The following is a 114573-nucleotide window of genomic DNA, read 5'->3' as shown; positions in this document are numbered from 1 at the left end:
CTGCGACTCGGCGCAGCTTGGCCTGCTCACGGCGACGCTGGCCAATATCAACCCCGCCGTCAATTCCGTGCATGGAAACTATGAGCCCAGGAGTTCAAAGAACACGGAATTCGTCCAGGCCGTTGCGGAAAAGAATGTGGAGCTGACCATGGGGAAGCTTCGGGACAGAAGCGTTGTGCTGCGCGGGATGCTCGACAAGGGTGAAATCGGAATGGTCGGCGCCATGTACGATGTCAGCACCGGGAAAGTTGAATTTTTTAAGTAGCCGCCTGCCGGAGGCTCATTCGAGCTCCCATTCTTTTCGCGCCTCTTCGCAGGAAATGAAATCACCCCGCCCGGCCGTCTCCAGGTACTGTGAAAGGAGAGGCCGGGCGTACTCGTCCTCCATCCGGCCTCGGATCGTCATCCCGAGGCAGGCACCATCGCCGATCGCGAAGCATCCCCGGAGGGGAGGGATCTTGATCTTGCCTTTGCTTGTCATCCTGAGGAGCGCAGCGACGAAGGATCTCGGGTTAGAATCCGGTAAAACCAAAAGCGAGAATCAACACCGAGATCCTTCGGGCGGTGAAGCAGCCCTCAGGATGACAGCTTTGTTTGTTATCCTAAGCGCAGCGGTTTGTCATCCCGAGGCAGGCACCATCGCCGATCGCGGAGCATCCCCGGAGGGGAGGAATCTCAGACCTTGCCTTTGCTTGTCATCCCGAGCGAACGCGAGGGATCTCGGGGTTGAATCCGGCCCAAATCATAAGCGAGATCCCTCGGCCATGGAACCGCCTTCGGGATTCTTATCGAAAATCAAACCGGAGCGGAATCAGGAAGGTGCCAGCAGTGCAGGAATTTCCCCGGAAAAAAACCGGGGAAGCGCAGCGTCATTGTTTATACACAGCATCTCTCCGGTCGAATTCAATAGCCAGGATCAGCACCCGGTCGTCGATGATCTGCACTATCAGCCTCCAGTCACCGATCCTGTAGCGCCATAAACCATGCACGTTCCCCGCAGGAGGGCGGCCGAACCTTCGTGGTTCCGTCGTCCCTTCAAGATGAGTGGTAATGTAGCTGTCCAATAACTCCCGAACGTGTCTATCCAGCTTTTTTATCCGCCGGGAAAGAGCCCGGTCGATTTCCACCCGATAGCCTGTCATTCTAATTCCCAGTCTTTGCGCGCCTCCCCGTAGGGAATGAAATCTCCCCTCTCGGCGACTTCAAGGTACCGCGTAAGGGCGGATCGGTCATACTCGTCCTCAATCCGGTCCAAAGCCGCCTGGCGGACAAACTGAGACACAGTCGTTCCAGTCATTTCCGCATACTGTCTGATCAGCCTGGTGTCTTCCTCAGACATTCGAAGCGTAATAGTCGCCATTTCACCACCTCCATACGATTTACATTGTAAATCAAATCCTGTTATCGTCAAGGGCTTTCACCACATACCCACTTCAAAAAAAGTATTTTATTTGGTGGTTTTATCATATAATCTACACATCAGGTTTGTTCAAATATGTTTAAAAAAGAGGAAAAACATGGCATTTGGCCGCAAGGTGACGATTTTTTTTCTGACGGTGCCCCCTCCGGCATACGGCACGTCGAGATAGCGAACTGGTCAGGACAGGCAATCGCCTGCCCTCGCAGCCGTTTGAACGAACTCAGGGATTGGGTGGAAGCGCAGCGTCCCGGTGTCTATTTTTTCTGGAGAAGCAAACTGCCGAAACGGACGATCGGAACAGTGACAGATTCCCTCCCGAATTTATGTTTCGGCTTTCGAACTGAACTCGAAATCTTGAGGTCACAAAATGTGACCTCAAGATGGGGGGTGGACGCAGATATCTTAACCGAGCGGATCCCCCGGGAGTGACGAACTTAAGAGACTGCGGATTCGGGGGTGGAGCACCCTTTTCAAAGCATCGAAAAGTCTTGCTGAACAGGATGCGCTGTGGTACAACGGGAATCGAATTGTCCTGAAGTCCCTCGTGCGCCGAATGAATGGCGGTATTGTTCGATCGCCCCCCTATCCGCCCAAATTTCTGTCAAGGAGATGAGCGTATGAACACCGTACCCGCATCCATTCCAGTATTGCGCTGGGCAGCGGAACGGGCTCATCTGTCCGATACCGCTTTGGAGAGGTCTTTTCGAAAGTGGGATTTATGGCTCTCTGGAGATGCCCTGCCAACGCTGAAACAGCTGGAAGATTTCGCCAGGCTTACTCATACCCCGATCGGGTATTTTTTTCTGCCAGAACCGCCAGCACTGCAACTCCCGATACCCGATTTCCGGACCCGGCGTGATGAAGCCCTGGCCGAACCGAGCACCGCATTGCTGGATACCCTGTACCTCTGCCAACAACGGCAGGACTGGTATCGCGAGTATGCCCGCATACATGGCTTTGCACGCCTCGAATTTGTCTCCAGTGCATCCGAGGATGTTCAGCCGGAGCAGGTGGCCGACTCGATGCGGGAGGTTCTGGGGCTTTCCGTCGCAGAACGGCGCAGGCTGTCGACGTGGACCGATGCCTTACGTCAACTCATTTCCAGGGCTGAAGACGCCGGAATACTTGTGATGGCCAGTTCTATCGTCGGCAGTAATAGTCACCGCAAACTGGACGCGACCGAATTTCGAGGTTTCGCTCTGGTCGACGACAGAGCCCCGCTGATCTTCATTAACGCCTCCGACAGCAAGGCTGCTCAAATGTTTACGATCGCCCACGAACTGGCCCATATTTGGTCGGGAGAAAGCGGTGTATCCGATCCGGAAGCCGGCAGCGTCCCGAAGCAAGGGCTTGAACGGTGGTGCAACAGAGTGGCCGCCGAACTGCTGATGCCGATGGATGCGCTGAATGAGGCATACGACATTGACGCTCCGGTTGCCGACGAGATACAGCGCCTGGCCCACCTGTTTAAAGTGAGTTCCCTTGTGGCGCTGCGTCGTCTATTCGATGCCGGATTCATCGACCGGGACACTCTTTGGCTGAACTACCGTCAAGAGGTGGAAAGAATATGGGCGCTGGATCGTGGCACCGGCGGCGGTGATTTTTACCGCACCCTGGCCGCACGGACTGGTAAACGCTTCGCCCGTGCCGTCTTCTCCAGCACATTGGAAGGACAAACCCTGTTCCGGGATGCGTTCCGTATGCTGGGAATGCGCAAGACGTCCACTTTTTACGAAGCCGCGCGCGAGCTGGGGGTGATGGTGTGATCTACCTGCTTGACGCGAATGTTTTCATTCAGGCAAAGAACCTTCACTACGGACTTGATTTCTGCCCGGCATTCTGGGAATGGCTGATCGAGAGCAATCACGCCCAGAAGGTATTCAGTATCGACAAGGTTGCCGATGAGATCGCAGCCGGCGCAGACGAACTCACGGACTGGATGCGGAATAACGCTAACAGTATGTTCCTTGCAACCGATACTCGGGTTGTCTCGCAGTTTGGTCAAGTGAGCGGATGGACCATGGAACAAAACTACGAACCTGCGGCGATCAATACATTCTTCCAAGTGGCCGATTTCTACCTGATAGCTCATGCGCTGCCAGGCGGGTATGCGGTGGTAACGCATGAAGTGCCCGCCAACTCTCCTAAACGCATCAAAATACCCAATGTCTGCAGTGGCCTTGGCCTGCGTTTCATGACGCCATACGAAATGCTCCGGCGAGAACAGGCCAGGTTCATTCTGGGGAGCTGTGAATGATTCAATCAGATCATTCTTGACTGCCCGAAAAGCGTTCTCCGCAGCACACAAAGACGAAGGGGTGTGGCAATGACTGAATCCGAGGCCAGGACGCGAAAAGAACGCATCGATGCGCGGCTTCGATCATCCGTCCTCGGCTGGACTCTCATCCGCAGCGACGAAGTCCGCGACTGTTCATCGCTGACCCGTCACGCCGTGGAAGAATACCCCACCGAGACCGGCCCCGCCGACTACGCCCTGTTTGTGGACGGAAAGCTGCTCGGCATCATAGAAGCCAAAAAAGTCTCCCTCGGCGCCGAAAACGTGCTGGAACAGGCCAAGCGATACGCCCGCGGCGTACCGGACACGGTAGGCGAATGGAGGGGGTACAGGGTTCCCTTCCTCTATTCCACCAACGGAGAATCCATCTACCATCTCGACGTGCGCAGAAAAGAAAACGCATCCCGGCTGCTGGCCGATTTCCACTCCCCCAGGGCCCTGCTCGAAAAATACCGCAAAGACACGGAAACCGCCGAACGATGGTTCGCTCAAAGGCCCGTCGCCGAAATATCCCGCCTGCGACCGTACCAGGCAGCCGCCGTCGAAGCCATCGAAAAGGCCCTGTGCGCCGGCAAAAAGAGCATGCTGATCGCCATGGCCACAGGAACCGGCAAAACCTTCACCCTCGTTTCCTCCATCTACCGCCTTCTGAAATCCGGCTACGCCCGGCGGATTCTCTTCCTGGTGGACCGGCGCGCCCTCGCCGCCCAGACCGTTTCCGCCCTCTCCGCCTTTCAAACGCCGGAGGGGCTGAAACTGGACAGGGATTACGAGGTCTACAGCCAGAGATTCCGGCGCGAAGAGCTGGAAGACGGCAGCAGCTTCGACCCCAAGGTGCTGCCCGAAGAGTACCTTACCAACCCCCGGGAAGCCCACACCTTCATCTACGTCTCCACCATCCAGCGAATGGCCGTCAACCTGCTGGGCAAAGACGCCGACGGAGGCTTCGAGTACGACACCGAAGCCGACAGGCTCGACATCCCCATCAACGCCTTCGACGTGATCATCGCCGACGAGTGCCACCGGGGATACTCGGCCAAAGAAACCGGCTGCTGGAAATATGTCCTGGACTACTTCGACGCCGTGAAAATCGGCCTCACCGCCACACCGGCGGCCCATACCCTCGGCCTGTTCAAGAACAAGGTCTATTCCTACAGCACCGAACAGGCCGTCCTCGACGGCTACCTTGTGGACTACGACGCCGTAAAGATCACGTCCGACATCCACATCAACGGCGCATTTCTCAAGGAAGGGGAGATGGTCGGCGAGGTCGACGTGGAAACGGGCTCCGAGCAGCTCGACTCGCTGGAGGACGAACGGGAGTTCAGCGCCGCGGAAATAGAGCAGAAGATCACCGCTCCCGACAGCACCAGGAAAATTCTCACCGCCATCAAAAAATACACCGACCGGCACGAGGCAGAGCATAAACGGTTCCCCAAAATGCTGATCTTCGCCGTCAACGACCTTCCCCATGTCTCCCACGCCGACGAAGTGGTGCGCACCTGCAAGGAAGTGTTCGGCAAGGGCGACGACTTCGTGATGAAAATCACCGGAAGCCCCACCGTCGACCGCCCCCTGCAGAAAATACGCCAGTTCCGCAACCGCCCCGAGCCCAAAATAGTCGTCACTGTGGACATGCTGACCACCGGCGTGGATATCCCCGCCATAGAAATGATCGTTTTCATGCGGATGGTGAAGTCCCGTATCCTCTGGGTGCAGATGCTTGGGCGCGGAACCCGGCTGTGCAGGGAAATCAACAAAGAGAAGTTCACCATCTTCGACTGCTTCGACGGAAGCCTCATCGAATACTTCCGGAATGCCACCGATTTCGACGTCACCCTCCAGAAAGAGACGGTCTCCCTTGCCGAAATCATCGAACGAATCTACGACAACCGCGACCGGGAGTATAATGTCAACCGTCTGATCAAACGGCTGCGGCGCGTCCAGAACACCATGGGCGCCGAAGCCCGGGAAGCCTTCGCCCGCTACATACCCGACGGCGATATGAAAGCCTACGCCGACGGGCTGAAAGAGAATCTCCAGAACGACTTTCCCGGGACCATGGAGCTTCTTCGGAATAAGGAGTTCCAGGACCTGCTCGAAAACTACCCCCGACCGAAAAAGGTCTTCTTCAAGGGGTACGACATCGTGGATACGGTGGACGACGAAGTGATGTTCCGGGTCGGAGACGACTACCAGAAACCCCAGGACTACCTTCGGCTCTTCGAAGAGTTCGTTCGAAAGAACCCCGAGCAGATCGAAGCCATCGAAGTATTGCTCTCCCGCCCTTCGGGCTGGAATGCCGATGTGCTGGACGACCTGCGCGACAAGCTCAGAAAAAGCCATTTCTCCGAGAAAGACCTGCAGCGGGGGCACGAGCTTGTCTACAAAAAGCCTCTTGCGGACATCATCTCCATGGTCAAGCACGCTTCGGACTACCACGTGCCCATCCTCACCGCCCGGGAACGGGTGGAAAAAACGGTGGCGCTATTGGCCGAAAAACACACCTTTACCGAAGAGCAGAAAAACTGGCTCGCCTACATCCGGGAGCACCTCATCGAAAACCTCGCCATATCGCCGGAGGACTTCGAAACCATGCCGGTCTTCGAAAGGCACGGCGGCCTCACCAGGGCGAAGCGGATCTTCGGGGAGGCCTTCGACGCGATACTGAAGGAAATCAACGAATCGCTTGCCGCCTAATACACTATAGAAAAGGGAATGAGCCATGTCCGACGTCGTAAATAAACTCTGGGGCTTCTGCCACACTCTTCGCCATGACGGAATCGACTATGGCGACTATATCGAGCAGCTTACCTACCTGATGTTCCTCAAAATGGCCCATGAAAAGGACATCGACCTCTCCGGCATCCAGTACGAAGAGGACAGGAACACGGTCACCCTCGACTGCTCATGGACGACCTTCGTCAAAAAATCCGGAACCGGGCTGCTAGACGCCTTTGCCCGAATCCTGCGGGCCCTCGGCCGCCAGCCCGGCCTCCTTGGCGACATCTTCACCCAGGCCGTCCCCAGATTCACCAATCCGGTCAACCTGAAAAAGATCATCAACATGATCGACGAAGAGGACTGGTCCTCCATGGAGGTGGACGTCAAGGGCGCCGCCTTCGAAGGACTGCTTGAAAAATCCGCCGCCGAGGGAAAGAAGGGTGCGGGGCAGTATTTCACCCCCCGGGTGCTCATACAGACCATCGTTAGCGTCATGCGCCCCGACCCCAGGGCATCCAAAGAGTTCACCATCTGCGACCCCGCCTGCGGAACGGCCGGCTTCCTGATGGTTGCCTACGAATGGCTCATGAACGTCACCAGGGGAGCCCTGGACAGAAAAGACGTCCAGCGCATCAAAAAGGACACCTACTACGGCCAGGAACTCGTCCCCCGGCCCCGGAGACTGGCCCTGATGAATCTCTTCCTCCACGGGCTGGAGCCGTGCATCTACCTGGGCGACAGCATCTACGAACCCGACCGGGGCGAACGGTACGACTGCATCCTCACCAATCCCCCCTTCGGAACCAAAGGGGCCAACCAGGCCCCGGTGCGGGACGACTTCACCGTCAGCACCAGCAACAAGCAGCTCAACTTCATCCAGCACGTGGTCACCATACTCAAAAGGGGCGGACGGGCCGCCATGGTGCTGCCCGACAACGTCCTCTTCGCCGACGCCGCGGGCGACGTCATCAAGTACCTTATGGAAGACTGCGACGTCCACACCCTCCTGCGCCTCCCCAACGGCACCTTCACCCCCTACAGCCAGGGAGTGAAGGCCAACGTGATCTTCTTCCGGAAGGGCATGAAAACCGAACACACCTGGATCTACGACTGCCGGACCAACATCCCCGGCGTCACCAAAAAAGACCGGCCCCTCGTTCCCTCCATGTTCGAGGATTTTGAGAGATGCTACGGCGACGACCCCGACGGACAGAGCGAGCGGACAGACGGCGGCGAAGAAGGGCGCTTTCGGAAGTTCTCGTATTCCCAGATAAAGGAGAGAAACTTCAACCTCGACATCTCCTGGCTGAAAGACGAAAACCTCGAAGACCCCGACTCCCTCCCCGAACCCCAGCTCCTGGTCGCCGACGCCATCACCGAACTGGGCGCCTGCGTCGATGAACTGCAAGCGATCCTGGACGAGATAGAAGCGGAGAACGGGGAATGAGCGGGATGCTTCCGAAGGGGTGGATGGAGGTTTCTATAGGGGAAATAGCGTTTGTTTCTCTTGGTAAGACGCCATCTAAAAAGGACTACCTTTCAAATGGTTCGCTAAAAGTGATCAAATTTAGGGATGTCAATAATGGTGTTGTTGATTTTTTTAATGATAAGACCGGATTTGTGCGCGTTGACGAAGCTGTTGTCACGTCAATGACAGAATTGAAGATGTGGGATGTTCTAACGACATCGGCTGCTCATTCTGGAGAAAACATCGGGAAGAAAACGGCAATAGTAACAGAGCTCCCAGAAAAATTTGAGAGAGTTTTTTTTACAGGAGAACTGTTGAATGTGCGTATACCAAATCATTTTCTGGGATTTGAAATAGTTTCAAAGATGATTTATTACTTTCTTTCTTCGGAGGCAGGGTATAAAGGAATTCAAAAAGCGGTGGCTGGAGTTCATTTGACACAGGGGCGTGCCAAGGGTATTCTTTTTCCCCTGCCGCCCCTCAACGAGCAAAAACGCATCGTCGCCAAGGTGGACGCCATCATGCCCCGCATTGACTCCGCGAAAGAGCGCCTTGAGAAGATACCGGCCATACTCAAACGTTTCCGCCAGTCCGTCCTCACCGCCGCAGTCACCGGCAAACTCACCGAAAAATGGCGCGAAGACCACCCGGATATGGAGAGAGCGGATTTTGCACTGTCCATTGTCTCTAAAAAAGTTGCAGACTCCTATCTAAACGTATTTGAAGAAACTCAGACATATCCCTTGCCTGATACTTGGTTGTACGTTCCGCTAGAAAATCTGGGAGAAGTCAGAGGCGGTGGCACTCCATCTAAATCTCGAGCGGATTTTTGGAGTGGTGCAATACCATGGATAAGCCCCAAAGATATGAAGGTTTGTAAAATTAAAAACGGGAAAGATTTTATTTCTGAAACCGCACTTCATGAGTCCTCAGTAAAAATGATTCCAGCGGGAAGCATTCTTTTTGTGGTGCGCGGCATGATACTGGCTCATTCTTTCCCTGTGGCATTAACGATGAATGATGTAACGATCAATCAAGATATGAAAGGGCTTACACCGAATGAAAACGTAAATTGCGAGTATTTTTTATGTGTTTTCAAGTACATGAAAACGCAAGTGTTGTCTTATGTTAAAGAGGCAACACACGGCACCTTGCGTCTTGAAATGCCTGTGGTTCAGACGTTTGCTGTTCCCCTCCCGCCCCTCGACGAGCAAAAAGAAATCGTCCGGCAGGTGGACAAGCTCTTCGCCCTTGCCGACAAAGTGGAGGAACACTACCAGAAAGCCCGGGTTCAGGTGGACGCCCTTGTTCAATCCGTCCTCGCCAAAGCCTTCCGCGGCGAACTGGTTCCCGAGGATCCCGACGACGAACCGGCGGAAAAACTGCTTCAGCGCATACAGGAAGAAAAAGCAAAAATGGAAAACGAACTGAAAACCGTCTCCCGAAGCGCGCGGGGAACACGAAGAAACGGTACGAAAACCCAGCGCGCCGGGGCCGAAGAAAAGCAGGCAGGCGAGCCATGAAAAAAATAAAGGATATTCCCCAGTCCGAACGCCCCAGAGAAAAACTCCTCGAGCAGGGAGCGCACTGCCTTTCCGATCAGGAACTGCTCGCCGTCATCCTCGGCAGGGGCACCCAAAAAGACGACGTGCTGGCCCTGTCGAAGAAGATCATCAAGATCATCGACGAAAAGGGTTTGCTCTTCTCTCCCCACGACATCACCGCCGTCGACGGCATCGGCAGCGCAAAAGCCGCCTCAATCGCAGCGGCCTTCGAATTCGTTCGTCGAAGAATCAAGCCCGAAGGCCTGAAGATCAAGTTTCCTGCGGACGTGCTTCCCCTCATCCAACACTACGCCGACAGAAAACAGGAACACTTCCTCAGCGTCTCCATCAACGGCGCGAACGAGGTAATGAACGTCCGGGTCGTCAGCATCGGCCTGGTCAACAAAAGCCACGTCCATCCTCGGGAAGTTTTCGCCGACGTCATAGCAGAAAGAGCCTCCGCCATAATCGTCGCCCACAACCACCCCCACGGAGAAATCAAACCCAGCCCTGAAGACCGCCACATCACACACCAGCTCAAAGAAGCCGCAAAAATCCTGGGTCTCAGCTTCCTTGACCACATCATCTTCAACACAAAAGGCTATTACTCCTTCGCCGAAAGCGACGAGCTTTAGAAGAAAGCTCGCTGCCGGACAGGGGCAAGGATTGAACAAAAAAATCGTTGCCCTATTCGTAAAAAAACTTGCATAAAGAGATGCAATGTAGTAAAAAATAAGATAGTAACGTCTTTTTAGTTTTTTAATAATGGTCTTTGGCTTAAATACACTAATTTAGGAAGCGTTGAAAAGCCAGCCAGAGATCGTGATGATGCCTTAAAGCGAGTTTTCTTAATAATTTTCTGAGGTACCTCTTACTTGTTTTATTTGAAGGAGTGAAAAAATGGATTGGTTGCAAGCTCTTGGACCTTCTTTGCTAATCGTGATTGGGGGAATCATCTCTTGGTTCTTAAAATCTCGGATAGAAGAACTCCGCGCTATTGAGGAAAAATTGAGGGAAGAGCGAAGGAAGATTTACGGGCAGATATTAGACCCTTTTATTCGCCTATTATCCGATTTAAAGGGTCAAGGATCTTCAAATGCACTGAAGCAAATCAGCTCATATGAGTATAGAAAAACCGCTTTCGACCTTAACCTTTTCGGATCTGATGATGTGGTTCAAGCTTATAATAATTTGTGGAAATATACATACGAAGCTGAAAAAACAGATTGCAAAGACCCAAAAGAAATGATGAGCTTATTGGGGAATCTTCTCCTAGAAATTCGCAAAAGTCTTGGGAATAAGAATACAATGCTTACAGAAATTGATATGATTCGATGGATGATCAAAGATATTGACAATCTTTAAGTGTTGAATGTCAAGATATCGAATCTTTTGCCCTGCTGGTATTAAATGAAGAGGAGGCATTAAGAATGGGAACAGAAATCAAGACATGGCAAATCGTGGAAGGGAGGCTCTCAACATTGAGAACCAATCTCAAAACGAAGGAAGAACAGAACCCTATGATCTGGAACCCTGGATTGCCTCTCATCCAGATATTATCTGCGATGACATTGCTTTCATCGGACGCTAGGTAATGTCTAAGTCTGGGTTAATTAATTTGCTCGGCTCGATAGATTAAGAAACTTGGTAATTAGGAATCTTAGACGAGTTAAAAATATTTCTCAATTAACTTTTTATTTAAGGGAGAGCAAATGAACAGTGTCTATTTGAATAATTTTCGTGGTTTTAATAAAACGCTGATCCCGATTCTTCCTGTAAATTTCCTTGTTGGAGAAAATAGCACAGGTAAATCATCCTTACTGGCACTTGTTGAATTACTCTCTACACAGGATTTTTGGTTTTCTATGGATTTCAATGTCGGAAACTATGAATTTGGGGGATATAAAGATATCGTAAGTGTTCTTGCTAAAGATCAAAAGGAATTTCAAATTGGTGTCTGTAAAGAGGCTAGCAAAGATAGAACTTCTCACTATTACTTGATGCATTACCGTGAGGCAAAAAACGGATTACCTGAAATGTCGTGCTTTAGTCAGATGTCGAATAAATACGTTGCAACGATGCGACTGTCAAAAAAACAAATTTACGTTTATTTTTCAACGGAAATTCCTGAGTGTGTTAAGGCAAAAAAAAAGGATGAATGTTTTGCCTTTTTACATGATGCGGGCACTGGTTTGACTCCTGGATATAAGGTTCTTAGTGGCAATGAAGCTCAATTTTTACGCCGATCCCCAATAGTTAGTTTCCCGTTTATTTTGAGAGATTTTTTTGATCGTAAAGAGGAATTGGGCATGCTAAGGATGCTTCCACCTCCGAAGCTTGGTGAAGCGTTTGGGAGTATGGCACCGATACGAACAACTCCAAAAAGAACTTATGACGGATACACTCAAAGATTTAGCCCAGAGGGGGAGCACACACCATATGTGATTAGGAAAGAGCTTCCGAAAGGTAGTAAAAAAAGTAATCCCTTTAAGAATGCACTGGAGGACTTTGGTGAAAATAGTGGACTATTTAAATCTGTTGGCGTTACCCAGTTTGGAAAGGACTCTTCGTCACCCTTTGAACTAACAGTCAAATTAGGCACGAAAGACCTCAGGGTAAATAGTGTTGGTTATGGTGTCTCCCAGGTTCTTCCAGTTGTAGTTGAATTGCTGGTCCACGGAAAGAACTCATGTCTCGCTATTCAGCAACCAGAAGTTCACCTGCATCCAAGAGCACAAGCTGCGCTAGGCGATGTACTCTTTCACGCAGCGGTTGAAGAATCACAAACACTACTTGTTGAAACGCATAGTGACTATCTTATTGACCGATTCAGGTTAAACATGCGAGACCGAGAGAATCTTAAGGATTTTACACAAGTTCTCTTCTTTGAGCGAAACCAAAATGGAAACTGTGTTATTCCGATGGTGATTGAGCCGAATGGAGAATATCCTGAAGAGCAGCCGCTTGGTTTTCGAAATTTCTTTTTGGCCGAGCAGAAACGTATTTTGGGAGTCTAAGATGTGTTTTGTGCTGGATACCAACTCGTTCCATTTATTGTTTAACCCAAAGAGTTCAAATCATGAAGATTTTAAACCACTTTTAAAGTGGTTGTATAATCATGACGGAACATGTTTGGTTATTGGTGGAACACGCTATCGGTTTGAAATAAGAAATATGACTAAGTACCTGGAAAATCTTGTTGAACTTAAACGAGTGCGCAAGTTGCGTGAAATTAGCGATGATGTTGTTGATGCAGAAGAAACACGATTAAAGGGAATCGTCTGCTGCAATGATTTTGACGACGCGCATATTGTTGCTTTGTTTTGTGCTTCAGGTTGCCTTATCTTCGCGTCACAGGATAGAAGAGCTGATCACTTTATAAAAATGAAGGCTCTATACCCAAAAAAACACAGACCACCAAGAATTTATAGAAATGCGAGTCACGTTGCATTGTTATGTGAAGAAAACATAGCAAACTTAACAAACGTTATACATTAGGCTGCTTGAAAAAGAAAAACTTTTTTCACGGTGCTCTGTCGCAGGTGTCAAGGGACACCCACTTTCCCGCAATAGGTCACCGTTTCCCGAAGATTCCTGAGGGTGCTCCGGTGCGAGGGCAGGAAATCCCGCAGGAGCTGCAGAATACGTCCTCCCCGCTTGACCGCAGGCGTCCTTGAAGAGTCTCAGGGGTTCGTCGTCCTGACCTCCCGCTTCAGTGGCTGGGTCGCGCAGCGCAGCGATCCGCCCTGGCCGTTGTGGGTTCCGAAAAACACGCGGTGGACTGTGATGCCCCGTTTTTCGAGCTCGGTCTGGATGCAGCGGTTGTCGTTGTGCAGGTTATAGGACAGGACGTAGTGTTGGGAATTGACGGGAAGGCCGTTGACGGCCAGCCGCTTGACATCATCCAGACTGACCCTGATCAGGTCCCAGTCTTTGATCTCTTCGGGCAGACCGTCGAGGAAGGCTTCTTCGCAGATGACGGCGAGCCCGTCGCGGGGTACGGAGAGCACGCAGTCCAGGTGCAGCACGCTTTCCACAAGCCGGACGCGTTTCACCGTATAGTTCTCGCCCAGGATGTTTTTGAGCCAGTTGTAGCCGGCCTCGTTGGACCCCACGCTGGGGTTTTCCGTATTGCCGACCAAAACGGTTCTGCCCAGCACGATGACGTCGCCGCCCTCCAGAAGGGGCGCGTCGGCGCGGGCGGGTTCGAGAAGCTCGGTGTGGGGCATGGAGAACCACCTGACTGCCGGGTCGGAACATTTTTCGGTCAGGATATCCCGGAATCCGGAGATGTCCACCTTGCGGATCGGCGTCCGCAGATTGAATTCGATGACGTTGCTGCCGATGACGGCCATGTTGTCCCGGGGGAAGTCCTGGCTGAAGCCGTTGAGCAGTACATCCGCGCCGTAGTGTTTCTTGATGAAATCGACGGTGATCTCCGCGGGACGGTAGACTGTGACGCCCAGGGACTGCAGGATTGCGATGAAGGCCTGGTTTTCCTCTTCCAGCATCTGCGTTTCGCTTTTCCCCGTGTCGGGGTTGATCATCTCCGTCCAGAGCATCCCCGCAGTCTTCCGGGCGTATTCCGCTTCATCATCCGGCAGCACTTTCAGCGCGTCGGCGAACCATTTCGCTTCCAGCGACGGCGACATGCCGTAGGGCAGGCCGACGATCACCTCTTTCAGATCGCCGTATTCGTAATCGACGGAAACGGAAGGTTCCGCTGCGTCTGCAGGCCGGGCGGAAAGTAAGAACGCTCCGAAGGCCAGGAGTGCACATGCAACAACGATCACTGTTTTCATGGTATCTCTCCTCGCTGGTGGGAAAATGGCATTCATCATCCTTTGTCTATTCCTGCCTGTTCGCCTCCGGGCTCCGGCGGCTGAAGGAACACCGGATGTCGATCACAGCTTTTGAAATTATACACCGCAGAGAACCGGTCGTGGGCTGTTGCAGGCTGGCTGCCGGTGATCGTCTTGATCAATGTTCGTCCAAAATCCGCAGGCAGCGGGGAGCGTCACCGGTGCTCGCTTGGGCCGCCGGTGCAGATTGTCGTCCATGACAACTGCACCTGAAACCGACATCCTTGTCGGTTTCTCGGCCCGGGCGCTGTGCCCGGCGACACTCCCTCTGCCTGAAAAAACTGCTGATTTGGGTAAACCACCCCCTTTTGAAATTCCGTCCCGATAGCGTAAAATAATACCTTCAAAACGGCCGGGGGCGACCTCCGGTCCTGTTGTGCCGTTTCCTCGGCAAGAAGGAGCAATGGAGAATCATGGCAGCACACAGCGACGTTCCACACCAAAAATCATCTCTCCGGAAGGAGATCGAACGGCGGCGGACCTTCGCCATCATCAGCCACCCCGACGCGGGAAAGACCACACTGACGGAGAAGCTGCTTCTCTTCGGAGGGGCCATCAACCTTGCCGGTGCGGTGAAGGCCCGGAAGGCAAGCCGCCACGCCACCAGCGACTGGATGAGCATCGAGCAGGAGCGGGGTATTTCCGTCACCAGTTCGGTGATGAAGTTCGAGTACCGGGATTACGAGATCAACCTGCTGGACACGCCGGGGCACGAGGATTTCTCGGAGGACACCTACCGGGTTCTGACCGCCGTGGACAGCGTGATCATGGTGATCGACAGCGTGAAGGGCGTGGAGACCCAGACCCGGAAGCTCATGGAGGTGTGCCGGATGCGGAACACCCCCATCATCACCTTCATCAACAAGCTGGACCGTGAGGGAATGGCCCCCCTGGACATCCTGGGCGACATCGAGGAGAAGCTCCAGGTGGAGTGCGCCCCCCTGTCGTGGCCCATCGGCATGGGGAAGCTCTTCCGGGGCACCTACAACCTCTACCGGAAGGAGCTGAACCTCTTCACCCCGGGAAGCGACCGGGTGGAGGACGTGCGGACCATCCGGGACGTGAACGATCCCGCGCTGGACAAGGCGCTCGGCCGGCAGGCGGAGGAGCTTCGGGACGACCTGGCCCTGCTGGAGGGGGCGGCGAACCCCTTTGAGCTGGAGCATTACCTGAGGGCGAACCAGACGCCGGTCTTTTTCGGCAGCGCGGTGAACAACTTCGGCGTGAGGGAGCTGCTGGACGCCTTCGTGGAGATCGCCCCGGCGCCCCGGCCCCGGGAGGCGGTGAGCCGCACGGTGGCCCCGGAGGAGGAAGCCTTTTCGGGATTCGTCTTCAAGATCCAGGCCAACATGGACCCGTCCCACCGGGACAGGCTGGCCTTTCTGCGGGTCTGTTCGGGGAAGTTCGAGCGGGGGATGAAGATGCGGCACCACCGCATCGGCAAGGACGTGACGGCGGCGAATCCCGTGATCTTCATGGCCCAGGAGCGGGCCCTGGCAGAGGAAGCCTGGCCGGGGGACATCGTGGGCCTGTACAACCACGGCACCATCAAGATCGGCGATACCTTCAGCGAGAAGGAGCCCCTGAAGTTCACCGGCATCCCGAGCTTCGCCCCGGAGCACTTCCGGCGGGTGCGGCTCCAGACGCCCCTGAAGGCGAAGCAGCTCCAGAAGGGGCTGCTGCAGCTTACGGAGGAAGGGGCGGTGCAGCTTTTCCGGCCCCTGGCGAGGAACGACTACATTCTCGGGGCGGTGGGGGTGCTGCAGTTCGACGTGACCATCGCCCGCCTGAAGGCCGAATACGGCGTGGATGCCGATTACGAGCCGGTGAATTTCGGGCTGGCCCGGTGGGTGACCTGCGACGACCCGAAGCGGCTGGCAGAGTTCCAGAAAGTCAACCAAAACCAGCTCGCCCTCGACGGGGAGGGCAACCTGGCCTTCCTCGCCGAAGGGGAGTGGCTGCTGAAGTACGTGGGGGAGAAGTGGCCGGAGATCGTCTTCCACACCACCAGGGAGTTGCGCTGAGTTCCCCGGCCGGTCGGGCTACCCCCTGACGGTGATGTGCCGGACGGGGTTGCCCTGTCCGGTGACGAACGTGAGGATGTCGTCGTAGGAGAGGATCAGGGTGGCCGTGTTGTCGTTGGGGTGCACGCCGAGGTGCTCTTTTCCCTTGAGATCCTGATCGAAGACCACGGTCACTTCATGGTTCGCGTCGTTGAGGACGCCGAGGGGGGTGACCTCTCCCTGGGCGAGGCCGAGGTACCGTTTCAGCCGGTCGGCGGAGGCGAAGCTGAGGTGCTTTGTGCCGAGCTGCTCCGCCAGGCTGTCCAGGTCGGCCCGCTTGTCCTTGTGCACCACCACGAGCCAGTGGGAGGGCTTTTTCTTCTGGTCCCGGACGAAGAGGTTCTTGCAGACGGTCACCTTTTCGTCGAAGCCGATGCGGTCCATGTCCTCCACCGTATAGGCCGCATCGTGCTCTATCATCTCGTAGGAAATGCCCATCTTGCCGAGCTGTTCGAGGACGGCCCTTCTGGATTCCGCCTTTTCTTCCGCGCTTCTCATGGCAGCACACTCCTTGCGCTTGTATTTTGACGGCAGCGTTATTCTTCCGGTATTTCCCGCACCCGTCCCACTTCGCCGCCCACGAGGCGGACCTTGATGCCCCGGGGGTGGTGGGGGCTTTTGGTCAGCAGGCTTTCCACGATGCCTTCGGTGAGCTTCCCCGTTCCCTGGTCTTCCTTTTTCACGACCTTCACTTTCATTCCCGGGGCGATGTCCGCCCGTGTCCTTCCCGGCATGATGTCTCCTCCTCAGTCTTTTTCCGGCCGGTCTTCCGGCAGCAGTATTTCCACGGCAAGTCCGCCTTCGGGCCTGTTCCGGGCGGTGACGGTCCCTCCGTGGAGGGCCGCCGCCCGTCCCGCGATGGCGAGGCCGAGACCGCAGCCTTCGTCGGGGAGGGTCCGTTCCCGGGCCTGCTCCACCCTGTGGAAGGGGGTGAAGATGTGCTCCAGTTCCTCATCGGGCACTCCCGGTCCCCTGTCCTCCACGAGAATGCGTACCTTGCCGTCCTGCAGCGCGAGCGATACGTCCACCGTTTCTCCCTCGGGGGAGTAGCGGAGTGCGTTGCGGACCAGGTTTTCCACGGCGCTCCGGAGCAGGGCGGGGTCGCCGGAGTAGGATACTCCGGGAAGGATGTCCGCGGACACTCCCCTGCCGTGGGGGGCTCCCTCGAATTCTCCGTCCTCGGCGATCTCTCCCAGAAGGGCCGAAAGGTCCATGGTCTGCCGGTTTTCGGGCCTGTCCAGGGCGTCGAGCCTCGAGAGCTGAAGCAGGGAGCCGATGAGGGTGTTCATCCGCGCCAGCTCGTTTTCCATTCTCTCATATTCTCCGGACGCTTCCTCGGGAATGTGTCTCCGTGCAAGCTCCAGGGCCACGCCGAGACGGGTGAGGGGAGAGCGCAGCTCGTGGGATACGTCGGCAAGCAGTCTCCGCTGCCCCTTCAGCAGTTCTTCGATCCTGGCGGCCATAGCGTTGAAGTCCCGGGCCAGGGCGCCGATGTCGTCCTTTCGTCGGGCTGCCCGCTCTTCCCGGGCGTCCAGGGCTCCGGCGGCGAATTTCCTCATGGTTTTTCCCAGTCCCTTGAGGGGCCGGGTGAGCCTGACCGCCAGGATCCACGATAAAAAGGCGGCGGCCAGGACGGCGGTGAAGAGGCGGTAGAAGGTCGCGGCTGAGGTTCTTTCCCTGAAGAGGTTCGGCAGGGCTCCGGCGAATATGTATCCGGGCCGCGACTCCAGGGGAACGGCGAAGAGAGGCCGCCCCCGCTCGAAGCTGCCCGCCGGTCCGTTCTTCTTCCGTGCCTCGGCAAGGATGGCGCGGATGTAGTCCGGGACGGGCTGGCCGAACATTTCCTTTCCGTTTTCATCGAAGAGAAAACCGGTGATGCGGATGGTGCGCTGCAGGCCGGTTACGTAGTCCAGGGCCGCCCCGCTGCCGCTCCGGTCGAGTATCGAGACGGCCTTTTCGCCGTAGAGGGCGGCGATCTCCCGCAGGGTTTCCCCCCGGTTCCGGAACTGCTCCTCCTCGGCAAGCTTGCCTATCATGTGGCTGGCAACGACCGCCACGGCGGCGGTGAGCCAGAACCACCAGAAGAGCTTCAGTGTGTAGCTTCGCATGCCAGGAGGTATCCTTCGCTCCTGAGAGTCCTGATCCGGGGCGATCCGTCAGGGCAGGGGCCGAGTTTTTTCCGAAGGTTGCTCATGTGGACGTCCAGGCTCCGCTCGAAGGGGGAGAGGGGACGGTCCAGGGCGGCCCGGGAGAGGGCGTCCCGGGACACCACCTTCCCCGGCGTGCGGAGAAGGGCTTCCAGGAGCTTGAATTCCACCGTGGTGAGGTCGATGTCCGCTCCTCCCGCGCGGATTGTCCGCCGGGCGGGGTCCAGTTCGATGTCCCCGGAGACAAGCCGCTCCTGGGCGTTGGGGGCAGCGGGGGAGTCTTTCCGGCGGAGGATGGCCCGTATGCGGGCCAGGAGCTCCCGGGGATTGAAGGGCTTGGGCAGGTAGTCGTCCGCCCCCAGTTCGAGGCCCACGATCCTGTCCACTTCGTCCCCCTTGGCGGTGAGCATGAGGACGGGAACCCCGGAATAGGCCCGCAGCTCCCGGAGGACGTCGAAGCCGTTCTTTCCGGGGAGCATCACGTCGAGCAGAATGAGGTCCAGGGACGGGAAGTTCAGGGCGGCCGCCAGTCCCGTGTTGCCGTCGTGGGCGGTGAGGATTTCGAATCCCTCGGGCTTCAGGTAGTCCGTCAGCAGGTCGCAGAGCTCCCTGTCGTCATCGAGCAGAAGAAGGGTATGCACGGCCTTGGCCTCCTCTCGTTCATGAATCGGCCGGGACGACCATCTTTCCGGCGCTGAAGCCATTATACGACAGCCGGGAGCGGCGGGAGGTAAAGGTTGGTTAAGGAGAGGGGGAAGACGTTTACTTTTCTTGATGTTCCTGCGGATTGGCTGAAGGGCACGTTCATGCTCTCCGGTGTATGATCCTGCCGCACCGGGGAGCACCCCGGCATCTTGCAGAGGGAGGTTGAACACATGACAAAACGATCGATATTTTCCGGAGCGCTGCTTGGGGCGGCAGTCCTGGTTCTTCTCGGAGGAGCGTTTGCATGGGGAGCTCCGGGACGGTGGAGGAGCGGCGGAGAGCCGACCTTCAGGGCCGAAATGTTCCGGGCCGTCAATCCTCTGGATTTCACTGAGGAGCAGTGGACAAAGGCGGACGGCATACTGGGGAAGCTGCGGGAGCAGAAGTGGACCGCGGCCAGGGTTCTGTTCGGCCTTCGGGGGGAAGTCCGGTCGCTGTTTTCCGGTACTGAGCCCTTTGACGGAAAGAAAGCCGGTGAGGTCCTCGCGAGTGCACGGCCTGAACTGGTGAAAATGGCGGAGGGAGCCCTCCGGGCCGCTTCGGACCTGTACGGAATGCTGGACGAGAAACAGCGCGCCAAGGCGGAAAATGTCCTTTCCCTCCTGGAAAAGCGGGCGGAGCAGCGGATTGCCGATTTTCCCGGAAAAAGGCACGATTTCCGGCATGGCTTCCTGGACCTGACGGAAGAGCAGCGGGAGAAGGCCGGGAAACTCTTCACAGATTCGGCACCCGCCATGCAGGAGCGGATGGGCAGGCTGCTTGCCGTGCTGAAGGAAGGCCGGGCCGCCCTCCGGGACGGGACGATGAATGACGAGATGATCGGGAAGACCGCCGAAAAGGCCGTGGATATTCTCTCTGAAGGAGCCCTCGCCATGGCGGGAACGTTCGGGGAATTTCGCGGGATGCTGACCCCCGAGCAGCTCGAGAAGGTAAACAGGATGTGGGGCAGGCACGGCCGGCACCCGAGGAAATAACGGACGGCATCAGAGCATAAGACAGAAAGCGCGGGCCGGGGATCCATCTCCCCGGCCCGCTTCGCTTGTTGCCTGGGGTTTCGTTCTCAAAATCTTGACAACAGATACGTGCGCACGTATTATGTGCAACAAGGGGGTGGAAATATGCGGAACATAACCCTTTCGATTGACAAGGAAATTCTCAAACGCGGAAGAGAGTACGCGAAGCGGCACAATATCTCCTTCAACTCCCTCGTCCGGCGCCTAGTCGAGCAGACGGTCACGGCGGACTCCTCCCAATGGCTGGAGGACACCTTCTCCCTCATGGACAGGGCGGGTGCTTCCTCCGGCGGCGAAACATGGACAAGGGACGAACTGCACCGTGTCTAGGACCAAGATATTTCTGGACACGAATATTCTGGTGTACACTCTGGACGGCCATGACAGCGAGAAACAGGCCAGGGCCAGGGCCATAGTGAGAGGCGTGGTGGAAGACCAGATCCCCGTCATCTCCACCCAGGTGATGCAGGAGTTCTACAGCGCCTCCACGACGAAGCTGAAGGTTGACGCCATGATCGCGAAGAATATCGTGCACAACCTCGGCAATATGGAAGTGGTTCCCGTTGACCTGACCACCATCGAACAGGGAATCGACATCAGCGTTCTCTTCCGGCTGTCGTTCTGGGACGGTCTGATAATCGCGGCGGCGGAGCAGGCACGGTGCGCCATGGTTTTTTCTGAAGATCTGAACGACGGGCAGACAGTCCGGGGAGTCAGGATCGTCAATCCTTTCCTTCATACCTGAGTTTTCCGTCTTTCCCGGCGAAGGTTCGCTTTTTAGGAATGCACGCCGGGGAATGAGATTCTTATGGATGTTCGAAAAAGGAGACTTAAAGAGGAAACGGGCCGGGGGTCGTCTCCCCGGCCCGCGTTGTCGTTGCGTTTCCTTTGCTGTTAGGGCTTCAGGACGACCTTGAGGCCATCCCTGCTTTCGATGAGCTCGAAGCCCTCGTGCCATTCCTCGAGGGGAAGCTCGTGGGTGATGAGGGCGTCCAGGGGCATCTGTCCCTGGCCCATCATGACGAGAACCTTTTCCCAGATGTCCCAGGTGTGGCTGAAGGAGCCCTGGAGGGTGACGCCCTTGGAGAGCAGGGGGTCGAGGCTCATGTCCACCGGCTTGGGCCCCCAGGCGACCTTGTTGATGACGCCGCCGGGCATGACGACGTCCATGGAAATCTTGAGGGTGGCGGTGGGGCCTGCGGCGTCCACCACGGAGTCGAAGCCGTAGCCTTCGTTGAACTTGGCCGCCACTGTCTTGGGATCCGCCGATCCGCCCAGGACGTAGGTTTCCGTGGCGCCGTAGCTCCGGGCGATTTCAAGGCGCTTTTCGTCCCCGGGGGCGCCGAAGACGACGATGTGGCTGGCTCCTGCCATTTTGGCCATGTGCACGCACAGGATGCCGATGGGGCCGGGGCCGAGGACGGCCACGGAGTCTCCGGCCTTGACGCCCATCTTGGCGATGACCACGTTGTAGGCCACGCAGACGGGCTCGGTGCAGGAGGCGTCCTTGAGGGTGACTGAATCGGGAACGGCGTGGAGAATCCTCTCGGGGACGCAGACGTATTCGGCGAAAGCCCCGTCGACACCGAAGCCGTATCCCTTGCGTTCCCTGCAGAAGCGGTAGTTGTTGGTCTTGCAGAGGACGCACTTCCCGCAGAAGCGGGCATGGGTTTCGGCGGTGACCCTGTCGCCGGGCTTCCAGTTTTTCACTTCCGAACCGACTTTTTCGACGGTCCCCGAAAATTCGTGCCCGAGGATGATGGGCACCGCCATGGGGTATGAAACCTGGTTGTGGAACATGTGGGGGTCGCTTCCGCAGATGCCTATGTAGGCCACCTTCACCAGGACATCGGCTGGCCCGATCTCCGGTACGGGGACGTCCCGCACTTCCGTGTTGCCGTCTTCCCTGAGATATTTCACTACTGCGCGCATAATGTGTCTCTCCTCCTCATGAACCGGGGTGTTCTCCGGCGCGGTCGTTCATTCCGACTCGGCGGCCGCTGCCGCGGCGTCTTCCGCCGCGTCCGCTATCGCCTTTTCCGCGTAGTACTGTTTCGTTCTCTTGATGCCGGTCCAGATAAGCCACGCGACGCAGGCCAGCAGGATGAGCCCGATGGGCCGCTCGAGCAGGGGCAGAATGGCGCCCCGGCTTTGCTGCAGGGCCCGCCGGAAGCTGGTATCGGCCAGGGGGCCGAGGATGAGCCCGAGGACCAGGGGCGCGAGGGGGTAGTCCATCTGGCGCAGCGCATAGCCGAGCACGCCGAAGGCAAGCATGAGGTAGACGTCGAAGATGCGGACTCCGCCGGCATAGGCGCCGATCACCGTCAGGGGAATGACGATGGGCAGAAGGATTTCCCGCTTGATCTTGAGCACTGCCACCATTGGCTTGGCGAGAGTAAGCCCCCAGAAGAGCATGGCGAAGGACCCGAGGATGAGCATTGCCGCCACGAGGGGCAGGAAGCCGGGGTTTTCGAAGTTGAGCATGGGGCCCGGACGGACGCCGTGAAGCCAGACTGCGGCCAGGAACATGGCCGACGGGGGGCTGCCGGGAACGGCGAGGGTGAGCAGGGGGATCATGGCGCCGCCGATGACGGCGTTGTTTGCCACCTCCGAGCAGACGAGGCCTTCATAGCTGCCGGTGCCGAAGAGATGCCCCTTCCTGGAGCGCCGTTTGCCCACGTCATAGGAGAGCCAGCTGCCGATGTCCTCCCCGGCTCCGGGGATTGCGCCGATGATCACGCCGATGATTCCCGAACGGACCGCCGAGGGGATGAGGGGGACGAACTCCTTCATGGGGGGGATGACCTTTCCGACTTTCCCTTCAATTTTGTAGGCCACTTCCTCCTGGAGCACGGCGAGGAACTCCGAGACACCGAAGACGCCGATGAGCGCGGGAATGAGGGGGATGCCTCCCTTGAGCTGGAGGAAGTCGAAGGTGAGCCTGGGATAGGCGAAGATCTGCTCCATGCCCACCATGGCGGCGGCAAAGCCGAGGAAGCCGACGATCCACCCCTTGAGGGGGTCTTTTCCGGCTGAGAGGGTGCCGCAGATCATGATGCCGAAGAGGGCAAGCAGGAACATCTCCCAGTGGCCGAACTTCAGGGCGATTTTGTAGATGAGGGGCGAGAGGAAGATCATGACCAGGATGCTGAAGATGGTTCCAACGAAGGAGGCGATGAGCCCCGTGCCTATGGCGAGGCCGCCCTTGCCCTGCTTCGCCAGGGGGAAGCCGTCGAGGCAGGTGGCCGCCGCGGAGGGGGTGCCGGGGATGTTGATCATGATGGCCGCGTTGAGGCCTCCGGAGACGGCGCCGATGTATACGGCGAGAAGAAAGGCCACGGCGTTCTCCAGGGGCATGCCGTAGGAGAGGTTGATGAGAAGGGCCAGGGCCATGGTGGCAGTGAGGCCCGGTATAGCTCCTACCAGGAGGCCGAGAAGGCTACCTCCGAAAATCAGGCCGAGAATGGTGGGGTTGAGGGCTCCCACGAGGGAGGTTCCCACCTGTACCGTTTCATCCGCGAGAAGATGCAGTATTTCCATGATCTCCTCCCTTTCTTACGGCATGGGGATCCGGAAGAGATCCCGGAAGGCTGCGGTGATCACCCAGGCCGCCGCAAAGGCCAGGAGAATGCTCCAGTGCAGCTTCATGGCCTTGAGGTAGAGGAACGTGACGATGAGATATCCCGCCGTTGCCCAGAGGAACGGGATATATGCCACCGCCGCGACATACGCGATGACGAGGAGGAGCAGGACGGTTCCTTTCCGTACCTTCGGAGAGGAGAAAAATGCGGTCAGGTTTTCCTTCCCGAGGACATGGAGGGCCTGGTCCTTTCCGCCCCGCTTTGCTGCGGAGCGGAGAAGGAGGAAGCCCAGAAGGATGAACACGCCTCCCAGAATGAGAGGAAAAAGCCCGGGGGAGACGAGAAAGGAGTTGTTGAATACCCGCATCCTCAGGGCGGCGGTTGCGAACGCCGCCCCGAAGACGATCAGGCATACGGCGGAAATGTAGTCCGCCCCGGAACCCTTGTGCACTCTTCCTGTCATGTTATTTGTTCAGCTTCTTCTTTTCGGTCTCCCAGTTCCAGTCGGCGAGCTTGGGAATGTTGAAGTCGGCGGGGGACTTCTCTGCCATTTTGGCGTTGTAGAGTACCCAGGAGTAACCGGAGATCTGGAGGGAAAGGAAGCGGTCCGCGTCATCGCCGGTGAGCCCGACGATGTTCAGGCCCTTCTGCTTCGTGTATTCAAGGATTTCAGGCTGCTTGAGGGCCCAGTGGAAGGCCTCGGTGATCTTGTCCTTGATCTCCTGGGGGGCGTCGCGGCGGATGCAGATCGGCCAGGTTTCGCTCAGGTCGGGGATCTTGTCGCTGCCGGGAAGAACCTTCACGATGGGATCGATGGTGATGGCGTCGGTGATCTTCATGGGCTCCTTCATCATGACGGTGACGGCGCGGATGGAGCCGGCCTGGGCCATGTCGATGGCGGAGGAGAAGGTCACGATGCCCACTTCGACTTCGCCGGCCATGACGGCGGTGGCCACGTTACGGTCGCCGTCGAAGGTGACGTAGTTGATTTCGCCGATGCCGGCGACTTCAGCGATGGCCTGCATGATGACGTGAGGTCCGTTGCCGAAGCCGGAGATGCCCATGTTGACGGATCCGTCCTTCAGAGCCTTTGCCACGTCGTCGAAGGTCTTCATGGGGCTGTTGGCGCCCACGAGGATGGCTGCGGGACCCTGGAAGGGATGCCATGATGTCCACTCTTCCCAGCCGGAGTTGGAGGTTTCCTTGATCTTGAAGCCGCCGAAGCATCCGGAACCGGTGGCGAACATGGTGTAGCCGTCGCCGGGAAGGCCGAGGACGTGCTCCGCGGCGACCGCGCTGGCCGCGCCGGGCATGTTGGCCACGTTGATGGTCTCGTTCAGGTACTTGGACATGAGTGCGATCATGGGACGGACGGACGTGTCGGTGCCGCCGCCGGCTCCGAAGCCGACGATGACCGTCGGGGTTCCCTTGGGCCAGATCTTGTCGGCTGCGAAGGCTGTGCCGCCGAGAGCGAGGGCAGCGATCAGGACAATGGCGATAATGGAAGCGAACTTCTTCACAATAACCACTCCTTTTGTCAGGTATTGGTATCAGTGGAACAGAAGCTTTCGGATTCCGCGTACCCTTCCGGATTTCGAGACTCTCTCCCGGGCATCCCTCCTTTTTCGCAGGCGTGCCGCTTCCCGAAGGGAGCGGCTTCCGGACTGTTTCCCTTATTTCTTCAGCGAAAGGCTGTTGAGCTTTTCGTAGAACAGGCCCAGGGCGCCGTGGTCAAGGGTCTCGTGGCCTTCGGCTGCAAGGTTCTGGAACATTTCCATGAGCTGGGCCGTCAGGGGCATGGACACGTGGAGCGAGCGGCTCGTCTCGAGGACGTTGTTCAGGTCCTTGATGTGGAGGTTGATCCGGAAGCCCGGGTTGTATCTGCCCTCGAACATGCGGGGGGCCTTGTCCTCCATGCACTGGCTGCCGGCGAGGCCGCCCCGGATGGCGTTGAACACCTTTTCGGGGTCTACTCCGGCCTTTTTCGCGAAGGCCATGCCTTCGGCGACGGCAGCGATGTTCACGGCCACGATGCTCTGGTTCACCAGCTTGGTGGTCTGCCCTGCGCCGAGATCGCCCACGAGGGTGCTCTTGCCCATGAAGGCGAGGATGTCTTTCACCTTTTCATAGGATGCTTCGCTTCCGCCCACCATGATGGCGAGGGTTCCCTTCTCGGCCTTTTCCTGGCCCCCGCTGACGGGGGCGTCGAGCATCTCGGCTCCCTTTTCGGCGAGGAGTGCCCCGAGTTCCCGGCTCACCAGGGGGGCGATGGAGCTCATGTCAACAATGATCTGTCCTTTTTTGGCCCCTTCGAGGATGCCCTTTTCGCCGCAGACGGCTTCCTTCACGTGGGGAGAGTTCGGCAGCATGGTGATGACAATGTCGCTCCGCTCCGCCACGTCCCTGGGGCTTGTTCCTTTTTCGGCGCCCGCGGAGACGAGTTCTTCCACGGCTGCCGGAACGATGTCATAGACGACCAGTGATTTTCCGGCTGCCAGAAGGTTCTTCGCCATGGGCTTCCCCATGATCCCGAGACCGATGAATCCAATGTTCTGCATTGCAATCCCTCCCGTTGGGTATCTTTTATCGAAATTTTACAGCAGTTTTTCGGCAGCCGCCGCGATATTTTCCTTCGTCAGGCCGTAATGCACGAGAAGTTCGTCGTAGCAGACCGCCGACTGGCCGTACCTGTCCTGGATTCCCACCATGCGCATGGGCAGGGGAGCTGCGCACAGAGCTTCCGCCACTGCCGAGCCGAGCCCGCCGTAGATGGTGTGCTCTTCGCAGGTGACAATGCCCTTGACGCCGTTTACCGACTTCGCGAGGGCTTCGCCGTCGATGGGCTTGATGGTCCCGAGATGGATTACCCGGACGGAGATGCCCTTCTTTTCCAGAAGGTCCGCGGCTTCCATGGCGATGGCGGTCATGGTGCCTGTGCCCATAAGGGCCACCTGGGAGCCCTCTTTCACCACAAGGGGCTTCCCGGTGGCGAAGGGGGTATTCTCGTCGAAAATAACAGGAAGGTCGTTCCGGTTCAGCCTGATGTAGACCGGCCCGTCGATGGCCGCAGCCTCACGGACGGCCCATTTCGTCTCCACTCCGTCGGCGGGGCAGAAGACGGTCATTCCGGGAAGCACCCTCATGGTGGCCAGATCCTCGAAAGACTGGTGAGTGGCGCCGTCGCCGAAGTCGGAGAGGCCGCAGCTCGAACCGACGATTTTCACGTTGAGCTTCGGCAGGCAGACACTCTGGCGGATCTGGTCGAAGGGGCGCCCTGAGGCGAAGACGGCGAAGGAGTGGGCGAAGGGGATCTTGCCTGTGAGGGAAAGGCCTGCCGCCACGGAGATCATGTTCTGTTCGCCGATGCCCATCTCGAAATACCGCTCGGGGAAGTTCTTCTCGATCACCACCGACTGGGTGGAGCCGCAGAGGTCCGCGTCCAGGGCCACGACCCTGGAATTTTCTTTCGCAAGGGCGAGAAGTTCCTCGCCGTAGGCAGTCCGAAGATTCATCAACATGGTCCCGTCCTCCTCACATGGCGAGTATTTCGCGCACGGCCTGTTCCTGCTGTTCCTTCGTCAGCAGGTTGTTGTGGTAGGCGTGGGTGTTCTCGGCGAAGGATACGCCTTTGCCCTTCACTGTCCGGGCGATGATGGCGGTGGGGACTCCCTTGACTTCGGACGCCTCATCCAGGGCACGGACTATCTGGGCCATGTCGTGGCCGTCGATCTCGAAGGTTTTCCAGCCGAAAGCGGAGAATTTGCCGCGGATGTCGCCGAGATCGTACCGGTCGCAGGTCTTGCCCACTGCCTGGATACCGTTCATGTCCACGATGGCTGTGAGGTTGTCCAGCTTGAAGGCCGATGCTGCCGTGACGGCTTCCCAGACCTGCCCTTCCGCAAGTTCCCCGTCGCCGAGGATAACCCACGTGTGGTAGCCGAGACCGTCAAGCCGGCCTCCGAGAGCCATGCCCACACCGATGGACAGTCCCTGGCCGAGGGAACCCGTGTTGGCCTCAACTCCGGGGGTCTCCCGCTCGGGGTGTCCCTGGAGGATGCATCCCAGGGTCTTGGTTTTCTTCAGGGTCTCCTTCGGGAAATAGCCTGCCTCCGCGAGGGCGGCGTACTGGGCGAGCACGGAATGTCCCTTGCTCATGATAAACCGGTCCCGGTCGGGCATAAAGCGGTCTTTCGGGTCGTGGCGCATCTTGTAGAAATACAGGGCCGCCACGATGTCGGCGCATGACATGGAACCGCCGAGATGTCCCCTCTTCTCGAGGCCGAGGGCCTCTATGATGCCGAGGCGCACAGCCCGCGCCTTTTCTTTCAGTTCTGCGATTCTTTCAGGATTCATGATCCACCTCCAGGAAAGTATTGTCCTTGTGAAAATGTTGTTTGTGTCATGGGGCAATCAGGGTAACAGCGCAACGGAAAAGTCCGGGAATGTTATCCTCGCAATTTCAGTATGCGTGTTTAAAACTTCCATACTGACCCGGATGTCGGTTCAGGTAACAGCACAGCACGCTGAAACTCTTTTGTGTTTATTGTCTTATGTTATATAACCAAGGAGTCTTGGGAGAAAGAGAATAATCTCCGGGATGTATGTGATGATCATCAAAACAACAATTTGCATTGCGATGAACGGAACTGCAGCTCGTGCTATTTTCTCAAACCGTACTTTCGCTATGGGGGCGGCAACGTAAAGGCAGACTCCCAGCGGCGGTGTGTTGAGACCGATATTCAGATTGACCAGCATGACCAGCGCAAAGTGAAGAGGATGAATTCCCAGGCTTGTCGCAACGGGAAGCAGAATAGGAGCCAGAAGAATGACGCTTACACCGGTCTCCATTATCATCCCGACAAACAATAAAAAGATGTTGATAACCAGAAGGAAGATATATTTGTTTTGAGTCAGGGAGAGAATGTAATGGGCGATGTGGGCGGGGATTCTTTCCAGCGTCAGCATTGTGGCGAACACAGTAGCTATGGAGATTATGAACAAAATGACGGAGGATGTAACTGCTGTAACTTTGAGGCTTTCGAAGATCTCCTTCCATCCGAGGGTCCTGAAAATAAAGACGCCGACGAAAAGCACGTAAGCGCATGCTACTGCGGCTGCCTCGGTTGGAGTGAACTGACCGCTGAAGATTCCTCCCACCAGAATAACAGGTGCCAGCAGAGCAAGAAGGGATTTCCTGGTGGTACGCCAGGCTTCTCCTTTTGCAAGCCGCTCTTTCCTCCTCGGGTGGTTTTCCCTTAACGCGAAGAAAAGCGCTATTATCATAAGGCCGAGTGCGATCGCAATGCCGGGGGCAAATCCGGCCATAAAAAGAGCGCCGACCGATTCCATCGTCACCGTGCTGTAGACCACCATGTTGATGCTCGGAGGAATGATCGGACCGATTATCGAGGATGTCACAGTGACCGCTGCCGCATATTCAGCCGTGTATCCTTCATCTTTCATGGCCGGAATGAGGATGGATCCTATGGCAGCCGTATCGGCCACGGCTGCTCCGGTAAGCCCGGCGAAGAAGACGCTTGTAACGATGTTGACCTGCGCCAGGGCACCCGGAATCCAGCCGACCAGCATTTTGGCGAAGTTCACCAGGTCTTCCGTAATTTTTGTCCGGTTCATCAGCTCGCCGGCGAAAACGAAGAAAGGAATCGCCAGCAGAACAAAGTTATCGACTCCCGCGTAGAGGCGCTGTCCCAGAATCATGATCGGCACGCTGCTGACGAAGAGAAGATAGTACAGTGCCGTCAGTCCCAGAACGAAGGCAATAGGGACGCCTATGGCGAAACTTCCAATGAAAATCAACAACAGTGTAGTCATGACATCTCTCCTGTTTCAGGCCGGGCCGTCAGCTGCTCAGGATGAAATCCTGGGGATCCTCTGCCCTGAATGCGCCGAGCAGAAAATAGACCATATGGACCAACATGAACAAAAAACCGACTGGAAGATTCAGCTTTACGTACATCATAGGCAATTTTATGATGTCGCCGAACTGTTTCGCTGATTGAAGAGCAGTTGCGAGGCTCGTTCTGAATCCATAGTAAATGAAGGCCATGACAGCGATATCTATAAGAATGACGGTTATCCTGCACCATTTTCTCGGAAGGGCGCGGATCACCAGCGCGATGCCGACGTGCTGCTGTCGCTTGAGTGCAAGGCTGGCTCCGATATACGTGATTCCCACCAGGAGCCAGCGGGAGATCTCCTCGCTCCAGGAAAACGTGGATCCGATGATCCGCATTATCACTCCGAGGAAGACGACGCAGAAGACAGCAGCAATGTAGAAGACCGTTATGCATATGCTCGCCCGCTCGACGATGTCGCTTATCTTCCGTGAAAGTGTGAATGATGTATCGAGTACACTCATCTTGTCCTCCGCCGTGTTTAGTAACGTGCAGGCTTCCGGGAATGGAAGCCTGCACGCAGATTCCGTGGAAAAAACTATCTGTATCCCAGAGCAGCTTCGGCTTCTTCGACGGCTTTGTAAAAATCTTCCACGTACTTGGCGCCGATTTCCTGCTTAAGCCAGTCGGCTACGGGAACGACAGCAGCCTTGAACTTTGCCATCTCCTCGGGTGTCGGAGAGTAGATCTCCATGTTTTTCTCGAGGATCGCGAAATCGGTAACCAGTGAACCCAGTGATTCGGACGCGCGTCCCGCAGTCTGCCCCTGGTAGGCTGCAGCACGGATTATCTGCTGAAATGCCTTCGGAAGATTGTTGAAGAAATTGGCATTGATGATCAGCATGTCCTCGCTCCACGTATGGCCGTCGAGGGTCATGTAGTCCTGAACTTCGTACCATTTGTTGGCCGCTATGTTCCAGATGGGATTCTCCTGCCCGTCAACGACCTTGGTCTGGCATGATGTGTAAATTTCGCCGTGGGCGAGCGGTGTTGCGCTTGCTCCCATGGCTTCCAGCGTTTTCACATAGATAGGGGAGGGCATGACGCGGAACTTCAGGCCTTCCATATCCTTGGGTTCGCGGATCGGGCGCTTGGAGTTGGTGAAATGCCTGGTTCCGTTCTGTCCCATTGCAAGCACCTTAATGCCTGTTTTTTCTTCGATTTCCGCTGTCATTTTTTTCCAGAATTCGCTGTTGTCGAATATCCACCAGGCGATCTCGTCGGACTGGAACGCGTAGGGGAGGTTGATTACCTGCACAGGCGGGTAAACCCCTGCCAATGCGCCGGTCTGGATCCCCATTTCGAGCGTTCCCGTCTGGACCATCTCGATGACTTCCTTGCTCTGTCCCATGGATGTGGCGGGGAAGAGTTCGACATACATAGCGCCGTTGGACCGCGATTCCACGATACTCTTGAAGATGAGGGCGAAAGCATGTTCTCCCAGAGGCTTGATTCCGCTTGCCGGCCAGTTCGCTGCGTCAGTGTAGGCAAGTTTCAGCACGAACTCCGCATTCTTCTTCTTCTCGGCCTCGATTTTCACGTCGTCCTGTGCAGCAGCCTGATTTGCTGTCTGGCAAAGGACAAGAACCATTGTTGCGATAAACAGAACCGACAACAGCACCGCGACTTTCCCCAACTTCCTGCTTTGAGCCTTCATTTTTTTCCCTCCTCGTGTTTTATTCCGGGATGAGAACTATCTTTATCAGTTCCCCCGGAGAATCGGCGAGTTGTGCAAACCATCGGGCTCCTTCTGACATTTTTGCGCGAAGACTGATTATGGGATCGAAAGAAATACCTCCGCTGTTCACCATTTCAAGGACTTCCCCGAACTCATCGTGAGAGTAGATGTAAGTTCCGCGAATACGGAGTTCTCTCGTGACTATTTCCTGCATGGGAACTTCGACGAACTTTGCCGAGTTGCCGATCCAGACAGCGGTTCCCCCTGTCCGCAGGAGTTCAATGCTCTGTTTTGCGCTCGGGGTGACGCCGACGGCTTCTATTGCGATATCGACTCCCTTGCCCTCCGTTGCGTCCATTACGACCTTGCGTATGTCCATGGTCTGAGGATTCAACGTGACGTCCGCACCCATTTTTACCGCTGTTGCAAGGCGTGCGTCACTGAGATCGGAAATGTAGATGCGTTTTGCTCCTCTCAGGCGCGCGATGGAGACAACGAGCTGGCCGATGGTCCCTGCGCCGATGACAAGCACATGCCTGCCGGTCAGGTCTCCGGCGTTTTTGACCCCCCTGTAGGCGACGGCAGCCGCCTCGATCATGGAACCCGCGTCAAAGGGAACATTGTCGGGAAGGCGATACAAGAGATGTTCTGGGACTGCGATATACTCGGCCATGGCACCGTTGCAGTCCATGGCGCCGTAGAAACGCTTGTTCCCGCATAAATTTGTCTGCCCCGCTTTGCAAAAATCACAGGTTCCGCAAAATTGAGCGGGTTGAACAGTGACACGGTCTCCGGCATTCCACAGAGTGACCTTTTCGCCGATGGACTCTACAACGCCGGAGAATTCATGTCCCATAATCATGGGAGGTGTGCGGCGTCCCGTAAGGCCCAGATATCCGTGAACATCGGAACCGCATATCCCAACTGCTTTTACGGCGATTTTCACATCCTTGGGGCCCAGTGTTACATCAGGAGCATCCTCCCAGATCAACTCTCTGGGGCCGTGATATACCAGAGCTTTCATTTGCTGTTCACTCTTTCTGCGGGCAAGGGATTGCTTTTCGAAGTTCCTGATGTTCTCCTCAAAAGTGCAATCATACTCAAATCCCCCTGGTTGGAAAAAATTGCCGCTTCCCTGTGTAATTGAAAGCGGGACCTTGTCAGCTGAATCTATAAACGGCTTTCTTTTTCCCGGGGTGCCGCTCCCGAAAAGGCCGTTTCCCGGACGATGCTTTCAAGATACTCCCTGGTATTGCACAGATGGGCACGCATTTCCTTTTCCGCAAGCTTTGGGTTATGGGCGGCCACGGCTTTTGCTATGGCGATGTGGCTCTGGGCCGCAGCCTTTTTTCGTGCCGCGATGAGGGACGTGACGATCTGCTGCTTGTAGAAGAAGGTGTGGAGGTAGTTCATTGTCTCCACACAAAGGGGGTTGCCGGTGATTTCCGCAAGAAAGATATGGAATGCGATGTCGGTTTCGGCAAACCCGGACGGAGAAAGATCTTCGTTGTCCACCGCCCCGGCGATACCGAGGATTTTTTTCTTCTGGGCATGGGAGATCCGTTCCGCCGCGAGATAGGCGGTGGAAGGCTCTATGCAGATGCGGAATTCGATGATGTTGAATAGTTCCTGTGCGGTGGCGCTGTCGGGAATGTGGCGGGATAGGATCTGATGTTCGACCCCGAGAGGTTCTGTAACGAAGGTGCCCCTTCCGGGCACGACCTGGATGAGGTTTGAGGTTTTCAGGTGGTTCAGTGCTTCCCGGACGGTGGACCGCCCCACGTTGAACAGCCGGGTGAGCTCCATTTCCGTGGGGAAACGGTCTCCGGGCTTCCATTGCCCGTCACCTATGAGTTCCTGGAGTTTTTCAAAAATCACGTCGCTCCGGTTTTTTCTCTGGAATGGGATGACGTCCAAGAAAAGACTCCTCCTCCGTGTCGTTTTCAGCCAGGGGCAGGGAGAAACAGGATGCACTTTCGATCCTGAATGTCTGTTGTCAGACAACGTTAACACTCCCGGTACAAAGAGTCAATTTGATTCTTTTTTTCACAACGGAATTTCCGGAAAAGGAGGCTGGATGCAGGAGGGAAGGGGCAGAAGCTTACTCGCCCTCGGATTGTCATCCCGAGGCCGGTTTTTGGCCGATCGCGTCCCCGGAGGGGAGGGATCTCAGGGTTTGACGGCACTCAAACCAAAGGCGAGATCCCTCCGCCCTTCGGTTGTTCGGGATGACAAACAAATGCGATCGCGGTCGCGGTCGCGCAGCATTCAGAGCGAAGCGGAGGGAGCGTCCCCGGAGGTGAAGGATCCCGGTTTGTCATCCTGAACGAAGTGAAGGATCTCGCAGTGGGTTTTCAGGAGCCATCCCGAGGCCGGTTTTTGGCCGATCGCGTCCCCGGAGGGGAGGGATCTCAGGATTTGACGGTACTCAGAACCAAAGGCGAGATCCCTCCGCCCTTCGGTCGTTCTGGATGGCAAACAAATGCGACCGCGATCAACCGTTCAGTTCTGAACGACAGCAAGAGCGAGGTTCTTCGCTTCGCTCAGAACGACAGCAAAGGCGAGATCCCGAGCATTCGCTCGGGATGACAAAACATACACTTCGCTCGGGATGTCAAACCATTCTGTTTACCGGGTGCTCAGTCCAGTATCCGGAGCCCTCCGTGGTCCATTTTCACTCTGTCCACGTCGATGCCGAAAACTTCGCTCATGGACTGCCGTGCCAGTTCCCGAAAGGATTCCGCCCCTTCAGGGTTGCCTTCCTCCTCCGCCTGGGTCACGCCGGCAAGGGCGAAGGTGGCGAGGCAGGCCAGGGTGTGGGCCATTTCCTCCTTTTTCGCATCGGGGGCGGAGCCGACGCCCGTCTGTTCGGCGAGGACCACGTCCATCTGCCGGGCGGCGGCGAATATGGCCGGATCGTCCACCTGGTTGTCTGTGGTGATGCCGATGCACACCCCGAAGAAGAAGGCCATGGCGAGTCCAAGGTCATTGGGGCGCTTTGCCTGCCGCGCGTAGTCCCCGTAGTTCGCCAGCGCCTCGTTGAAGAAGGCGGTCATGGTGTCCCTGTCCGCTTTCCTGTCGGTGAGCGTCCGGGCGAGGGCGGACGGAACGGGGGAGGGCTTTCCCGACGGCCGGTAGGTGGTGGGGCGTGCCCGGGAAGCCTGGGGTGCCTGCGGAGTCTGCTTCTGGGGCCGGGTTCCCTGGGACTGATTTTTTTGCATGGTCTTCAGTGTGGCGTTGGCCATGGTCTTGTTGTAGATCATGGTGTCGATAAGGCAGGATCCGGGGTTGTTCCAGACCCCTCCCGTGTACATGTTGTACCAGCCCGCGCCTTCTCCGGCGCCGGCAAGGAAAAGAAGCAGAAAGGCGAGAACGGCTGTTCTTTTTTTCATATCCTCCATCCCCTTCTGAAAAAGAGGGACCGGACGCATGCGCCCGGTCCCGGAACCTTCAGGTTATTCCTCTCCGCAGCCGCAGCCGCCGCATTCCCCTTCGCCGCATCCGCAGCAGGAATCGCCTTCGAACTCCTCCATGAGCATTTCATCCAGGTTTTCGAGTCCCGAACTGAATACTCCGTAGACGATGTCCGTGGTCTCCTCCTCCGCGGCCGGGTCGGTGACGTCGAAGACGGCTTCCCATTCGGCGAAGGTCTCATCGGTGGCTGTGACCGGCGCGAGGCTCAGGGAAGCCACGTAGTTCTTCAGCTTCATGCCTGTTTCCAGGATAGTGTAGGTGACGGAAAAATCGGCGTCGGAGAGCGAGAGAAGCTGCTCTCTCATCCAGGAGCCGTCGGCGAGCTGGAAATGGCGGACGCTTCCCACGCATGCGGTGCATTCGGGGCCGCATCCGCCCTCGATTTCACTGGCCTTGATCCCCGGATGCCACTTGGGCAGGGCGTTGAAGTCCCTCACGTATTCCCATACTTCCTCGATGGGGGCTGAAATGATGGTGCTGTAATACACTCTGGGCATGGCGTTCCCTCCTTTTCTGTCTGCGGTGCCGGTTCGTTTCCTAGAAAGTGATCTTCTTGAACTCTTCCGTCTGGGCCTTGATGGCCGTCTCCGTGGGCAGGCGCTCCATGGAGCTGGCGCCGTAGAACCCGTGGACGTTCCTGCATTTTTTGAGGATGAAGGAGGCGTCTTCCGGCATGGCGATGGGGCCTCCGTGGCAGAGGACGATCACGTCCTTGCGGACCTTTTTGGCCGCCTTCGCCCATTTTTCGATGAGGACGGCGCATTCGTCGAGGGTCTTGGCGGTCTTGGCGCCGATGGATCCCTTGGTGGTGAGCCCCATGTGGCACACAAGGATGTCCGCTCCGGCTTTCGTCATGGCCACGGCGTCCTCTTCGCTGAAGACGTAGGGGGTGGTGAGGAGGTCCCGCTCGTGGGCGGCCCGGATGGCCTCCACTTCAAGGGCGTACCCCATGCCGGTCTCTTCCAGGTTGGCCCGGAAGACCCCGTCGATGAGCCCCACGGTGGGGAAGTTCTGCACGCCGGCGAAGCCGAGGGAGATCAGCTCGTCGAAGTACCTGTCCCAGATGACGAAGGGGTCGGTGCCGTTGATGCCAGCCAGGACCGGCGTCTTCTTCACCACGGGGAGGACTTCGTAGGCCATCTCCTTGACGATGTCGTTGGCGTTGCCGTAGGCGAGGAGTCCCGCGAGGGAACCCCGTCCCGCCATGCGGTAGCGGCCGGAGTTGTAGATGACGATGAGGTCTATGCCGCCGGCCTCTTCCCACTTGGCGGAGATTCCTGTGCCGGCTCCGCCGCCGATGATGGGCTCCTTCTTTTTCGCCATGTCATGGAAGCGGGCCAGAAGTTCGGTACGGGTGAACCGTTTCATGAAATCCCTTCCCTTCCCTTTGGTTTATGGATGAAGTTCCCGGAAGTTCTCCACGAGGGCCGCGGCGAACTCGGGATCGTTCACGTTCAGGGGCAGCTTCACCAGGCGGTGATGGTTCGACTGCCTGAAGGTGCGCTCAAGGGCGGAGAAGAGAGCCTCGTCCGCCTCAGGCCAGTGGAAGGCCTGCCCCGGTGCGTCAATCATGGAGACGCCCTTCAGGGGCAGCAGGAAGCGCACGGGCCCGGGGAACCTGTTCAGTTTTTCCCCGATCCATTCGCCCATGCGGGCGTTCTCCTCCGGGGTGGTGCGCATGAGGGTCACCTGGGGGTTGTGGACATAGAGCTTTCTGTCCCTGTATTTCTCGGGCACGGTGTCCATGGCCCCGAAGTTTACCATGTCCAGGGCCCCCACGGAGCCCACGTAGGGGATTCCGGTCCGGATGAAGGCATCGAGCCGCCCTTCCCCGGCGGAGAGGACGCCGCCCATGAGGTGGTCGCAGATTTCCGTGGTGGTGATGTCAAGGACGCACTTCATCATGCCCGAGTCCACGAGTTTTTCGAAGGACTGGCCGCCGGTGCCGGTGGCGTGGAAGACGAGGCAGTCGAAGTCTTTTTCCATGGCGTGGCGGACCATGTCCACGCAGGGGGTGGTGACGCCGAACATGGTCATGCCGAGAAGGGGCCGGTCCTTGCCGTGGGGGACGGGGCCGCTCACCATGCCTGCGAGGGCGTTGGCGGCGTTCGCCAGGACCACCCTGGAGACCCTGTTGATCCCCGACACGTCGGTGACGGAATACATCATGGCGATGTCGTTGGGGCCCACGTAGGGGGCCACGTTGCCCGAGGCCATGGTGGAGACCATAATCTTCGGCGTTCCGAGGGGCAGCATTCTCATGCCGGAGGTGATGATGGACGTTCCGCCCGAGCCGCCGAGGCCGATGACCCCGCCGAGGTCATCCCTTGCGGGAAGGAAGGCCGCCAGGGCCTCGCCCATGGCGCCCACGGCCTCTCCCCGCTCCCTGGCGGATGAGAGGAAGCCGGGCTTCGAAGGATGGCATGCGGCTACTTCGGCTGCCGTCACGTCCACGGGGTTTCCGTGGGGCTTTGTTCCCACGTCCACCAGGACGGTCCCCACGCCCTTCCCGGCAATGATGTCCCGGACAAAGGCGAGCTCTTCATACTTCGTGTCGCAGGTTCCCACAATATAGGCTTTCTTCATGACATCCTCCTTAAATTTCGGACAGGATACCCCCGGCAGCGGGGGAGAAAGGCCGTACCCGGAAAAGGACAGGAAGTTTCCCTCGGAAATTATAGCCCCTTTGAGGAAAATTTGCGAAATGTTCCTGGCGTATTGAATGAGCCGGGAAGGGCCTGCTTTTTCATCCCCGACGCGGCGGGAATTCCGGGGGCGCTTGTCATCCTGATCGGAGCGAAGGGTCTTGTTTTGAGGCAATGGAGCCAAAAGCAGGTCCCTCCTCGCTTCGCTCGTTCGGGACAACAGGGGTGTCATCCTGAGCGGAGCGAAGGATCTCGGGCTTGGTTCTCTCCAGAATCAAAACCGAGATCCTCCCCCTTCGGGGACGCGATCGGCCCAGTAACCGGCCTCAGGATGACAGCAATCCATGATACCCAGGCGGAGGGCGGCGGGCCTGAATTCCCCCGTTGACTGCCGCAGGTTCTTCACCTACCATGAATTTTGAAAACGACGAATTTTCACTGAGGAGGATAAGCATGTCGAAGGGGTGGAGAAGTTCCGAGGTTTTCGCCGGTCCCCAGAACGCCGGGGCGCGGGCGCTGTGGAAATCCATGGGGTATTGCGACGGCGATTTCGGCGACAGGCCGGTGATCGGCATCGCCAATTCCTGGAATACCCTCGTTCCGGGCCATTTCAACCTGAACATGGTCAGCGAGCAGGTGAAGAAGGGCATCCACAGGGCGGGGGGAGTGGCGGCGGAATTCGGCGTCATCGCTTCCTGCGACGGCGTCTGCGAAGGGCACCGGGGAATGCACTTCATTCTGCCCCAGAGGGAGGTCATCGCCGATTCCATCGAGCTTGTGGCGGAGGCTCACCACCTGGACGCACTGGTCCTCCTCGCTTCCTGCGACAAGATCGTTCCCGGCATGCTCATGGCGGCGGCCAGGCTCGACATCCCGGCCATCATGATCACCGGCGGGCCCATGCTCGGCGGGGTGGAGTTCGACGGCCGGAAGACCGACGAGACGTCTCTTCACGAAGCCCTCGGGATGCTGGCTTCAGGGAAGATATCCGAGGAGAGGTTCCGGTCCCTGGAGAATCTGTGCGCCCCTACCTGCGGGTCCTGCTCCTTCTTCGGCACGGCGAACACCATGTGCTGCCTCGCGGAAGTCCTCGGCATGACCCTGCCGGGCGCGGCCCTGATTCCGGCGGTCCACTCGGAGCGGCTTCGTCTCGCCTGCGAGACGGGCGAGGTCATCTGCCGCATGGCCCGGGAGGGACTCACCGCCCGGAAGATTCTCAACGGACTTTCCATCGAAAACGCCGTCCGGGCGACCCTCGCCATGAGCGGCTCTACCAACGCGGTGATGCACCTGGCGGCCATCGCCGCCGAGGCGGAGGCCGGTGTGGACGTCATGGACCTCTTCTCCCGCCTTGGTCCCGAGACGCCCCAGATCGTGCGGGTCAACCCGGCGTCGAAGTGGAATACGGAAGATTTCTGGATGGCCGGGGGCATCCCCAGGATGCTGAAGAGAATGATGCCCCTGCTGCAGAAAGACGCCCTCACCTGTACGGGCAGGACGGTGGAGGAGAACGTTTCGGCCTGTGTCTTCCCCTTCCCGGAGAACGACGATGTGATGAAGACCCTTGAAGCCCCTTTCTCGCCCCGGGGCGGCATCGCCGTCCTCAGGGGGAATCTCGCCCCCGACACGGCGGTGACCAAGCCGGGGGCCATCGATCCTTCCCTTCACGTGTTCACCGGCGAGGCCCGGGTGTTCGACAGTGAGGACGACGCGAACGCCGCCATCCTGGCCGGAAAAATCCAGGCTGGAAACGTGGTGGTGATCCGCTACGAGGGGCCGAAGGGCGGCCCGGGCATGCGGGAGATGTACCGGGCCATGAAGTACCTTTACGGCATGGGTCTGAACAAAAGCACCGCCCTGGTGACCGACGGCCGGTTTTCGGGGACGAACAACGGGTGCTTCGTGGGGCACATCTCTCCCGAGGCGGCGGAGGGCGGCCCGCTGGCCATCGTCCGGGACGGAGACAAAATCACCGTCGATGTGATCGAAGGCACCCTGCACCTCCACGTTTCAGACGGGGAGATCTGGGAAAGGTTTGCATCGTGGAAAAAACCCGCCCCCAAGGTCACCCGGGGACACCTGGCCCTGTACTCCCGGCTGGCGTCCTCGGCGGCGAAGGGGGCGGTGGTGAGGGCGGAGTAGAGGAGGGCCTGCCTCAGATACCGGCGCCCATCCGGAACGCCTTTTCGAGGATGGACGTGTTTTCCTGGACGGGGAGGGATCCTGAGCATACGCCGAGGCTGCCGCGGAACTCCATGCCGAGAAAGTCGCAGACGTCCCGGAAGGTCCGCTCCACGATATCGGGGCCTGAGTTGGGGTCTTCTCCTCCGTAGGTGGTCAGGAAGTACATTTTCTTTCCGCTGAAGAGGGCGTAGTCGAGAGCGTAGAGCCTGTCCTGGAAGAGTTTTGTCTGGGCGGGCATAGACCACCAGTAGACGGGGAAGGCATGGACGATGACGTCCGCCTCGAGCACCGCCGGGTACAGGCCGGCCATGTCGTCAGTGAGGACGCATCTGCCCGTTCCCTTCCCGTCTTTCTTGCAGCCGTCGCAGCCGGTACAGGGCAGGATTTTCTTCTCCTGGAGGCGGACGGTGCGCACCGTGTGTCCTTCCGAAGCCGCCCCCTCCAGAAAGGAGGCGAGGAGCCTGGCGGTGTTGCCGTCTTTTCTTGGGCTTCCGAGCAAAGCGAGGCAGTTCATTATATTTATCCTCCCTACAAACGAGTTTTTGAAGCCTGACACACCATGGACAATAAACTGAGACGCCGTATGGGTACAGAGAAGCATCCCGGACGTCTTCCTGTGCACTGAACGGTGTTTCCCGTTATGCACTCCGGTTGCCGGCCACGGGACGTCCTGCGGCGATAATGCCGCTTTGGCCCTCCTCCTCGCTCTTCCAGAGGCTGCATGTCCACGCGATCGTGCGGGTTCCGCCCCGGACGGCCACGTCTGTCTTCAGTTCCCCCGGAGAGTCTTCAGTGGAATAGGCCATCTTCTTCATCTCTTCCAGCACGGATTCGCGGCCGTCCTGTTCGGGAAAGAGCTTTTCAAGGATGGGGCAGGCCGGAGACAGGGCCTCCTCGGAGCAATACCCGCTCAGCCTCTCGGCCGTCCTGTTCCAGAAGAGCATGTTCCGGCGGTCGTCGAAGACCATCAGCCAGAAGTTGACGTTATCCATTATTCCGCCCAGGAAGCTATGGTCGAGCTGATGTTCTCTCTCCGCCAGGACCGAGCGGGTCGCGTCCGTAAAGAGCAGGGCGAACCTCCCCCACTCGGGCGAGAAAGCCCACATGTCGAAAAATCTGCCGACCTCCGGGTAATATGCTTTGAACTGTATCTTTCTCCCAGTCTCGGCGACGCGGACGAAAATGTCGAAATAGGGAATTGTCTCCCCGAACAGGTCGCTCCCTTTTTTTCCCACATACTCTTCCTGTGGAATGCCTGAAACTGCTTCAAAGGCTGGATTGACCTTCTCGCAGAGGTAATCGGCGGCTTTTCCTGTGTCGTCGTAAAGAAGACGGTGTACGGCAACCGCCTGCTCCATGTTCCATAAAAGCGCCTTGCACAGCGACTGTTCATTTTCTTCCGAAAAATACTTGTCCGGCGTTTCCTCCTCTTCCGCCTTCCGGATGATCTCGCTCAGATCCTCCATCGTTTCCCGAAGGCTGTCTTCCCCGTTGCTCAAGATATCAGCCCCTTTCAGGCGAATCCCTTCCCCTCAGAACCCGCCTTTTTGTACGGTACCGGTCTTCCGGTCGAAAGAATAGGTCCCGGAGGATTCAGTCAAAGATACGGTCACCTGGGACTCCCATATCTTTACCGTCACGTTCGCGTGAATCCTGTCCCGTATTTTGATCACCGGCGACCCTTTTCTTTCAGCCAGCATCGACCGTCTCTCGTCTTGGATTCTCATCGCGAGCTCCGCCTTTTTTGATTCCACCTTCTTGTGGCACTCCGCCAAAAGGAGGAGCTTCCCCCTTATTTCTTCTGATAGTTTTTGGGGATCAAATGCGCCGGTTGCAGGTCTGAGGGAGAGCATTGCCATTTCTATCTTCTTCATCATTTTTTCAAGTTCGTTCAGTTTCGACTCCAGTTCCCCGATTGTCCTGCTCCTGATGGCATCTCTCCCGGCTTCCAGAAGGGTTTTCGGCTCCATGGCGGAACCGGCGGAAAGCGCCTTGATCATGGTTCCCGCCGTGGTGACGCCGCCGATGATTCCCCTCCTGTTCTTCCCCTGCACCAGGACGGACTGTCTCGCCTCCAGTGCGGCGAAGAGTGTGTACCCTAAAATTTCGATGTTTTCGCCTGCGATCAGAAGGCCGTATTCCACGAACCCGGCCCTTATATCCTCTCCCGCCCTGATTTCGCAGTGTTCGCCCACAATCCCGCCCTCGACGATGCAGTTTCCGGCCGCCTCGACGAAGGCATTGAAGACGGAACCCGAAACGGCCGCGTCCCTGCCCGCTTTCACCGAAAAGCCTGCGGTCACGGAACCTCTTACGATGACGGTGCCAATGAAATCGATGTCCCCCGACAGCATGTTGACATCGCCCTCCACCACAAGTACGGGAAGAACATCGAGCTCGCCGCTGCGGTACACGGGCTGACCCAGGTCCCGGGCGGTGAGGACTTCCGTCACGCCGTTCTCCTCGGAGACGATGACCCCTTCGCCGTACCTCACCCGGAAGGGTGCCGGGCGGGGCGGCGGAACTGAAGTGCCGTAGATGTCAAGACCCGCTGCGCCTTCCCGGGGAGGGTGGATTCGGGCTATTGCCGTACCTGCATGGACTGTGGGTATGGTCCAGAGTTTTTTCCAGTCTACGGACCGTTCGTCGTTTTCGTCGATCAGCCTGGTCTTTTCAAAGGGTACGAGAAATTCAACGGTTCCCTCCACGGGGTTCCGGGGAGGGGTGCCGGACGCCACGAGGGCATTCTCTCCCGTCGTTTCGATTCCCTCGTTGCATCGTTCCACGATCTGGCGTACCTTTTCCCGGTCCAGGTGCAGAATTCCCGTTTCCTCGATGGCGTCGATGATCTTCACGGCGTCCAGGGGAGCTCCCCGCCCGACGGAAGGGTAGGTTTCCAGCCATGCCGACATATGATCTTCCGAGATCCGGAGTTTCCAAGACCCATCCCTGTCCTCCACCGGCAGCACTCCGGAATCCTTCACGGCGGAGAGAAAATGGTCGACTTCTCTCACCAGCTTCTCAAGGTTCGCCATGCGCAGTTCGTCCATGGCCCACCGCCTTTCACCTTTTACTGAACGTTCCTCATCAGGCAGAATACCTTGTCGACGCTTCCGTCGTCCCTGCAGGTCGCGTTCAGGGCGAACTCCATCGATATGTCGCCGTTGGCGGCGGGAAGGGAGATTTTTCCGGTAGTCCCTTTTCCTGTGGAGAAAACCTGTTCCAGGTGTTCAGTGAACAGGCCTGCCCGGTCTTCGGGAACGCCGAGCTGCCTCCAGGAAAGGCCGGTCATCTCCTCCGGCGTCCGATGGAAGAGGGCGGCCCCCCGCTCTCCGGCGAAACGCAGTTTTCCTTCCCGGTCGAAAACGTACAGGTAATTGGGCGAGCTTTCCAGAATGCCCGCGAGGGTTTTCGCCACCAGGGAACTGTCGAAAGAGAGCAAACGGAGCTGTTCTTCGAGGCGCTGCTTTTCGGTTATGTCGTGAACGATGGAGAAGATGCAGTGGGTTCCGCGGAATGGGATGGGGGACGCAAATACCTCCACCGTACGGATTTCACCGTTTTTCAGGCGGTGAGGAAAGACGAACCGGCCTTCCTGTCCCGTCTTCGCCTTTTCCAGGTTGATGCTCAGCTCCTCGGGGGGCTGCATGTTGAACAGGGTGTTTTTCTTGCCGACCATCTCTTCCCTGGAATAGCCGTAGAAGGCGAGGGCGGCGTCGTTGCAGTCGGTGACGGTCCATGTCTCCGGATCGACGATGAACATGGGGACCCAGGTTTCGCGGAAGGCGGCGGCATACCGGCGCTCGCTTTCCCGAAGCTCTCCCTCCAGCCGGCGGATCTCCGTGACGTCCCGCCCCAGGAGCAGAAGGCCTTCCGTGCCCGTGTCCTTAAAGTGCCAGAGGCGGACTGTCCACTCCAGGTACAGGTCCGTTCCGTCCGCCGTCCGAATTCCGGTTTCAATCCGGACCTCGGGAACGCTGCCCTTCCGGCAGGCTTCCACTTTTTCGAGGATGAATTTTCGGTACCGGCTGTCGGGGAGCAGTCTGTCCCAGAAAGAAAGCCTCCCCGAGAGGGCTTCGTCGGCAGAAATCCCGGACAATCTCTCCGCCGTGGCGTTCCAGAAGACGATCCCTCCCCCTCCGTCCAGCAGGGTAATCCATACATCAACGCTTTCGAAGACGCTCTCGGTAAAACGCTGGTTCTCCCGGCGCTCCCGCTCTCCGGATGCCTGCTTGGAGGCATCGGAACACACCATGCAGATCGTGTCGCCCCCGGGAGAAAACACGAGGATGTCAAACACTCTGCCGAATTTTTCGAGGTAGAAAAGGTACGACGCGGTCTCTCCCTCCCTGAGGACCCGGTCCAGAGTGCCAAGACCGCGGAGGGCCTTCCCGTCGACGAAAAAGTCCCTGCCCGTCCTCCCCTCGGCGTTCTGCCGGGTGACACCGAAGAGGGAACAGAAGGCGGGGTTGACCTTTTCCAGGATGAAGTCTTCGGGACCCCCCTCCGGATCGTACATCATCCGGCAGATCGCCACACCGCTCGACGTGGAGTAGTGGCGAACCTCATTTAATACCAAGCCTTCCTCGGGCACCCTTTTTCCGTCCTCGGAAGAGTCCCCGTCCGCATGCAGTTCCGCCGCGGAGGCAATTGCCTCAATTTCCTTGAGCAGATCGTTATTCCACTTTTCCATCGCTCCATACCTCCTTCGGGACATTTCGCCCTCAGAAAACGCCTCTCGCTATCTGTCCCCGGTCCCTGTCCATAGTGAAAGAAACGTGGGATTCCTGCTGTTTGATCACCAGGTTCTGCCCCCAGATTTTCAGGGTGACGTTGGGGTAAATTCTGTCCCGGATGCGGACGCGGGGCAGAACCCGGTGTTCGCCCAGGGAGGCCCGTTTTTCATTGTCGATCCTGGCGCCCAGCTCTGCGGCGGAAGCCTTCATTCTGCCGTGGTAGTGCACAAGGAGGGCGAGTTTGCCTTTCTCTTCCTCCGTAAGGACATTGAGGTCGAGGGAAGGTCCGTTCCTCTTGATGGAGAGAATGGCTTTCTCAATCTTTTTCTGCATGTCCAGAAAAACCTCCTGTTTCCGTTCGAGTTCCTGGATTACCCGGAGGCGGAACGGGTCGCGCCCCACTTCGAGAACGGTGGGCGACTCCATGGGGGAGCCGGCGGAGATGGCCTCGATGGAGTTGCCGGCGGTACAGCTTCCGCTGACGATGCCCCTGCGGTTTCTCCCCTGGACGTAGACAGACTCCCCCGCTTCGAGCGTGGCGGAAAGAGCGTAACCGAAGACCTCCAGCTTGCGGGAAGCGCTGACGGCGGCGTGTTCGACCACGCCGATACGGATGTCCTCCCCTGCGGAGATGAAAGCCCGTTCTCCCGTAATGCCGCCCCTGACGACACAGCTGCCTTCTGCCTGAATGCGGGCGTTGTATACCCATCCCTGCACGGTCACCTCCCTCTCCGCCCTGACGGAAAAGCCCTCCAGCACTGAGCCTGTCACCAGGACGGAGCCGGAAAAGTCGATATTGCCGGTCGTGATGTCCACGTCGCCGTTGATTATCAGCAGGGGAAGCACATCCAGCATATTGTCCCGGAAAACGGGCTGCCCCACGATCCGTGCCGAGACGATCTCCACGGTCCCGTCCCCGCTTTCCGCCACGGTGACGCCGTCGCCGTAGCGGATGCGGTTGACTGTATGGGAGACGGCGGTGATCGGGTTGCCGAAGACGTCGATTCCGTCGGTTCCTTCTTTCGGGGGATGGATGCGGGCGATGACGTCTCCTTCATGTACCGACGGGGTTATCCAGAGGTTTTTCCAGTCGATGGGGGTGTCGTCATCCTCCGCTCGCTGCGCTCTTTCCATGAGGACAAGGAACTCTATTTCTCCCGGAACGGGGGCCTGCGGGGGAATGCCCCGGGCGACGAGCGAATCCTCCCCTGAGGCCGGATAGCCTTCCCCGCACAGGGTCGACAGGGCCATCACCCTGTCCTGGTCCACATTCCGCACCCCCATGGCTGCCAGTTTTCCGCAGATTTTTGCCGCATCGGGAGGGGCCCCGTCTCCCGTGGAGGGGTACATGTCAAGATAGACCGCAAGACGGTCGTCCGAAACACGTATCTCCCAGGACGCGTCCCGGTCCTCGGGAGCCGGAGGCAAATGTTCCGAAACGTCCTCCCCGGAGAGGAGTTTCTCTATTTCCCTGGTCAGTTTGTCAATGTTGGCCATTCGCATGTCGCTCATAGGAAAAACCTCCTGGAATGATCCGTTGAGCCTCTGCAGAACACTCAAAAAAACAGCGAAGCGCGGTTCTGCAGTTTGAGTATCGACGTTTCCTCCGCAAGGGAATAGTGCCGTCATGGAACCTGTCTCTCTTGTGCCGTTCCGGTGAAATATCCTGCGAAGCCTGTCCCCGACTGAAAAATATTCTCTATGCCGCCTGACAATATCTTTTTTTAGTCTACAGCGAATTCGGGCAGATTGCCACTTGCAGAACTCGAACTTTAGTTTATAATGCTATGGCAAATTTACCAAGATTTAAAAGAAAGGTTGGAGAGAGAGAATGAAAAAAATGATGAAAGTGTTGTGCGCCCTTGTTCTGGTAGTGTCCCTTGCAGGAGCCGCCGCTGCGGCGAACGTGACGCTGAAGCTGGCCAACGCCGGCCCGGCGGACCCGGAGGACCGGACGGTCATCGCTGTCGAGCTGTTCCGGAACCACGTGCAGAACAAGACCGGCGGGTCGGTGAAGATCGAGGTGTTCCACGCTTCCCAGCTCGGCAGCGAAAAGGAGATCCTCGAGGGACTGAAGATGGGGACCATCGAGCTCGGGACCATCACCACGGGGCCCGTTCCCACCCTGTTCAAACCCATCATGGTGTTCGACATCCCCTATCTGTTCCCGAACCAGGTCGTGGCGTGGGAAGTTCTTGACGGACCCTTCGGAAGGAAACTCATGGAGGAAATGCGGAAGGTCACCGGCATCCGGACCCTCGCCATCAGCGAAAACGGCTACCGGCACTTTGTCACCAGCGAGAAGCAGATCAAGTCCGTGGCGGACATGAAGGGCCTGAAGATCAGGACCATGGAGAACCCCGCCCACATGAAGATGGTGGAGGCCCTCGGCGCTTCTCCCACCCCCGTGGCCTTCGGCGAGCTGTACATGGCCCTCCAGCAGGGTGTGGTGGACGGCTGCGAGCTTCCCATGACCCTGACCAACAACGGCAAGTACTACGAGGTGCAGAAGCACACCATCCTTGACGGCCACCTGTACAACCCCCTGATTATGTTCGTCAACGACAAGGTGTGGGAAAAGCTGTCCGAGGACCAGAAGGCGGCCCTGTACGAGGGAGCCCAGCTCTTCAACATCGCCCAGAGGGCCATTTCCGAGCGGCAGGTCCAGTCGGGCATTCTCAACGTGACGGAAAAGGGAATGACCGTCTATGTCCCCACGGCTGCCCAGCTCAACGAATTCCGCTCCGTCTCCCAGCCTCCCGTGCTCGACTACGTGAAGTCCCAGGCGGGCGAGCAGTGGGTGAAGGAAGCCCTGGAAGCGGTGGCGGCGGCAGAGGCCAAGATGGCGGAGATGCTGAAGTAAATTTCCGAAAAGGAACCGTGCTTTTTGAAAGAACAGCACTGATTGCCGGGGGAAGGGCGGGCAGCCGCCCTGTCCCCCTTTCGCTCTGAAGGAGAGGTGGAGAAGTGAAAGTACTTCAAAGGATTCTCGCAGTTTTTGACCGTGCCGCTTTCGTCCTCGTGGCCGCTCTCATGGGGGGCATGGGAATCATAGCCTTTCTGGCGGTCTTTTACAGGTTTGTGCTCAACGACCCCATCCGGTGGTCTGAGGAAGCCGCGAGGTACATGATGGTCTGGGTGACGTTTCTCGGTGCCGGGTACGCCATGGGGAAGGGAAGGCATATCGGAGTGACCCTGTTCATGGACCGGCTGCCGCAAGGACTGAGGCGGAAAGTCACCTTCGCCGCGGAGCTTGCCGTAATGGTGTTTCTCGCGGCAGTTACCGTCCAGGGCGTGAACCTCATGATAAGCCTCTGGAGCCAGACGTCTCCCGCCATGGACTTTCCCATGTGGATACCCTACCTGGCCATTCCCGTCGGCTCGGTGTACATGTTCCTGCACCTGCTTTTTCTCGTCCTGAGCCGGTCCTCACGGTCCCTCTCCACGGCGGACCTGGAGCTTGAAGCGGCGCTGAAGGGAAAGGAAGGTGCCGGGCAATGACGGTCCTCATGACGGGAGTATTTCTTCTCTGCTTCATCATCGGCATCCCCCTTGCCCTGGTCCTCGGCATGACCGGCATGGCGGTGATTTTCGCCATGGGTGTGCCGATGCAGCTCGTGGCGCAGAGGATGTTTGCTGGAATCGATTCTTTCCCTCTCATGGCGGTCCCCTTTTTCATTCTCGCGGGGGATCTCATGAACCGGGGAGGCACCACGGCACGGATCATCGCCTTTGCCGACAGTCTCGTGGGGCACATCAGGGGCGGCCTTGCCCACGCCAATATCCTGGCGTCCATGATTTTCGCCGGCATCAGCGGCTCCGCAGTGGCGGACACGTCTGCCATAGGATCGATCATGATCCCCTCCATGGAAAAGAACGGCTACGACGTCGACTTCAGCGCCGCGGTCACCGCGACGTCGTCGGTGATCGGCCCCATCATTCCCCCGAGCATCATCATGGTCATCTACGGCGTTTCGGTGAATGTCTCGGTGGGAGGGCTGTTTGCGGCAGGCTTCATCCCCGGGATTCTCATGGGCATCGCCCTCATGATAGTGGTCTACCGCGTTTCGAAAAAACGGAACTACCCTAAGTCGGAAGGGTTTTCTTCCAAACGGGTCGCCCATGAGTTCAGGTCTTCCATCTGGGCGCTGATGGCTCCCATCATCATCCTGGGAGGGATTCTCGGAGGGGTGTTCACACCTACCGAAGCTGCGGCTGTGGCGGTCATTTACGCCTTTTTCGTCGGCAAGTTCGTGTTCAGGGAAATAACGTGGAGGGATCTGCCCCACATTCTGTTCCAGAGCGGCATCACCACCGGCGCGGTGTTGCTGATTATCTCCATGGCCAACGTGTTCGCCTGGGTTATCGCGGCGAACCAGATTCCGGTGAAACTTTCGTCGATGTTTCTTTCGGCCACGTCGAACCCCTACGTATTCCTTCTCATCGTGAACATCCTGCTCCTCATCGTGGGGATGTTCATGGAAACAGGCGCGGCCATCATTCTCCTCGCCCCGATCCTTGCCCCTATAGCGGTGAAGCTGGGAATCCACCCCCTGCATTTCGGCTTCATGATGGTGCTGAACCTGGCCATCGGAATGGCCACTCCGCCGGTGGGGGTCTGCCTCTTCGTGAGCTGCGGCATCACGGGGCTGAGCCTGGAAAGAGTGTCCGCGGCATCCATGCGGTTTGTGGCAGCCCTGCTCGGGGTGCTTCTCCTCGTAACCTACGTCGCCCCCATTTCTCTTTTCCTGCCGAGAATGCTGGGATTTATCCGGTGAAAAACGAAGGCCCCGGCAAGAATGCCGGGGCCTTCGTCATGTTGCTTTCCTAGTAAGGATCCCGTTCGAGAATCAGCCGGTCGACACGGCCGTCCATGTCGAAGCGGATGTGGATCCGGCTCATGCCCGAGTGGTAGGTCCATACCCGGTTCCGCACCCCGTGAGGCGGCCCGAGCAGTTTCTCAACTGCGTCAGCGTCCGCTCCGAAGGCGACCTCACCGAAGCCGTCGATTCTTCCCGTGAAGTCAGCCGACACGAGAAAGGCGCCGTCCTTCATACTCCAGAACACCAGGGTTCCTTCGGGGTAGACCATTTCCGTCTCGGTGACATCCTCCGGCCTGTCTTCAGGGCGGAAGGACCGGCTTTTTGTTGTGTCCGGCTTTCCCAGGCGAGAAACGGCCATGACAGGTGTGACGCCGAGATCCCGGCGGATTCGGGTGAAGAGACGCCACAGGGAATCGTCCAGCCCCTCGAACCTGAGGAAATCCCCCCGGATCCATCCTTCCCCGGCTTTTGCGGAAAGAATCAGGAACCATGTTTTTCCGTCCTCTCCCCGGGCCGCGTCTACTGCCGCCAGTTCTTCAGAATCCTGGCCGTCCAGCTTTCCCAGGCTTTTAAATGCCGTGGACGGGCCGGACCTTACGTTCACTCCCGTACCCGAGACGAAGGCCGGGGCGGGGCGCACCCGGAGTTCCTCCCCCGAAGGAAGCGACGCTCCGGCCGGAGCACCGGCGAAAAGCACCGATCCTGCCCACAGAATGCAGAGAAGAATCCATCCTTTTTTCCCGTTCACCGGAGAACCCCCTTCCCTTGAGCTTCAACGGACCGGATGATATTATAACATTGAGTTAATTGTAATTTGTCACGTCAATTGCCGTCATCATGCCGGTTCACTTCGAAACAGGCCGGGCAGGGATAAGCCGTCATCGGCGGAAACTGCGGCGGATGCCGCAGCGGAAAAGTGTCTCAGGATGCTGTTCCCGAAGACGGCACAAGCAGGAAGAAAATACTTCGGGAGAGGAGGGAAGCGGATGAATCGTTGCAGAATCGCTGCATCAGTGCTGGTTTTTCTTTTTTCCGCATTCTGTTTTCCGGCGGAGAGCGTGATGCCGCCGGAAGTGTACTCCCGGATGTCGGAGCAGTCGAAGATCAGGGCGACGGCGGTGGTGGAAGAGGTAAAGACGCTGGAGACCGACAGGCAGAGTACATGGAAAAGTGTCGTTTTCAGACTGCGGCACCCGATGTCGGAGGGGGTGCCGGAACTGTTTTCGGGTACCTGCTACTCCGTGGACCATTCGTGGCAGCAGCCCCCGGCGGGCGGAACCATATATTTCTACCCCGAAAAGGGCGATCTTGTCTACGTGACAGTCGCCGCGGACGGCGGTTCCATAACAAGCTACACGTATCTGAATGACGTGATGGAGAGTCTCTTTATAGACAATGCCGATAAGATACGGTATGGAATGGGGAACGCCTGGCTGGATCTTTGAGAGACGGTTGTGCTCACCCCCCGGAAAGGAGAGCGATATGAAAAAAACGAACATCCCCAGAACGTCTTTGTTTGTCCTGCTTTCTGCACTGTGTGTCCTTTGTGCCGCCGTTCAGCCCTCATCCGCGGACTATTCCACCTCCGGCACCGTCGGGGGACCCTATCCCTACACCTACACGATAAAATGCAATCCCGGCGACAGCTTTTCGGTCAGCGTGGGGTCGGACTACCCTACATCGGTGGACATTCTCTTCATGACCCCGGCGGGAAACGAGTGGGCACAGAACTCCGTGGCTGGAAGCGACCAGAGAACATCCCACGAGCTGAGCTACACCGCACCCTCCGGAAAACCTGCCAATAACGCGGCCTACCATCACTACAAGGTCAGCATCCTCGCGTCGACGAACAACCTGACCCGCTTCTCGCTGAAAATCATCCAGCGGGGGAACAACAAAAATCTTGACAGGGAGTACGTCGAACGGGCCAAAAAACAGCTGCAGGCCCTTGGAAAAGCTATATCGAACGAACGGAACCGCCTGGGCGGCACAATGAAGCAGCAGGCGGACAGGATAAAGGGTCTGGACGAACAGCAGAAGAGCAGGAAAGCCCGGCTCGACGCCGAACGGGCGGAGCTGGACAGGATGGCGGACGCGATCCGGAACGAGCAGAACAAGGCGGTGCGCTCGTCCATGCTCCAGACGTTCAAGTTCAGGCAGGCCGATTACAACGCGAAGGTGGAGGCTTTCAACCGGGAGAACGAAAACCGGAAGGCTCTCTACAACGAATATAAGGGAATACGGGAGCAGCGGGATGCACTGGACAGCCTGGGCAAGGCCATCAACGAGGCCTGGCAGCAGAAAGACGTTGACCGCTGCGTCCTCATCGCCAACGGGAGCAGGCTGGCCCAATCCCTCGGCTGGAGGACCATGAAGCGGTAGCCGGAAACACGTACCGGCACATTCGCCCTTTTTTCGGGCAGGCAACGGTGTTAAGATGTTTCTATCCTGCCGAAAGGGGTTGTGGAATGGCTACGCTGATCCTGGCTTCCATGCTGATGCTGAGCGACGTGGAGCTGTATTATGAGGTGCACGGAGGAGACGGGCCTCCCTTGTTGCTTGTCGCCGGCCTGGCGTCGGACGTTTCGAGCTGGCAGACGGTTCTGCCCGCCCTGTCGGAGCATTTTCGGGTGATCGTCGTGGACAACCGGGGAATCGGCCGTTCCGTTCCGGAGGACGCGCCGGTTTCTGTGGATCTCATGGCGGACGACTGCGCCGCCCTGATCGACTATCTCGGGTACGGCCCCGTCCACGTGCTGGGCCATTCCATGGGAGGCTTCACCGCCCTCAGCCTTGCCGCCCGGTACCCCGACAGGGTGAAAAAGCTGGTCCTCGCTGCCACGGGTGAAAAAAGTTCCTCCAGGAATACCCTGCTCTTTTCCGATCTGGCCGACCTGTACGAGAGGGAGGAAGATCCGGCCGGCTTTTTCCGGACCGTCTTCTACTGGATTTTTTCCCCCGCCTTTTTCGAGGACAAGGACACGGTGAAAGGCGCCGTGGAGTTTGCCCTCTCCTATCCCTTCCCCCAGGCTCCAGTCTCGTTCCGGAACCAGGTGAACGCCATCGCCGCCTTCGACGGCCGGAACCTTGCCGTCTCCGTCAGTGCTCCGACGCTGGTCCTTTCCGCCGCGGAAGATCTGCTGTTTGCCTCTTCCGCCGGGCGGGAACTGGCAGAAAAGCTTCCCCGGGGGAAGTACCTGTCCGTTGAGGGAGCAGCCCATTCCATTCATGCGGAAAAACCGAAGGAATTCGCCGAAGCGGTGGTTTCCTTTCTGAAAGAGGGAGAGAATCCATGAAGAAGTATATTTACATCGACTACGAGAATCTGCCGGGAGTCCAGGTGGAGAATATCGAGGACGCGAAGGTTCTCATCTTCCTCGGCGAGAACCAGAAGAAAATACCCACGGAGACCATCAGGAAGACCCAGCCCATGGGCGACCGGGTGGAGTGGGTGACCATCAGCGGCGTGGGGCGGAACGCCCTGGATTTTCATATCGCCTATTACCTTGCGAAGAACCATACCGATCCGTCGTCCTGCCACTACATCGTCTCCATGGACGCGGGATACGACCCGCTGATCAAGCACGTGGCCCTCTTCGGCCAGAAGGTGAAGCGCATCATCACCCTGGAGGACATCAAGGAGAAGCCCACCCTCAGCAAGGACCTGGCGCCGAAATACGCCAAGGTACTGGAAATACTGAAGAAACAGGACAAGACCCGCCGCCCCAAGTCACGGAAGACCCTTTCATCAAGCATCGACACTCTCTTCCAGGGGCAGGCCACGAAGGAGGACATAGAACTCATAGTGGAGCATCTCTTCCGGGAGCGGTTCATCGAGGAGAAGAACAAGCGCATCGCCTATCTCGACTGAAAGAATGGGGCAGACGGAGCATTTTTTTGACTTCCCCGCTTCAGGGATATAGAATGCTGAATATCCGAAGGATTTCTTCGGAAGGCAGTTCCATTCCAAGGAGGTTGAGAAGAGTATGATGAAACGTTCCGGTGTCCTGTTCCTCGCGCTTGTTGTTCTCGTTTCGTTCGTCGGGTCCGCTTCGGCGGCGAAGGTCATCAAGATCGCCAACTATTTCCCCGCGGAGAATTTCGCCAACAAGGTCCTGTATGAAACCTTCAAGCCCATGGTCGAAAAGGAGACCAACGGCGAGCTCGAGATCCAGGTCTACCCCAACAGCCAGCTCGGAGCTGAGCAGGAATTCGTCGAGGGAGTGCAGCTCGGCACCATCGAGATGGCCATGACGGGAAATCTCTGGGAGAATACCGTGGACATCTTCAAGCTCCTCCAGCTTCCCTACCTCGTGAACAGCTACGAACACGCCGACGAGGTGTTCAACGGCCCCATCGGCCAGAAGGTGTACAAGCACCTCGAGCCCCTCGGCGTGAAGATTCTCGGCGCCTTCCCCAGGGGATTCCGGGTCATCTCCAACAACAAGAAGCCCATCAACTCCATGGACGACTGCAAGGGAATCAAGATGCGGGTCTGGCAGGGCGAAGTCATCATCAAGCTCATGCAGGGCTTCGGCTTCAGCACCGTGGTCATGCCCATGAGCGAAGTGTTCACCGCTCTCCAGCAGGGCGTCGTCGAGGGACAGGACAATCCCCTGGAGACCTCCTACTACTCCGGCTGGTATGATGTGCAGAAGCACGTGGCCATCACCAACCACATCTTCGGATTCCAGTATTTCGTGGTCAACCAGAAGTTCTGGGACGGCCTCACCGACTCCCAGAGAGACGCCATCAACAAGGCCGTTGCCGTGTCCATCAAGGAAATCACCGAGGCCACCAAGAAGGGCGATGCGGAACTCATCAGGCTCACCGAGGAAAAGGGCCTCAAGGTCACCTATCCCGACCTTGCACCCTTCCGTCAGGCCGCCGTACCCATCATCGAGGAATTCCTGAAGAAGACCCCCGATGCCGAGCCCATCTACAGGGAGATCGTGGAAGCCGGCAAAAAATTCGAAAAGAAGTAGCGGTTCCTGAACTCGCAGGGGCGTACGGTCTGTTCTGTACGCCCCCTTTTTTCTTTGAGAAGGGAGGACCTCCGGTTGCGTATCTGGAAGTCGCTGTACGACGGTATCTATCGGCTCATTGACGTGATCATGATCGTCAGCCTGATCGTCATGGTGCTGTCGGTTTTCACCAACGTTTTCTTCCGCTATTTTGATCATGCCTTTACCTGGGTGGACGAGGTGAGCCGTTTTGCCTTTGTCTGGCTTTGTTTCAGCGCGTTTGTCGCCGGAATGAGGCGCATGATGCACCCCGCGTTCACCATGATTTCGGACCGCTTCACCGGCAGGAGCGGCCAGGTGTACAGAACTGTCATTCTCGGCCTCATTCTCGTCTTCACGGCCTTTGTCCTTGTGGGAGGGGCCCAGTACGTCTACCGGATTCGGATCCAGAAGACGTCGATCCTTCTTATCTCCGTGGCCTGGCAGTATTCCGCCGTCCCGATCATGTCCGCCCTGATGCTGGTGGAGATAGTCAAGCAGCTCAAGGACACGTGGTTCCCCGCGAAGGAGGGAAGCCTCTGATGCTTGTGCTTTCGACCTTTCTGGGTTCCCTGCTCGTCCTTTCGCTTGCAGGGCTTCCCATCGGTTTTGCCATCGGGCTGACGAGCATGGTGCTCATGTTCGTCCTGGGCACTCCCGACGCCATGGTACTGGCCCGGCGGATGATCTCGGGGGTGGACGTGTACACTCTCCTGGCCATCCCCTTCTTCATGCTTGCCGGTGAATTCATGAACAGGGCCGGGCTGGTGAAGGACATCCTGCTCTTCGCCAATGCCCTCATCGGCAGGGTCAGAGGCGGACTGGCCTACGTGAACGTGGTGGGCAGCATGCTCTTTGCGGGCATCAGCGGGTCTGCCGTCGCCGACGCCGCCGCCCTGGGGTCCCTGGAAATGCCCATGATGGAGGAATCAGGGTACGACCGGGGTTTTTCCGCCGCCATCACTGCGGCCTCCTCGATTATCGGGCCCATCATCCCTCCGAGCATCCCCATGATCATCCTGGGCTCCATCGGCCAGATCTCCATCTCGAAACTGTTTCTCGGCGGGGCCATCCCCGGCATCCTCATAGGTTTCGCCCTGATGGGGGTCTGCTGGTATCTCTCCCGGAAAAGGCAGTATCCCGCCGGCGAGCGGGTCAGCATTCGGGAGTTCTTCCGGATCTTCGCCAAGACCATCTGGGCCCTCATTCTGCCTCTCATCATCCTGGGCGGCGTTCTCGGGGGGATATTCACGGCCACGGAAGCCGGCGCGGTGGCCGTGGTCTACGCCTGTATCGTCTCCTACTTCGTCTACGGGGTGAAGTTCAACGCCTACCCGGAGATCTTCCGCGCCGCTGCCCTGAACACCGGGGTGGTCATGCTCGTCTGCGCCACCGCCATGGCCCTGACCTGGTACCTGGCCGTGGGACAGGTGCCCCAGCTGCTGACGGCCTTCATCACGGGCCTGACCAGCGACAGGCTTGTCTTCCTGTTCATCCTGAATGTCCTGCTCTTCCTGGTGGGCATGTTCATCGACCTCACGCCGTCCCTGTTCCTGCTGGTTCCCATCCTCCTGCCCGTGGCCAGGGCCTATGGCCTCGATCCCGTCCACTTCGGCGTGATCATGGTGACCAACCTCTGCGTGGGGCTCATCACTCCCCCCGTGGGTACGGTGCTCTACGTCACCAACTCCATCGCCAAGATTTCCCTGGGGCAGCTGGTGAAAGAGCTGCTTCCCATGTACGTGGTTCTCTTCGCGGTGGTGCTGCTGGTCACCTACGTGCCCTTCCTCGTGCTCTGGCTTCCGTCCTTCCTGTAGAGCATACGGCCGTTACAAAGAGCCGGGGGGACCTTTGGGTCCCCCCGGCTTCTTCTACCACTCTGCCACCGATCCGTCGGCGTTCCGCCAGACCGGGTTTTTCCAGTTGTGTCCCACCCGGCTCTTTTCCAGCACCGTTGCCCCGCTGACCGCTATGCCCAGTCCCGGCCCTTCAGGCGGGGAAACATGTCCGTCCCTGTAATGGAAGACTGACGGGTCCTCCAGGTAGTCCAGCAGGTCCGCTCCCTGGTTGTAGTGAATGCCCAGGCTCTGCTCCTGGATGAAGGCGTTGGGCGTGCAGAAGTCGAGCTGCAGGCACGCCGCCAGGGCTATGGGGCCGAGAGGGCAGTGGGGAGCGATGGCGATATCGTAGGCTTCAGCCATGGCGGCGATCTTACGGACCTCCCAGATGCCTCCCGCATGGCTGAGGTCGGGCTGGAGAATGTCCACCCCTCCGCCGGTGATGAGGTCCTTGAAGTCCCACCGGCCGAAGTTCCGCTCTCCCGTGGCGATGGGGGTGACGGTGTGCCGCCGGAGCTCCCTGAAGGCCTCCCGGTTCTCCACCAGCACAGGCTCCTCGATGAACATGAGGCGGTAGGGTTCCAGCTCCTTCATGAGCACCCGGGCCATGGCGGTGTGAACCCTTCCGTGGAAGTCCACGGCGATGTCCAGGGAATGGCCGAAGGCGTCCCGCAGGGCCTGCACCCGGGCAAGCACTTCCTCCACCTTTGTGAAGCTGTCGATCCAGGCCATTTCCTCCGTGCCGTTCATCTTGACGGCGGTCATCCCCGCATCGACCCGCTTTTTGGCCTCCGTCACGACGTCGTCGGGACGGTCGCCGCCGATCCAGGAGTAGACCCTCATTTTGTCCCGCACGGCGCCGCCCATCATCCTGTGGATGGGCAGGCCGGCCATTTTTCCGGTAATGTCCCAGAGGGCCTGCTCGATGCCTGAGATGGCGCTCATGAGGATGGGACCGCCCCGGTAGAAGCCGCCCCGGTAGAGGGTCTGCCAGAGATCCTCGATCTTCGTGGGGTCCGCGCCGACGAGATAGTCGCCCATCTCCTTCACGGCCGCCGCCACGGTGTCTGCCCGTCCCTCGACCACGGGTTCTCCCCAGCCTTCCACGCCCCCGTCGGTGGTGATCTTCAGAAAGAGCCACCGGGGCGGGACTTTGTAGAGGTCAAGCCGTTCGATCCTGGCCATGGTGTTTACACGTGGCAGCGGATCCGGGCGATACGGGCGACGATCTCTTCGGCCGTCTGCCGGATGGCGGGGTAGTCCCCCTCCCGCCCCTCAGGTTTGACGAGGGCGCTTCTCAGGCCGACGGCAAAAGCCCCCGCGAGGAACCAGTCTTCCAGGTTGTTCGGGCTGACGCCTCCGATGGGCATTATCTGCGCATTCGGGAGAGGCCCGTGGACCGCCTTGATGAACTTGGGCCCCAGCACTTCCCCGGGGAAGGCCTTCACCACTTCCGCCCCCCATTCCATGGCCCGGACAATCTCCGTCACCGTGCCCACGCCGGGCATGTAGGCCACGCCGTAGCGGTTGCACAGCTTCGCCACCTCTTCGCTGAAACAGTGGGAGACGATGAACTCGGCCCCGGCGTCGATGCACAGTTTTGCCGTCTCCGAATCGGCCACCGTTCCGGCGCCCAGGATGAGCCCGCTGCTCTTGTGGGAGGCGGCGGCGCTCTTCATGATGTCCAGGGCTCCGGGGAATGTGGTGGAGACTTCCAGGGCGGTGATCCCTCCCTGGAAGATCGCCTCGGCGGAGGAAATACCGTTGGCCACGTCGGGGGTCCGGATAATGCCGACGACGCCGAGTTCGTGGATGCGGTGCAGGACTTCATATTTTCTGATGTTCATGAGATAGTCTCTCCCTTCCTTTTTTTGTTGACGTTAGATTTTTCAGACAGTATAATAACATAAATTCAGACAAACTAAATATTTTTTTGGAGGAGTTCCTTTTGAAACGAGTCCAGGAAGAATTCGCTTTTTTCGAGTCCCTCATGAAAGGACTCACCGCCATCTTCGGAACGAACTGCGAAGTGGTGCTCCATGATCTCACCGAAAGCTACGAAAGCACTGTGGTCATGATCGAGAACGGCCACGTCACAGACCGGCGCGTGGGAGACTGCGGAAGCAACCTCGGCCTGGAAGTCCTCCGCGGTACCGTGCGCAACGGAGACAAGTACGGTTATTTTACCAACACCCGGGACGGGAGGGTACTCCGTTCATCGTCCGTTTATGTCCGCGACGACGAAGGAAAGGTCATCGGGTGCCTGTGCATCAACTTCGACGTCTCGAACCTCATGGTTGCCGACAAGACCATCCGTTCCCTCATTTCCAGCGGCGAGGGGGAAAAGGAAGAGGAATTCTTCGTCAACGACGTGAACCAGCTTCTGGACGCCCTGCTGCAAAAAGCCATGGAGGAGGTGGGCAAGCCGGTTTCCTACATGACCAGGGACGACAGGATCAGGGTGGTGAAATACCTCGACCAGAAGGGCGCATTCCTCATCACCAAGTCGGGAAACCGGATCTGCCAGTTTCTCGATATTTCCAAGTTTACGCTGTACTCCTATCTTGACGAGATCCATTCAGAAATTCAACCTTCAAAATAAGGCGGCGATGCGAAGTGACCCGTGACATTTACAGGGAACTCGGAGTTCGTACGGTTATCAACGCGGCGGGCACCTACACCATGGTGGGGGGCTCCCGCATGAGCGAGGAGACGCTCTCGGCCATGGCGTCGGCGGCGAGAAGCCACGTGGTGATAAAGGAGCTGCAGCGGAAAGTCCATGAACGTCTTGCCTCCATCACGAGAAACGAGGCAGCTTTTGTCACGAACGGCGCGGCCGCGGCCCTGCACATCGCGGGAGCTTCGGCCATAGCCCGGAAATGGGGCCGCCCTTTCCCTTCCCTTTCCCCGGAACAGATATCAAAAAGCGAAATCATCGTCCATCGCGCCCACCGCAACCCCTACGACTGGTCCCTCCGCCTTCTGAACTGCCGCATGACGGAGATCGGATTCCCCAACATGATTCTTCCCACCACGGAAGACGACCTGGAATACGCCATCACGGACAATACGGCGGCGGTGTTCTATTTCTTCATGCCCCCGGGAGGGTGGGTGGCGAAGGGAGCCCTCTCCCTCGAAGCCACCATCCGGGTCGCCTCCCGGCACGGGATTCCCGTGATCGTGGACGCTGCGGCCCAGGTGCCCCCGGCGGAAAACCTCTGGAGGATCACCGGCCAGGGAGCGGACGCCTGCATTTTCAGCGGCGGCAAGGACCTGAGGGGACCCCAGGCGAGCGGCCTCATGGTGGGCACAAAGGATTTCTTCTCGTGGGTTGAAAAAACAGCCTTCCCCACCTACGGTGTGGGGCGGATGTTCAAGGTAGGCAGAGAGGAGATCGTTGGTCTTCTGGCAGCCGTGGAACAGTACGTCTCCATGGACGGGGAGTCCCGCGTCCAGTGGGCCGAGGACCGCATCGCGGCGGCGATGAAAGCCTTTGCCGGCAGTTCCATGGTTACTGTGGAGCGGCTCTATCCGAACGAGGCGGGCCAGCCCTTTCCCCAGATGGCCTTCCGCTTCGCCGTCCCGGGATGTTCGGAAGAGATACTCCGGCTGCTTCGGGAGGGGGACCCGTCCATATTTACCATGGCCGCCGACGGGGAGTCGGTGTTCGTGAACCCCATAACCCTGAGGGACGCTGAGCTGGATTCCATTGTTGAGCGGATGAAGGAGATAGAGGCCCTTTTCCTGAACAAAGGAGGGAAATGAACAGCCATGAGAGCGGAGCAGCAGGTTCCCGAAAAGGATTTTTTTCTTCCCCCCGAGGGGAGCGTGATCATCAGGGGCGGCAGGGTTATTGATCCCGCGAACGGAGTGGACGAGGTCTGCGATCTCGCCCTGTCCGGCGGCAGGGTCGCCGGGAGAGGAAAGGCCCTTCCGTGGTGCGGCGCATCGAAGGTGATCGACGCAGAGGGGCTGATAGTCACACCGGGGATTGTCGATATCCACAGCCACCTGTTTGCCACGCCGGGAAACCCCAACGCCTGGGCGGGCGAGTACAGTGTGTTTCCCGACGGGTTCAGCTTCCGGAGCGGAGTGACCACCATGGTGGACGCCGGAAGCGCAGGATGGCGGAACTTCGACCTGTTTCGGGTATCGGTGATCGACCGGGCGAAGACCCGGGTGTTCTCCTTCCTGAATATCGCCAGCTTCGGGATGGTGAGCGACATCATCGAACAGCACGCCCCCGACTTCGATCCGAAGACGACGGCGGCAAAGGCGGAGAAACACCGGGATGTCATTGTGGGCATCAAAAGCGCCCATTACTGGCACCCGGGGTGGGAGTCCGTGGACCGGGCCGTGGAGGCAGGGGAGCTGTCGGGCCTGCCGGTGATGGTGGATTTCGGCTATTTTATGAAGGAGCGTCCCTACTGGCGGCTTGTGTCGGAAAAGCTCAGGAAGGGCGACATCAGCACCCACTGCTACAGGGGGCCCGTCCCCGTGGTGGACGGGAATGGGAAAGTGTTCCCGTACCTCTTCGAAGCCCGGGAAAGAGGAGTCCTGTTCGACCTGGGCCACGGCGGGGGGAGCTTCCTCTTCCGGAACGCCGTGCCGGCCTTTGCCCAGGGATTCTACCCCGATTCCATCTCCTCGGACCTTCACGTCCAGAGCATGAACGCTGCCATGATGGACATGCCCACCACCATGTCCAAGTGTCTCGCCATGGGGATGCCCCTCGGCGAGGTTATCGCCCGCTCCTCCGCTGTCCCGGCCCGCATGATCGGCCATCCGGAGCTGGGGCATCTTTCGCCCGGGGCTCCGGGGGACGTGACGCTCTGGAATCTTAGGGAGGGGACCTTCGGCTTCAAGGATTCCGTCGGGGGGCGCCTTCGGTCTGACCGGAGGCTCGAGTGCGAAATGACGATCCTCGGAGGGGAAGTGGTCTGGGACCTCAACGCCCGGGACGGGACGGAATTCGGCGAGATCCCCTTTGGGGAAGGGATACGGGAAGGCGAGTTTTTCATTCCTCCGGAGCGTTGAGTTTTTTCCGGCAGCGGGGGAGGGGGTGGTACGGGCAAAAGGGATGTTGAAAGTATTTGGGGCGCAATTCGATTGAGAGATCTGAAAAGGAGTGATTGATATGAATCGGATGAGAACTATCCTGTTGTGGAGCCTGTGTTTCCTTGTCATCGCCGCCGGAGCGGCATTCGCTGCGGAAAAGGGCGGGGTCCTCCGTGTCGCCGTCATCGACGAGCCTCCCACCCTCGACCAGCACGTGGTGACTTCCGACCTGACCACCATGATCGCCCAGCATATTTTCGAGGGGCTCTATACTTTCGATTCCAAGTACAGTCCCGTTCCGCTCCTGGTGAAATCCGAAGAAATGAAGGACGATGGAAAAACAGCTGTTCTTACGCTCCGCGAAGGCGTGAAGTTCCATAACGGCAAGGAGCTGGATGCGGAAGACGTGCTCGCCTCCATGGAGCGCTGGGGCAAGTTCGGCGCCCGCGGTCCCGTGCTCTTCAGCAACCTGGAAAAGGTGGAAGCCACGGGCAAGTACGAAGTGACCCTTACCTTCAAGGCTCCCTTCGCTCCGTGGAAGAACCTCCTGGCCTTCATGAACGGCGGTCCCGTGATCTACCCGAAGGATGTGGCGTCCGGCGCCGAGAAAACGCCGATCACCCCCGAGCAGTACATCGGCACGGGGCCCTACAAATTTGCCGAGAGGAACCCGGGGCGCTACATCAAGCTGGTCCGCAACGAAGAATATACCGCCAGGACAGAGGCCGCCGACGGTTATGCCGGCAAGCGGGAAGCCCTCTTTGACGAAATCCGCTTCATTCCCGTCCCCGACGTGGGAACGCGGGTCAACGGCGTCAAGGCTGGAGATTACGATTATGCCGAGCAGATCCTGGGCGACCTCTTCGACTCCCTGAAAGAAGATCCTTCGGTGGTCACCACCGTCAACCAGGGCGCAAACCAGGGGATGATGTTCTTCAACTCGAGAGAGGGAGTGCTGAAGGTTAATTCCAAGCTCCGCCAGGCCCTCCAGGCTGCCGTGAACATGGAGCCGGTGCTCCAGTCGGCCATCGGTCCTGCGGAACTGTGGAAAGCTTCCGGCTCCTTTATGCCCGAGAGCACTCTCTGGTATTCGAAGGCCGGGCTCGACAGGTTCAGCGCCAACAATCCCGAACTCGCAAAAAAACTCGCGAAAGAGGCGGGGTACAACGGCGAGAAGATTACCCTCATGGCGTCCACGTCATACAAGTTTCATTACGACAGCACTCTCGTGATCGTGAAGCAGCTCCAGGCGGCAGGCTTCAACATCGACCACCAGATCTATGACTGGGCGACCCTCATCTCCAAGCGCGGCGACCCGGCACAGTGGGATATTTTCTTCACCCACCACGGTTTTGTTCCAGATCCCATCCTATATACATTTATGAGCGAGTCCTACCCAGGGTGGTGGATCACGGAAACGAAGAGGGCCCTTGCCGCCGAATTCGCCGGTACCCTGGACGCGGCAAAGCGCAAGGCAGTATGGGACAAGATCCAGGCACTTGTCTACGAAGAAGTACCCGTGATGAAGACGGGAGATCACTTTACCTACGACATCTACAGCCCGAAGGTTCAGGGACTCTCCGCGTCGTCCCTCATCTGGCCCAAATTCTGGGGCGTTTCGTTTGGGAAGTAGCCTGAAAACAGGGGGAGGGACAGTTCCCTCCCCCTCAGCATCCGACGAAAGGGGGGAGCCTCCGTGTTTTCATATATAGCCAGGCGGATCGGGAGCATGATTCCGTCTCTCCTTCTCGCCTCGATCATCGTATTTTCATTTATTCACCTGATTCCTGGAGACCCCGCCCAGATCATGCTGGGAGACCAGGCGACGCCGGAACAGGTCCAGGGTCTCCGGGAAGCCATGGGCCTCGACCGTCCTTTATACGTGCAGTACGGCCGCTGGCTCTCGGGAGTGGTGAGGGGAGATTTCGGGACATCCATATTTTTTCACCAGCCGGTGCTCCACGTCATCCTCGACCGCGCTGAAACAAGCGTTCTCATTGCCGTTTTTTCCATGATGCTCATCGTTCTCGTGGGGGTCCCCATAGGAATCCTTTCGGCCGTCCGGTACAACAGCCGGCTCGACCAGCTTTTTTCAGGCCTTTCCATGTTTTTCGCATCGGTGCCCACCTTCTGGCTCGGGCTGAACCTGATGCTCCTTTTCTCGGTGATGCTGCGGTGGCTTCCCACCTCGGGGTTTCCTTCCATTCTGGAATCAGGGGAATGGTCGAACCTCCGCTATCTCGTTCTCCCCTGCATCACCCTGGCCGCTCCCAATTCGGCCCTCATCATCCGCCTGACACGGTCGAGCATGCTTGACGTGGCCAAGGCAGATTACGTGAAGACCGCCCGGGCAAAGGGATTGTCCGAGGGAGCCGTCAATATACGGCACATCTTCCGGAATTCGCTCATCTCCGTGGTATCCGCCCTTGGGTTTACTTTCGTGGCCCTCATGGCGGGAACCGTGGTGACCGAAACGGTCTTCTCCCTTCCGGGGATCGGGCGGCTCGTGGTGGAATCGGTTCTGAGAAGGGACTATCCCACCATCCAGGGAATCATTCTCATCATAGCTTTTCTGTACATGGTGATCAATCTCCTGGTGGACCTGTCCTTTGCCCTTCTGGATCCGCGGATCCGGTACAGCTAGGAGGGGCGGACCATGAAATTTCTTTCGGCCTTTTACAGGAGAAAAATTGCTCTCGCCGGGCTCCTCATCATAGGGGTGCTGGTCGTTTCGGCCCTGCTCGCCCCGTATCTCGCCACCTTCGATCCCCAGGAGATGAACACCGTGGACAAGCTCCGCTCCCCTGACGGGACCTACTATTTCGGGACCGACAATTTCGGCAGGGACATTTTCAGCCGGGTGGTGTTCGGAGCACGGACGAGCCTCACAGGATCCGCGGGGGTCATCCTTTTTTCACTTTCCATCGGCGTGCTCATCGGCGTGTCGTCCGGGTACTTCAGAAGGATCGAGCCGTACCTCATGCGCCTAATCGATGTCCTCATGGCCTTTCCTCCGCTGCTCCTCGCCCTGGTGCTCGTCTCCATCCTCGGGCGGGGCATGGGGAATGTGATCATTGCCGTGGGGGCCACCTATCTCACCCGGACAACCCGGATCGTCTACGGCCTGACCCTGAAGCTCCGGGAGGAGCCGTACATCGAAGCCGCCATTGCTTCGGGAGTGAAGCAGAAATGGATCATCCTGAAGCATATTCTGCCCAACATGATGTCCCCCCTCATCGTCCAGGCCACGTTCACCTTCGCCTTTTCCCTCCTGGACATGGCGGCCCTGGACTTTCTCGGTCTCGGCATTCCGCCGTCCATCCCGAGCTGGGGCAACATGCTGAGCGAGGGCAGGATGTACCTCACGAGGGCGCCGTGGCTCCTTATTTTCCCGGGAGCCTGCATCGTCCTGACCGTCCTTTCCTTCAACCTTGTGGGAGATGTCCTCCGCGACCGGCTTGACCCGCACTTCCGCCGGGACATCGAGGGGGTGTGAGCCATGCTGCCGAAAACAAATACACCCCTCCTTGAAATACGGGATCTCAGGGTCAGCTTTCCTTCGGCTTCAGGGCACATTTTTCCGGTGGACGGAGTGAGCCTCTCCATAGCGAGGGGAGAAACCCTCGGACTGGTGGGGGAGTCGGGGAGCGGCAAATCCATGACGTCCCTGGCGGTGATGGGCCTTGTGCCCCGTCCCCACGGAAAGATCTGCGGCGGCGGCATAACGTTCAAGGGCAGAAACCTGGCGGAGCTGAGCAACGAAGAGATGATGAACATCCGGGGAAAGGACATCTCCATGATCTTCCAGGAACCCATGACGTCCCTGAACCCCGTCTACACGGTGGGAGACCAGATAGTGGAGGGTATCCTGGCCCACGGAGCCATGTCACGAAGGGAAGCCCGGGACAGGGCCGTCGAAATGCTGGCGAAAGTGGGCATTCCGGGGCCGGAAAAACGGGTGGACTCCTACCCTCATCTTCTGAGCGGAGGGATGCGGCAGCGGGTGATGATCGCCATGGCCCTCTCCCTTGATCCGGAGCTGCTCATCGCCGACGAGCCCACCACGGCCCTCGACGTGACCATCCAGGCCCAGATACTGGACCTGATGGAAGGCCTGAAAAAAGAGCGCACCATGTCGGTGCTCCTCATCACCCATAACCTGGGAATAGTGGCGGAGTCAGCCCAGAGAGTGGCCGTGATGTACGCCGGCAGAATCCTGGAGCACGCCTCCACCGAAGAGCTGTTCCGCACCCCCCTGCACCCCTACACGAGGGGCCTGCTGGATTCCATACCCAGGATGGAGGGAAGGGTGAAACACCTGAGGGCAATCCCCGGAATGGTCCCTTCCCTTGAAACGCTGCCCTCCGGGTGCAAGTTCAGGAACCGCTGCGTCTATGCCGAAGACCTCTGCGGCGCCGCGGAACCTCCCCTGCACGAGGCCGGACCCGGACACTTTGTGCGGTGCAGGCGCTGGCATGAACTTCGGGCCCCGATGGAAGGAGGGGGAGCGAAATGACGGACCGCCTGCTTGACGTCAGAAACCTGAAGAAGCATTTTCCCGTGCGGTCGGGGCTTCTGCAGCGCGTTACGGCCCATGTGAAGGCGGTGGACGGAGTTTCCTTCCACCTGGACAAAGGGGAGACCCTGGGCCTCGTGGGCGAGTCGGGCTGCGGCAAGTCCACCACCGGACGGGCGGTGCTGCGGCTCCTGCCGGTAACCTCCGGGGAGGTGCTGTTCCGGGAGAAGAACCTGCTGGCCCTCGGAGGCGAGGAGCTTCGCCGGGCGAGACGGAATTTCCAGATGGTGTTCCAGGACCCCTTCGCGTCCCTCGACCCCCGGATGACCGTCTCCGCCATCGTGGGGGAGCCGCTGGCAGCCCATGGTCTCGCCTCATCACGGGCGGAGCGGGATGACAGGGTCGTTCAGATCCTGGAAGAGGTGGGGCTGGATTCGTCAGTTCTGAACCGATACGCTTTCGAGTTCAGCGGAGGCCAGCGGCAGCGCATCGGCATCGCCAGAGCCCTTGTTCTCCACCCGTCCCTGGTGGTGGCCGACGAGCCTGTGTCGGCCCTGGATGTCTCGATTCAGGCCCAGGTCATCAACCTCCTGGCGGAACTGCGGGAAAAACTGTCCCTGACCTACCTGTTCATAGCCCATGATCTCAGCGTGGTGAAACACATCAGCGACAGAGTGGCCGTCATGTACCTCGGGCGCATTGTCGAGACGGCCCGGACGGATGTTCTTTTCTCCTCCCCCCTGCATCCCTATACCCAGGCCCTGCTTTCCGCCGCGCCTGTCCCGGAGCCGGGGAAAAAGAGCGAGAGGATCATATTGAAGGGGGACGTGCCGAGCCCCCTCAACCCTCCGCAGGGATGCCCGTTCCATCCCAGGTGTTTCAGGGTGATGGACCGCTGCAGCCGGGAAGTGCCAGATCTTGTGGAGCGAAAAGAGGGCCACTTCGCCGCATGCCATCTGTATGACTGATGTGCACTGGAACAACGGAGATAATCGAAAAGGAGGAAGAACACATGAAAAAAGTTGTCCGGACAGACAAGGCGCCGAATCCGGTGGGACCCTATTCCCAGGGGCTCATCTGCGGAAAGCGGGTATACGTGTCGGGGCAGGGGCCCTTCAATGCCGAAACGGGAACGAAGCCCGAGGGTGTTGCCGAACAGACACGGCAGACCCTGAAGAACGTGCAGGCCATCCTGGAGGCCGCAGGAGCCTCCATGGACCACGTGGTGAAGGTGACGGCCCATCTCCAGGAGGTCACGAAAGATTTCAGGGCGTTCAACGAGGTCTACAGGGAGTTCTTCAACGAACCCTTCCCCGTGAGGACGACGGTGGGAAGCGACCTCCTCGACATCCTTGTCGAGATCGACGTCATCGCCGAGCTGGACTGAGGGCGGCAGAGCAAAAAGAAAAAGGGGCCGGAAGGCCCCTTTTTTTCCGACTTTTTACTTTTACCGGAGGGCGAGACCCCGGGGCGGGGTGCCGTCGACGATGAAGCGCTCCGTGATCTTCCGCAGGTCCTCCGCGGTGGCGCTCACCTCCGTGGCCCCTGTGGCCACGCTCTCCATGGCGGCGGCGGTTTCCTCCATGGAAGCGGCCACGTTCTGGACCTGCTCGTCGGCGTTGCCCATGACCGATGCCGTGTCCTCGATTAGGGCTATGACGCGGCCGGACTGTTCCGCCTCCTTATCGGTGGCGGCGATGATGCGCCGGATGTCCTCCACGGAGCTTTTCGTGGCGTCCATGATCTTCTCCAGGGCTTCTCCCGCCACGTGGGCGATGGACACACCTTCTTCCACGCCCTTCCGGCTCGTCTCCATGGATTTTACCGCCGACTCCGTCCCCTCCAGGATCTTGCCCACAAGCTCCGCCACTTCCCGGGCACCCTGCTGGGACTGTTCCGCCAGCTTCCGGACTTCCTCGGCCACCACGGCGAATCCCCGTCCGGCCTCTCCTGCCCGGGCCGCCTCGATGGCGGCGTTCAGGGCGAGAAGATTGGTCTGGTCGGCCAGGGAGGTGATGGTGGTGCCCACCACGCCGATCCTGGCCGAGTAGTTGTTGAGGTCGGTGATGAGTTTTTCCGTCTCGCCCACGGCGTTCCGGATGTTTTCCATGTGGCCGATGGACTGGGCCACCGTCTCTTTGCCCCTGGCCGCCGCGGCCGCCATCTGGCGGGAGTTCTGGTCGGCGCTTGACGCCAGTTCCTTGGCGGAGAGGATGATGGAGTTCATCTCCCGGACCATTTTCGACGCCTCCCCGGCGCCGGTCCTGCCCCTGTTCACCTCTTCCGCAAGGCGGGAGTTGCTCTCCGCCACCTCGTTGGTGGTGCTGGTCACTTCCTCGCAGGAAGCCGCCGTGGTTTCCGAGAGGGCCGAAAGCGCGGCCGACTTCTGCTGGATGTCCGTCACCACTTTTCTGAGGCTGTCGAGCATGCCGTCGAGGGCTCCGCCCACCGCCGCGAGCTCGTCGGAGCCGTCCAGGGAGGTCCGGACCGTGAGATTCCCCTCCCTGCCGGCCTCCGAAGCGGAGAGAATGCGGTCCACGGCCCGGCGGATCGCCCGGATGGTGGTGAAGGCGAGGACCAGGGCTGCCAGGGCCACAGCCAGAACCACGGCGAAAACGGTCATGTTCGTCCTGTCCATCCTGGAGCGGTTGTCCGCGGCACTGTCCTCCGCACCGAGGTCGAGTATTTCGCCGATGTCGTTGATATTGCCCCGGACTGTCTTGAACAGGGCGTCCTCGATCTCGCCCGAGGCACCCGGTGCGGTCTTTCCGGTCCTGACGTCCTCGATCTGTTTCTCCGATGCGGTTTCCCATCGCGGGAAATCGGCCTTCAGGGCGGTAAATTCGTCGAATATGGACTCCGGCTTCCCCTCGAGGCGGAAGTCGGACCAGCCGCTCCTGTGGGCTGAAAGAATCTGTTCCGCCCGGTTGAGCCTGTCCTTCACCTGGACCACGTTCTCCCGGAAATCCTTCAGATTTTTCTCGAAATCGGGCCCCGGACCCCCGGCAAGGAGGGCCTGCTTGGCGACCAGGGCCTGGTAGAGATCCCGGTCGCCGTTGATGACCAGGCTCTGGGCCACGAAGGCTTCCTTGTGGATCCGTTCAAGGAGGTCCGAATAGACCGAGTTTGCCGAGTACATGGAGAAAACCGACGTCCCGATAACGCCGAGGACGGGAACCAGCGCAAGGATCCAGAGACGGGCTCGCAGGGTAAGTTTGTTCATGGGATACCTCCTGTTTTTCAAAGGATTTTCCGCTGTGGTGCCTTATTGTACGGCATTCCCGGTGATTTGGGAATAGTCCGCAGGGCATGCAATGCATTTAACATAAATAAAGGGGGTGGGGTATAATTGGTTCAATGCTGTGATATTCCGAAGGAGGGATGATCATGGATTTTGGACTCACAGACAAAACGGTCCTTGTCCTGGCCTCGGGGTCGGGATTGGGCAAGGCGGTGGCGGGAGAATTCCTGAAGGAGGGTGCTCTCGTGGTGATTTCCGGCAGGGGAGAAGAAAAGCTCGCAGCCGCGGCGGCGGACCTGGAAAAAATCTCCGGCAGGCGTCCCCGCTATCTCCCGTGCGACGTCACCCGGCCCGGGGATCTGAAGCGGCTTGTGGCTTTCGCCTCGGAGAAGACCGGTTCCGTGGATGTTCTGGTGAACAATGCCGGCGGGCCTCCTGCGGGCACCTTCGAGAGCTTTGACGACGAGACGTGGGTGAAGGCCTTTGAGCTGACCCTGCTGAGCTGCGTGCGGGCGACCCGTGAGGTGCTGCCCCTGATGAAGGCGAAGGGATGGGGGAGGATCATCAACTCCACATCCTCCTCCGTCAGGGAAGTGCTGGAAAACCTGATTCTCTCCAACACCTTCCGTCTCGGAGTCGTTGGTCTGACCAAGACCCTGTCGGCGGAGTTCGCCCCCTACGGCATCCTGGTGAACGCCATCGGGCCGGGCCGGTTCGACACAGAGCGGATCCGGCAGCTTGACCGGGCGCTGGCCGAGCGGAAAGGCCTTCCCGTGGAGGACGTGAGCAGGACCGCCCTCTCCCGCATTCCCCTGGGGCGGTACGGCGACCCGGCGGAGTACGGCAGGCTCGCCGTCTTTCTGGGCTCAGAGGCGAACACCTACATTACCGGGCAGACCATCCTCGCTGACGGAGGTATGGTGAAGGCGGTGCCGTGACGAATGAAAAAACAGGGCCCGCCCCGGTTGTTTGGGCGGGCCCGTTTGCTTCAGAGGGCTTACAGAACCTTCCGGATGGTGTCGATGATGGTGCCGTCCCGGTATTCCACGAGCCCCACGATCTCACCGGAGAACTTCACCTCGTCGGGGATTCCCGTGATCTTCTCGATCTCCGCCTTGAGCTGCCGGATATCCTTCACCGGAAGGCCTGCGTCCAGGGCGGCGGACCGGAGGTCCTCCCTCCGGGGATTGATTGCGATACCCCGCTCGGTGACGATGGCGTCCACGGTCTCTCCCGGGGTGACCACAGTCTGGACCCGCTCCCGGATGGACGGTACGCCGTTCCGCATGGAGGGGATGGTGATGACGGAGAGCTTAGCCCCCGCCGCCGTGTCGGAGTGCCCTCCCGACGCCCCCCGGAGTATGCCGTCGTGCCCCGTGAGGACGTCCACGTTGAAGTCGGCGTCCACGTCCAGGGCCGCCAGCACCACCACGTCCAGGTCGTTCACCAGGCATCCCTTGTTGAAGGGGTTGGCGTAGCAGGAGACGTCCACTTCCATGTGGTACGGATTGTCCGCCATGGATGTGGTCACTGCGGCGTCGAAACTCTGCACGTCGAAGAGGGCGGTGAAGAGGCCCTCCCGGAGCATGTCGGCCATGTAGCCCGTGATGCCCCCGATGCAGTAGCTTCCCCTGATTGACCGCTCTTTCATGTACTCCCTAACGTACCGGGCCACGGCAAGGCTCGGCCCGCCGCCTCCCGTCTGGAAGGAACAGCCGTTCTTCAGCATACCCGATGCACGGATGAGACCGAAGGCCAGCTCTGCGATGCGGAGCTGCACCGGGTCCCGGGTGACCCGGGTGGCGCCGGTGGCTATCTTCGACGGGTCGCCGATGGAATCCACCACGGCCACCTGGTCCACCAGGTACTGGGGCACGGAGATCCTCGGCGCGAGGGGGTACTCCACGAGATTGTCGGTGACGGCGATGACGTGGTCGGCGTACCTGGCGTCCACCATGGCGTAGCCCATGGAGCCGCAGGCGGTCTTTCCCGAGGAGCCGGTGAAGTTTCCGAGCCTGTCGCAGGCCGGGGCGGCGAGAAAGGCCGCGTGGATGTGCAGGCTGCCCTCCTCGATGGCCCGGGCCCGTCCTCCGTGGCTCCGGATCATCACAGGCACTTCGAATTTTCCGCCGGAGATGGCCCTGCCCACCTCGCCCCTTACGCCCGAGGTGTTCAGCCGGCTGACCACGCCCTTCCGGACCATCTCGGCCACGCAGTCGTGGCAGTCGCCCAGGGAGCTCGGGGCGAGGGTGATGTTCCGGATGCCCATCTTTTCAAGAAGAAACAGGACCCGGCAGACCAGGGAGTCGCCGTTCCGCATGTGATGATGGAAGGAGATGGTCATGCCACTCTCCAGTCCCGAGCGGCGGATGGCCTCCTCGAGGCTTTCGGCGACCTTGTCCGTGGACGGGGCGGCCACCTTCCTGGGGAAGAGCCGGGGCGTCCATGCATAGTCCCCTTCCAGCCGGGCATAGGGGCCCGCGAAGGGGGCGAATTCTCCGAGCCCGGGAACGAGGACAGGCACCTCCCTGCCGATGGAGTTCTTCACTGTTTCGATTTTCATTCGGCGTCCACCTCCATTCCCGCGAGGCGGGCGAGTTCCAGGGTCCTTTGCGCCTGGGCCACCACGGGGGCGTCCACCATGCGGCCGTCCACGGCCACCACTCCCAGTCCCCGTTCCTCCGCCTCCCGGGCCCCCCGGACGATCCGTTCCGCTTTCCGCACGTCCTTTTCGTCGGGCCGGAAAGCCTCGTGGATGACGGCGATCTGGGACGGGTGGATGGCGGCCTTGCCGGAAAAGCCGAGGGCGACGCTCATGGCGGCCTGTTCGCGGAGTCCCTCCAGATCCTCGATATCGGTGTAGACAGTGTCGAAGGCAAGAAGGCCTGCAGCCTTCGCCGCCAGGACAACGGCGCTCCGGGCGTAGAGCATCTCCAGGCCTTCCCTGGTTATTTTGATTCCGAGGTCGGCCGCCAGGTCCTGGCCGCCGATGGTGAGCCCCAGGATGCGGGGGGACGACGACGCGATGGCGGATGCGTTCACGATGGCCCGGGCGGTTTCAAGCATGGCATGGATCCTCACGGAGCCCCTTTCCATGCCGTTTTCTTCTTCAAGGCGGGTGATGATGTCGTCCGCCGCCCTGACGTCGTCAGGGGAGTCGATCTTGGGTATGCGGACTGCGTCCGGCCGGGCCGGGATGATCTCCCCGAGGTCCCGTTCAAAGAAGGGGGTGTCCCGGCCGTTGATCCGCACCACCCGTTCCACGGTGCCGAAATTCAGGGTTCTCAGGGCATGTTTCACCAGTTTCCGGGCGGCGTCCTTCTCCGTTATGGAGATGGAGTCCTCCAGGTCGAGGAGGACTCCGTCCGAGCCGTAGATGGCGCAGTTCTGGATCATGCCCGGGTTGTTCCCCGGGATGTAGAGCAGTGACCGCCGGGGCCGGCCGTCAATTCGGTTCATGATGCGTACTTCCGCCTCTTCAGAAGCGAATAGACCAGGGACACGGCGGCGAGGACAATGAGGGTCACGGAGATGGGCTTCTGGAAGAAGATGGCCAGCGAACCGTCGGAGAGGGACATGGAATTTCTGAAGGACTGTTCCGTGGTGCCTCCGAGGATCAGGGCCAGCACCAGGGGCGGCAGGGGAATCTCCAGCTTGGAGAAGATGTACCCCCCGAGGGCGAAGGCCATGACAAGAATGAAATCGAAGGAGCTGTAGTTCAGGAAATAGGTCCCCATAAAGCCCATGCCGAGGATCAGGGGAAGCATGATCCTCTGGGGGATCTTGAGGAGCTGTACCAGCGGAATGGCCAGGGGGAGGTTGATGATGACGAGGATGATGTTCCCGATCAGTATGGACGCGATGACGCCCCACGCGATCTCGGGGAACTGGGAGAAGAGGATGGGTCCCGGCCTGACGCCGAGCATCATGAGGGCGCCGAGCATGACCGCCGTGGTGCCCGATCCCGGAATGCCGAGGGTCAGCAGAGGCACCATGGCCCCGGCGGCGCAGGAATTGTTGGCGGCCTCGGGGGCGGCAAGACCCTCGATGGCTCCCTTGCCGAACTTCTCGGGGGTTTTGCTCAGGTTCTTCTCCATGGCGTAGGACATGAAGGTGGCGATGCTGGCTCCCATGCCCGGGAGCACTCCCACGAAGAACCCGAGGGGAGAGCTGCGGAGCATGGGCATAATGCATTTTTTGAACTGGGCCCAGCTCACCCAGACTTTGCCTATGCTGCGGGAGTCGAGGCTGTATTTGGTGTCGAGGTTTTTGTAGTTCTTGAAAACCTCGCAGATGGCGTAGACGCCGATCATCACGACGAGGAAATCGATGCCGTCCTGCAGTTCCTCCACGCCGAAGGTGAAGCGGATGATGCCCGTGAGGGGGTCGATGCCGATGGTGGAAAGCATGAAGCCGATGCACATGGCGATGACGCCCTTGAGCAGGCTGCCTTCAGCCAGGGTGATGGTGGCCACGAGGGCGAAGAGCATGAGGGAGAACATTTCCGCAGGGCCGAACTTCAGCGCCGCAGCGGCGATGGGACCCGTCAGGAAGACGAGGAAGACCATGCCGATGGTGCCGCCGATGAAGGACGCGATGGCGGAGATGGCCAGGGCCGCTCCCGCTTCACCGTTCTTGGTCATGGGATAGCCGTCGAAGCACGACACGATGGCCGACGCGTCGCCGGGAGTGTTGATCATGATGGATGCCCTGGAGCCGCCGAACATGGCGCCGTAGTAGACAGCGCACATGGTGATGAGGGCTGTGGACGGGTTCATCCCGTAGGTAATGGGAATGAGGATGGCCACCCCCGTGGCGGGCCCGAGGCCGGGCAGCATGCCCATGATGGTGCCCAGCAGGCCGCCGATGAAGACCCACAGAATGTTGGTGGCCGTTATGGCCGTGGCGAAGCCTATGGAAAGATTTTCGAAAATGACGTCCATGATGTTCTTCCTCCTAGAAGGGAAGCATGTTTTCTATGATCCCCCGGGGCAGGCTCAATTGGAGGGCTATGGCGAAGGCTCCGTAGGTGACCGTGGGGAACAGGACGGCAATGAGGACGTTCTGGATGAACCGCCCCCGATTGATCATCATGGTCGCGAAGAACATGAAGGCCGTTGTGGCGAGCAGGTAGCCCCAGGTATCGAGGACGACTCCATAGGTTATTCCCAGGACCATGGTGAAGAAAATCTTTATCCAGACGGTACGGTCAGAAACGAAATTCCATGCCGCGGGCTCCGCATTACCGGAACGCCTGTCAGAAATACACAGCAGGATGCCGGCGATGACTGCCACGGCCCCGATGATCAAGGGGAAGAGTTTCGGCCCCGTGTTGTCCCCCGCCTGAACCTCGGGAAACTGCATGGCGGTGTAGAAATATATGGCTCCCAGGATGATGGAAATCAAGCCGCTGGTGAAATTTTTGTTCATTGAACTCCCTCCGTCTCCAGAGATTTCAAACGAAAAGGGGCGGAAGAGGCCGGAGAAACGCCCCTTCCGCCGGGAATGTCCGGTTCGGCTATTTCTTCAGGCCGACCTGGGTGAGGAGTTCGTCGAAATCCTTGGTGCTCCCCTCGAGGAAGGCCTTGTGCTCGGCGGAATTCTGGTAGAAGCTGTCCCAGCCGAGGTTCTTGACGAGGGTTTTCCAGGTCTCGGTCTCCATCATCTTCGAGAAGACGCCGTCCCAGTATTTCACCTGGTCCTCGGTGAGGTCCGGTGCGCCGATGATGCCTCTCCAGTGAGGGAATACCACGTCCACTCCCTGCTCCTTGAAGCTCGGAACACCGGGAAGGATCTCGGCAAGGGTTTTCTCGGAGCTGACGCCGATGACCCTCATTTTGCCCGCCTTGTGCTGCTCGAGAACCTCGGCGAGGCCGATGACCGTGGCCTTCACGTGGCCGCCGAGGAGTGCGGGGACGATCTCGCCGCCGGCGCCGGGGTAGACGATGAACTTGATGCTTGCGGGATCCACGCCGTTGGCCTGGGCGAGCTCGAGGAAGACAAGGTGGTCATTGTTGCCGAGGGTGGGACCAACGCCCACGGGTACTGCGGAGGGATTGGTCTTGATGGCCTCGAAGAGGTCCTTCACGGTCTTCCATGGAGAATCCTGCTCCACGGCTACGGAGATCCATTCGGTCTGCAGGGCGGCCAGGGGAGTGAAGTCGTGGTGGGTCAGTTCACTCTTGCCGAGGAGGTTGTTGAGCATGAGAAGAGTGGATGTTGCGGCGAGGTACTCGCCCTGCCCCTTCTTGCCCTTCAGGTAGTTCCATCCGGTGGCGCCGCCGCCGCCAGGCTTGTTGACCACGATGACGTTCTTCTCGACGAGTTTTTCGTCTACAAGCGCCTTCTGGACAGTACGGCAGAGCATGTCCCATCCTCCGCCGGGGTTGGCCGGGGCGATGAGTTCGATGGTGCGGGAGGGCTTCCATTCCGCCGAAGCCGCCCCCGCGGTCGCGAACACAGCGATGAGCATAAGAACTGCGAACAACTTTTTCATTCCTCTGTTTCCCCCTTTAAAATATGATGATGAGTCTCCGCGCACTGCCGTGCGCGGGAAAAGCCCTAGAAAAACCTGAATCCTTCCAGTTCCTTTGCGTACCCCGACTTATCCCTCCAGATGGTGAAGGATTCGTTCAGGTGATCCGTCCAGACGGCACAGGCCCGGTCAGGGTCGCCGTCCCGCAGGGCGGCGTAGAGGTCCTTCCGGCGGGAGAGGCTTTTGTGGATGCGGTTGGGCAGAATGACCCGCATGACCCGGTAGCGGTCGAAAATCTCCCGCTGGGCCCAGATGAGGGCGGAGAGGCTGGTGGATCTGCATGCCTCGAAGACGGTATGGTTGAAGCTCTTCACTATGGGGAAAAAACGCTCGAGAAGCTCGTCGCCGATGTATTGGGTAAAGACGCTGTCAGCCTGGGTCAGGAGTTCTTCCAGCCGGAGCAGTTCATCGGCGGTGATCCGGAGGGCGGCGTAGCGGACGGCCAGGGTTTCCAGGGCCTTCCGGATGGCCATGGAGTGGGCCAGTTCGTAGGGGGAGATGCCGCAGACCCTGTTTCCCTTCATGGGAACCCGCTCGATGTAGCCGTCGGCCTCGAGTTTCTGGACGGCCTCCCGGACGGGGGTGCGGCTGACGCCGAATTCCTCGGCGATCTCGCCGTCGGTGAAGGTGGAGTCAGCCTTGAGCTCGCCGCGGACGATGGCCTTGCGGAGGTGTTCATAGATGATGTCCCTCATGGGTTTGGTGCGGAGATCCGGAACGTTTTTCAGCAGGGGCATATTCGTTCCTCCGGAAAAAAGATTTTTGTCTTTTCCGATAAAAGTTGGATCCAACATCCAGCATCCATATCGTATAATAGCCCCGGAAGGACAAAGTGTAAAGTGGTTTGATTCTCATTTTTTTGTATATTTTCAGGACGGGCCGCAGGCCTGTCCGGCCGAAAGGCACGCCGGGCCGCCTGCGGAGGCTGTCCGGAAAGGAGGTGGAAGTCCTGTTCGGGCTTGAGGAACGAATTCTTGACACGAAAAGAGACCTGGAGGAACGGGCCGCCCTGCTCGCCTCCCGGGATCTTGCGGTGCCGGGAGGCGAGGACCTGGTCCTCGGCTTTTTTCTGGACGACCGGCTGGTCGCCACGGGAGCGCTGGTGGGGAACATTCTCCAGGGCATTGCCGTTACCAGGGAAATGGAGGGAGAAGGCGCTGCCGCGGCTGTGACGTCGGCCCTGCTCAAAAAGGCCGTGGAACGGGGAATGAGGAAGGTCTTCCTTTACTCCAAACCCCAGGAGGCCCGGCTTTTCCGGGAACTGGGCTTCTCTCTCCTCGCCGAGGCGGCGGAACGGTCCGGCCTGGCAGCTTCCCTGCTGGAATGGGGGACCGAGGGAATAGAAAGCTGGAAGGCGCGGATGGCGAAGATCGCCGAAGGCAAGCCTGCCGGGGCGGGGGCCGTGGTGGTGAACTGCAACCCCTTCACCCTGGGGCACAGGCGGCTTCTCGAGCACGCCGCGGGGGCGAGCCCGTGGCTGTACGTCCTCGTGGTCCAGGAAGACCGGTCCCTCTTTCCCTTCGACGTCCGGCTGCACCTTGTCCGGGAAGGAGCCGCGGACCTGGCGAACGTGACGGTGCTGCCCGGAGGGCCCTATGTCATCTCCTCCGCCACCTTTCCGTCCTATTTCACCAGGGTTCCGGCCGGCGGAGACCCCCGGAAGATCACCGAGCTCTACGCCGCCCTTGACCTGGAGATGTTCCGGCTGCATGTGGCACCCGCCCTCGGAGTAGCCGTCCGCTACGTGGGGACGGAACCCTACTGTCCGGTGACGTCCGTTTATAATGACCTTATGAAGCGGATTCTTCCGGCCGGGGGAGAGGAGTGTCCTCCGGTGGAAGTCCGGGAGATTCCCCGGTTCGAAATGGCCGGCCGGCCGGTGAGCGCATCCAGGGTCAGGGAGCTTATCCGGGAAGGGCGGCTCGCGGAAGCGGCGGCCCTTGTCCCGAAAACGACGGCGAAATGGCTGAAATCGGAAGAAGCCGCTCCCGTCCTGGAGAGGATACGGACGAGCGGTTCCCGGCACTAGGCAGAATACGGGCCTCCTGGCCCCGAAGGGAGAATGGATCATGAAGGCAGTGAAGGACGCGGCGGCCGGGTCTCTCGAATCGAGCGACGTGCTGGTGACGGTGACCCCGGCGGAGGGGGAGGAAAACACCCTCTCCGTGGACAGCATCGTGTTCAGGCAGTTCGGCGGGCGGATCCGCTCGGTGGCGGAGGAAGTGATCGCCTCCTCGGGCCTTGCGGGGGCCGCCGTGAGAATTCAGGACAGGGGAGCCCTGGAGTGCACTCTCCGGGCCCGGCTTGAGACGGCCATCGAGAGGGCTGCCGGAAAGGCATGAACAGTTCCGTCCTCGATGCCCGGGAGGATCGCTGGAACCGGAGGCGGGCCCTGGCGGCATCGCTCCCGTCGGGCTGGTCCGTCCTGTCCTTCACCCTCCGGATGCCTGCCTTCCTGCGGCTGGGGGGCGGGTTCGACCTGCAGGCGAAGGGGCTTTTCATGGACCTGGTGTTTCATCTCGGCAGCCTGGGATTTGCCGTGGAATCCCCGGCTTTTGCCGTGCGGGCCGACGGACCCGAGGGGCTCTGCGCGGTCCGGGGAGACGCCTCGGCAGTGAAGGGGGCCGCGGTGGAGTTCGAGGAGGACCACCCGAGGGGCTGCCTGGCCGACGGCGACGTCATGGACTCTCTCTGCGGGGAAATCGGGAGGGAAAGCCTGGGGCTGCCCCCGAGACGGTGCCTCGTTTGCGGCCGCAGGGCTGCGGAATGCGTCGCGGGCAGAACCCACGGCACTGAGGAGATCCGGACCTCTGTTGAGCGGATTCTCTCAATACCCGGCGGCGTTCCTGGAGAAGGGCCCGTCGCCTCCATAGCCGGAGCGGCCCGGAAGGCGGTGCTGTTCGAAACGGCCGCCTCTCCCAAGCCGGGGCTCGTGGATCCCCTGTCCCGGGGAGCCCACGGGGACATGGACTATTTCACCTTCCTCGCGTCCGCGGCGGCCCTGGCTCCGGAATGGGAGCTGTTTGCCCGGCTGGGATCCCGCTTCAGGGGAAACGAACCCGCCGGACTTCTCCCTTCCCTCCGGGAGGAAGGGCTTCGGGCGGAGCGGATGATGTTCTCCGCCACGGGAGGAATCAATACCCACAAGGGACTGATTTTTTCCCTGGGTGTTCTCTGTGCGTCGGCGGGCATGCTCGCCTCTGAGGGAATCCCCCTTTCGCCGGAGGCATGCGCTTCCCGGGGAGGCGCCATCGTCCGGGGCATCACGGAGCGGGATTTCGCCTCCCTGAAGGGCACCGGGGGAGGGCGCCGTCTCACTGCCGGGGAGCGGTTCTACCTGAGCGAAGGGGTTACCGGCATCCGGGGCGAGGCGGAGAAAGGCTTTCCCTCGGTCACTGGAACCGGTCTTCCCGCTCTCCGTTCATCCCTGGCAAAAGGCCTTTCCCTGAACGACGCCATGGTGGACGGGCTGCTTGCCCTCATGACCGTGGTGGAGGACACGAATATCCTTTCCCGGGGCGGCAGGGAAGGGGAGCGGACCGTCCGGGAAGGGGCGGCCCGTGCCATGGAACTGGGCGGCATGTCGTCGAAAAAAGGAAAAGAGGCCGTCCGGAAAATGAACGGCCTCTACACCCGGAACAATCTCAGTCCCGGCGGAAGCGCGGATCTCCTCGCCGTGACAGTGTTTCTTCACCTGCTCACTCCAGCCAGCGGATGATTTCCTCAAGGAAGGTATGATGGAGCATCCTGGTGACCGGGCCCGGCTTACCGGTGCCCACCACCTGGTCGCCGATCTGCACCACGGGCACCACTTCCTTCACCGATCCGGTGATGAATGCCTCGTCGGCCTCCGGAATCTCCGAGACCAGGGGGCATCGCTCCTCCACCTTCATTCTCTTTTCCCTGGCCAGCTGCAGGATGATGTCTCTCGTGGTCCCCTTCAGCACCCTTGACAGGGGAGCCGTGATCAGCGTCCCGCCCTTGTAGAGGAAGAACGTGCTGTGGGCCGCTTCGGTGATCTCCCCGTCGGGGCAGTAGAGGATCTCGTAGGCGTCGTGACGCTTGCCGTACCCTGAATAGGAGAACATGTAGTCGATGCTCTTGACCCCCGGAATGTGTCTCCCGCCGTCCACGGGCAGCAGGAGTACCCCCTTGTCGTACACCTCGGGCGCGGGTTTTCTCACCTTCTCGAAAAGGATGAAGAGCCGCGACGCCGGAAAGCCCCCCTCGTGGAAGATGTCCCCGCCGGTGATATAGGGCCGGACCAGGCAGTCCTCCTTCATCCGGGAAATGCCCTCCCTGATGAGGTCCTTGATGTCATCCACCGGAAGAGGGAGGGCTATGGAGGCGCTTTCCGCCGACCGGACGAGCCGTTCCAGGTGGGGGGTCAGCATCATGGGCCGCCGGTGAAAGGTGCAGATGGATTCAAAGACCCCCACCCCCCTGAGGATGATGTAATCGGAAACAGGAAGGGATGCCTTCTCCAGCGGCAGGAAGGTCCCGTTGATATAGCAGAGAGACATGAACGATCACCTCGAAAAATCGGTCTTGGAACCTTTGCAGTATAAGGGTATTATAGAAAATATGCACGGGCTTTTTTCGCGGGCGGAGAAAGGGGAGAGGCGATGAAGAGGACGGTGTGTATCCACCTGGGAAGTGCGGTTCTGGCGCTCTTTCTCCTTCTGCTTCCCCGGTACGCCTCCGGAAGCGGGACGACATATTCCGCCCTTCTTCTGAATTCCTATCACAGCAGTTTTCCGTGGACCGACGGTGTTACCAGGGGCATCCGAAGCACTTTCGAATCCCGCGGCCTGAGGGTCAATCTTGACGTGGAGTACATGGACACGAAGCGCATCATGTCGGTCCGTTCGGCGGCGGCCTTCGCGGAGTATTTTCGTGCCAAATACTCCGGAAAGCGCCCCGACATCCTCCTCTGCTCCGACGACGACGCCCTTGTCTTTATGCTCCGCCACGGCAGGGAACTCTTTCCAGGCGTTCCCCTGGTCTTCTGCGGACTGAACAATCCCGGTTTCATCGATGCCGGGGGAGACAGTCATGTTACGGGAGTCCTCGAGGTGATGGACATCCCGGGAACGGTGGAGCTGATCTTCCGGCTCTTTCCCGGCACCCGGAACCTTGCCCTGGTCAGCGACCTTTCCATCTCCGGCATGGGGGCCGTCAGCCTTGCCAGGAAAGCCCTGGCTCCCTTTCTCCACCGGCTGAAGGTGATCGATCTCCTCGGTCTCTCCGGAGAGGATCTCCGGTATGAACTCTCCATGCTCCCTCCCGACACGGCGGTGCTGCTGCTGGTGTATTTCCAGGATGACGCAGGGGAGTACTATTCTCCGGCCAGGAGTGTCGGCCTTGTCAACAGCGCCGGTCCCTTCCCGGTCTTCGGTCTCTGGTCCATGATGGTGGAGGGTGGGGCCCTTGGCGGAAGCGTTCTTATCGCTGAAGAGCACGGGGCCCAGGCCGCGGAAATGGCGGTCCGCATCCTGCAGGGAACCCCTCCTTCGGAGATTCCCCCCGTTACGGACCGGCACCTGACTCCTGTGTTCAACCACGGGGAGATGGTCCGGTTCGGCCTCTCCCGGTTCGACATCCCCGCAGGGGCGGTTATTCTGTCGGAGCCCGAGACGTTTCTCTACAGGCACTGGAAGCTCCTTCTCGCCAACGCCCTGGTTTTCTCGGCCGCCTTTGTCTATCTCCTTGCCCTGTTCGTCAACGAACGGATGAAGAAGGCGGCGGAAAAGGACCTGGAACTGAAGATGGCCCAGTGGGAAGGCCTCTTCCGCAATGCACCGGAGGCCTACGCGGTCTTCGACGGGGCCAACGACATCGTGACGGTGAACGATGGATTCACCAGGCTCTTCGGGTACACCCCCGACGAGGTGGCCGGAAAAAACCTGGACTCCGTGGTGGCGGATTCCCCCGAGATAAAAGCCGAGGCGGAAAAAATCTCCGCCAGGGTGCTTTCCGGGGAGGTCGTTGCCGGTGAAACCTACCGGAGAAAAAAGGACGGCACCCTGTTTCCAGCGGAAATCATAGGAGTGGTTTTCCCCATGAGGGATGAGACCTTTACCGGCTTCGCCATCTACAGGGACATTTCGGAGCGGAAAAAGGCCGAGGACGAGATGCTGCGAAACCTGAAAAGAGAAGCTCTCATATCCTCCGTCTCCGCCCGGCTTCTCGAGGAGGGGGTCCGGGGAGGGGTTCCTTGCTCCCTGGCGGACCTCGCCGCCTTTCTCGGCATCCCGGAGGGATGCCTGGTGGAGATGGACGAAGACGGGCTTCCCGTCCGGGAATTCTCCCTTGCCGGAGGAATGGTGGAAACCCTGTCGCCGCCGGAATTTTCCTCCGGGATTTCCCGGGATTCCCTCAATGAGCTGGTCCGGCATCTCTGGGAAAAGGGAAGACTGATCCTGGAAGGTTCCGGTCCGGGAGATGCTGCCCTTCCGTCCTTTGCCGCAGAAATTCTGCAGGTCTGGGGGGCGCCCCTGCACATCCAGCCCGTCTATTCAGGAGGAGCTGTGAAAGGATTCCTGGTCTTACGGTCCGCAGGCTTGGCCCTGTCCCACGGCGACGAGGCTCTCCTGGCCATGTACTGCGACCTTGCCGGAAGCGCTTTCCTCCGGGAAGAGCGGATGAATCTGATGGAAGAAACCGGCAGGGTGCTCGACGGAGCCTCCAGGGGCATCGTGGAGATTCTCGGCCACGCCCTTGCCATGAAGGATCCCTATACGGTGGGGCACCAGATCAACGTGGCCGGCCTGGCGAGGGAAATGGCACAAAAGGGAGGATATGACGAGGCTTTCCAGGAGAGGGTATACTACGCGGGGCTTGTCCATGATCTGGGGAAGATCACCATTCCCTCGGCCATCCTGTCCAAGCCGGGGAAGCTCACCGACATCGAGTTTGCCATTATCCGGAATCATGCCCTCTACGGGTGGGACATCCTCTCCTCCGTGGATCTGCCCTGGCCTCTTGCGGACATCGTGGTCCAGCACCACGAGCGCCTGGACGGGTCGGGGTACCCCAGGGGACTCCGGGGGGACGCCATCGGACGGGAAGCCCGCTTCCTTTCCGTGGCCGACGTGGTGGAAGCCATGACCTCCCACAGGCCCTACCGGCCCGGACTGGGAATCGGTGCCGCCCTTGACGAAATTCGGTCCCGCCGGGGAGCCTGGTTCGACCCGGAGGCGGTGGACCTCTGTATTGCCGTCATAGAGGAGGGGTATGCCTTCGACGGGGGAAGTTACCGTCTTTTCCTTCCGTAAGTGTCCCGAAAAAAGGATATACTGTATAATAAGTTCAGTTTCGACATGCGGAATCAGAAAACTTTAGACAGGATTCGCTGCACAAAGGGGAGGAACGAGCCATGGCCTTTCAGATCCTTGCTATCAATCCCGGTTCCACCAGCACAAAAATCGCATGGTATTCCGACGGCACGGAAGTATGGAGGGAAACAGTCCGCCACGACCCCGACGCCCTCGCCGCCTTCCCCTCCGTGGCCGACCAGTTTTCCTTCCGCCTCGGGACCATAGAGGAGGCCCTGGCCTCCCACGAAGCATCCTTTGACGAACTGTCTGCGGTGGCGGGCCGGGGCGGCCTCGTGGAGCCCATCCCCGGCGGAACCTACGCCGTGGACGACGCGCTGCTGAAGCGCCTCCGCATGGGCAAGCCCTGGGAGCACGCCTCCAACCTCGGGGGTATCCTTGCCGACGCCATCTGCCGTCCCCGGAACATTCCCGCCTTCATTGTGGACCCCGTGGCGGTGGACGAAATGAACCCCGTGGCAAAGGTCACCGGCCTGCCGGAACTGCCGAAGGTCTCCCTGGGCCACGCCCTCAACATCAAGGCCACGGTGCGCCGGGCCGCGAAGGACCTCGGGAAGCCATGGGACGAACTGAACTTCGTCGTGGCCCACATCGGCGGGGGCATCACCGTCTGCGCCCACGAAAAGGGGCGGATGACCGACCTGAACAACGCCAACGAGTTCGGCCCCTTCTCTCCCGAAAGAGCGGGAGGCCTTCCCGCGGGGGATCTTGTCCGGATGTGCTTCGGCGAAAGCATGACGGAAAAGGACATGCTCCGGAAAATGGTCGGCAGGGGGGGACTCATGGCCTATACAGGAACGTCGGATGTCAGGGAAGTGAAAGCCATGGCCGCCGGAGGCGACGAGCGTGCAAGGGAAGCCCTGGACGCCATGGCCTACGGCATTGCGAAGGAGATCGGGGCCCAGGCCGCGGTCCTTTCCGGCAGGGTTGACGCCATCCTCTTCACCGGGGGAGTGGCCTTCGACAGCGACTTCGTTGCCGCCGTGCAGAAAAGGGTCCAGTGGATAGCCCCGGTGCTGGTCTACCCCGGTGAGGATGAAATGCCCGCCCTCGCGGAAGGGGCCCTCCGGGTTCTCCGCGGTGAAGAGGAATGCAAAATCTATGGCCGGTTTATTTCGGGAGGCGAAAAGGCATGACCATGCAGAAACTGGATTTTCTCCTTGAAGAAAGCAGGAAGGGGCGGCCCATGACCCTCGCCCTCGCCTGCCCCTACGGTGACGACGCCCTGGCCGCCGTCGCCCGGGCAGGCCGGGAGGGAGTGGTGAAGACGGTGCTCGTCGGCGACGGCTCCAGAATCCGTGCCCTCGCCGAGAATGACGGGTGTGATCTCTCCGGGGTCGACATCGTGGATGAGAAGAACGAAGAAAAGGCGGTGGAGCTGAGCGTCCGGATGGTCTCCTCCGGCGAGGCGGACCTTCTCATGAAGGGGCTCGTGAAGACATCCACCCTTCTCAAGGCGGTCCTCGACAAGGAATGGGGCCTCCGGACAGGATCCCTTCTCTCCCATCTTTTCCTCTTCGAGATTCCTGCCATGAACCGGCGGGTCATCGGCATCTCCGACGGGGGGATGAACACCTACCCCGATCTGAACGCCAAGGCGAAGATCATAGAAAACGCGGTTGCGTGCTATCACAAAATAGGTGTTCCCCAGCCGAGGATCGCCGCCCTTGCCGCAGTGGAGGCCGTCAACCCCGACATGCAGGCCACCCTGGACGCCGCAGCCCTGGCGAAGATGAACGAGCGGGGGCAGATCCGGGGATGCATCGTGGACGGCCCCCTGGCGCTTGACAACGCTGTGAGCGAGGAATCGGCGAAGATCAAGGGCATCAGTTCCCCCGTGGCCGGAAACGCCGACATGCTTCTGGTCCCGGACATCGAGTCGGGGAACTTCGTGGGCAAGGTGCTGCTCTACATGACAGGAGGCAAGGGCGCAGGGGTCATCCTGGGGGCCCGGAAGCCCATCGTCCTCACCAGCCGTTTCGACAGCATGGAGACCAAGCTGCTTTCAATCGCCCTGGGCGCCGTAGTTGCCCGGAGCTGAACCATTCAGACCAATTTCAGAGGAGGAATTTTTCAATGGAACAGATCCGCTCACTGTCACAGCTGCTTGAATATGCAAAGAAGATTGGCGCCGAAAAGGGCCCGAAGAAGATTTCCGTAGCCATGGCCGAAGAGGCCGGGCTGCTCTCCGCCATCGAGGAGGCCAGGCAGGCCGGATTCGCCCAGGCCATTCTTGTAGGCAACGCGGACAAGATCAAGGCCGCCGCCGACCAGGCCGGCGTGAACCTCGCCAACTACGAGGTCATTGACGAGCGGGACGAGCCCGCCATGGGCATCACCGCCGTCTCCCAGGTGTCCTCGAAGAAGGCCGACATCTACATGAAGGGGCAGATTCACACCAACAACTTCCTCAGGGCAATGCTCAACAAGGAAGTGGGGCTCCGGAAGGGCAAGAACACCATCTCCCACTGCTACTTCCACAGCGTTGAAGGGTACGACCGGATCTTCTTCGTGTCCGACGCCGCCTTCAATATGTACCCCGACCTCGCCGCCAAGGCCGACATCACCCAGAACACGGTGAACCTGGCCAGGGCCTTCGGCGTGGCCGAGCCCAAGGTGGCCGTACTCGCCGCTGTGGAAGTGGTGAACCCCGACATGCCCGCCACCCTGGACGCCGCCGCCCTCACCCAGATGAACCGCCGGGGCCAGATAAAGAACTGCGTCGTGGACGGTCCCTTCGCCCTGGACAATGCGGTGAGCGAAGAGTCCGCGAAGACCAAGGGCATCGTCTCTCCCGTGGCCGGCAAGGCCGACGTCTTCATCGTCCCCAACATCGACGCGGGGAACATGCTCGCCAAGGCCATCGTCTACTTCTCGAAGAACGAGACCGCAGGCCTGATCCTCGGCGCGTCGGCGCCCATCGTGCTCACCAGCAGGGCCGACTCCGCCAGGGCGAAGCTTCTCTCCATCGCCGCCGCCGTCGCCCTGTCCGATTTCCAGAAGTAAGACGGCCGGCCATGAAGGTTCTTGCGCTGAACCCCGGCTCCACAAGCACCAAGGTCGCCCTCTTCGAGGACGGCAAAGAGCTGTGGAGCGAAACCCAGCGGTACGACACGGACGTCATCGGGAAGTTCGCCTCCATTCCCGACCAGGAGGGATTCCGGCTCGGGGAGATACGGAAGTGTCTCGGGGCTCACGAAACCGCCCTTACTGAGCTCGACGCCGTCGTGGGGAGAGGCGGGCTGCTGAGGCCCATTGAAAGCGGAACCTACGAAGTGAACGACAAAATGCTCGCCGATGTGCGGTCCTGCAAGTGGGGGGCCCATGCCAGCAACCTCGGTGCTCCCCTGGCGGTGCGCCTTGCCCACGAAGGAGGATGCAGGAAGGCCTTCATCGTGGATCCCGTGGTGGTGGACGAGCTGGGGCCCCTCGCCCGGTACTCGGGCCTGCCGGAGATCGAGCGGCGGTCCATCTTCCACGCCCTGAACCAGAAGTCCGTGGCCCGAAGGGCGGCGTCGGATCTTGGAAAGCCTTATGAACAGTGCAATTTCATCATTGCCCACATGGGAGGCGGCATCTCCGTGGGGGCCCACGACCACGGGCGGGTCACCGACGTGAACAACGCCCTGGACGGCGATGGTCCCTTCTCCCCCGAACGGGCGGGCAGCCTTCCCGCAGGCGGGCTTGTGCGGCTCGCCTTCAGCGGCCGGTACGACCAGCCGACCCTGCTGAAGATGATCACCGGCCGGGGCGGAATTGTCGCCCACCTCGGGACCAGCGACTTCCGGGAGGTCCGGCGGCGAATGGCCGAGGGGGACGAAAAGGCGAAGCTGCTCTTCGAGGCCCTGGCCTACCAGGTGTCCAAGGAGATCGGAGCCTGTGCGGCAGTCCTGGAGGGAAAGGTGGACGCGGTCATTCTCACGGGCGGTCTTGCCTACAGCGAGGAGTTCACCGGCCTCATCGCAGGCAGGGTCTCTTTTGTCGCCCCGGTGAAGATTTACCCCGGAGAGGACGAAATGAAGGCTCTTGCCGATGGAACCTTCAGGGTCCTGAGGGGCGAGGAGACGGCACGGCAGTACGACTGACGGGCGGCTCTTTTCCGGAAAACAGGTACAAAAAAAGAGGGGAGGACGTCCGAAGGCGTCCTCCCCTGTCTCTTATGGTGATCCCGCTACATGAGTCCCAGCATCTTCGGAAGGAAGAAGGCCACGTTCGGGAACATGGCCACCACAAGGATGATGATCATGAGGGCGGAAATGTAGGGCAGCACGCCGATGAACGATTTCTCGATGGAAAGGTCCGCAATGGAACTGGCGATAAGAAGACATAATCCGTAGGGAGGCGTCACGAGGCCAAGCGCGAGGGTCATGACCACCACCACGCCGAGATGCACCGACGAAATGCCCAGCTTCAGGGCGTAGGGCAGGATGACCGGCATGAAGAGGATCATGGCGGGGATGGCGTCCATGAAGGTCCCCACGAAGAGGAAGAAGGCGATGACGATGAGCATGAACATCTCGGGACTCCCCACGTGGGCGGCGAAAAAGCCCGCGACATGCTCAGACGCCTTGTAATAGCCAAGCAGTTCCCCCAGGGCGCTGGCCGTGGCCAGCGCGAAGAGGGACAGGGAGCTGAGCTTCAGGGTCTCCTTGATGATTCCAGGCATTTCCCTGATCCTGAGGGTCTTGTAGTAGAAAAGGCTGATGAGCATTGCGTACACTGATGCGAAGGCCGCCGCCTCCGTGGGGGTATACCAGCCGGTGGTGATGCCTCCGACAATGATGAGGGGCGTCAGGAGGGCCGGAAAGGATTCCCTGAAGAGCCTGCCCACTTCTCCGGGGGCCGCCTTCTCGTACCTGGGGAAATTTTTCCTCTCGCCGAGGATGTGAACGATGAGCATCATTACAAGCCCGACCAGGATTCCCGGAACCATTCCCCCGATGAAGAGAGCGGCCACGGAAGCGTTGGTGAGGCCGGAATAGACTACCATGGGAATGCTCGGCGGGATGATGACGCCGATGGTGGATGACGCCGCCGTGACGCCTACGGAATTTTCCTTGTCATACCCGGTCTTGATCATGGCAGGGATGAGCATCTTGCCGACCCCGGCGGTGTCCGCCTGGGACGACCCGGAAACACCTGCGAAGATCATGGAAACCAGGATATTGGCGTGGGCCAGCCCTCCCCTCACGCTTCCCGTGAGGGCGATGCAGAATTTCACGAGCATCTCGGTGATCTTTCCGTGGTTCATGATGTTCGCCGCCAGGATAAAGAGTGGGATGGCCAGGAGGACGAAGGAGTTGAGGCCGTTGAACATCTTCATGAACACTGTGAGGTTCGGGATAAAGGGGATGGTGGAGATGCCTGCCAGGGAGATTATGCCGATGACGAAGGCGATGGGAACACCGAGGGTGATGAGCAACACGAAGGAACCTATTATCAAAAACGCTGTCATGATACGGCCTCCCCTGACTTTAACGTCCTGAGATCCTCGGCGATGTGGCCCGCCAGATAGAGCGTCATGGCCCCTCCGGCGATGGGGAGGCAGAGCCATGTATACCCCATCTTGACCCACGTGAGGGTGATCCAGTTGTAGTCCCAGAACTCGATGACCACCCGAATTCCGTAGAGGGTCATGGGGACGGTGAAGCAGAGCAGAACGGCGGATATGAAGACGTCGTAGACGGCGCCCTTCTTCCCCCGGAATTTGTCACTGAAAAAGGTGAAGGCAAAGTGGGCCTTGTAGTGGACCATGACGGAAGCCCCCATGAAGACGGCCCAGATGAAGGAATAGTTTGCCAGCTCTTCAGTCCAGAGCAGCGGTATGGCTGAATAGCGGGCGATGATCTGGACCAGGATGGCCAGAAAGAAAATGCTGAGCAGGACCATTCCCAGGGTTTCCTGGAAGCGGACCAGCAGTTCGATCTTTTTTTTCACGGTTCTCCTCCTCTTTTGAAATCCTGCCGCGGACCAGGCTCTTCCGAAAAAAAGGAACTCCCCGCACTCCCTGGCGGGAGCGCGGGGAACAGATCGGATTTTTCGCTTCAGGGTGCCGCTCTATTTCCCGGCGGCGCGGACCTTCTCCACGAGATCCTGGATGCCCAGTTTTTCGGCGAGCTTGTCCTGGATGGGAACGGCGATGGCGATGAAGGGAGCCTTGTCGATGGAGTTCACGGTGCCGCCGTCGGCGATGACCTTCTCCTTGGACTTGGAGAGCATGCCGTAGGTGATCTGCCGTTCCTCGGCGGTGGCCTGCTTCAGGGCCTCGGTGATCCATTCCTTCTGCTGGTCGGTGAGGCCGTCGAACTTCCTGCCGTTCATGAGGACGAAACGGGTGGTGAAGTCGTGCTCCGTCTCGGTGATGAACTTGCCGTTGGCCGTCTTGTGGTGGTCAAGAAGGCTGAAGTTGGTGTAGTCGTTCTCCGCGCAGTCCACAATGCCCTGCTGCAGGGCCTGGTACAGCTCTCCCCAGGCAACCTGGGTGGGGATGGCGCCGGTCTGCTTCCAGAAATCGGCCACGACGCCGGACATCTGGGTGCGGATCTTCATGCCCTTCAGGTCGTCCATGGTGTTGATTGGCTTCTTGCCGTAGTAGTTCCGGACGCCGGCTGACCAGTAGGCGGCGATACGGAAGGTGTTCTTGGACTTCTCGTTGATGATTTTGGCGAGGGTCTGTCCGGCTTCGCCGTCCACGGCCTTCTCCCAGTGGTCGAAGCTGTTGAAAAGGTACAGCAGGGAGAACAGGTCCACCTCGGGAATGCCGATCTTCGTCATGAAGCCGGGGGAGGCCACCACCACGTCGGCGGCGCCCAGCTTCAGCTTCTCCACGAGCTCGTCTTCGTTGGTGCCGATGGTGCCGGCGTGGACGTCCACGGAGATTTCGCCGTTCGAGAGTTTCTCGACCACTTCCTTGAACTTCAGCATTCCGTACTGGTAGGGATTCTCCTGGGAGGTCTGGTTATGGGCCGCCACCAGCTTCAGGGGAGCCGCCTGCACGGGCAGGACGAAAACGAGCGCAAGTACAGCAGCGAGGAGCAGTACAACAGGTTTCTTCATGTTTGGTACCCCTTTCGTATGTGAATTTTTGCGGGATTGCCGCAAAGAGCTTCCGGTGTCAGTTCAGTTCCTTCAGCAGATCGTTCCAGATTTCCTCCACTACGGGAATTCCCTTCCCGAGGTTTTCCCTCCGGGTGAGGGCCGCTTTTTCGCCCGGATAGTAATAGCTTCCTCCCGGCTCCGCCGGCTCGGAACTCCTGAAATCCTCCAGGATGGCCGCCGCCGCTGTTTCGGCATATTCCTTTCCGGAGGTATTTTCCACGTCAAAGGCGAGAAAGACCTGGGTCACGGCGATCTCGTCGCCGAGTTTCCCGATCTGGTGGACCGAGTTCCCCTTCGACAGCACCGACCCGATGAGGTCCAGCACGAGGGAATAGCCCGAGCCCTTCCAGAAGCCGATGGGCAGAACCCGCCAGGTTTCCAGCACGGCCGCCGGGTCGGTGGTCAGCTTTCCCTCCCGGTCGTACCCGCCGGGAAAGGGGAGCTGCTTTCCCGCCATCCTGTACCCGTCGAGGGCGCCGTAGGAGTACTGGGCCAGGGCGCCGTCGATGACCACGGGAGTGTCCTTCCAGGGAAAGGCCATGACCAGGGGATTGTTTCCCACCCGGCATTCCTTCGCCCCCCAGGGGGGCATGTTCGGCGTGGTATTGGTCCAGCAGAAGGCCATGAAGCCCGCCTTCGCCGCCTGGTACCCGTAGGATCCGCCTCTCATCCAGTGGTTCGTGTTTCCAAGGGCAACGCACCCGAGGCCGTACTGCCCGGCGAGCTCCATGGCCCTGTCCATGGCCGCCGCTGCGTTGGTGCACCCCATTCCCCGGTTGCCGTTCCAGCGCTCCAGGGCGCCGAAGGAGGCTTCAGGGGCAGGCTCGGCATGGGGGTCGATGTGTCCCTTCGCAATATAGGAAAGAACCCGGGGAAAACGGTTCAGTCCGTGGGAGGCGACGCCGTCGCAGCTGTTGTCGGTGAACATCACGGCTGCCCGGGCAGCCGTCTTTTCGGGGAAGCCGTACTTGAGGAGGATTTTTTCGAAAGTCTCCTTCATTTCATCATAGGGTATACGCATGGGCATCACGCCTTTCTCCGGTGAGAAAAAAGAGAGCGGTTTCCCGGCTCGGATTCCATATTACCGACCAAGAGGGAATTCGTCAATGTTCGACAGGACAAAATAACGTTCTGACAGATAGAACAATAGTACCTTTCCTCCCTGTTTCCTCAGTGTGCACCGATTGGACGAATCATGGCTCAGGCCCGCCCGGCCCGAAATACAACGGTCACCGGGCGGATAAGAGAAATGGAAAGGAGATTTTCACTCTTGCAAAAAAGGGGAAACAGTTTACTATATGTTTGCGCCCCGGTCGCCGGTGGGTCCCATGCCCCTCATCGAACGACCTTTCCGGCGATTTGAAAACAACCGGATCTCTCCCCGCCTGAGTTCCTTCCGGCAGGATGAGGGTATCGGGCTTGTATTCGAGGTGCTGCAAAAAACTGAATAACGCAAGGAGGTTTCCGAAAATGCAAGAAACACCGTGCTGCCCCCGGTTTGACCCGGAACCCTGGGATGGGAAGACAAACGAGTGGAATGAGAAGCCTTTTCTGGCGGCGACGATGCCTGTGCTGTTCCACATGCCTTTCCCGCGGCTCGTCAACAGGACGATGACCCGCCTGTGGCAGAGGGCGCAGGAATACTCCATAGCGCCGGACATGGAGGATTTCCTTCTGCTGGTCCATGACCCTTCGCCGTGGAAGTCGCGCTATTATCTTGCAGTGACCGGCGTGCACCCCGACCTGGAGAAGGATATGGTCACATTCTCCGGAACCTTCATCTGCAGGGTTTTCGACGGACCGTACAACGACGTCCCGAAATTCATGGCGGAGGCAGATGCCTGGCTGCGAAGCATAGACAAGACACCGAAGGAACATTTTTTCTTCTTTACCACCTGCCCCAGGTGCGCCAGGATCTACGGGCACAATTACATGGTGGATTTCGTCAGGGTCTGACGGTTTCTCCCTCACGCAAATCCCGGGCTTGTAATCCATTCACCTTCATTCCTCCTTTTCCCTACTGCGGCAGAGGCTTTTTTCGGCCGCTGCGGCTGTCCTTGACATTCGGCGGACGAATGGCTAAAATGCATTTTGCATTGCGGATAAAAAATCCATGGAGCGAAACGACAATGGAAAACGGAAACATCAGGGTCATCTCACGGGCTTTTTCAATACTGGTCCACCTGGCGAAGGAGAAACGGCCTCTGGGCATCACGGAGATTGCATCCTCCGTCTCTCTTCCAAAGGCCACGGTGTACCGCATTCTCGACAGCCTCGAGGCCGAGCGGGCCGTCCTGAACCGGGGCGGCGAGTACGAACTCGGTCCCGTGACGCTGTTGCTGGCGGATGCCTACCGAAGCCAGGTGGGTTTTGCCGAGGCCGCCCGGTCTCACCTTCTCTCCCTCAGGAACGAAACGAAGGAAACGGTCCACCTCTTCGTCTACGAAAGGGGAGAGTTTTACTACCTGGACAAGATCGAAAGCCCCTACCAGGTGCGCATGCACTCCCGCATCGGCGGCCGGGCCTCCCTTTTCCGCCTCTCCGCCGGAAAGGCCCTTCTCGCCGGGATGTCCCCGGACGATCTGAAAGAACTTCCTGAGCCTGTTCCCGACGAAGTTGCCGCTGAATTCCCCGACATTCGTTCCAGGGGATATGCCGTGGACGACGAGCAGAACGAACAGGGGCTCCGCTGCGTGGGAGCGGCCATCCATGACGGCTCGGGAAGGCCTAGGGGCGCCGTGAGCGTCTCCGCGCCGGTGTACCGGTTTCCGGCCGATCTCCTGGAGAAATATGGTTCTCTCGTTGTACGATCGGCGGAGGCCATCGGCAGGGAAATTTCGTGCTTTGAAGCATGTCCGTGTTCCGGCGGGCGGTCCGCCGGATAAAAGAAAAAGGGAAACCAGAAGGAGGAAGACAGTATGATCAAGACCAACAAGCTCGTCATGATACCCGGACCCACACCCGTGGTGCGTTCCATCCAGGACCAGATGGCCAGGGAAACCGTGGCCTTCGGCGATGCCGCTTTCGTGAAGGATTTTTCCGAGGTCATCGCCGACCTGAAGGCCATGTGGCGGTGCGACGGCGAAGTGTTCGTCGTGGCCGGCTCCGGCACCATGGGCATGGAAATGGCCATCGCCAACACCACGAAGCGGGGGGATAACGTCCTCATCTGCTCCAACGGCTACTTCGGCGACAGGTTCATCGACATGTGCACCCGGAAGGGGCTCAACACCGATGTCATCTCCGCCGAATGGGGCGCATCGGTGACTCCGGAGATGGTGGAGAAGAAGCTGGCGGAGAAACAGTACCAGGTGGTGACGGTGACCCACGTGGAGACTTCCACCGGTGTCGAGGCCCCCATCGCGGCTATCGGCGAAGTGATGAAGAAACACCCTGAGATCATCTACATCGTGGACGGAGTGGCCGCTTCCGGCGGCGCCGACCAGTACATGGACACCATGGGCATCGACGTGGTGCTTTCCTGCACCCAGAAGGCCTTCGGCGTGGCGCCTGGCCTGACCATGGTATGGGCCAGCGCGAAGGCCATGGAAAAGAGAAAGAGCCTCGGTGCCATTCCCGAGTCCTACATCGATTTCGACAAGTGGCTCCCCGTCATGCACGATCCCTCGAAGTACTGGGGAACACCCGCCATCAACCTTGTCTGGGCGCTGAAGGAATCCGTGCGCATCATGAAGGAGGAGGGCCTCGAGGAGCGCTATGCCCGCCACCGCCGACAGGCCGCCATGTTCGACGCCGCCCTTGAGGCCATCGGTTTCAGGGTCGCCGCGGAGAAGGCTTTCCGCGCGCCCACGCTCTCCGTCTACCTCTACCCTGAAGGTTCCGGCATCGACGACGCCAAGTTCCGCACCGTCCTCGCCGGCGAGGGCGCCCAGACTGCGGGGTGCCTGGGCGGATTCGCCGGCAAGGGCTTCCGCATGGGCCACATGGGCAACATCGACAAGCACACCCTCGTCTCGGCCATTGCCGCCGTGGAGCGGAGCTGCGTGAAGTGCGGGTATGCAGTAGAGCTCGGAAAGGCCCTGGGCGTTCTCCAGAAAGGGCTCGTGAACGAGTAGCGTTCCTGTGAAGAAGAAAGAGGGGGCGGAGATTCCGTCCCCTTTCTTTTCGTATTTCGGCCATTTTTCCGGGGAGGTGTTTTTGTGAGTTCTGTACAGGAAGCTCCACAACTCATGCTTGACGGCTTTGCCTGAGCGCAGGCCGTTCTCGCGGCCTGCGGGAAAGGACTGGGAATATCGAGGGAAACGGCGGTCCGGATCGGCTCCGGTTTCGCAAGCGGAATGCGCACGGGAGACACCTGCGGCGCCGTGGCGGGTGCCGTTATGGTCCTGGGGCTTCGCTACGGGTCCGAAGAGTGCGTCACGGCGGCAGGGAGAGCGGCGGTGTACGGGAAGGTGGAGGAGTTCACCAGGCGGTTTCGGGAGCGGAACGGATTTCTTCTCTGCCGCGATCTCCTCGGGCTTGACACGAGCACCCCGGAGGGGCTGGCAAAGGCGAAGGAACTGAACCTCTTCCGTACGCGGTGTCCTGCCCTTGTCGAAGACGCCGCCGCTATCCTCGAAGAGATGGAAGGGGAAGCGGAATAGTATCCCGAAGGGACACGAAAAAACCCGGACCGGAGGTTCACCCGGTCCGGGTTTTTGTTTCCCGCTGAAGGCGTCCGGCTAGAAGCCCAGTTCTTCCCCGACGACGAATACGTGGAAGGGCGTGGATCTCGGGCGCTTGCTGATGATGGTGGTGACGTTGCAGATCCTCGTCTCGGTCTGGCAGTTCATGCAGAGCCCGGTCTGGGTGCAGGGGTTGGGCAGGCCGATTCTCTTGTTGTTGACGGGGGCGGCGACCATCTGGATGCGCTCCTCGGCGGCGTCAAGGTCTTTCACGATCTTGTTCGTCCCGAGAACGACGATGACCTTGCCGGGGCCGAAGATCATGGCCGCCACCCTGTTCCCGTTCCCGTCGGTGTTGACGAGCTTTCCGTCGAGAGTCACTGCGTTCGTTCCGGAGAGGAACACGTCGCAGGTGAGCTGCTTTTTCCTGACGTCCTGCCGCTCCTCGTTGGAGAGGCCGGGAGCGCCGTGGTCGAGGATCGTGTTTCCCTTGCCGGCCAGTTTCTCCTGGATTCCAAGGGCCTTTACCGTCCAGGAACCGCCGAAGCCCACCGACGCCGATTCGGGAATAAGCGCCAGGATCTTTTCTGCGGCCTCGGCGGCGGAGGGGCAGTACTCCGCTTCAAAGCCGTTTTTCTTCAGGGATTCCACGACCTTTTTTCCAAGAGCCTCGTTGTGCCAGGGGGTAAACTCGTTCATTCTTCTTCCTCCTTTTTCGGCGGCATCAGGCTGATGCCGCTTTTCTATTCGTTCCTCGCCGGCGGAGTTCCCACGCCCTTGAGATATTTCAGGATGCCCTCGCCCGGGCGGAGCAGGATCGGGGTGCCCGGAAGGGCGGTCTGGTAGAAGTCCATGGTCTTGATGAAAAGGTAGAGATCCTTCGCCTCGGCGATGGCCTTCGACAGGGTGTCCTGGGCGGTGCGGTCGCCCTGTCCCTTGATCTCCTCGGCCTTTCGTCTCGCCTCGGCGATCATTTCCACTTCCTTCCTGTCGGCGATGGACCTGCGGGTAATGGCCTCCGCCTGGCCTTCCGCCCGAAGCTGCCCCGCCACCCTGTTCCGTTCCGCCTGCATGGAGCGGTAGACCGCCTGTTCGTTGTCCTGGGGCAGGAAAACCCGCTTGAAGGCCACCGACAGGATTTCAACCCCGTATTCTTTCGCCTGTTCCCGGGCGATGAAGGTGGCCTGCTCGATGGCATACTGCCGCCTGTCCTTCACCAGTTCGTCAAGGGTGAGCCGCCCGGACACGATGCGGACCGCCGAGTAGATGGAGTCGTCCAGCCGCTGCTGGACTGAACCTACCGTACGCACCCTCCGGAAGAAGGTCTCGGGGTCGGAGATCCGGAAGAGGGCGAAAGTATCGAACACCAGGTTTTTCTTGTCGCTGGTGACCACCGCCACGGGATCGGCATCGTATTCTATCAGCTTCTTCGAGTATCTCGTGAGCTGGTCGACAAAGGGAAGCTTGAAGTACATCCCGGGATCGGTCCTGGTGGCGTTCACCTTTCCCAGCCTCAGGACAACGGTCTGTTCATCGGCCCGGAGGATGTAGAAGCATCCGGAGAGCACCAGGAAGACCGCAAACAGCGCCAGGAAAAACAGTTTTCTTTTCATCCCGGTTCCCTCCTACTGTTTCCCGTCGGGAGACGCCGCTCCCGCGGATTTGAAGAACTGGTCCAGGGGCAGCACCTGGAGGGCATTCTCCCCTGCGTCGATAATGAATACCTTCATTTGCGGCCAGATTTTTTCCATGTTCTCCAGCCAGAGATTGTTCAGCACCAGATCCGGGTTTTCCCGGTAGGCGTCCTGAAGGGAGCTGATCCTGGCCGCCTCGCCCTCCGCCAGGGAGATGCGGCGGAACTTGTAGGCCTCGGCCTCGTTGAGGAGCTTGTCGGCCTCTCCCTCCGCCCTGGACAGTATTTCGTTGGAGTACTTGTCCGCCTCGAGAATCATGCGCTCCCGCTCGGCCCTCGCGGTGTTGATCTCGCTGAAGGCCGCCTGGACCGCTTTCGGGGGGGTTACGTCCTGGAACTGGACCGCCACGATGAACACCCCGGTTTTGAGAAGATCCAGTTTTTCCTGGATGAGCTTCTTCGCTTCCGTCTGGGAGGCCTCCTTTTCGGTGGTGAGCACGTCGTCAAGTTCCCTGGAGGCGATGACCTCCCGGAGGGTCGATTCGGCGATGTCCCGGATCATCTTTTCCCTGTAGGCCCTGTCCTCGGGGAGGTTCACCACGAAGGAGACCGGGTCTCCCGCCTGGAACTGGAGCACCCAGTCGATCTCCACGATTTTGTTGTCCCCTGTGAGCATCTTGGACTCGTCGGGCCGGTCGGCAAAAGTCGCCGGCGGGCCGGGGTTCACCGTCCTGTAGCCGTATTCGAAACGCTGGATCTGCTCCGTGTTCACTATGGTGACGAGGTCGATGACGGGCAGCTTGAAGTTGATGCCCTGATCCGCCACGCCGGAGACCCTTCCCAGCCTGAAGACCACGCCCCGGGACCCTGCGGGAACGATGTAGAATCCCTGGTAGGCCACCAGGGCGGCAACGATCAGCAGAACCGCGTACTTGAGAAAGCCCAGGTTCAGCTTTTTCCTCTCTCTTGGCGGAGGCGTTCCCCACTCCTCACCGTCGAACCTCTGTTCCTTCCTTGCCCCCTTCTCAAGCATCCCGAGAAGTTCTTCAAAAAGATTTCTCATATTTCCCCTCCACTCCTGGAATGTGACTCTTTCCCCGAAAGGAATGCGAATCCGCTCCCGGCGGTGGATCGCGAAAAGCTGGCGTTTCTTCCTCCCGCCGGAGGCTGTCTTATTGTAGCCTATATCACGCCCCTTCCGCTATTTTTTCTCCTGCTCCCCTCTTCTTCCTGCGGCGGAACTGCCGGGGGAGAGAGGCACGGCAGGGTTTTTTCAGGGGAGGGAGTCTATTTTCTGAAAAAAAAGCGAATATAGAATGGAAAATCGTTGACGCCCCGAAGAAAGAGGCATATAATGTTTCATGTAATAAAGCAACGTCTTGCATAATGAGACATAAGGAGGGCCTCATGGATCCTTCAAGATATCTCAACCATTCCATCCTTCGCTCTCTGCGCATTCTGGAAGCTTTTGCGGAACCCCATCCATCCCTCTCCATTCCGGAAATCGCCAGGAGGGTCGGGCTTCACCGGAGCACCGTTCATAGACTGGTCGTCACCCTTGAAAGCGCGGGATGGCTGCGCAAACTCCCCGGCACGGAGAAATACACCCTCGGCATCAAAGTCTTCACCCTCGGGCGCATTGCCGACCAGGGGCTGTCCTCCTGTCAGTCCGTCCGTCCTCTTCTGGAGGAGCTTGCGTCAAAAACGGGGGAAACGGCCATTCTTTCCATGTCGGACAATGTTGCCGCAGTATGCGTGGACAAGATAGAGTCCTCCCAGCGGCTGAAAATCTCATCGGAAATAGGCCAGCATTTTCCTCTCCACGCAGGGGCCACGGGATTTGCCGTTCTCCTTGGAATGCCCGAGGAGCAGGTCCGAGAGTTTCTGTTCCGGGCCGATCTTCCCTCCTTTACCTCAAAGACGGAAACAGACCCCCATAAAATTCTTGAACGATATCACTCCCTGAAGGATGCAGGATACGTTGTTTCCACGGGAGCTGTCGATCCGGGCGTGACGGGTATCGCCGCTCCCCTGTTCTTCGCCGCCGAAAACTCTTACGGCAGCGTGGGCATTACCATGCCGGAACACCGTGCCCAGGGAGAAATCCTGAGAAAAGCAGTGGATGCGGTGCTGGAAACGGCATCGGCCATGGAGAAAAAAGTCAGCCTGGCGCAAAAGAGAGGGGAAAGGCCGTGAACAGGGCTGACGTGGTTCTCAGAAACTGCATGGTTTTCACCCCCGGCGGCCTGGTCGAGGGAGGAGTGGCCATTTCTGACGGCAAAATAGCGGCCATGGGCGGAACTCCCTTTCTTCCGCCCGCAAAAAGCGAGATTGATCTCCAGGGTGCCGCCCTGTTTCCCGGGGGTGTGGACACCCATGTCCACGTCCGGGACCCCGGCAGGCGGGAGAGGGGAGATTTTGCCACCGAATCGGCCGCTGCCGCCGCCGGAGGGATTACCACCATACTGGAGATGCCGATTTCGAGCCCTCCCCAGTACACCGTGGATATTCTGGAAAACAGGAGCCGCTGCGCCTCGGAGCGTTCATCGGTGGATTTCGGCTTCTACGGGGCCGCAGGAAACCGCCCGGAGCATATCGCCGGGCTGGCCGGGCGGGGCGTGGCGGCCTTCAAAACCTTTCTCTTCAGGCCCCATGCGGGAAGGGAAGGGGAATTCGAGGGAACCTGCGCCGAAGGGGACGGGAATCTTCTCGAAATCTTCGAAGCGGTGGCGAAGACAGGGAAACTGTGCGCGGTCCATGCTGAAAACGACGACCTCATCAGGAGTTTCACCCGGGATGTGAGGGCAGGAGGCGGCAGGGATCTGGCCGCCCACGGAAGGGCGAGGCCCCCTCTTGCTGAAGTTTCCGCGGTGGCGAAGGTCCTCGCCTTTGCCCGGTCGACGGGTGTCCGGCTCGGCATCTGCCACGTCTCCACCCCGGAGGCCATGGAGCTCATACGGAGGGAAAAGGCTGGCGGAAGGCCCGTATATGCGGAAACATGCCCCCAGTACCTCTTCTGCGACGAGGAGTCCGCCGCTCCACTCGGGCCCTTCGCCAAGTTCAATCCTCCCATCAGGAAAAAGGCTGACAGCGAAGCGCTGTGGAAGTACGTGAGAAACGGCACGGTGGATTATATCGGAAGCGACCACGGTCCCTTTCTCCTCTCCGAAAAGGAGCCGGGAGCGGAGGATATTTTTGCAGCCCCGGCGGGATCCACGGGATTCGAGGAACGGCTTCCCCTTTTCGTCACCGCCGTTCGGGAAAGAAAGCTCTCCCTCCGGCGCATGGTGGATCTTCTCTCCACAAACGCCGCCAGGATCTTCGGCCTGTACCCGCAAAAGGGAACCATCTCCGTGGGGTCAGACGCCGACCTCGTTGCGGTGAACCTTCACGAACCGTTTCTCGTGAGGGCTTCAAGGATGAAAACGGCGGGGAAGGGTATTGCCAGGCTGTACGAGGGACGGCGCCTGTTCGGCGTGGTGGGGATGACCATGGTCAGGGGCGGAATTGTTTTTTCAAGGGACGGAACTCTTCCTCAGGCCTCCGGCCGGGGGCGGGATCTTTTTTATCGTTCTTCTTCGGAAGGTGCATTTCAAGGGAGGTAGGTAATGTGAAAGCCGATCTGGTGATCCGAAACGGTCAGATTTTTGTCAATGGAGAGTTTTTTGAAGGCGGAGTGGCGGTAAAGGACGGCAAGACGGTGGCGATCTGCGAAGACAGGTATCTTCCGGAAGCGGAAACGGTGCTCGACGCCGAAGGCAACCCGGTGATGCCGGGGGTAGTGGATACCCATGTCCATGTGCGGGACCCGGGACACCGGGAGCGGGGAACCTTCGTCACCGAAACGAAGGCGGCTGCCGCGGGAGGCGTGACCTGCTTCCTGGAACACCCTATTTCGTCTCCTCCTCCTTATTCTCCGGAAATACTCAGGAACAGGGTCCGGGTGGCCACTCCCCAGGCACTGGTGGATTATGCCTTTTTCGGCGCCGCCGGCGCCGAGTTCCCCGATGAAGTGGAGAAGGTGGCCAAAGAGGGGATCGTGGCCTTCAAGACGTTCCTCCACGAGGCACCCGAAGGCCGGGACGAGGAATTCCGCGGGCTCACCATGGCAAACGACGGGGAGATGCTCGACGGCTTCCGGGCTGTTGCGAAGACGGGGCTCATCCTGACGATCCACGCGGAGAACAACGACATCATCCAGCGTCTGATCCGGCAGTTCCGCGCCGAGGGGAAGGTGGGCTTCGAATACCACTACAAGTCCCGCCCTCCCATTACGGAGATCGAGACTGTGGCCAAGCTCCTTATGTTCGCGAAGGAAACCGGTACCAGGGTGAGTTTCGCCCACATCTCCACCCCCGAGGCGGCGGAGCTGGTGAAGCGGGCGAAGCTGGACGGCATGGACGTCTACCTGGAGACCTGCCCCCACTATCTTTTCCTCACGGAAGAAATGATTGACAAGTACGGCCCCTATGCGAAGGGGAACCCGCCTCTCCGCAGCAGGGAGTCCATGGAGAAGCTCTGGGATTATGTCAACGACGGATCGGTGGATTTCATCGGCAGCGACCATGGTCCCTTCCTCGTCTCGGAGAAGGAGAAGGGAATGAAGGACATTTTCACCGCCGCCGCCGGCCCTGCCTGCATTGAGATGACCCTGCCCCTCATGCTCACCGCCGTGCGGGACGGCAAGCTTTCCATGAGGCGCATGGTGGAGCTTCTCTGCGAGAATCCCGCCCGGGTCTTCGGCCTCTGGCCCCGCAAGGGTGCCATCCGGGTAGGCGGGGACGCCGACTACGTCATCGCGGACATGAAAAACGAATACACGGTGAACAACAAGGATTTCGTGACCCACTCCAGGGACACGTCCCCCATGTACAACGGGTTCCGCCTCGTCGGGAAGCCCCTGCACACCATAGTCCGGGGCAGGATCATCATGAAGAACCGGGTGATCGACGACTCCGCCGAGGGCTGGGGGAAAGTGATGCTGCCCGGCTGGGGTTCGGGGAGGACCGCATGAAGCCCCGGATCCTCATCATCAACCCCAACAGCAGCGAGGAGATGACCGGGGCGATCCACCGGAACGCCGCCGCCTTCGCCGGAGAGGATATGGAGGTTGTCACGGTTCCCACGCCGGGAACCTCGCCCTTCATCGCTACCTACGAGGATCACGCCATGGCCGCCCCGGGAATGGTCCGGCTTCTGCGGGAGAACGAAGCCGGCTTCGACGCGTTTATTATCGCCTGCCACGGCGACCCGAACATCGACCTCATGAAGGAAATCACCGTCAAACCGGTGGTGGGCATCGCGGAAGCCTCCATGAAAATGGCCACCATGCTGGGGCACAGCTTTTCCGTGATTGCCCCCGTGGAGCGAACGGTTCCAAACAAGAAAGCCCTCGTCGACAAGTACGGCCTATCGAGGGACATGGCTTCCGTCCGTCCCGCAATCATCGAGCAGGGGGCGGACGAGGCGGAGCGGCTCATCGCGGCGGGGCGGCGGGCAGTGGAGGAGGACATGGCGGAAGTGCTGGTCCTCGGCTGTGCCGGTTTCGCCGGCCTCGACAAGAGAATGGAGAAGGAACTGGGAGTCCCGGTGCTGGACGGCGTCATCTGCGCCCTCATCATCGCTTCGGGGCTGGTGAAGTACGGCGTTTCCATCAGCAAAAAGAGGCGGTACGACAACACCTTCGGCAAACGCTGAAATACGGCCTGAACAGGAAGGGGGGGACAGAGGAAAGAGAAAGGATTCTCCTGGAGTATGGATCATGGTACAGCACAAAAATACAAGGGAGGCGACACGAAAGATGACTACGATGAAACGGTTGGGTATCTGCGCTCTTCTGGCTGCGCTTGTTCTATCCTTTCCCGCGGCGTCCTTTGCGAGGGAATTCGTTATGGGCCACACGGGGCAGCCCCTGGTGACCTTCGCCCAGGCAGGTGAAAAATTCGCCGAGCTGCTTGACAAGCATTCCGGCGGAAAAATGAAGGTCCAGGTCATGGGGGCGGCCGCCCTGGGAAACAACAGGGAAGGCATCGAACAGATCCAGCAGGGGGTCACCGATTTTTGGCTCATCTCGACGGGCCTTCTGGCTCCCTTTACAAAGGCGGTAACGGTCTACGACATCCCCTACCTTTTCAAGAGCGAGAAGGCCGCCCTTGATTTCGTGAACAGCGACCTCGCCATGGAAGTGGTAAAGCCCCTCGAAGAAAAGGGAATCAAGCCCCTCGGCTATTTCATCATGGGGTGGCGGCACACCCACAGCAATATCGCCATCCGGACCCCCGAGGACCTGAAGGGCGTGAAGATCCGCACCGAGCCCGCCCCCATCCGCATGGCCATTTTCAAGGCCATGGGGGCAAATCCCATTCCCATGGATTTCGGCGAGGTGTTCACCTCCCTCCAGCAGGGCGTGATCGACGCCGGTGAGAACACCTTCGAGAACATCAAGTCCCAGGGATTCCACACGGTGCAGAAGTACATCACCACCGACGGCCACATTCTCGACCCCATGCTGATCGTCATGTCGAAAAAGTCATGGGACAAGCTTTCCGACGAAGAAAAGGCCGTGCTTCAGAAGGCCGTGGACGAGACCTGCAAATGGGAACAGGACAACGTTCTCGCGAACAACAAGAAAATCATGGAGGAGTTCAAGGCCGCGCCCTCTCCGGAAGTCATCGAGCTTACCGCCGAGCAGCGGCAGGGATTCCGCGAGGCAAGCAAGTCCGTCCTCAAGGATCACGAGAAGGATATCGACATGGCCATCTACGAGAAGATCATGAAGTTCCAGGAGGCCTATCCCGAAGAGGCCCCCAACAGCTAGGCCATTAATTCCGGGGGAGAGGGACCCTCTCCCCCGATCTGTACCGGAGGTGCCCGACAGTGAAAATTCTGAGCCTTTTGGACCGGTATTTCGAGGAAGCCCTCGCGGTGGTTCTTTTTTCCTCCATACTGCTCATAGGTATGGAGCAGGTTATGTCCCGCTATCTGCTCAGGTTCGTCCACTCCTGGTCGGAAGAGCTGATGCGGATTCTCTTCGTCGCCCTGAGCCTCGTGAGCTTCTCTCTCTGCGCAAAGCGAAGGCAGCACGTTAAAGTGGAAATCCTCACGATGAGCCTGCCCCCGAAGCTCGGAAAGGCGATGTCGCTTTTCGCCTCGGCGGCCTTTCTGGGCTTTACCCTTCTCGTCGTGAAATACTCCTACAACATTACCCGCCTGCAGTACGAAAGCGGGCAGACCACAGCAGCCATGGACATGCCCACGTGGACCTACTTCGCCCTCGGCCCCGTCCTGTTTTTGCTGATGGCCTTCCGCATCGTACAGAAGGATATCCTGCCCGTTCTCTTCCCCGGCAGGGAAGAGACGGAGCTCTCGTCATGAGGAGGATGCCGGAATGCTGACCGCCGTATTCGGAGGAATGTTCCTCGCGCTGCTTCTGAGCATCCCCATAGCGGCCGCCATCGGATTCAGCTGCCTTGCCTTCATTCCCTGGATTCCCGGGGGACTCGACCGGGTCATGTTCTTCGTGGGGCAGCGGATGGTGGTCACTGCCGACTCCTTCACTCTCCTTGCCCTTCCTTTCTTCATTCTTGCCGGGACCCTCATGTCCCACGGCGGAATCGCCAAAAAGCTCACTGACCTGGCCGAAGCCGTGGCCGGCGACTTTCCCGGAGGCCTGGGCATAGCGGCCATCGTTGCCTGCATGTTCTTCGGCGCCGTGTCCGGGTCGGGACCTGCCACCGTGGCCGCCATCGGCACCATCATCCTGCCGGCCATGATCTCCAGGGGATACGGCGTCGGTTTTTCCGGAGGCCTGGTGGCCTGCGCCGGGGGAATAGGCGTCCTCATCCCGCCGAGCGTTCCCATGATCGTCTACGGCGTGAACAGCGGCGTTTCCATCACCGACCTGTTCATTGCGGGGTTGTTCCCGGGAATTCTCGTGGGGCTTTTCCTCATGGTACCCGCCTATTTCATCTCCAGGAAAAAAGGCTATGCCGGCATGCCCCGCGGAGGGGGGGCCGGCTGGGTCCTGAAGAGAGTCTGGCAGGCGAAATCCGCCCTCCTCATGCCCCTCATCATTCTCGGCGGGATTTACTCCGGGGTTTTCACTCCGACAGAAGCGGGAATCGTGGCCGTGGCCTACGCCATCGTCCTCGGCTTCGCCACGGGGGGGCTGACGGTGAAGGGGCTGTGCACCGCCATGGTGGAAGCGGCCATCATCACGGGCTCATGCATCTTCCTCATGGGCACGGCGAGCGCCTTCGCGAAGCTTCTCCACATGAAGGACGTGCCGAACCTCATTTCGAACCTCATTTTCTCGCTCACCACCAACAAGTTCCTTATCCTCCTCCTGTTCAACGCGGTCTTCCTGGTGGGCGGCATGTTTATCGATACGCTGTCCAACATCCTCATCTTCTGCCCCATCTTCCTTCCCCTGGCGCTGAAGATCGGCGTGGACCCCATTCATTTCGGAACCTTCGTGGTGGCCAACCTTGCCCTCGGCATGGCGACACCGCCCATGGGCGTGGACCTGTTTGTCGCGTCCAACATCTGCAAAACCCCCTTCGAGAAAGTACTGCGGGGATCTGTGCCCTTCATGCTCTGGAATCTCGCGGCGGTCCTTCTGATCACCTACATTCCCATGCTGTCGCTCTGGCCGCTGCAGTTCTTCAGATAGGAAGCAAAGTGCCGGGAGATATCTTTCGGTTCGCCGGGTTTTGAAGTATCATATACGGAATATCATATATTTTTGACGAGGAGAGAAACGAAATGAAAAAAGTCCATGGAATTTTCGCCCCCATCGCCACCGCCTTCGACGCTTCCGGAGAGGTGGATTATTCGACCTTTGCAGAGAACACGGTGGCTTTCGGCGCCACGAAACTGTCCGGTCTCGTGGTGCTCGGCAGCAACGGCGAGTTCACCCTGCTGTCCCACGAGGAAAAGGTAAAGCTCGTGGAGACAGCGAGAAACCACCTTCCGGCGGAAAAAATGGTCATCGCCGGAACGGGATGCGAGTCCTTCAGGGAGACCCTGCAGCTTACGAAGGAATGCGCCGCCGTGGGTGCCGACGTGGCCCTGGTGGTGACCCCCAACTACTACAAGAAGGACATGAACGAAGCCGCCCTCGGGAATTTCTATACCATGCTCGCCGACGCCTCCCCCATCCCCGTGATGATCTACAACATGCCCGGCAACTCCGGGGTGAACGTTCCCTCGTCTCTGACCCTGAAGCTCGCCGCCCACCCGAACATCACCGGCATCAAGGACAGCGGCGGCAACATCGTTCAGATCTCCGAAGTGCTCGCGAAGGCTCCCGAAGGTTTCTCGGTCTTTGCCGGCTCCGGGAGCTATCTTCTCGCCACCCTCCTGCTTGGCGGCGTCGGCGGAACCCTGGCGGTGGCCAACGTAGTTCCCGACTATTGCGCCGAGATCCAGGAGAACTTCGAGAAGGGCGATCTTGAGAAGGCCCGGAAAATGCAGCTCGCCCTCCTTCCCCTCAACGCCGCTGTCACCAGCCGCTTCGGCATCGGCGGCATGAAGGCCGCCATGGACATGGTCGGCTTCAAGGGCGGACTGCCCCGCCTGCCCATCCTTCCCGCCGGAGAGGAGACGAGGAAAGAAATCGCAAGGATCCTCAAGGAGCTGGGGATCCCCACGGTCTAGTCCCATGATCATCTCCCCGGACCGTTTTCTCGCGGATCTGGAAGACCTCGGCCGGATAGGCTGGGTGGACGGGGAAGGCATGGATCGCCCCGCCTTTTCCCCTTCCTATGGGATAGCCAGGAAGTTCGTGGAGGACCGGATGAAGGATGCCGGCCTCGCCGTGACTGTTGACGGGGTCGGGAACATTTTCGGAACACTGGATGGGAGCGATCCCTCCCTGCCTGCCATATATGCAGGTTCCCACCTGGATGCCGTGCCCGGGGGAGGAAAGTATGACGGCCCCCTGGGCGTGATGGCGGCCCTGGAGGCAGCCCGGACCATCCGGGAAAAGAGCCTCCCCCTGCGGCACCCCCTTGTGGTCGCCGGGTTCACTGGCGAAGAGGGCGGCGAGATGGGGGGCACCTTCGGGAGCAGGGCCTTCGCGGGGCTGCTTGAGGAGCCCATGCCGGCCGAAAAGCTGGCCAGGGTGGGGCTGACGCCGGAAGGGGTCCGTTCCGCAAAGGCCGGTCCCGGCCGGATCGCATGCTACTTCGAGCTCCACATCGAGCAGGGGCCCTACCTCGAGCGGAGGAACATCTCCGTCGGCATTCCCACGGGCATCGTGGGCATCAGCAGGTACGCCGTGCGCCTTGAAGGCGAGGCCAACCACGCGGGCACCACGCCCATGAAAGAGCGCAGGGACGCCATGAGAGAGGCCGCGGAACTGCTCTCCGAGTGGTTCGCCTGGACGGATACGAGGGATGACTTCGTCTGCAACGTGGGAGTCTTCTCTCTCCACCCCGGAGCTGTGGCCATTGTTCCGGGGAGAGCTGATTTTCTTCTCGAAATCCGTTCCCTGAAGGATTCGGTCATGGACGAGATCGCGGCGAAATTCCGCTCCTTCCTCGAAAAAAGAAAGAACGTTTCCATTTTCATGGAGCCCGTGGTCAGGAAAGGGGCGGTGGAGCTCGATCCCCTTCTCCAGACGGCAGTGGAAACAGCCTGTGAGGAGGCGAAAGTCTCCTCGGTCCGTATGCCGAGCGGCGCATCCCACGACGCGAACCCCATGGCCAGGATCACGAGGGCGGGAATGATCTTCGTGCCGAGCGCGGGCGGTATCAGCCACTCAAAAGAGGAGTATACGGCTCCGGAAGATCTTGCCCGGGGGGCTGACATTCTTGCCCGGGCCGTCCTAGAAGCCGACCGGAGACTGTAGGAACGGCCGGGAAAATGACAAGGGAAAGAGGAAGTGCCCGCCGGGCACTTCCTCTTTCCCTTGTGTCTCTGGATGACCGGGTCACCCTGTTTTATCCCGTACAAGTGCAATTTTTCCGAAGAAACGGAAAAAAACCTTCTTCCCAAATGCCTTTCATCCTGTAAAATAGGATACGGAAAAAGGCTTTTCATCAAGGGAGTGGATACTGTGGGGAACTTCCAGGTTATCATCGGTCTCATAGGCATCATCTCCATTGTGGCCACGGGGCTGGTCCTAAACTTCGCCCAGGCGGTGTTCATCCCGCTGATCATCGCATGGCTCCTCTCCTATCTCTTCGGCCCGGTCGTTCGCTTCCTGTCGAGACTCAAGATCCCGAACTTTCTCAACGTCGTCGCCGTCCTTGCGCTTTTCTTCGGCGTCTGCTTCCTCGGAGCTCTCTTTCTCAACGCCAGGATTCTCACCTTCACCGAGGCGTTCCCGAAATACTACGCCCGTCTCCTTGACATAGGGAAGACCCTCACGATCAACCTCGAACTTCCTCCCGACTTCTGGCTGTCCATCGACTGGGGCGTTACCGCCCGGGGATATCTCATCGAGCTGTCCGGGTCCTTTGTCACCATCGTTTCCAAGCTCGTCATGGTGATCGTGTTCCTCGTGTTTCTCCTCCTCGGCGCCCCCTATTTCGACTACAAGCTTCAGAAGGCCTTTTCTCCCAGCAACGCGGAAAAGGTGAAGCGCATCCTCGGCACCATCTCCTTCCAGATCGGACGGTACCTGAGCGCCCTGGCCCTCATCAGTGCGGTGACGGGCTTCCTGGTGTGGTTCGCCCTGGAATACCTCCAGGTGGACTTTGCGGTGACCTGGGGCGTGCTGGCCTTCATCCTGAATTTCATTCCCACGGTGGGGTCCATCGTGGCCTCCATCCCTCCGATCCTGGTGGCTCTGGTGCAGTTTTACCCTAGCTACATGCCGGCGGTCATCACCTCTCTTGTCCTCCTGACCATCCAGGTGACTATCGGCAACTTCATCACCCCCAAAGTCATGGGGGACCGGCTGAATCTCAGCCCGGTGGTGGTGCTCATTTCCCTGCTTTTCTGGAGTCTCATCTGGGGCGTGGTGGGCGCCCTTATTTCCACCATCATCGCCGCCATCATCAAGATCATCTGCGAGAACATCCCCTCCCTGAACTTCATCAGCGTCATGATGGGGTCCGGCAAGGTCTACCAGAAGGAGTTCGAGGAGAGGGCCTGAGCCCCGGAAAAACATCAGCGAAAGGAAGTGTCCCCCATGAAAAAAACTGCCGTTTTTGCGGCAGCCGCTCTTTTTCTGTTCATCGCTGCCGCTCTGCCGTCCCCTGCGGCAGGGCCGTCCCTTGCCCCTCTTAACCCCGCCTTTCTCCGTGACCGGGCTCTTCCCCGCGGCGGCGGAGCGGAGCTTCGGGGGAGCGTTTTTTTCGCTGGGGAAAGGCGTCCCGCGGGAAAACGGCCGTCACCGCTGAATCTGGACCACCTCCGGGCCCGGGGAGAGACTGTCCGGCATCTCGCGGCCCGGACCTTCAGGGAAGACGCGCCCTTCCCCGCCAGGTTCGACCTCAGAGAACAGGGAAAGCTGTCTCCCGTACGGGACCAGGATCCCTACGGCACCTGCTGGACCTTCGCCGCCCTGGCGGCCCTGGAATCATCCCTTCTTCCCGGAGAACCCCGGGATTTCTCCGAATGGCACCTTGCGTACTGGGCTTACAGAGAAAACCCGGAAGGATTTCCTCCGTTCACCCTTGACGAAGAAGTCGCCCTCTTCGACCAGGGAGGGGACGACTGGAAAGCCGTGGCCGTCCTCTCAAGAGGCACCGGTCCGGTGAACGAGACGGATCTTCCCTACGGCGGGCCACTGCCGGCGGAAAAGCCCCGGCTCCCGCGGCAGAAACTTCTCACAAGTGCTCTGTATATGCCCTATCCGGCCGTGGAAATCTGGAGGGATGGCTACCCCCATCTCGCCGCTGAGGAGGTCAAGCACGCCCTTATGACCCGGGGGGCGGTGTCCATCGGCATGATGGCCGACTTCGACGAAGACACCTGGAACGAAGATACCGGCGCCTTTTTCTACAGCGGTCCCCGGGGTGCGAACCATGCGGTGAACATCGTCGGGTGGGATGATTATTTCCCGAAGGAGCGATTTGCGGCCCAGCCGTCAGGCGACGGGGCGTGGATTGTCCGGAACAGCTGGGGAACCTCTTTCGGGGAGGATGGGTATTTCTACATGTCCTACGAGGACACGAGCCTCGACAGCGGCATTGTCTATCTCTCCTCGCCCGCGGGGGAATACGGAATCATCCATCAGTACGACCCCCTGGGATGGGTCCGGTCCGTCTCTCCCCTCGAAACGCCCGCGGCAGGCTCTCCTGCATGGATGGCCAACATCTTCACGGCGGAAGAGAACCAGGCTCTGAAGGCGGTTTCCTTTTACGTGCCCGACTACGGAACGGAATATGAAATCACTGTGGCGATCCTCTCCGGAGCCACTCCTGCGGATAGAGAGTCCGTGCCCCTTCGGGGGCAGCGGGGTGTGCTGGAAAAACCGGGGTACCATACCGTCGTCCTTGGAACCCCGGTCTACCTCCCCCGGGGAACACGATTTTCCGCGGAAGTGAAGGTGACCGCCCCGGCCTATGAGTTCCCTCTCCCCGTGGAAGTTCCGGTGGCGGGGTACTCCGACGGAGCCTCCGCCGCTCCGGGGCAGAGCTTCTACAGCGCCGACGGCGTGACCTGGACCGACCTCACCGGGGTTGTGCCGGGCGGAAACTTCTGCCTCAAGGCGCTGGGAGCCGGGGAAGAATCGGGAGGATGCACCACCGGCGCTCCGTCCCTTTCGGCGGTCCTGCTGCTGGTTCCCTTCGGGCTGATGCTTCTCCGGCGAGGGCGGAAGCAAAAAACGTCCGTTTTTTGAAATCGGCCTGTTGACAGATCCGGCGGAGGTACCCTATAATCTCCGCCATACCTTAATACCGAATCGATTCATCCGGAGCGGCGGAGGGACAGGCCCTGCGAAGCCGCGGCAACCTCAGCGAAATGCTGAACGGTGCCAATTCCTGCAGGTTTTCCTGGAAGATGATCGAGGCTGAATGAACCAGCGACGCCTCTTCCTTCATTCCGGAAGAGGCATTTTTATTTTTGCCGGGCCCGGCCCGACGGAAAGGAGGATCCCCATGACCGGTTCCATCAGAAACGGATTCTGCGCTCTGTTCACCATGATGATGTGCGGCAACGGCGGATCTCCTCCGGGGAGGGTCGGCGGCTGACATCGTGCGCTGATTTTGCCGGAACGGGATCCCCGCAGCTCGAGGGGGTCCCGTTTTTTTATTTGGAAGGGAGGGGATGCAGTGGCCGATGACGACGGCATGAGCGACATGAGAGAAGCGGACGGGGACAATTGGGCCGGACGGAAGAGTCCGGAAGGCATCAGTTCAGGACGAAAGGAAGGAAAGAGAATGAAAAGAATAGCAGCAATTTGCGCAGCAGCAGCCATAGCCGTTTTCGCAGCCGCGGGGTCGGAAGCCGCCCTCGCTCCCCTGAAGGTCGGAGCGACGTCGGGGCCCCATGCCGAAATACTGGAATCCCTGGCTGAGAGGCTGAAGACCGAAGGCGTGGAGCTCAGGGTGTTTCCCTTCAGCGACTACATCACTCCCAATGCCGCCCTCGACCAGGGGGATCTCGACGCGAACTCCTACCAGCACCAGCTCTTTCTCGACACCCAGAACAGGGACCGGGGATACAGGCTCGTCTCCGTGGCCAAGACCGTGGTCTGCCCCATGGGGTTCTACTCGAAAAAGATAGGGAACATCGACGACCTGAAGGAAGGTTCAAAGGTCTCCGTTCCCAATGATCCCGCAAACGTGGGCAGAGCCCTGGCACTGCTGGAACAGAAAGGGTTTATAAAGCTTCGGGAAGGAACGGGATATACCGCCTCGGTGCTTGACATTGTGGAAAACCCGAAGAATCTCAGGTTTATCGAGATCGAGGCTCCCCAGCTTCCCAGGGTTCTGGACGACGTGGACATCGGCGCCGTGAACGTGAACTACGCGGTGGAGGCAGGCCTGTCCCCCCTGAAGGACGCGATTCTGCTCGAGGATGCCGAAATCTCCCCCTTCGCCAACGTGATCGCCGTCCGGGAAGAGGACAGGGACAATCCCCTGGTGAAAAAGCTCGTGGAGGCCTACCAGACGGAGGAGACTGCGAAGTTCATGCTGGAGCGGTACAAGGGCGGCTTCATTCCCGCCTGGTAGGGGAGGACCGGACATGGGCATTCTCCTGAAGGGCGTGACAAAAACCTACGGCAGCGGGGAAAAGCGGTTGAAGGCTTTGAGCAATATTGACCTTGAAATCCCCGACAGCTCCATCTTCGGGATCATCGGCCGGAGCGGCGCCGGAAAGAGCACCCTCGTCCGGTGCGTGAACCTCCTTGAGCGTCCCGACTCCGGTTCCGTGTCAGTGAGCGGGGTGGAACTCACTGACCTCGGCGAAGGGGAGCTCCGGCAGGCCCGGAAAAAGATCGGCATGATCTTTCAGAACTTCAACCTCCTGTCGGGCCGCACGGTCTTCGGGAACGTGGCCTTTCCCCTCGAACTGGCGGGATGGCGCAGGGAGGATATTGCGGCGAGGGTTGACGAGCTGCTCGATCTCGTGGGCCTTGCCGACAAGCGGGAGCGGTATCCCTCCCAGCTCTCCGGCGGGCAGAAGCAGAGGGTGGGAATCGCCAGGGCGCTGGCCAACAGGCCGGACGTGCTTCTTTCCGACGAGGCCACGTCCGCCCTGGATCCCCTCACCACCCGGTCGATCCTGTCCCTTCTTAGGGACATCAACACCAGGCTCGGGCTCACCATCGTCCTGATCACCCACGAGATGAATGTCATCCGGGAGATCTGCACCGACGTGGCGGTGATCGACAAGGGGCGTATCGTCGAGCGGGGGACCGTGCTGGATATTTTCACCGACCCCCGCGGGGAGCCCACCCTGGACATGCTCCGTGACGTGGTGGGAGTGGAATTGCCGGAGACTTTCGCCGGGCTCGATTTCACTCCGGGGGTCCGGGGGACGGGAGACCCTGTCCTGCAGCTTCAGTTCTTCGGCGATATCGCCGCCGATCCCGTAATCTCGGGGATGATCCGCCGCTTCGACGTGGACGTGAACATCCTCGGAGCCAGGATCGGCCATATACGGAACGTGCCCTGCGGCACCCTGGTGATCCGGCTTTCAGGGGACGAAGGGGCCAAAAGCAGCGCGCTGGGCTATCTCCGGGCGCTTGATCTGAAAGTGGAGGTGATCGGCCATGTGGGATCAGGTATCAGCGTTGCTGTTTAAGGCTCTCGGGGAGACCCTGTTCATGGTGGGGGCATCGTCGGCCATAGCGTTTGCTTCCGGAGTTCCTCTGGGAGTGATCCTTCACGTGACGTCCAGGGGAGGGCTCTTGGAGAGGCGGGTGCTGAACGGCCTGCTGTCGGCGGTGGTCAACGCCGCCAGGTCGACACCCTTCATCATTCTCATGGTGCTGCTGATCCCGGTGACGCGGCTGATCGCGGGAACGTCCATCGGCACCGGCGCGGCCATCGTTCCTCTCTCCATCGCCGCCGCACCCTTTGTCGGTCGGGTAGTGGAGGGAGCCCTGAGGGAAGTGGACCGGGGGGTGGTGGAGGCGGCCCAGGCCATGGGCGCCACGTCATGGCAGGTCATCCGGAAGGTGCTCCTTCCCGAGGCTTTCCCGGCCATTCTCTCCGGCCTCACCCTCTCGGTGGTGAGTCTCATCGGCTTCTCGGCCATGGCCGGGGCCGTGGGCGGCGGCGGTCTCGGGGATCTGGCCATCAGGTACGGCTACCAGCGCTTCCGCCTGGACGTCATGTTCGCCACCGTGGCAGTGCTCATTCTGCTGGTGCAGCTGTGTCAGGCCGGGGGCGACCTCCTCGCCCGGCTGGCCAGGAAGGACGGGAAATCCTGACGGAAAGGTTTCCGGTCAAAGAAAAGGGGGGCGCCAGACAGGCGCCCCCCGTGTTCTCTTCGGAAATCAGTCCTCGAACTTCACTTCCCTGGAGAATTTGTCGTTCTCAGCCAGTTCGATCCCCCTCATCCAGGTCTCCCTGTCCTCTTCGTCCCGGATCCTGAAATCGTAGGTGCCGGGAACGAGGAAAAACTGGACATGCTGGTCAGCCCCTGCTTCGGAGACCGTCGCCTCGTCGTTCTCTCCAGCCGGGTGGGGGAATGCGTCCACGAAGATATAGATCCTGTCCTTGCCCTTTTTGGGAGGCACGATCCTGACCCTTGCGGCTGAGAAGGCAAAGGAGGCGGCTGCTTTCGCTCCGGCTTTTACCTCCAGACCCTTTTTCCACAATTCGGCCTTTGGCTCCTCGGTCCTGGCCCTCACGTCGTAGGTTCCCGGGACAATGGAAAAGGAAATCTCACCATCCCCGCTGTCGGAGAAAACGGGCTCGTCGCCTTCTTCCGCCGGGGACGTGAAGACTTCGGCATAGAAATAGGCCGGTTTTCCTTCAAAACCCTTCGCCGTCAGCCGGGCGGTCCCCTGGGAAAAGGACACTTCCTTCCGGACGGTCTTTCCGCCCTCGATGACCACATCCTTTACCCACTGTTCGATCCTGGTGTTATGGTCGACCACGAGGACATCGTAGGTTCCGGGGACCAGGAAGTACTCGTGGGTGTTGCCGCCGTCCCGCCCCGCTTCGTCGGGGTTGTCCCTGTCATAGGGGGCCCTGTAGACGTAGGAGTCGGTGTACAGTGGCTTGCCGGTGGAGTCGAGGCCCGAGAGAATCAGCTTGCCCTGGGCGAAGGAGACTTCCTTCCGGACTGTCTTCCCGCCTTCGATGACCACGTCCTTGATCCACTGCTCGACTTTTGTGTTATGGTCCCTGACGAGGACATCGTAGGTTCCGGGTACCAGGGAGTACTCGTGGCTGTTGCCGCCGTCCCGCCCCGCTTCGTCGGGGTTGTCCCTGTCATAGGGAGCCCTGTAGACGTAGGAGTCTGTGTAGACCGGCTTGCTGTTGGAATCGAGGCCCGAGAGGATCAGCTTGCCCTGGGCGAAGGAGACTTCCTTCCGTACGGTCTTCCCGCCTTCGATGACCACATCCTTTATCCACTGCTCGACTTTTGTGTTGTGGTCCCTGACGAGAACGTCATAGGTGCCGGGCACCAGGGAGTATTCGTGGGTGTTGCCGCCGTCGGTGCCCACTCTGTCAGGATTGTCCTTGTCGTAGGGAGCCCTGTAGACGGCGGAGTCGGTGTAGACCGGCTTGCCGTTGGAATCGAGGCCCGAGAGGATCAGCTTGCCCTGGGCGAAGGAGACTTCCTTCCGTACGGTCTTCCCGCCTTCGATGACCACATCCTTTATCCACTGCTCGACTTTTGTGTTGTGGTCCCTGACGAGAACGTCATAGGTGCCGGGCACCAGGGAGTATTCGTGGGTGTTGCCGCCGTCGGTGCCCACTCTGTCAGGATTGTCCTTGTCGTAGGGAGCCCTGTAGACGGCGGAGTCGGTGTAGACCGGCTTGCCGTTGGAGT

108 protein-coding genes, 2 pseudogenes and 1 riboswitch (1 of these 111 cut by a window edge) are annotated in these 114573 nt (G+C 59.3%); of the genes and pseudogenes, 62 read left to right on the top strand and 48 right to left on the bottom strand.

What is annotated here, in order from left to right; genetic code table 11:
• A protein-coding gene (locus tag C8D99_RS06505) for a carbonic anhydrase family protein (RefSeq protein ID WP_133957319.1) crosses the window boundary here: on the top strand, nt 1-265 show its 3' portion. Its footprint begins 440 nt before the window's first position; the window shows 265 of its 705 coding nt (coding positions 441-705); its start codon lies beyond the left edge, outside the window; its stop codon occupies nt 263-265.
• Between the two features lie 15 nt (nt 266-280).
• On the opposite strand, the gene C8D99_RS15665 is transcribed toward C8D99_RS06505, so the two are convergent.
• From C8D99_RS15665 to relB, 3 genes are all read right to left on the bottom strand, one after another.
• Nucleotides 281-406: a hypothetical protein gene (locus tag C8D99_RS15665; RefSeq protein WP_274542669.1), complete on the bottom strand. Its 126-nt coding sequence runs from the start codon at nt 404-406 to the stop codon at nt 281-283.
• 463 nt (nt 407-869) lie between these two features.
• Nucleotides 870-1142 carry a type II toxin-antitoxin system RelE family toxin gene (locus C8D99_RS06500; protein ID WP_133957318.1) on the bottom strand — a complete coding sequence of 91 codons (273 nt, stop codon included), beginning with the start codon at nt 1140-1142 and terminating at the stop codon, nt 870-872.
• Nucleotides 1139-1360, bottom strand: coding sequence for a type II toxin-antitoxin system RelB family antitoxin (relB, locus tag C8D99_RS06495; RefSeq protein ID WP_133957317.1), 222 nt, complete (start codon nt 1358-1360; stop codon nt 1139-1141). Before relB ends, C8D99_RS06500 begins: the two co-directional genes overlap by 4 nt.
• 677 nt (nt 1361-2037) lie before the next feature.
• On the opposite strand from relB, the gene C8D99_RS06490 reads away from it, so the two are divergent.
• The 10 genes from C8D99_RS06490 (at nt 2038) to C8D99_RS06450 (ending at nt 12950) form a co-directional block, all read left to right on the top strand.
• Complete coding sequence (locus C8D99_RS06490; RefSeq protein ID WP_133957316.1) at nt 2038-3186, top strand: ImmA/IrrE family metallo-endopeptidase; 1149 nt, start codon at nt 2038-2040, stop codon at nt 3184-3186.
• Nucleotides 3183-3677, top strand: coding sequence for a DUF4411 family protein (locus tag C8D99_RS06485; protein WP_133957315.1), 495 nt, complete (start codon nt 3183-3185; stop codon nt 3675-3677). Before C8D99_RS06490 ends, C8D99_RS06485 begins: the two co-directional genes overlap by 4 nt.
• Before the next feature lie 69 nt (nt 3678-3746).
• Nucleotides 3747-6416: a type I restriction endonuclease subunit R gene (locus tag C8D99_RS06480; RefSeq protein ID WP_133957314.1), complete on the top strand. Its 2670-nt coding sequence runs from the start codon at nt 3747-3749 to the stop codon at nt 6414-6416.
• A gap of 25 nt (nt 6417-6441) precedes the next feature.
• Nucleotides 6442-7887: a class I SAM-dependent DNA methyltransferase gene (locus C8D99_RS06475; protein ID WP_133957313.1), complete on the top strand. Its 1446-nt coding sequence runs from the start codon at nt 6442-6444 to the stop codon at nt 7885-7887.
• Nucleotides 7884-9431 (top strand): restriction endonuclease subunit S, encoded by a 1548-nt coding sequence (locus tag C8D99_RS06470; protein WP_133957312.1) that lies wholly within the window; start codon nt 7884-7886, stop codon nt 9429-9431. The genes C8D99_RS06475 and C8D99_RS06470 overlap by 4 nt, the downstream gene beginning before the upstream one ends.
• A complete protein-coding gene (gene radC / locus C8D99_RS06465; protein WP_133957311.1) occupies nt 9428-10087 on the top strand; it encodes a RadC family protein in 660 nt (219 codons plus the stop codon). Before C8D99_RS06470 ends, radC begins: the two co-directional genes overlap by 4 nt.
• Before the next feature lie 265 nt (nt 10088-10352).
• Nucleotides 10353-10817 (top strand): hypothetical protein, encoded by a 465-nt coding sequence (locus tag C8D99_RS06460; protein WP_133957310.1) that lies wholly within the window; start codon nt 10353-10355, stop codon nt 10815-10817.
• Between the two features lie 65 nt (nt 10818-10882).
• Nucleotides 10883-11047 carry a hypothetical protein gene (locus C8D99_RS15170; RefSeq protein WP_166670050.1) on the top strand — a complete coding sequence of 55 codons (165 nt, stop codon included), beginning with the start codon at nt 10883-10885 and terminating at the stop codon, nt 11045-11047.
• A 117-nt stretch (nt 11048-11164) separates the two neighbouring features.
• Nucleotides 11165-12469 carry an AAA family ATPase gene (locus tag C8D99_RS06455; RefSeq protein WP_133957309.1) on the top strand — a complete coding sequence of 435 codons (1305 nt, stop codon included), beginning with the start codon at nt 11165-11167 and terminating at the stop codon, nt 12467-12469.
• Nucleotide 12470: 1 nt separating this feature from the next.
• Nucleotides 12471-12950, top strand: a complete 480-nt coding sequence (locus C8D99_RS06450; protein ID WP_133957308.1) for a hypothetical protein — start codon at nt 12471-12473, stop codon at nt 12948-12950.
• A 185-nt stretch (nt 12951-13135) separates the two neighbouring features.
• Here C8D99_RS06450 and C8D99_RS06445 read toward each other — a convergent pair whose 3' ends face one another.
• Nucleotides 13136-14254: an arginine deiminase-related protein gene (locus C8D99_RS06445; RefSeq protein ID WP_166670049.1), complete on the bottom strand. Its 1119-nt coding sequence runs from the start codon at nt 14252-14254 to the stop codon at nt 13136-13138.
• Nucleotides 14255-14727: 473 nt separating this feature from the next.
• Here C8D99_RS06445 and C8D99_RS06440 point away from each other — a divergent pair, with 473 nt between their 5' ends.
• Nucleotides 14728-16338, top strand: a complete 1611-nt coding sequence (locus C8D99_RS06440; protein WP_133957306.1) for a peptide chain release factor 3 — start codon at nt 14728-14730, stop codon at nt 16336-16338.
• 18 nt (nt 16339-16356) lie between these two features.
• Here the strand turns inward: C8D99_RS06440 and C8D99_RS06435 are convergent, their stop codons facing one another.
• Genes C8D99_RS06435 through C8D99_RS06420 form a run of 4 tightly spaced genes read right to left on the bottom strand, consistent with a single transcriptional unit; the run spans nt 16357 to nt 19165 of the window.
• Nucleotides 16357-16875 carry a prolyl-tRNA synthetase associated domain-containing protein gene (locus C8D99_RS06435; protein ID WP_133957305.1) on the bottom strand — a complete coding sequence of 173 codons (519 nt, stop codon included), beginning with the start codon at nt 16873-16875 and terminating at the stop codon, nt 16357-16359.
• A 38-nt stretch (nt 16876-16913) separates the two neighbouring features.
• Nucleotides 16914-17111, bottom strand: a complete 198-nt coding sequence (locus C8D99_RS06430) for a YwbE family protein (protein WP_133957304.1) — start codon at nt 17109-17111, stop codon at nt 16914-16916.
• A gap of 12 nt (nt 17112-17123) precedes the next feature.
• Entirely contained in the window at nt 17124-18485 is a 1362-nt protein-coding gene (locus C8D99_RS06425) for an ATP-binding protein (protein WP_133957303.1), read from the bottom strand.
• Nucleotides 18467-19165, bottom strand: coding sequence for a response regulator transcription factor (locus C8D99_RS06420; protein WP_133957302.1), 699 nt, complete (start codon nt 19163-19165; stop codon nt 18467-18469). Before C8D99_RS06420 ends, C8D99_RS06425 begins: the two co-directional genes overlap by 19 nt.
• Before the next feature lie 234 nt (nt 19166-19399).
• Here C8D99_RS06420 and C8D99_RS06415 point away from each other — a divergent pair, with 234 nt between their 5' ends.
• From C8D99_RS06415 to C8D99_RS06405, 3 genes are all read left to right on the top strand, one after another.
• Nucleotides 19400-20203, top strand: coding sequence for a Spy/CpxP family protein refolding chaperone (locus C8D99_RS06415; protein WP_133957301.1), 804 nt, complete (start codon nt 19400-19402; stop codon nt 20201-20203).
• A 144-nt stretch (nt 20204-20347) separates the two neighbouring features.
• Complete coding sequence (locus tag C8D99_RS06410) at nt 20348-20572, top strand: DUF6364 family protein (RefSeq protein WP_133957300.1); 225 nt, start codon at nt 20348-20350, stop codon at nt 20570-20572.
• Nucleotides 20565-20987, top strand: a complete 423-nt coding sequence (locus tag C8D99_RS06405; RefSeq protein WP_208321107.1) for a PIN domain-containing protein — start codon at nt 20565-20567, stop codon at nt 20985-20987. The genes C8D99_RS06410 and C8D99_RS06405 overlap by 8 nt, the downstream gene beginning before the upstream one ends.
• A gap of 149 nt (nt 20988-21136) precedes the next feature.
• On the opposite strand, the gene C8D99_RS06400 is transcribed toward C8D99_RS06405, so the two are convergent.
• The 16 genes and pseudogenes from C8D99_RS06400 to C8D99_RS06325 form a co-directional block, all read right to left on the bottom strand.
• On the bottom strand, nt 21137-22174 hold the full coding sequence (locus C8D99_RS06400) for a zinc-dependent alcohol dehydrogenase (RefSeq protein WP_133957298.1): 1038 nt from the start codon (nt 22172-22174) through the stop codon (nt 21137-21139).
• 48 nt (nt 22175-22222) lie between these two features.
• Nucleotides 22223-23782 (bottom strand): tripartite tricarboxylate transporter permease, encoded by a 1560-nt coding sequence (locus tag C8D99_RS06395; protein ID WP_133957297.1) that lies wholly within the window; start codon nt 23780-23782, stop codon nt 22223-22225.
• A gap of 15 nt (nt 23783-23797) precedes the next feature.
• Nucleotides 23798-24286, bottom strand: coding sequence for a tripartite tricarboxylate transporter TctB family protein (locus tag C8D99_RS06390; RefSeq protein WP_133957296.1), 489 nt, complete (start codon nt 24284-24286; stop codon nt 23798-23800).
• Between the two features lies 1 nt (nt 24287).
• Nucleotides 24288-25343 (bottom strand): Bug family tripartite tricarboxylate transporter substrate binding protein, encoded by a 1056-nt coding sequence (locus C8D99_RS06385; RefSeq protein WP_133957295.1) that lies wholly within the window; start codon nt 25341-25343, stop codon nt 24288-24290.
• 153 nt (nt 25344-25496) lie between these two features.
• Nucleotides 25497-26393, bottom strand: a pseudogene (gene garR, locus C8D99_RS06380) (2-hydroxy-3-oxopropionate reductase); the annotation flags it as partial.
• A 24-nt stretch (nt 26394-26417) separates the two neighbouring features.
• Complete coding sequence (locus C8D99_RS06375; protein WP_133957293.1) at nt 26418-27341, bottom strand: transketolase family protein; 924 nt, start codon at nt 27339-27341, stop codon at nt 26418-26420.
• 13 nt (nt 27342-27354) lie between these two features.
• Nucleotides 27355-28176 (bottom strand): transketolase, encoded by an 822-nt coding sequence (locus C8D99_RS06370; protein ID WP_133957292.1) that lies wholly within the window; start codon nt 28174-28176, stop codon nt 27355-27357.
• Nucleotides 28177-28371: 195 nt separating this feature from the next.
• Nucleotides 28372-29655, bottom strand: a complete 1284-nt coding sequence (locus C8D99_RS06365; RefSeq protein WP_133957291.1) for a TRAP transporter large permease — start codon at nt 29653-29655, stop codon at nt 28372-28374.
• A gap of 28 nt (nt 29656-29683) precedes the next feature.
• Entirely contained in the window at nt 29684-30202 is a 519-nt protein-coding gene (locus tag C8D99_RS06360) for a TRAP transporter small permease (protein ID WP_133957290.1), read from the bottom strand.
• Nucleotides 30203-30276: 74 nt separating this feature from the next.
• Nucleotides 30277-31395, bottom strand: a complete 1119-nt coding sequence (locus tag C8D99_RS06355; RefSeq protein WP_133957289.1) for a DctP family TRAP transporter solute-binding subunit — start codon at nt 31393-31395, stop codon at nt 30277-30279.
• Between the two features lie 19 nt (nt 31396-31414).
• On the bottom strand, nt 31415-32440 hold the full coding sequence (locus C8D99_RS06350; protein ID WP_133957288.1) for a zinc-dependent alcohol dehydrogenase: 1026 nt from the start codon (nt 32438-32440) through the stop codon (nt 31415-31417).
• 146 nt (nt 32441-32586) lie between these two features.
• Complete coding sequence (locus C8D99_RS06345) at nt 32587-33333, bottom strand: FadR/GntR family transcriptional regulator (protein WP_166670048.1); 747 nt, start codon at nt 33331-33333, stop codon at nt 32587-32589.
• 722 nt (nt 33334-34055) lie between these two features.
• Nucleotides 34056-34808 carry a DUF6683 family protein gene (locus C8D99_RS06340; RefSeq protein WP_133957286.1) on the bottom strand — a complete coding sequence of 251 codons (753 nt, stop codon included), beginning with the start codon at nt 34806-34808 and terminating at the stop codon, nt 34056-34058.
• Nucleotides 34809-34871: 63 nt separating this feature from the next.
• On the bottom strand, nt 34872-35387 hold the full coding sequence (locus C8D99_RS06335; RefSeq protein ID WP_133957285.1) for an SRPBCC family protein: 516 nt from the start codon (nt 35385-35387) through the stop codon (nt 34872-34874).
• 40 nt (nt 35388-35427) lie between these two features.
• On the bottom strand, nt 35428-36258 hold the full coding sequence (locus C8D99_RS06330; RefSeq protein WP_133957284.1) for a phosphoenolpyruvate hydrolase family protein: 831 nt from the start codon (nt 36256-36258) through the stop codon (nt 35428-35430).
• 24 nt (nt 36259-36282) lie between these two features.
• A complete protein-coding gene (locus tag C8D99_RS06325; protein WP_133957283.1) occupies nt 36283-37476 on the bottom strand; it encodes a Tm-1-like ATP-binding domain-containing protein in 1194 nt (397 codons plus the stop codon).
• A 512-nt stretch (nt 37477-37988) separates the two neighbouring features.
• Here C8D99_RS06325 and ilvD point away from each other — a divergent pair.
• Entirely contained in the window at nt 37989-39677 is a 1689-nt protein-coding gene (gene ilvD, locus C8D99_RS06320) for a dihydroxy-acid dehydratase (protein WP_133957282.1), read from the top strand.
• A gap of 13 nt (nt 39678-39690) precedes the next feature.
• Here ilvD and C8D99_RS06315 read toward each other — a convergent pair whose 3' ends face one another.
• The 5 genes from C8D99_RS06315 to C8D99_RS06295 form a co-directional block, all read right to left on the bottom strand.
• On the bottom strand, nt 39691-40233 hold the full coding sequence (locus C8D99_RS06315) for a flavodoxin family protein (protein WP_166670047.1): 543 nt from the start codon (nt 40231-40233) through the stop codon (nt 39691-39693).
• A gap of 124 nt (nt 40234-40357) precedes the next feature.
• Nucleotides 40358-41218 carry a PAS domain S-box protein gene (locus C8D99_RS06310; RefSeq protein ID WP_133957280.1) on the bottom strand — a complete coding sequence of 287 codons (861 nt, stop codon included), beginning with the start codon at nt 41216-41218 and terminating at the stop codon, nt 40358-40360.
• 33 nt (nt 41219-41251) lie between these two features.
• The gene (locus C8D99_RS06305; RefSeq protein ID WP_133957279.1) at nt 41252-42769 is read right to left on the bottom strand and encodes a DUF342 domain-containing protein; all 1518 of its coding nucleotides are present in this window, start codon (nt 42767-42769) and stop codon (nt 41252-41254) included.
• Nucleotides 42770-42789: 20 nt separating this feature from the next.
• Complete coding sequence (locus C8D99_RS06300) at nt 42790-44412, bottom strand: PAS domain-containing protein (protein ID WP_166670046.1); 1623 nt, start codon at nt 44410-44412, stop codon at nt 42790-42792.
• 31 nt (nt 44413-44443) lie between these two features.
• Nucleotides 44444-45967, bottom strand: a complete 1524-nt coding sequence (locus tag C8D99_RS06295; RefSeq protein WP_166670045.1) for a DUF342 domain-containing protein — start codon at nt 45965-45967, stop codon at nt 44444-44446.
• Between the two features lie 328 nt (nt 45968-46295).
• On the opposite strand from C8D99_RS06295, the gene C8D99_RS06290 reads away from it, so the two are divergent.
• The 3 genes from C8D99_RS06290 to C8D99_RS06280 all read left to right on the top strand — a co-directional run bounded on the left by C8D99_RS06290 (nt 46296) and on the right by C8D99_RS06280 (nt 49233).
• A complete protein-coding gene (locus tag C8D99_RS06290) occupies nt 46296-47318 on the top strand; it encodes a DctP family TRAP transporter solute-binding subunit (RefSeq protein ID WP_133957360.1) in 1023 nt (340 codons plus the stop codon).
• A 104-nt stretch (nt 47319-47422) separates the two neighbouring features.
• The gene (locus C8D99_RS06285) at nt 47423-47956 is read left to right on the top strand and encodes a TRAP transporter small permease (protein WP_133957276.1); all 534 of its coding nucleotides are present in this window, start codon (nt 47423-47425) and stop codon (nt 47954-47956) included.
• Nucleotides 47953-49233: a TRAP transporter large permease gene (locus tag C8D99_RS06280; protein ID WP_133957275.1), complete on the top strand. Its 1281-nt coding sequence runs from the start codon at nt 47953-47955 to the stop codon at nt 49231-49233. Before C8D99_RS06285 ends, C8D99_RS06280 begins: the two co-directional genes overlap by 4 nt.
• Before the next feature lie 49 nt (nt 49234-49282).
• On the opposite strand, the gene C8D99_RS06275 is transcribed toward C8D99_RS06280, so the two are convergent.
• Nucleotides 49283-50026 carry an SH3 domain-containing protein gene (locus tag C8D99_RS06275; RefSeq protein ID WP_133957274.1) on the bottom strand — a complete coding sequence of 248 codons (744 nt, stop codon included), beginning with the start codon at nt 50024-50026 and terminating at the stop codon, nt 49283-49285.
• A 238-nt stretch (nt 50027-50264) separates the two neighbouring features.
• On the opposite strand from C8D99_RS06275, the gene C8D99_RS06270 reads away from it, so the two are divergent.
• From C8D99_RS06270 to C8D99_RS06240, 7 genes are all read left to right on the top strand, one after another.
• Nucleotides 50265-50723 carry a hypothetical protein gene (locus C8D99_RS06270; protein ID WP_133957273.1) on the top strand — a complete coding sequence of 153 codons (459 nt, stop codon included), beginning with the start codon at nt 50265-50267 and terminating at the stop codon, nt 50721-50723.
• 37 nt (nt 50724-50760) lie between these two features.
• Nucleotides 50761-51660: an OmpH family outer membrane protein gene (locus C8D99_RS06265; RefSeq protein ID WP_133957272.1), complete on the top strand. Its 900-nt coding sequence runs from the start codon at nt 50761-50763 to the stop codon at nt 51658-51660.
• Nucleotides 51661-51746: 86 nt separating this feature from the next.
• Nucleotides 51747-52574, top strand: a complete 828-nt coding sequence (locus C8D99_RS06260) for an alpha/beta fold hydrolase (protein WP_166670044.1) — start codon at nt 51747-51749, stop codon at nt 52572-52574.
• The gene (locus C8D99_RS06255) at nt 52571-53149 is read left to right on the top strand and encodes a PIN domain-containing protein (RefSeq protein WP_133957271.1); all 579 of its coding nucleotides are present in this window, start codon (nt 52571-52573) and stop codon (nt 53147-53149) included. Before C8D99_RS06260 ends, C8D99_RS06255 begins: the two co-directional genes overlap by 4 nt.
• Nucleotides 53150-53264: 115 nt before the next feature.
• Nucleotides 53265-54263, top strand: coding sequence for a TRAP transporter substrate-binding protein (locus C8D99_RS06250; protein ID WP_133957270.1), 999 nt, complete (start codon nt 53265-53267; stop codon nt 54261-54263).
• A 75-nt stretch (nt 54264-54338) separates the two neighbouring features.
• Nucleotides 54339-54824 (top strand): TRAP transporter small permease, encoded by a 486-nt coding sequence (locus C8D99_RS06245; protein WP_133957269.1) that lies wholly within the window; start codon nt 54339-54341, stop codon nt 54822-54824.
• The gene (locus C8D99_RS06240; RefSeq protein WP_133957268.1) at nt 54824-56098 is read left to right on the top strand and encodes a TRAP transporter large permease; all 1275 of its coding nucleotides are present in this window, start codon (nt 54824-54826) and stop codon (nt 56096-56098) included. The genes C8D99_RS06245 and C8D99_RS06240 overlap by 1 nt, the downstream gene beginning before the upstream one ends.
• Before the next feature lie 54 nt (nt 56099-56152).
• On the opposite strand, the gene dgoD is transcribed toward C8D99_RS06240, so the two are convergent.
• Complete coding sequence (gene dgoD, locus C8D99_RS06235) at nt 56153-57304, bottom strand: galactonate dehydratase (RefSeq protein WP_133957267.1); 1152 nt, start codon at nt 57302-57304, stop codon at nt 56153-56155.
• A gap of 5 nt (nt 57305-57309) precedes the next feature.
• Entirely contained in the window at nt 57310-57966 is a 657-nt protein-coding gene (locus tag C8D99_RS06230) for a bifunctional 4-hydroxy-2-oxoglutarate aldolase/2-dehydro-3-deoxy-phosphogluconate aldolase (RefSeq protein WP_133957266.1), read from the bottom strand.
• A gap of 101 nt (nt 57967-58067) precedes the next feature.
• Between C8D99_RS06230 and C8D99_RS06225 the strand changes: the two genes are divergently transcribed.
• From C8D99_RS06225 to C8D99_RS06185, 9 genes are all read left to right on the top strand, one after another.
• Nucleotides 58068-58721, top strand: coding sequence for a helix-turn-helix transcriptional regulator (locus C8D99_RS06225; RefSeq protein WP_133957265.1), 654 nt, complete (start codon nt 58068-58070; stop codon nt 58719-58721).
• Between the two features lie 14 nt (nt 58722-58735).
• Nucleotides 58736-59884, top strand: a complete 1149-nt coding sequence (locus C8D99_RS06220) for a hypothetical protein (RefSeq protein ID WP_133957264.1) — start codon at nt 58736-58738, stop codon at nt 59882-59884.
• Between the two features lie 6 nt (nt 59885-59890).
• Nucleotides 59891-61156, top strand: a complete 1266-nt coding sequence (locus C8D99_RS06215) for an amidohydrolase/deacetylase family metallohydrolase (protein WP_133957263.1) — start codon at nt 59891-59893, stop codon at nt 61154-61156.
• 100 nt (nt 61157-61256) lie between these two features.
• The gene (locus C8D99_RS06210; RefSeq protein WP_208321106.1) at nt 61257-62810 is read left to right on the top strand and encodes an ABC transporter substrate-binding protein; all 1554 of its coding nucleotides are present in this window, start codon (nt 61257-61259) and stop codon (nt 62808-62810) included.
• A 63-nt stretch (nt 62811-62873) separates the two neighbouring features.
• The gene (locus C8D99_RS06205; protein WP_133957262.1) at nt 62874-63821 is read left to right on the top strand and encodes an ABC transporter permease; all 948 of its coding nucleotides are present in this window, start codon (nt 62874-62876) and stop codon (nt 63819-63821) included.
• A 12-nt stretch (nt 63822-63833) separates the two neighbouring features.
• Nucleotides 63834-64673, top strand: a complete 840-nt coding sequence (locus tag C8D99_RS06200; protein ID WP_133957261.1) for an ABC transporter permease — start codon at nt 63834-63836, stop codon at nt 64671-64673.
• A gap of 3 nt (nt 64674-64676) precedes the next feature.
• On the top strand, nt 64677-65693 hold the full coding sequence (locus C8D99_RS06195; protein ID WP_133957260.1) for an ABC transporter ATP-binding protein: 1017 nt from the start codon (nt 64677-64679) through the stop codon (nt 65691-65693).
• Nucleotides 65690-66661 (top strand): ABC transporter ATP-binding protein, encoded by a 972-nt coding sequence (locus C8D99_RS06190; protein ID WP_133957259.1) that lies wholly within the window; start codon nt 65690-65692, stop codon nt 66659-66661. The genes C8D99_RS06195 and C8D99_RS06190 overlap by 4 nt, the downstream gene beginning before the upstream one ends.
• Before the next feature lie 44 nt (nt 66662-66705).
• A complete protein-coding gene (locus C8D99_RS06185) occupies nt 66706-67080 on the top strand; it encodes a RidA family protein (RefSeq protein WP_166670043.1) in 375 nt (124 codons plus the stop codon).
• 60 nt (nt 67081-67140) lie between these two features.
• Here C8D99_RS06185 and C8D99_RS06180 read toward each other — a convergent pair whose 3' ends face one another.
• A complete protein-coding gene (locus C8D99_RS06180) occupies nt 67141-68916 on the bottom strand; it encodes a methyl-accepting chemotaxis protein (RefSeq protein WP_133957257.1) in 1776 nt (591 codons plus the stop codon).
• Nucleotides 68917-69080: 164 nt separating this feature from the next.
• Between C8D99_RS06180 and C8D99_RS06175 the strand changes: the two genes are divergently transcribed.
• Nucleotides 69081-69872: an SDR family oxidoreductase gene (locus tag C8D99_RS06175; protein ID WP_133957256.1), complete on the top strand. Its 792-nt coding sequence runs from the start codon at nt 69081-69083 to the stop codon at nt 69870-69872.
• A 59-nt stretch (nt 69873-69931) separates the two neighbouring features.
• Here C8D99_RS06175 and citF read toward each other — a convergent pair whose 3' ends face one another.
• From citF to C8D99_RS06145, 6 genes are all read right to left on the bottom strand, one after another.
• Nucleotides 69932-71497, bottom strand: a complete 1566-nt coding sequence (gene citF, locus C8D99_RS06170; protein WP_166670042.1) for a citrate lyase subunit alpha — start codon at nt 71495-71497, stop codon at nt 69932-69934.
• The gene (locus C8D99_RS06165) at nt 71494-72393 is read right to left on the bottom strand and encodes an HpcH/HpaI aldolase/citrate lyase family protein (RefSeq protein ID WP_133957255.1); all 900 of its coding nucleotides are present in this window, start codon (nt 72391-72393) and stop codon (nt 71494-71496) included. The genes citF and C8D99_RS06165 overlap by 4 nt, the downstream gene beginning before the upstream one ends.
• Nucleotides 72390-73877, bottom strand: a complete 1488-nt coding sequence (locus C8D99_RS06160; protein ID WP_133957254.1) for a tripartite tricarboxylate transporter permease — start codon at nt 73875-73877, stop codon at nt 72390-72392. Before C8D99_RS06160 ends, C8D99_RS06165 begins: the two co-directional genes overlap by 4 nt.
• A gap of 13 nt (nt 73878-73890) precedes the next feature.
• Nucleotides 73891-74364 (bottom strand): tripartite tricarboxylate transporter TctB family protein, encoded by a 474-nt coding sequence (locus C8D99_RS06155; protein WP_133957253.1) that lies wholly within the window; start codon nt 74362-74364, stop codon nt 73891-73893.
• 88 nt (nt 74365-74452) lie between these two features.
• Nucleotides 74453-75430 carry a tripartite tricarboxylate transporter substrate binding protein gene (locus C8D99_RS06150; RefSeq protein WP_133957252.1) on the bottom strand — a complete coding sequence of 326 codons (978 nt, stop codon included), beginning with the start codon at nt 75428-75430 and terminating at the stop codon, nt 74453-74455.
• A 65-nt stretch (nt 75431-75495) separates the two neighbouring features.
• Nucleotides 75496-76206, bottom strand: a complete 711-nt coding sequence (locus C8D99_RS06145; RefSeq protein ID WP_166670041.1) for a GntR family transcriptional regulator — start codon at nt 76204-76206, stop codon at nt 75496-75498.
• A 122-nt stretch (nt 76207-76328) separates the two neighbouring features.
• Here C8D99_RS06145 and citC point away from each other — a divergent pair, with 122 nt between their 5' ends.
• The 3 genes from citC to C8D99_RS06130 are packed head-to-tail and all read left to right on the top strand — an operon-like array spanning nt 76329 to nt 79187.
• Nucleotides 76329-77498 (top strand): [citrate (pro-3S)-lyase] ligase, encoded by a 1170-nt coding sequence (gene citC, locus C8D99_RS06140; protein WP_208321105.1) that lies wholly within the window; start codon nt 76329-76331, stop codon nt 77496-77498.
• Between the two features lie 40 nt (nt 77499-77538).
• On the top strand, nt 77539-77811 hold the full coding sequence (gene citD, locus C8D99_RS06135; protein WP_133957249.1) for a citrate lyase acyl carrier protein: 273 nt from the start codon (nt 77539-77541) through the stop codon (nt 77809-77811).
• A complete protein-coding gene (locus C8D99_RS06130; protein ID WP_133957248.1) occupies nt 77808-79187 on the top strand; it encodes a triphosphoribosyl-dephospho-CoA synthase in 1380 nt (459 codons plus the stop codon). Before citD ends, C8D99_RS06130 begins: the two co-directional genes overlap by 4 nt.
• On the opposite strand, the gene C8D99_RS06125 is transcribed toward C8D99_RS06130, so the two are convergent.
• Complete coding sequence (locus C8D99_RS06125) at nt 79168-79992, bottom strand: aminotransferase class IV (RefSeq protein WP_133957247.1); 825 nt, start codon at nt 79990-79992, stop codon at nt 79168-79170. The genes C8D99_RS06130 and C8D99_RS06125 overlap by 20 nt on opposite strands.
• Nucleotides 79993-80094: 102 nt before the next feature.
• On the opposite strand from C8D99_RS06125, the gene C8D99_RS06120 reads away from it, so the two are divergent.
• The 5 genes from C8D99_RS06120 (at nt 80095) to buk (C8D99_RS06100) (ending at nt 86891) form a co-directional block, all read left to right on the top strand.
• A complete protein-coding gene (locus tag C8D99_RS06120) occupies nt 80095-82746 on the top strand; it encodes an ABC transporter substrate binding protein (RefSeq protein ID WP_133957246.1) in 2652 nt (883 codons plus the stop codon).
• 101 nt (nt 82747-82847) lie between these two features.
• Nucleotides 82848-83942 (top strand): butyrate kinase, encoded by a 1095-nt coding sequence (gene buk, locus C8D99_RS06115; protein WP_133957245.1) that lies wholly within the window; start codon nt 82848-82850, stop codon nt 83940-83942.
• On the top strand, nt 83939-84847 hold the full coding sequence (locus C8D99_RS06110; protein ID WP_133957244.1) for a bifunctional enoyl-CoA hydratase/phosphate acetyltransferase: 909 nt from the start codon (nt 83939-83941) through the stop codon (nt 84845-84847). Before buk (C8D99_RS06115) ends, C8D99_RS06110 begins: the two co-directional genes overlap by 4 nt.
• Before the next feature lie 35 nt (nt 84848-84882).
• A complete protein-coding gene (locus C8D99_RS06105) occupies nt 84883-85812 on the top strand; it encodes a bifunctional enoyl-CoA hydratase/phosphate acetyltransferase (RefSeq protein ID WP_133957243.1) in 930 nt (309 codons plus the stop codon).
• Nucleotides 85813-85823: 11 nt separating this feature from the next.
• Nucleotides 85824-86891 (top strand): butyrate kinase, encoded by a 1068-nt coding sequence (gene buk, locus C8D99_RS06100; RefSeq protein WP_133957242.1) that lies wholly within the window; start codon nt 85824-85826, stop codon nt 86889-86891.
• Between the two features lie 86 nt (nt 86892-86977).
• On the opposite strand, the gene C8D99_RS06095 is transcribed toward buk (C8D99_RS06100), so the two are convergent.
• The 4 genes from C8D99_RS06095 to yiaK form a co-directional block, all read right to left on the bottom strand.
• Complete coding sequence (locus C8D99_RS06095; RefSeq protein WP_133957241.1) at nt 86978-88261, bottom strand: TRAP transporter large permease; 1284 nt, start codon at nt 88259-88261, stop codon at nt 86978-86980.
• Nucleotides 88258-88743 carry a TRAP transporter small permease gene (locus C8D99_RS06090; RefSeq protein ID WP_133957240.1) on the bottom strand — a complete coding sequence of 162 codons (486 nt, stop codon included), beginning with the start codon at nt 88741-88743 and terminating at the stop codon, nt 88258-88260. The genes C8D99_RS06095 and C8D99_RS06090 overlap by 4 nt, the downstream gene beginning before the upstream one ends.
• 120 nt (nt 88744-88863) lie before the next feature.
• Nucleotides 88864-89862: a TRAP transporter substrate-binding protein gene (locus tag C8D99_RS06085; protein WP_133957239.1), complete on the bottom strand. Its 999-nt coding sequence runs from the start codon at nt 89860-89862 to the stop codon at nt 88864-88866.
• Nucleotides 89863-89920: 58 nt separating this feature from the next.
• Entirely contained in the window at nt 89921-90931 is a 1011-nt protein-coding gene (yiaK, locus tag C8D99_RS06080; protein WP_243833852.1) for a 3-dehydro-L-gulonate 2-dehydrogenase, read from the bottom strand.
• Between the two features lie 443 nt (nt 90932-91374).
• Between yiaK and C8D99_RS06075 the strand changes: the two genes are divergently transcribed.
• From C8D99_RS06075 to C8D99_RS06060, 4 genes and pseudogenes are all read left to right on the top strand, one after another.
• The gene (locus C8D99_RS06075; protein WP_133957238.1) at nt 91375-91860 is read left to right on the top strand and encodes a hydrolase; all 486 of its coding nucleotides are present in this window, start codon (nt 91375-91377) and stop codon (nt 91858-91860) included.
• A gap of 173 nt (nt 91861-92033) precedes the next feature.
• Entirely contained in the window at nt 92034-92789 is a 756-nt protein-coding gene (locus C8D99_RS06070) for an IclR family transcriptional regulator (protein WP_166670039.1), read from the top strand.
• Nucleotides 92790-92822: 33 nt separating this feature from the next.
• Complete coding sequence (locus C8D99_RS06065; protein WP_133957236.1) at nt 92823-93980, top strand: pyridoxal-phosphate-dependent aminotransferase family protein; 1158 nt, start codon at nt 92823-92825, stop codon at nt 93978-93980.
• Between the two features lie 147 nt (nt 93981-94127).
• A pseudogene (locus C8D99_RS06060) lies at nt 94128-94508 on the top strand (C-GCAxxG-C-C family protein); the annotation flags it as partial.
• A gap of 78 nt (nt 94509-94586) precedes the next feature.
• On the opposite strand, the gene C8D99_RS06055 reads toward C8D99_RS06060, so the two are convergent.
• From C8D99_RS06055 to hflK, 3 genes are read right to left on the bottom strand one after another with little or no spacing between them, the layout of a single operon-like run.
• A complete protein-coding gene (locus C8D99_RS06055; protein ID WP_133957234.1) occupies nt 94587-95228 on the bottom strand; it encodes a lactate utilization protein in 642 nt (213 codons plus the stop codon).
• A gap of 44 nt (nt 95229-95272) precedes the next feature.
• Nucleotides 95273-96142: a protease modulator HflC gene (hflC, locus tag C8D99_RS06050; RefSeq protein WP_133957233.1), complete on the bottom strand. Its 870-nt coding sequence runs from the start codon at nt 96140-96142 to the stop codon at nt 95273-95275.
• A 12-nt stretch (nt 96143-96154) separates the two neighbouring features.
• On the bottom strand, nt 96155-97225 hold the full coding sequence (hflK, locus tag C8D99_RS06045; RefSeq protein ID WP_133957232.1) for an FtsH protease activity modulator HflK: 1071 nt from the start codon (nt 97223-97225) through the stop codon (nt 96155-96157).
• A 344-nt stretch (nt 97226-97569) separates the two neighbouring features.
• Between hflK and C8D99_RS06040 the strand changes: the two genes are divergently transcribed.
• From C8D99_RS06040 to C8D99_RS05975, 14 genes are all read left to right on the top strand, one after another.
• Complete coding sequence (locus C8D99_RS06040) at nt 97570-98358, top strand: IclR family transcriptional regulator (protein ID WP_166670038.1); 789 nt, start codon at nt 97570-97572, stop codon at nt 98356-98358.
• On the top strand, nt 98355-99767 hold the full coding sequence (locus C8D99_RS06035; protein WP_243833851.1) for a dihydroorotase: 1413 nt from the start codon (nt 98355-98357) through the stop codon (nt 99765-99767). Before C8D99_RS06040 ends, C8D99_RS06035 begins: the two co-directional genes overlap by 4 nt.
• Before the next feature lie 5 nt (nt 99768-99772).
• Nucleotides 99773-101176 carry an allantoinase AllB gene (gene allB, locus C8D99_RS06030; RefSeq protein WP_133957230.1) on the top strand — a complete coding sequence of 468 codons (1404 nt, stop codon included), beginning with the start codon at nt 99773-99775 and terminating at the stop codon, nt 101174-101176.
• Complete coding sequence (locus C8D99_RS06025; RefSeq protein ID WP_133957229.1) at nt 101173-101859, top strand: aspartate/glutamate racemase family protein; 687 nt, start codon at nt 101173-101175, stop codon at nt 101857-101859. The genes allB and C8D99_RS06025 overlap by 4 nt, the downstream gene beginning before the upstream one ends.
• Nucleotides 101860-101962: 103 nt before the next feature.
• Nucleotides 101963-102979 (top strand): DctP family TRAP transporter solute-binding subunit, encoded by a 1017-nt coding sequence (locus tag C8D99_RS06020; RefSeq protein WP_166670037.1) that lies wholly within the window; start codon nt 101963-101965, stop codon nt 102977-102979.
• Nucleotides 102980-103038: 59 nt separating this feature from the next.
• Nucleotides 103039-103536 carry a TRAP transporter small permease gene (locus C8D99_RS06015; protein ID WP_133957227.1) on the top strand — a complete coding sequence of 166 codons (498 nt, stop codon included), beginning with the start codon at nt 103039-103041 and terminating at the stop codon, nt 103534-103536.
• Nucleotides 103537-103549: 13 nt separating this feature from the next.
• Nucleotides 103550-104833 carry a TRAP transporter large permease gene (locus C8D99_RS06010; protein ID WP_133957226.1) on the top strand — a complete coding sequence of 428 codons (1284 nt, stop codon included), beginning with the start codon at nt 103550-103552 and terminating at the stop codon, nt 104831-104833.
• A 92-nt stretch (nt 104834-104925) separates the two neighbouring features.
• The gene (locus tag C8D99_RS06005) at nt 104926-105819 is read left to right on the top strand and encodes a dihydrodipicolinate synthase family protein (protein WP_133957225.1); all 894 of its coding nucleotides are present in this window, start codon (nt 104926-104928) and stop codon (nt 105817-105819) included.
• 4 nt (nt 105820-105823) lie between these two features.
• Nucleotides 105824-107014 carry a M20 family metallo-hydrolase gene (locus C8D99_RS06000; protein ID WP_133957224.1) on the top strand — a complete coding sequence of 397 codons (1191 nt, stop codon included), beginning with the start codon at nt 105824-105826 and terminating at the stop codon, nt 107012-107014.
• A 198-nt stretch (nt 107015-107212) separates the two neighbouring features.
• The gene (locus C8D99_RS05995; protein ID WP_243833850.1) at nt 107213-108265 is read left to right on the top strand and encodes an AI-2E family transporter; all 1053 of its coding nucleotides are present in this window, start codon (nt 107213-107215) and stop codon (nt 108263-108265) included.
• 36 nt (nt 108266-108301) lie between these two features.
• Nucleotides 108302-109957 (top strand): C1 family peptidase, encoded by a 1656-nt coding sequence (locus tag C8D99_RS05990; protein ID WP_133957223.1) that lies wholly within the window; start codon nt 108302-108304, stop codon nt 109955-109957.
• A 65-nt stretch (nt 109958-110022) separates the two neighbouring features.
• Nucleotides 110023-110125, top strand: a riboswitch (SAM riboswitch).
• A gap of 265 nt (nt 110126-110390) precedes the next feature.
• On the top strand, nt 110391-111293 hold the full coding sequence (locus C8D99_RS05985; protein WP_243833849.1) for a MetQ/NlpA family ABC transporter substrate-binding protein: 903 nt from the start codon (nt 110391-110393) through the stop codon (nt 111291-111293).
• Nucleotides 111294-111306: 13 nt separating this feature from the next.
• On the top strand, nt 111307-112368 hold the full coding sequence (locus tag C8D99_RS05980) for a methionine ABC transporter ATP-binding protein (protein WP_133957222.1): 1062 nt from the start codon (nt 111307-111309) through the stop codon (nt 112366-112368).
• Complete coding sequence (locus C8D99_RS05975) at nt 112337-112999, top strand: methionine ABC transporter permease (RefSeq protein WP_133957221.1); 663 nt, start codon at nt 112337-112339, stop codon at nt 112997-112999. The genes C8D99_RS05980 and C8D99_RS05975 overlap by 32 nt, the downstream gene beginning before the upstream one ends.
• Nucleotides 113000-113065: 66 nt before the next feature.
• Here the strand turns inward: C8D99_RS05975 and C8D99_RS15165 are convergent.
• The coding region (locus C8D99_RS15165; RefSeq protein ID WP_166670036.1) for a hypothetical protein at nt 113066-114573 on the bottom strand (1508 nt) is incomplete at its 5' end.

Origin of the sequence: Aminivibrio pyruvatiphilus (genome assembly GCF_004366815.1) — a bacterium.
In the GTDB taxonomy this organism is placed as follows: Bacteria; Synergistota; Synergistia; order Synergistales; family Aminobacteriaceae; genus Aminivibrio; species Aminivibrio pyruvatiphilus.
The sequence above is the reverse complement of the archived record's forward strand: the minus strand, read 5'-3'. Positions and strand labels throughout refer to the sequence as shown.

Bases quoted from the DNA above. Each gene is read 5' to 3' on its own strand.
- C8D99_RS06430 (WP_133957304.1), bottom strand. From the start codon at position 17,111: ATGCCGGGAAGGACACGGGCGGACATCGCCCCGGGAATGAAAGTGAAG.
- C8D99_RS06290 (WP_133957360.1), top strand. From the start codon at position 46,296: ATGATGAAAGTGTTGTGCGCCCTTGTTCTGGTAGTGTCCCTTGCAGGA.
- C8D99_RS06330 (WP_133957284.1), bottom strand. From the start codon at position 36,258: ATGAAACGGTTCACCCGTACCGAACTTCTGGCCCGCTTCCATGACATG.
- C8D99_RS06010 (WP_133957226.1), top strand. From the start codon at position 103,550: ATGCTGACCGCCGTATTCGGAGGAATGTTCCTCGCGCTGCTTCTGAGC.
- C8D99_RS06490 (WP_133957316.1), top strand. From the start codon at position 2,038: ATGAACACCGTACCCGCATCCATTCCAGTATTGCGCTGGGCAGCGGAA.
- C8D99_RS06265 (WP_133957272.1), top strand. From the start codon at position 50,761: ATGAAAAAAACGAACATCCCCAGAACGTCTTTGTTTGTCCTGCTTTCT.
- C8D99_RS15170 (WP_166670050.1), top strand. From the start codon at position 10,883: ATGGGAACAGAAATCAAGACATGGCAAATCGTGGAAGGGAGGCTCTCA.
- C8D99_RS06000 (WP_133957224.1), top strand. From the start codon at position 105,824: ATGATCATCTCCCCGGACCGTTTTCTCGCGGATCTGGAAGACCTCGGC.
- citD (WP_133957249.1), top strand. From the start codon at position 77,539: ATGAAGGCAGTGAAGGACGCGGCGGCCGGGTCTCTCGAATCGAGCGAC.
- C8D99_RS06160 (WP_133957254.1), bottom strand. From the start codon at position 73,877: ATGGACGTCATTTTCGAAAATCTTTCCATAGGCTTCGCCACGGCCATA.
- C8D99_RS06230 (WP_133957266.1), bottom strand. From the start codon at position 57,966: ATGAACATCAGAAAATATGAAGTCCTGCACCGCATCCACGAACTCGGC.
- C8D99_RS06400 (WP_133957298.1), bottom strand. From the start codon at position 22,174: ATGCGCGCAGTAGTGAAATATCTCAGGGAAGACGGCAACACGGAAGTG.
- C8D99_RS06020 (WP_166670037.1), top strand. From the start codon at position 101,963: ATGACTACGATGAAACGGTTGGGTATCTGCGCTCTTCTGGCTGCGCTT.
- dgoD (WP_133957267.1), bottom strand. From the start codon at position 57,304: ATGGCCAGGATCGAACGGCTTGACCTCTACAAAGTCCCGCCCCGGTGG.
- C8D99_RS06150 (WP_133957252.1), bottom strand. From the start codon at position 75,430: ATGAAAAAGTTGTTCGCAGTTCTTATGCTCATCGCTGTGTTCGCGACC.
- C8D99_RS06455 (WP_133957309.1), top strand. From the start codon at position 11,165: ATGAACAGTGTCTATTTGAATAATTTTCGTGGTTTTAATAAAACGCTG.
- C8D99_RS06210 (WP_208321106.1), top strand. From the start codon at position 61,257: ATGAATCGGATGAGAACTATCCTGTTGTGGAGCCTGTGTTTCCTTGTC.
- C8D99_RS06240 (WP_133957268.1), top strand. From the start codon at position 54,824: ATGCTTGTGCTTTCGACCTTTCTGGGTTCCCTGCTCGTCCTTTCGCTT.
- citF (WP_166670042.1), bottom strand. From the start codon at position 71,497: ATGAAAATCGAAACAGTGAAGAACTCCATCGGCAGGGAGGTGCCTGTC.
- C8D99_RS06040 (WP_166670038.1), top strand. From the start codon at position 97,570: ATGGATCCTTCAAGATATCTCAACCATTCCATCCTTCGCTCTCTGCGC.
- C8D99_RS05975 (WP_133957221.1), top strand. From the start codon at position 112,337: ATGTGGGATCAGGTATCAGCGTTGCTGTTTAAGGCTCTCGGGGAGACC.
- C8D99_RS06280 (WP_133957275.1), top strand. From the start codon at position 47,953: ATGACGGTCCTCATGACGGGAGTATTTCTTCTCTGCTTCATCATCGGC.
- C8D99_RS06365 (WP_133957291.1), bottom strand. From the start codon at position 29,655: ATGACTACACTGTTGTTGATTTTCATTGGAAGTTTCGCCATAGGCGTC.
- C8D99_RS06445 (WP_166670049.1), bottom strand. From the start codon at position 14,254: ATGAAAACAGTGATCGTTGTTGCATGTGCACTCCTGGCCTTCGGAGCG.
- C8D99_RS06410 (WP_133957300.1), top strand. From the start codon at position 20,348: ATGCGGAACATAACCCTTTCGATTGACAAGGAAATTCTCAAACGCGGA.
- C8D99_RS06195 (WP_133957260.1), top strand. From the start codon at position 64,677: ATGCTGCCGAAAACAAATACACCCCTCCTTGAAATACGGGATCTCAGG.
- C8D99_RS06440 (WP_133957306.1), top strand. From the start codon at position 14,728: ATGGCAGCACACAGCGACGTTCCACACCAAAAATCATCTCTCCGGAAG.
- C8D99_RS06300 (WP_166670046.1), bottom strand. From the start codon at position 44,412: ATGGAAAAGTGGAATAACGATCTGCTCAAGGAAATTGAGGCAATTGCC.
- C8D99_RS05980 (WP_133957222.1), top strand. From the start codon at position 111,307: ATGGGCATTCTCCTGAAGGGCGTGACAAAAACCTACGGCAGCGGGGAA.
- C8D99_RS06335 (WP_133957285.1), bottom strand. From the start codon at position 35,387: ATGCCCAGAGTGTATTACAGCACCATCATTTCAGCCCCCATCGAGGAA.
- C8D99_RS06130 (WP_133957248.1), top strand. From the start codon at position 77,808: ATGAACAGTTCCGTCCTCGATGCCCGGGAGGATCGCTGGAACCGGAGG.
- C8D99_RS06415 (WP_133957301.1), top strand. From the start codon at position 19,400: ATGACAAAACGATCGATATTTTCCGGAGCGCTGCTTGGGGCGGCAGTC.
- C8D99_RS06425 (WP_133957303.1), bottom strand. From the start codon at position 18,485: ATGCGAAGCTACACACTGAAGCTCTTCTGGTGGTTCTGGCTCACCGCC.
- C8D99_RS06025 (WP_133957229.1), top strand. From the start codon at position 101,173: ATGAAGCCCCGGATCCTCATCATCAACCCCAACAGCAGCGAGGAGATG.
- C8D99_RS06260 (WP_166670044.1), top strand. From the start codon at position 51,747: ATGGCTACGCTGATCCTGGCTTCCATGCTGATGCTGAGCGACGTGGAG.
- C8D99_RS06200 (WP_133957261.1), top strand. From the start codon at position 63,834: ATGAAATTTCTTTCGGCCTTTTACAGGAGAAAAATTGCTCTCGCCGGG.
- C8D99_RS06395 (WP_133957297.1), bottom strand. From the start codon at position 23,782: ATGGAAATACTGCATCTTCTCGCGGATGAAACGGTACAGGTGGGAACC.
- C8D99_RS06175 (WP_133957256.1), top strand. From the start codon at position 69,081: ATGGATTTTGGACTCACAGACAAAACGGTCCTTGTCCTGGCCTCGGGG.
- C8D99_RS06480 (WP_133957314.1), top strand. From the start codon at position 3,747: ATGACTGAATCCGAGGCCAGGACGCGAAAAGAACGCATCGATGCGCGG.
- C8D99_RS06375 (WP_133957293.1), bottom strand. From the start codon at position 27,341: ATGTTGATGAATCTTCGGACTGCCTACGGCGAGGAACTTCTCGCCCTT.
- C8D99_RS06500 (WP_133957318.1), bottom strand. From the start codon at position 1,142: ATGACAGGCTATCGGGTGGAAATCGACCGGGCTCTTTCCCGGCGGATA.
- buk (WP_133957242.1), top strand. From the start codon at position 85,824: ATGAAGGTTCTTGCGCTGAACCCCGGCTCCACAAGCACCAAGGTCGCC.
- C8D99_RS06305 (WP_133957279.1), bottom strand. From the start codon at position 42,769: ATGGACGAACTGCGCATGGCGAACCTTGAGAAGCTGGTGAGAGAAGTC.
- C8D99_RS06390 (WP_133957296.1), bottom strand. From the start codon at position 24,286: ATGACAGGAAGAGTGCACAAGGGTTCCGGGGCGGACTACATTTCCGCC.
- ilvD (WP_133957282.1), top strand. From the start codon at position 37,989: ATGTCGAAGGGGTGGAGAAGTTCCGAGGTTTTCGCCGGTCCCCAGAAC.
- C8D99_RS06055 (WP_133957234.1), bottom strand. From the start codon at position 95,228: ATGAACGAGTTTACCCCCTGGCACAACGAGGCTCTTGGAAAAAAGGTC.
- C8D99_RS06155 (WP_133957253.1), bottom strand. From the start codon at position 74,364: ATGAACAAAAATTTCACCAGCGGCTTGATTTCCATCATCCTGGGAGCC.
- C8D99_RS06180 (WP_133957257.1), bottom strand. From the start codon at position 68,916: ATGAACAAACTTACCCTGCGAGCCCGTCTCTGGATCCTTGCGCTGGTT.
- C8D99_RS06450 (WP_133957308.1), top strand. From the start codon at position 12,471: ATGTGTTTTGTGCTGGATACCAACTCGTTCCATTTATTGTTTAACCCA.
- C8D99_RS06295 (WP_166670045.1), bottom strand. From the start codon at position 45,967: ATGAGCGACATGCGAATGGCCAACATTGACAAACTGACCAGGGAAATA.
- C8D99_RS06005 (WP_133957225.1), top strand. From the start codon at position 104,926: ATGAAAAAAGTCCATGGAATTTTCGCCCCCATCGCCACCGCCTTCGAC.
- C8D99_RS06165 (WP_133957255.1), bottom strand. From the start codon at position 72,393: ATGAACCGAATTGACGGCCGGCCCCGGCGGTCACTGCTCTACATCCCG.
- C8D99_RS06190 (WP_133957259.1), top strand. From the start codon at position 65,690: ATGACGGACCGCCTGCTTGACGTCAGAAACCTGAAGAAGCATTTTCCC.
- C8D99_RS06360 (WP_133957290.1), bottom strand. From the start codon at position 30,202: ATGAGTGTACTCGATACATCATTCACACTTTCACGGAAGATAAGCGAC.
- C8D99_RS06315 (WP_166670047.1), bottom strand. From the start codon at position 40,233: ATGAACTGCCTCGCTTTGCTCGGAAGCCCAAGAAAAGACGGCAACACC.
- yiaK (WP_243833852.1), bottom strand. From the start codon at position 90,931: ATGCCCATGCGTATACCCTATGATGAAATGAAGGAGACTTTCGAAAAA.
- C8D99_RS15665 (WP_274542669.1), bottom strand. From the start codon at position 406: ATGACGATCCGAGGCCGGATGGAGGACGAGTACGCCCGGCCTCTCCTT.
- C8D99_RS06325 (WP_133957283.1), bottom strand. From the start codon at position 37,476: ATGAAGAAAGCCTATATTGTGGGAACCTGCGACACGAAGTATGAAGAG.
- hflK (WP_133957232.1), bottom strand. From the start codon at position 97,225: ATGAGAAATCTTTTTGAAGAACTTCTCGGGATGCTTGAGAAGGGGGCA.
- C8D99_RS06270 (WP_133957273.1), top strand. From the start codon at position 50,265: ATGAATCGTTGCAGAATCGCTGCATCAGTGCTGGTTTTTCTTTTTTCC.
- C8D99_RS05990 (WP_133957223.1), top strand. From the start codon at position 108,302: ATGAAAAAAACTGCCGTTTTTGCGGCAGCCGCTCTTTTTCTGTTCATC.
- C8D99_RS06355 (WP_133957289.1), bottom strand. From the start codon at position 31,395: ATGAAGGCTCAAAGCAGGAAGTTGGGGAAAGTCGCGGTGCTGTTGTCG.
- C8D99_RS06255 (WP_133957271.1), top strand. From the start codon at position 52,571: ATGAAGAAGTATATTTACATCGACTACGAGAATCTGCCGGGAGTCCAG.
- C8D99_RS06250 (WP_133957270.1), top strand. From the start codon at position 53,265: ATGATGAAACGTTCCGGTGTCCTGTTCCTCGCGCTTGTTGTTCTCGTT.
- C8D99_RS06435 (WP_133957305.1), bottom strand. From the start codon at position 16,875: ATGAGAAGCGCGGAAGAAAAGGCGGAATCCAGAAGGGCCGTCCTCGAA.
- hflC (WP_133957233.1), bottom strand. From the start codon at position 96,142: ATGAAAAGAAAACTGTTTTTCCTGGCGCTGTTTGCGGTCTTCCTGGTG.
- C8D99_RS06070 (WP_166670039.1), top strand. From the start codon at position 92,034: ATGGAAAACGGAAACATCAGGGTCATCTCACGGGCTTTTTCAATACTG.
- C8D99_RS06085 (WP_133957239.1), bottom strand. From the start codon at position 89,862: ATGAAGAAACCTGTTGTACTGCTCCTCGCTGCTGTACTTGCGCTCGTT.
- C8D99_RS06215 (WP_133957263.1), top strand. From the start codon at position 59,891: ATGAGAGCGGAGCAGCAGGTTCCCGAAAAGGATTTTTTTCTTCCCCCC.
- C8D99_RS06350 (WP_133957288.1), bottom strand. From the start codon at position 32,440: ATGAAAGCTCTGGTATATCACGGCCCCAGAGAGTTGATCTGGGAGGAT.
- C8D99_RS06125 (WP_133957247.1), bottom strand. From the start codon at position 79,992: ATGTCTCTCTGCTATATCAACGGGACCTTCCTGCCGCTGGAGAAGGCA.
- C8D99_RS06120 (WP_133957246.1), top strand. From the start codon at position 80,095: ATGAAGAGGACGGTGTGTATCCACCTGGGAAGTGCGGTTCTGGCGCTC.
- C8D99_RS06110 (WP_133957244.1), top strand. From the start codon at position 83,939: ATGACCATGCAGAAACTGGATTTTCTCCTTGAAGAAAGCAGGAAGGGG.
- buk (WP_133957245.1), top strand. From the start codon at position 82,848: ATGGCCTTTCAGATCCTTGCTATCAATCCCGGTTCCACCAGCACAAAA.
- relB (WP_133957317.1), bottom strand. From the start codon at position 1,360: ATGGCGACTATTACGCTTCGAATGTCTGAGGAAGACACCAGGCTGATC.
- C8D99_RS06145 (WP_166670041.1), bottom strand. From the start codon at position 76,206: ATGCCCCTGCTGAAAAACGTTCCGGATCTCCGCACCAAACCCATGAGG.
- C8D99_RS06340 (WP_133957286.1), bottom strand. From the start codon at position 34,808: ATGAAAAAAAGAACAGCCGTTCTCGCCTTTCTGCTTCTTTTCCTTGCC.
- radC (WP_133957311.1), top strand. From the start codon at position 9,428: ATGAAAAAAATAAAGGATATTCCCCAGTCCGAACGCCCCAGAGAAAAA.
- C8D99_RS06460 (WP_133957310.1), top strand. From the start codon at position 10,353: ATGGATTGGTTGCAAGCTCTTGGACCTTCTTTGCTAATCGTGATTGGG.
- C8D99_RS06075 (WP_133957238.1), top strand. From the start codon at position 91,375: ATGCAAGAAACACCGTGCTGCCCCCGGTTTGACCCGGAACCCTGGGAT.
- C8D99_RS06475 (WP_133957313.1), top strand. From the start codon at position 6,442: ATGTCCGACGTCGTAAATAAACTCTGGGGCTTCTGCCACACTCTTCGC.
- C8D99_RS06105 (WP_133957243.1), top strand. From the start codon at position 84,883: ATGGAACAGATCCGCTCACTGTCACAGCTGCTTGAATATGCAAAGAAG.
- C8D99_RS06470 (WP_133957312.1), top strand. From the start codon at position 7,884: ATGAGCGGGATGCTTCCGAAGGGGTGGATGGAGGTTTCTATAGGGGAA.
- C8D99_RS06370 (WP_133957292.1), bottom strand. From the start codon at position 28,176: ATGAATCCTGAAAGAATCGCAGAACTGAAAGAAAAGGCGCGGGCTGTG.
- C8D99_RS06065 (WP_133957236.1), top strand. From the start codon at position 92,823: ATGATCAAGACCAACAAGCTCGTCATGATACCCGGACCCACACCCGTG.
- C8D99_RS06185 (WP_166670043.1), top strand. From the start codon at position 66,706: ATGAAAAAAGTTGTCCGGACAGACAAGGCGCCGAATCCGGTGGGACCC.
- C8D99_RS06095 (WP_133957241.1), bottom strand. From the start codon at position 88,261: ATGACAGCGTTTTTGATAATAGGTTCCTTCGTGTTGCTCATCACCCTC.